Genomic DNA, 115343 nt, shown 5'->3' on the forward strand with positions numbered 1-115343 from the left:
AACGTGTTGGCAGCTATCGCTCTAGCCCTGTTAATGTTCGCCCAACGACCAGTACCACTTATTCAACCACGACTTATTCTAACAATAACCCTTACGCAAATCCGCCAGCGGTGACTACTTCTTATCGTTATCCTGACGTACAACGTCAAGCACCTAGGGCATTACCCGCGTTTTTGTCCGGTAATTATGACAATGTTGATAGTGAGTATTTACCGTTACTTAGCAGTGCTGAGATGCAGAGCAATACAGCGGCACGTGAGGTGGTAAGTACCGCGCGCAAAATGGCACTGAACGAGCGCGCGATTGTTCAAGGCGGGTGTTGGGATTATCTGGATGCGGTATTTAAGCGCGCAGGGGTGACTCGTGATACTGTGCATAAAGGCACTTATGGGCAAGGACCTTATGCCAACAGTAGTGAGATTGAGGTCGGTGATTGGCTCTATTATATCAATCATGGCTACAATGGCGTCGAGCATAGCGGTTTGTTCGTCGGTTGGGTCGATGAACGTGCAAAGCAAGCCTTGATACTGAGCTATGCAGGCGAAAACCGCCGTGAGCCTGCGCGCTACCGTGTGTATGATTTAAGCAATGTCTATCAAATCATGCGCCCTAGTGTGTAAGCACTAAGGTTCAAAAGGTTCTAATAAAAAACGTCCGTTACTTATTAAAGTAGCGGACGTTTTTATTTTTAGATCGTTAGTTCTAAAGCCGGTCATCAGTCATTTGTCTGAATGTTAGAAGGGTTTGACCACCACTAAAATGACGATAATTACTAAGGCAAAAACTGGTACTTCATTAAACCAGCGCCAAAACTTGTGTGATTTATAGTGAGGATTATCCATCAGCTTTTTGCGATAAAAACCACACGCACCGTGATAGCCAGATAGTAGTACCACTAATAACAGCTTGACGTGCAACCAGCCTTGGGTTTTATAAACATCCCAGCCAAGTCCCAACATCCATAAACCGAATACCCATGTCGCTATCATCGATGGCGTCATAATACCGCGATATAACTTGCGCTCCATAATGACAAAGCGCTCTTGGCTAATGCTATCATCGCTCATCGCATGATAAACAAACAGTCGCGGTAAATAAAATATCGCGGCAAACCAGCACACCATAGAAATAATATGTGCCGCTTTAATCCAGTTAAAATAATCTGGCATCATCCTCTCTCTTACTTATTTTAGGACACGCCCTCGTTTATTAGGGCGTTCAATAATGTTGGCAAGCTTAGCGCAGATTATCCAATAATGGTAGCGTTATACCGCAAACTATTCCGCCAATACGACTTGCGATTGATGACCATTCATCGCATCCATAACGGGCACTTGCTTGGGTGCTCTCGGCGCGGCAAATTGCGCGGTCAAACCAAGCTCACGCATCAGTCGATTGTCGCTTGATTGACTGGCGTTACCCGTGGTCAGCAGCTTGTCACCATAAAAGAACGAATTGGCACCACCCATAAAGGCTAATGCTTGCTCAGCATCAGATAGGCTTTCGCGACCAGCAGACAGACGCACGTAGCTGGTTGGACAGCAAATACGCGTCACCGCAATGGTACGAATCCACTCAAGAACGGACAGTTCACCTTCTGCCAATACCTTATCGCCAATCGGTGTACCTTTGATAGGCACTAATAGATTGACCGGAATCGACTCTGGCGCTTTGGGCATTTTTAGCAGCTCATGCACCCAATCGATGCGATCATCACGGCTTTCACCCATGCCAACGATGTTACCGCTACACACGCTAATACCAGAATTGCGCACATTGGTAATCGTATCTAAACGCTCATCATAGCTGCGCGTACTGACAACCTGCTCATAATAACGGCGCGAGGTGTCCAAATTGTGATTGTAATAATCCAATCCGGCATCCGCCAATTGCGCGGCTTGCTCAGTGTCGAGCATACCAAGGGTCATACAAGTCTCAAGACCGAGGGCTTTTACTTCTTTGACCAGCTCAACCACATAGGGCATGTCTTTGGCGCTAGGGTGCTTCCATGCCGCACCCATACAAAAACGTGATGAGCCACTGGCTTTGGCACGCTTGGCTGCGGCAATGACTTTATCGACTTCGATACGCTTCTCTGCTTGCAGGTTGGTTGTGTCGCGATGATGACCCGATTGTGAGCAGTAGCCGCAATCTTCAGGACAGTTACCGGTTTTGATGGATAGCAATGTGCTGATCTGCACTTCATTGGCAGTAAAATGCTGGCGATGAACGGTCTGTGCTTGCAACAATAAATCCATCAACGGCAAATCAAACAATTGAGCAATTTGTTCACGACTGTGTTTCACGCCCATATTTGAGTTCACTGTAGTGGCATCTGTAGCTAGTGCCGCTAGCAAGTCATGGGTTGCATTGGCTGAATGATTAAGCGTGTTAGTTGGCGTTTGGCTGTTGGCGTTAGGTTCTGAGATACTAAGCAATCCTGCCATAATATAAATCCTTTTATAACGGTATTAAAATTTGAATATTGGTGCCTTTAAGGGTTTTGAAATAATAAAAAAGGCTGCGATATAGTATACCGCAACCTTTTTAGAAAGTCAGAACGCGACTAGCTAGTATTTATAATGACTACAATTAAGCACATTAGAATCATTTTAGCTGCACCTCAGGCGCAACCAATAGCTACTCAATGATTTAGCGACTTATGTCTGATTATTTGCCCAATTTGTGCTTAGCAAAACCAATCCAATGCTCCGCAAATTTCTGCGCTTTATAGGCATAAGGTTTGGCTTTATCAATATATGGCTTACACTCTTCTGGAATGGCTGGCACGATGTGCTTAGCAAGCTTGTTAAACCACATCATCAGGCTATAATCACCCTCAATGCTCAGATTGCCTTCTTGTACGGCAGTCATAAAAGCAGGAAGACTGCCTTGAGTCAAAAGCTTGACGCCAGTCATAGAATCTTTAAAGTTAATCGTTAAATCTGCTTCTTTTGCATGACCGCTATGTTGGCTAAACTGTCCATTATCAAAGCTAAAATAACGTGCGATATCCGCCTCAGTGCTGGCAAGCTCGATAGTGACTTTGCGATCAGCAAACAGCGCTTTAACGTCTTCGTTATCGCTATCAGCCAACATCGATAAGCGATAGCCAACCACAGCCAATAACACGTCTAACGGATCAGATTTGATATCTAACACAGGAACAGTAAACATAGTGCAACTCCTAAAGAATGGACATAAAAATAAAGCGTACTTTATACCAATTTTTGCGACAAATATATAAGTAGATTATAAACCATTGCAAGGTCACAACTCTTTAGTAGTTAAGTAGAGAGCGTTAAGTATCTTGTAACATTAATCGCTCAAGGTTTACTGATTATCAGTTTCTTCGCATTGGCTTTCTTACTCCTGCTGAACTGTTTGCAGTTATCTACTTTTTTATAAATTACTTTTTGATTGTCTGCTTTTTATTTAACCTTTCAATGAAAGCGCGGCTGATAATCGTCGTCGTAGACAGGAGTGTGTTCGATATAGCGCGCCGCTTCCAATTCTCGCTGTTGTTGTACCGTTTGACTGACGTCGTCGTAACGTAGCGCCCGATACAGTACCCAAGCACCTAAAGGTAGCCAGCTGATACCCATGGCGATGACATAGCTGTGCCATTCTGAGAGTGTGGCGAGCATCGGCCAAGTCGCCAACAAACCTTGGATGACTTCAACAGCCAGCCAATAGGCCATACCACCAAACAGATATAGCAGCAGCCAGCGCTGTGATGACAAGGCAAGCGCCACTACCAAGCTTGCCAACAAGCCATAGCCGAGCCAAGTCGCGCTGCTCCACGTGTCTATACTGATCATAGAAAATATCGTCAATAACATCATTCATCTCGCTAGTCATAAGGTGAATTCCAATGTGACCATTATGAAAGTTTGCTGAGTAAAGCTAAAGAGGGCAGAGGCGACTTTGCGACAACAGATGACGTTTGGTTTTTTGACTAATTTTGACCGTTGAACATGTGTAATTGGCAGGCAAAGCGCCGCAAGGATGGGCGCTTATTTTTGAGACTGGCGATGGTTTAAGAATAAGATATTAACAAAACTATTGCTAAATCGAATTTTGACAGTTTAACGGTTAAAGACGATTGCTGCGGTTGCCCCACCAAGCCAATAGTGAGACTAAAACTGCGCCTAACAGCATCAGTCCTATAGTGGTGAGCCACTGCGGGCCAGTAGGGTATTGCCACGGCATGACATTGGTGACTGCCTCGCTATCCAAAGTACCCAAAGCGTCTGTTTTCCACGGCCAGACTTTAACCAAGGAGCCAGCGATAAAACCGGTAAGCAACGTTAAGGTGGCTTGATAATAATGTGACAGTAGCCATTTGAGTGCGCGTGTAAATAATAACAACCCCGTTGCCATACCCGCCATAACAGTAAGGATGATAGTAAAGTTATGGGTATGCACCGCTTCTAATACCGTATCATAAGCGCCCATTAGCAGTAAGATAAACGACCCTGAGATGCCCGGTAAGATCATCGCACAGATGGCAATGGCTCCGGCAAAAAACAGATAGGGTAAGCTTGGGGTGGTGGTCAATAAAGGCAAACTACTGATAATGACCGCTGCCGCAATCCCGATGACAAACAGCACCGCCCGTCCCATGTTCCAGCGCTTAATCTCACTCAATAAAATAAAGACAGTGGCGACGACCAGTCCAAAAAAGAACGACCAAATCAGTAGCGGCTCATTGTCTAGTAGATGCTTAATAATGCCAGCCAAGGTCACAAAGCTGGTCGCAATGCCAAGTAGCAGACACAATAAGAACGTGGCATCAACTTGGCGCCAAACGGCAAGCAACCCTTTAATACCACCGTCTTGTCGAAATACTCGCCACAGACTGGGACCGATACTGCCGAGCGCATTGATCAAACGCTCATAAATACCGGCAATCAGCGCGATGGTACCACCAGAAACACCAGGTACGATATCAGCCGCGCCCATCGCCATGCCTTTGAAATACACGCCCAGTAGCTGTTTTGGATTGTCGGTAGCGGTAGCAGGGTTGATGCTGTTATCCAAAGATTGTGGCAATGGTTGTGGCGCTGACGGCGCATTTGGCCGTGGTGATGGTGATGCCGTCATGGACTATCCTTTATGATTAAAAAATAATAAATCTAAAAACCAGCGAAACATATAGTCGATACTAAGTAAAATAGAGACACGACATTATAAAATGCGTGACTGATACAAATTTTTTTGGCTTGCTGTGCCTACGCAGACAGAGGCGACAAAAAATTTATCTCAGTCACGCTGGCTCTTTTTTATATTGAACTGACCATACAAACCAGATTAATGATAAAGCATTAACCTAATTTGTATGAACATGTCTAAGTATTTAGCGTCTACACAGTAGGGGCAAGCGCTGGATAACCAAGCGCATAGAGTGTGCCTTCCAGCCCAGTGACATTGATTGCGGCATCGGCGCGTGCTTGTACAATAGGCTTGGCATGATACGCAACACCCAGGTCAGCAATAGCCATCATTGGCAAATCATTAGCACCGTCACCGATACAGACCACTTGCGACATGTCGATACCCAAGCGCTCGGCAGTATGCTCAACGATAGCTGCTTTTTTGGCACCATTGACGATGGGCAGCTGTACATGACCGGTGACTTCACCTTCGTCGATGTCTAAGGCATTGGCGTGAACCTCATCAATGCCTAATTGCTCAGCGATATAGCGCGCAAAGTAGGTAAAGCCGCCGGAGACCAATACCGTATGATAGCCCAATGCTTTGAGCGCCTTGATCGTTGTGCGAGCACCCATTGATAGTGTCAAACGGCTGCAGATATCATCCAGTACATCGGTTGAGATACCTTTTAATAACGCCACTCGCTGGGCAAAAGACTCATCAAAATCCATCTCACCGCGCATTGCCGCTTCCGTGATAGCTTCGACTTCCTCACCGATGCCCGCTGTTTTGGCCAGCTCGACGATGACTTCTTGCTCAATTAAGGTTGAATCCATATCAAAACAGGCAAGTTTGTGAGTACGTAGCATATGACCGACTGATAAAATATGACAATCGACGACGTTTAAGTCATCTACACTGCCAGCGCTACGCGTATTGTTATAGGCTTCGGTCAAGTCATGACGCAGACGCGTGGTTAGCTGATCGTCGATGATATGAGCTGCTGCGGTCTTTTTACCAGGATGCATGAGCGTGTCAGTCACTGGTACCAATAAATAGCGGAAGACTTGTGATTGCGTAAAAGGCAGGCGCTGCGCGTCTGCTGCTGTCGATTCTGTATCAGAAACCATGATGTCGACGAAGCTGGCATCGGTATCTTCAGCGACGGTCACCAAATGCCAGCTTGGCTGCTCATCGACCCATGACTGTATATACTGATGGATATCAAGCGTTGTGACTTGCATCGGCAACACTACAATGAGGGCAAAAACCGGTAGTGATTGCAGCGCGTCGAAATCTTGCAAGTTAGTACCGTCGGGTAGTAGTGAAGCGATAGAGTCGACGGCTTGTTGCCATGCTTTGCTGTCTTTTGGTAACGAATAGGAGGTATTTTTTGGCATGGCTCAATTGTCCCTTGTATGCTCATATAAGATTGGGAATAATAACAGCTTTACTCGGCAGCGCCTATAGATGAGGCGCAAAGTCTCAGCGTTGTATCAAAACGACTCTGAGGGGTAAAAAAGCCGTTAGAATAAATTCAAACGATTATGACAAATTTATAAAACGGCTAACGCCATCAGGCTTACTATGGTGATATAGTAGCGTTATTGCCTTGATAATGACTTTATATTTAAGATAATGACTTTATATTTAAGATGATGACTTTATATTTAAAAGGCGATGCTGAGCAATTTTATCTTAAGCTGTGCTATTTTTTAGACCTCGTTAAGTTTAAGGCTGTGGTGCCTTTTAGATGGTAAGGCTTTTTAGATTGTGGAGCTTTTTAGAACATATTACGTCTTATAATGTAGTGCTTAATGTCATCATCTTTATAAATATAAACATCGCAGAATTTTTTAAAATTAGCCAAAAAATGAGCCATCGCCTTGTTTTTTAATTTCTTTTATCCAAAAAAGTTTACTATATCATGACGTATTTAGCGCCGCGGCAAGGGTTGTTTGCCATTATTCTTCTGGTTAGTTTTTGTTTGCAAACTCTATTATTGGTCATCAGTACCGATCAACAGCTGAGCGAGAGTCGGGCGCAAAAGGGCGAACAGATGGTCGCCCAACTGATTGATGAGGCGCGCTTGTCTTTGGAAAACAAAGACCGTGTCAGCTTGAGCGTCATTGCCAATCGCTATACCAGCGAGCAAGACGTGACTCGCATACTGATCAAAGACAATAACGACGATATATTAGTGCCGGTCGGCAATGCGCCGATGCAGCAAGGCAATACGATCAGTCAAATCGCGACTAAAGGCGATGCGGTGATTGGCAGTGTGTCATTGACGTTGAAGGATATTAGCAAAGGCGAGATCATCACCATGCAGTGGCCGTTTGTAATCGGTACTATGCTGCTGCATTTATTATTGTGGCTCATCTATGGCTATATTGCCCGTCCGACCAAAGAGCAGATTAATGCCCTGAGCCGTGATATCGAAGATTTGCACCGTGAGCAATATCGGCAGATTGATCAGCGTGGTCATTACCGCGAGAATGCTCGTGGCTATGCGGATGATGGAAAAGGCAAGCGCTCAGACGATTTTGAGACAGCGGATAAAGATCTTAACCTTACTGATAGCCAAGCGAATGCCAGTGGTGAGACAAACGATACAACCACGCGTACTCGCAAAATTGATGTTCACAATGAAGTCAATGCCTACTTAAGAGCGCAGCAGAATCAAGAGGCGACTGCTGTTAACTCTGATCATGCATCTGAAAATCACACAGATTATCAGGTAACCAACGCGACGCACTATGAGGAGCTTGATACTGATAACGGCGCTCACAAAACTACTCGTAGTGCCTCCCAGCTATCTACTAATAAGCTATCTAACGCCAAGCTATCTGCCACCCGCGCATTTGACACGGTCAGCGTCCAAATCGTCTTTCATGACGAATTTAATATGCTTGAGCGCCTAGCGCCTTCTCAGCGCTTGCCTTATCTGGCGCTATGTACGCAGCTTCTAAATCAAGCAATGACCGAGCTACTCAAACAGCCACTGCTGATGGGTGTGAGTGCGATGAATGAACCGCGCTTTGATGAAAGCGGTGCTTGTGCGCTGCTCAAAGCAGATAATAGCCACGCCAAAGTTGCGCTAGCAGGTGTAATGTTGGGTAAGCTCTATTTAATGCTTAATAAAATCATCCACGACAAGCATATTGAGCTATCACGCTTTGCTTTGCCAGCCAAAGCTGGGGTGAGCGATGATGCCCAAGCCGATGCCATGAGCCAATTGCTACAAAGCGTGGGCAAAAAAGAGCAGATGCTGATATTGCTCCCCAATGCTGGCCTTAAGCAAATCAGCAACCATGTCCAAGTACACAGCATCATGCGCCCAACGACTGTCTATGAGCGTGAGTGCGCGATATTTGATGGTGGCAATGACGCCATGATTCAGCGCTTAGCCGATGTCCGTAATGCCGTATTGATGATTGAAGACGACGAGTGATGATGACAAGTATGGTATTTCGTTGCCTTTAACGCAGCTACTTTCTCTACAATTGCCTACGCGATAGCTGGTCAGATTCACTTTGTATTTGCGACTAAATAGCGCATAGTGATAAAAAGGATTGACAACGCTCAGTAGAGACTTTATAAGGCATATATATATTCATGTATTTTTAATACACTTGCCGAAAAATGATAGGAGTTTGTCATGAGTGACGCTGATATTGACGACGATTTTGATGATGATTTTGTCGACGATGACGACGCAAAGATGGTAGAAGAGGCTGAGACCAGTGTGCGTACGCGCCTAAGCAGTCTCGAGAAGCGTCGACTAATCGATAATTTGCTAGAAGAAAAGCGTTTGGCAAAAGAGTTAAAAGACGACCTTGATGATCTAGATAACTTCGATGAAGATGGCGATGATTGGGATGATGACGACCTCTAGGCTTTAGACTTAAGTTAAGCGCTAGAGGCGTCAGCCAAACAGCCGTTATAACCTTGGTTATACGAAGTAGATCATACAAATTGGGTCACGCAAACTAGGTTATGTAAATTAGGTCGCGCAAAAGAAGCTCAATAAACTAAGCCAACGCCTTAGCAGATTATCGCGACTTAATTGTGCTAAGCTGACTGTCTACATATTAGTGGTTAACGCTTGATTTTCGTTTTTACCGACTGCGACATTATCTACTTTATCTAATAGACTTATAGTCTGTTCGATATAATCTGGATACCAGGAGAGCGAGTGAAGTACTACAAATAGTAGACTAAGCGAGCTTGATACCGTATCTGACTTATAGAGGACTGACTATGCTTTATAAAGGTTGTTTGGTTCTAAGTATGCTCGCCAAGCAACTGCTATCCTCTTTTTATTTACCATCTTTTATTTACCACCTTACATTTAATCGATCGTTTGTGGCGACTGACGCAATCTATCTTTCAAGGACCATCACACCATGAATAACCAATTAAGTTTCGACGAATTATTAGACTATTTGGACAATCAAGAGAGCCAATTCGTGCTTGATAGTGTCGCAACCCATGGTTTTTTGACGGCGACTGTCATTGGGCGTCCGTTGCCTAACTGGCTTGAGGCGCTTTTTGAAGGTCATGTGAGCGAAATTCCAGAAAACGTTATTGATGGTATCCAGCGCTGGCGCGACTCTATCATGGCTGAGCTAAAGAACGAGACGCCTATTGAATTGCCTTTTGGTGAAGATGCGGGCAACGAAGAAGTGGCTGTTGATTTTTCTGAAGAGTCCGATATCGTTGCTTGGTCAATTGGTTTTGTCGATGCCATGTATGGTGATGAAGCCAGCGACTGGTTTGAAAACGAAGAAACGGCAGAAGACGTGGCTGTATTAACCTTGCCAATGATTGTGCTCAGCGGTATCGATGATGAAGATCCAGAGCTGGCCGAAATGCGTGTGGATCAAGATAAAATGGCACAGATGGCCAACAGTATCGAAGGCAATCTGACTGAGCTATTTTTATTGTTCCATACAAATGATTAGTTTGTTAGAGACAGCATTTATTATTAACACTATTTATTTCTATTAATATTGGGTTTTGTTCGCAGCCATGCGCGCTAACATTGCCCTTAATCAACGTCGATGAACGCTGAATGTTACTCGCTAAATTATTTTTATAAGTCACCGATAAGGTCGTACTATGACTGTGCAACTCTCCAATCTTGAGCACTTGCCCAACTATCAGATCACTGAGCGCTTGGACGTGGTTTACGGCAGTACCGTGCGCTCAAAGCATGTCGGTAAGGACTTGTTCGCCAGTCTAAAAAACATCGTTGGTGGCGAGCTGACTGCCTATACTGAGCTACTAGAAGAGTCGCGCCAAGAGGCGATAGATCGCATGATTGTAAAGGCCGAAGCACTCGGTGCTGATGCCGTCGTTGGTCTGCGATTTTCGACCTCTAGCATCGCGCAAGGCGCTTCTGAGCTATTTGTCTATGGTACTGCGGTCAAAGCAGTGCCGGTACAACAGCAGCCTGCCTCAGCGCAACCACCACATTCTCCCTCTAGTCACGACCCATCTATTCAGAATTCACAACCGCCAGCCCCAGCGGATGATTTGCCACGTTTCAATCCTTTTGGTTAGTTAATTAAGTTTTAAAACACTAAAGCTTTTTTATGATAAGAGACGTGCCATGAATAACTCTATGAACCAGTTCCTCATTAACTACGCGCCGCTTATCATATTATTCGTGGTAGGGTGGTTCTTTGGCTCGCGTCATGAGCGTCAGCATTTGGCGCAGCTGATGGTTTCAGAGCAAGCCGTGGGTCATATTGTGGTCTCAAGCGAGCGCTTTTATCGCCCCAAGCTGGTAGCCAATAGTGACAGTGAGCTGGTGCTTGGCAGCGTGGTGATTGCGCAAGATTACTTTAAGATGATTATCGCTCGGGTGCTGAGTTTGTTTGGCAAAAATCTAACCACTTATGAGACGCTGTTAGACCGTGCACGACGTGAGGCTATCGTCCGTATGCGCTCGCAGGCACAAGCCAAAGGCTACAATCATATCTATGGTTTGCGTCTGGAAGTCACTAATATCAATCAATTGGGCAGCATGGTTGAAGCCATTGCCTATGGTACGGCAGTTCTTAGCACTGAGATTGCTACCAAAACGTCCCCAAAATAAGCGCTCATAGCACTATCAATATTTAGCCATCATTATTTAGCTATAACTACTTCACGCCAAATTATCGACCGCCAATTCATTTAAAAGCCAAATCCTTTATAGTCGATACAATTTAAAAATAGTACAAGGCAACCGAGTGTAGATGTATATTTAATACTTCAAACGAGGTTAACGCAGTAATACTTTTATAGTGGAATGACTATAGAAGCTGACGGTACACACTCTCATTTAATCTTATTAAACCCGCTTTTATTGTTGTTCAATAGACCCTATTCTGCATTTGACTGATGAGTCGTTGAATAAAGCAGATAAACCTAACTTTCGCCCTATATACTCCCTTTATTGATTCTTAATAATTATCAATGATTAATCACAGTATCTATAAAGTATTTTATAAAAATCTATATCAGAAATGGTATAAAAAAATGGGTGATGTCCGTTATTCATAAGGGTCGGTAACGATGAACCCGTATTAGCAAGGAGCGCTAATCTGGCATCATTTAATCATTATAAACTGACCTAGTATTAGGTCTTCTACATGGATGTAGTTATGGAAAATCTTGAAATAGTCACTTTAGTAAACTCAGTCGTGATTCCTCTTTGCCTATTTTTGATCATGATGGGTATGGGTATGACCCTCATTACCAACGATTTTAAACGTGTTTTAAAATACCCAAAAGCGGTCAGCATTGGCTTGCTCAATCAGCTTATTTTGTTGCCTATTATAGGTTTTGCACTGGCAAATATCATGCCGCTGCGACCTGAATATGCGGTAGGGGTCATGTTACTCGTGCTCTGTCCGGGTGGCACCACTTCCAACTTATTTACCTTCCTCGCCAAAGGCGATGTAGCGTTATCCGTCACTATGACTGCGATTGCTAGTATCATCACGGTATTTAGTATTCCTATTGTTCTAAGCTTTTCATTGATTCACTTTATGGGTGCTGGAAGCGAGTTTCAACTGCCAATTATAAAGACAATGATTTCTTTATTCGTCATCACCATTTTGCCTATTAGTATTGGTATGCTGATCAAACGCTTTGCGCCAAGGGTTGCCGATAGCTCACAAGTATTGGTCTCTCGTTTTGGCGTGACGTTTTTGACATTTTTAGTGGTGTTTTTGAGTTATGTACAAAGAGATATCATCGTTGAGGCGCTTATCGCTACTGGCCCCGTATCGTTGCTACTAAACCTATCAACCATGGCGCTTGGTTACTACAGTAGTAAATGGTTGGGCTTGAACCTAGCACAACGAACGTCTATCACTATGGAAGTCGGCTTGCAAAATAGTACCTTATCTATATTTATGGCGCTCACGCTCTTGTCTAACTACGATATGTCGATGACCCCAGCTATTTATACCTTAGTTATGTTCTTGACCGCTGGCATATTGGTGAGAGTATTTAGCTCGAAGTTCAATAAGTTGAAGAAAAAAGAAGTAGAACAAGGGGTTTTGGCCGCCCGTATGCTCTAAAGGTATCATCAGTGTTGAGCACTTATTGCTTATAAAATATAATTACTGATAAAATATTGCCAGCGCACACTCTTAAATAATGAGTTTGCGTTGGCATTTGCTTGTATGAGTCAGAGGCTTTACGAGTCGATAGGCATTTGATTACCCTAGCGCCGTCGTCTATTCGTTCTCGCTATTTGATGGTCTGCATTTTGTTGCTTAACTCTTTCGATTTCAAATAAGAAGGTACGGTTTTTGAGTACCGCGACAAACACCACACCGCCGACCGTATTTCCCAATGTCACTATCACTAAAAATATTAAGTAACGCCAAAAGCTGACCGTATTGCCATACAGTAGGGCAGAAAACACCTCAATATTACCCACGATACTATGATGTAAACCTAAAAAACCAATACTACCCGTGATTAATGACACCAGCACGATACGGCTAATGGTATCGCGTGCCGAGGTCACCAGCCAAGCGGCGACCCCCATCATCCAACCTGCCAGCACAGCACTACCAAATATCACCCACCATTCAAATCCCAAGACATGCTCGGAATAGGCGTCGATATCGCTCGCACTAAATAGCTGCATATGTAAACCCAACCCGATCATTAACGCTGCAAATAAGCAGCCACCAACGACGTTACCCGCGATCACAATGCCCCACAGCCGCATGAGTTTGTTTAATGGTTCGATGCCATTTAGTACAGGAAGACTCAACAGAGACGTTTGCTCGGTAAACAATAGCGATTGCCCAATGACGACAATGATAAAGCCAATCGGGTAAAGTAGGGAAGCGAGGACAATGGCATAATGACTGGGTAGCACGCCACTCAACAGCGCAAAAGCCGATAAAATCATAAAAAAGCTAATGCCAATCTCCAGCCCAGCGGTAAAGGCACTGGTAAATAACGAGCCAAGCGAGCGTTCAAAGGTTTCTTTGGCATCCATTACTTGCTCAACCAAGATACTGGCATAGCTTTTAGGTTCGCTTAAGTTGTCATCGCTGGCCACTTCTTTGATAGATTGTTTGTCTTCATCGCTCATGCCTTCTGAAAAGTCTTCGTCTTTTAGGGTTTTGCCCTCTGACGCACTTTCATCTTGGTTTTCATCTTCAGAGTCATCTTGGCTTTCATTTTTGGAATCATTTTGGTCTTCATCCTGAGCGACGTACTGATGGGTTTCATTGCTCACTGCTACTGCATTGTTCTTGTCATCGGTATTGGCATTATTATCGTCACTGCTCTTTGCTGCGTGACGGTGAGTGGTGACGCTGGATTCATTATTTTCATGAGAATGATCTTTGTTATTAGGCATGCTAGTAAACTTATATAAGAGAAGCGGTGAGTAAAAGATATAAAAGTGCGAGTCAAACCGACATCGACTTATAGCCATTGCCATGCTGTAATGGCGCTATGCCGTGCTGCTGTATTACTAAAGACAGCTTATTTTAATAAGTTACAGTAAGCCAATAACGACTGCAAGCAGCGAAAAAGCATTCGATGCTAACAAAATTTGCCCATATAAGATAAAATCATCCTACTAACTTTTTTGTTTGCTCGGATGACTTATTATTATCCAACGTTAGCGCTAGGTCTGAACCTAGCTTGCGTTGGTTAATTGTATGAATTCGACGATAACCATACCTTTGCTTATTATTTAATCCATTTACATTTTAGTCTGAGAGCCTTATGAGTAACCCTGATAGCAAAAATAATTTAACCCAATCGATTCAAGCTGCCTTAAGCCAATTAGAAAACGCCTACAATCCAAGCGATGTCGAAGCAGGCATGTATCAAGGCTGGGAAGACAGTGGTTATTTTAAGCCAAGCTTTGATAAAGATGAATCGTTTTCTATTGCTTTGCCACCGCCAAACGTCACCGGCTCGCTACATATGGGACACGGTTTCAATAACGCCATTATGGACGCATTGACGCGTTATCACCGTATGGATGGTGACAATACCTTGTGGCAACCGGGTACCGATCATGCAGGTATCGCGACCCAAATGGTCGTCGAGCGTCGTCTAGAAGCGCAAGGTATTAAGCGCCGCGATATGACGCGAGAAGACTTCATCGATAAGGTGTGGGAATGGAAAGAAGAGTCGGGTGACAATATCACCCGTCAAATTCGTCGGCTTGGTAGCTCGGTCGATTGGTCGCGTGAGCGCTTTACCATGGATGATGGTTTATCCAATGCGGTCAAAGAAGTGTTCGTGCGTCTGTTCGATGAAGGACTTATTTATCGCGGTAAGCGTTTGGTCAATTGGGATCCGAAGTTCCAAACTGCACTATCGGATTTAGAAGTCGAAAACCATGATGAAAAAGGCAGCTTGTGGCATTTCCGCTATCATTTCACGGATGCAGACCTAACGACCCAAGATGGCAAAAACTATCTGGTCGTCGCCACCACACGTCCTGAGACTTTACTCGGTGATACCGCTGTCGCAGTCAATCCTAGCGATGAACGTTATGCGCATTTGGTTGGTAAAACGATTACCTTACCAATTACGGGTCGCGTCGTGCCTATCGTCGCTGATGATTATGTCGAAAAAGACTTTGGTACGGGTTGCGTAAAAATCACCCCAGCTCATGATTTTAATGATTATGACCTCGGTCGTCGTCATAGCTTGCCATTGATTAATATCCTTGATGAGCGCGCTAATATCTTAGCTGACATGGAGGTCTACGCTGACTTGCAAGTGCGTGAGCCAGAGCTAGAGACCACGCCTAGCGAGTATGCAGGACTTGAGCGTTTTGCCGCACGTAAGTTCCTTGTGGCGCAAGCAGGCGAGCAGGGCTGGCTAGAAGATATCGAAGACTACGCACTAAAAGCTCCGCGTGCTGAGCGTGGCGGTACGATCGTTGAGCCGTGGTTGACCGATCAGTGGTATGTCGCTGTTAAAGAGCTGGCCAAGCCTGCGATTGACGCGGTAGAAGACGGCAGCATCGAGTTCGTCCCTGCGCAGTACAAAAACATGTATATGTCGTGGATGACCGATCTGCAAGATTGGTGTATCAGCCGTCAGTTGTGGTGGGGACATCGTATCCCTGCATGGTATGACGATGCGACGGGTGAAATCTATGTCGCCCGTGACGAAGCCGAAGTACGTAGCAAGTACAGTCTCAGCGATGATATCGTATTGCGCCAAGATAATGATGTGCTCGATACGTGGTTCAGCTCTGGTCTATGGACGTTCAGTACGCTTGACTGGGCAGACGTCAACGCCGATCCACGCGTGATGGACACCTTTCACCCGACCAGCGTGTTGGTGACAGGTTTTGATATTATCTTCTTTTGGGTAGCCCGCATGATCATGATGACCATGCACTTCGTGAAAAACGAAGATGGCACGCCGCAAGTACCGTTTAAGACCGTTTATGTGCATGGTCTGGTACGTGATGGCAATGGTCAAAAAATGTCAAAATCAAAAGGCAACGTCTTAGATCCGATTGACCTTATCGATGGTATTGAGCTAGAAGCACTGGTAGAAAAACGCACCAGCAATATGATGAATCCAAAAGACGCGGCCAAAATCGAAAAGCAAACGCGTAAAGAGTTCCCAGAAGGAATCCCAGCCTATGGTACGGATGCACTGCGCTTTACCTTTACCTCGCTTGCCAGTACGGGTCGCGATATCAACTTTGATCTAAAGCGTGTCGAGGGCTATCGTAACTTCTGTAATAAAATCTGGAACGCCAGCCGTTTTGTACTGATGAACTGTGTTGATGGTGACAGCAACGCCAAGCCTATCGACCAAACGGCGAATCCTGATGTATGGGAATTGCCAGAAAAATGGATCATGAGTCGTCTGAACTCTAGTATCAAAGACATTCATCAGCATTTCGCTCAGTATCGTCTCGATATGGTCAGCCAAGATATCTATGAGTTCATCTGGAATGAGTACTGTGATTGGTACGTTGAGCTTGCCAAAGCCAGCCTAAATGATGATTCGGTATCGGATACGCGTAAAGCGCAAATCCGCTATGTACTACTGCACGTACTAGAGACTGTGCTACGCTTCACCCATCCAATCATGCCGTATCTGACTGAGCAAATCTGGCAGACGGTTGCACCGCTATTGGGTCGTAAAAATACCGACAGCATTGTCGTTGCTGACTATCCACAAACCGATAATGCAAAAATCAGTGAGCAAACTGAGGCAGATATGGCGTGGCTTCAAGAGCTTATTGCGAGCGTGCGTAACATTCGTGGTGAGATGAAACTGGGTAATGCGGTACGTCTGCCAGTATTACTACAAAATATCTCTAGCGATGAAGATGCGCGCCTATCACGTATCAAAAATCAGTTCAAAGCGCTTGCCAAAGTTGACAGCTTAACTATCCTCAAAGACGGCGATGAGGTTCCGCTATCCTCATCAAGTATGGTCGGTCAGCTGCGCGTCCTTGTCCCGATGAAAGGTCTGATTGATCCAACGGCTGAGCTGGCACGTTTGGGTAAGTCATATGATAAGCTGAAAGGTCAAGCAGAAGGTATCTCGCGTAAGCTAGGTAATGAAGGCTTTGTCAGTAAAGCGCCTGCGGAAGTGGTCTATGTTGAAAAGGCGAAATTGGCTGAGCTAGAAGGGCAGTTGACGGCGATGACGGCGCAGATGGAGCAGTTGAAAGCGTTGTAAGAAAATTGACTATAACCAGTATGAAGGCCTAGATAATGTGGGATGAATTTGTCAATAGAGGTAGCATTTTTGCCAATATATGGCATGGCTTTAAAGTCATACTGGTTTTTTGCCTGCTATTCTTAATCATGTGGAAATTTGCAGGTATGGCAACAGCGATAGGAACTATCGCTGTTGCTATTATTATGACCACTCTTATTACTTTTGCTTATAAAAAATTATATGAAGAGCTTGATGATTTTGAGTAGCTTTTGTAGGTTAAGTTAGCTCAAGCGTAACCCACCAATCTACTCTTATAAACTTAAATATGTCAGTTACTATATATCCTTCCATCTAAATTCTAACTTAATCTATTCATAACACCTCATCAAATTTGGAAAATGCTTATGGATAGTATCTATTTCAAGCTAGTCATTATCGTTCTGCTGCTGGCTATCCCTAGCTATTTTTTATATCGAAGCAAGGCAAAAGATGCTCCGAAGTATAGACAGTTAAAAACCTATGCCAATATCGCTTACGATAGAGAAGAGTATTACGAGAGCAGCTTTAAAAGTGCTGCATTATATCTATTTACTGTAGGCAGTCATGAAGCTTCAGTAAAAAGCAGACATTCTTATGATAATAGCTACGAGCAATATAGTTTTATTTTTAATAAAGTCACTGAGTTACAAGAAAGAATTAACTTGAGTATTTCCAAGTTAGAGCAGAATATTGCTCTTATCATCAGAGAGTTAAAAGCAAGTAGCCGCTTAGTCAACAATACAACCACGATAAAAATAGCGATAGAAGAAGTCAAAAATACCGAAAAAATAGACAGACAGGTTCATATGATTGAGGGTCTTGGCTTTACCAAAGTCGCTAGGCTAAAAACATGGTTTCCGTCATTCTCAATATTCATCGGTATCATGGCAGTGCTACTAGCGATCATGGTCATTTGGTTCTTGCTGTTAGCTTTGGGTGGTAGCGGTACAACTCTGATAAGCTACTTACTGGTTTTGGCTATCATGATCATACCGACAGTCGCATTTTCGGCATTTAAGTCTCGCTCCAACATTAAGAAATTTAATCAGCAAAATGATGTATTAATAGAAAAAAGAAAATCTATCTTAGATAATTTGGAAAAATTAGAGAATACCATCATCCTACTCAATACGAGCAATCGCGAGTTAGAGTCATATTGCAATGAGATAGCTATTGTCAATAAAGAGGTCACTGGCGTGCTCTATCAAGATAGTGCGTATATCAAGGCAGCGAGGAAGTCGAAGGCTTTGTTTAAAAAGAATGATTATAGTAAAGAGGAAATCGATTTATCCGATAAGATAAATACGGTGGTTGATGGTTTGAGGAGAGAGATAGCGTTTAGTCAGTTGTTGGGTTAGCATGTAAGTTGTTTTGAGATTTGTCGATAAAACGCTAGCTGAAATTGTTGATGCTGAAAAGGCAAAACTGGCTGAGCTAGAAGGGCAGTTGATGGCTATGACAGCGCAGATGGAAGAGTTAGAGGCGTTGTAGAGTTACTTTTCATATCAAATAGTTGCGTGTGGATATTTATTAAAGAATTAATGTTCGACAAGAAGAACGTTAAATGTTAATTTAAAGCAGGTTTTTGGTAAAAATAGCCATAAACCCTTATTGAATTATACTTATTGTTAGTAAAGTTAAACTGCTTTATATGTGGAAATACAATTATGTTAGTCGAATTTTCAGTCGAAAACTTCAAGTCGATCAAAGAAGTGCAAGTATTATCTATGGTTAAAGCCATAGGTAATAAAATGCCTGATAACTATTTCGATTCTCGAGCTCTGTCAGTTCCAGAGCTATTGAAAACAGCTGTGATTTATGGAGCGAATGCTTCAGGTAAATCGAATATTCTGAAAGCTATGTTCCAAATGAAAAGTATTCTCAAAAATTCATTTAATAAGGAGTTAGATGAAAATATTCCTATTACTCCTTTTTTATTTAGTCCCCTATCAAAGTTAGAGCCAACAACATTCAATATTTCTTTCGTTATGAATCTACCTGACGAAGAGGAATATAAACCAACATTAGTTGAATATGGTTTTTCGGCAGATAGAAAGCAGGTTTATGAAGAATGGTTAAGTGTTTATCCTAAAGGTCGTGAGCAGGGGTGGTTTCATCGTTTATATGACAATGAAAGTAAAGAGTATACTTGGAGTGAGTCATCTTTTTTCAAAGGTCAAAAAAATACTTGGAAAAACAATACACGCTCTGATCAATTATTTTTATCTACTGCTGTGCACCTGAATAGTAAGCAACTCAAACCTATTTATGATGTACTTATGGACAACATTATAATTATTAGTGAAGATAGGATTGGCGATAAGCTTACTAAGGAATTCTGTAAAAATGACGAAAGAGATAAAAAGTTAATACTATCTTTGATGCAAAGTTCTGATATTGATGTTGATGATATTGTTTTTGAAAAAACTAAAATAAACTCTATAAAGTTTCCTAAAGATATGCCATTAGAAATTCAAAAGGAGCTTTCGAAACGTATTCATGAAGAGCATGTAGATGAAGTTTTTTTCATCCACACTGATGAAGAAGGTAATGATGTGAAGATTATACTTCATGATGAGTCTGACGGTACTCAAAAAATGTTTGAGTTTTCTTCATTGATCTTTTCCTCACTAAGGAATGGTGGATTGCTTATAATTGATGAGTTTAATAAAAGCTTACATCCTGATTTAGTAAGATTTTTAGTTAAGCTGTTCAATTCTGAACAAAATTCAGGTAATGGACAATTGATTTTCACAACGCATGAAACCTCAATACTACGCCGAGATCTTTTGCGTCGAGACCAAATCTGGTTTTGTGAAAAGGGAAAAGAAAAATCTACTAATTTATTCTCTCTTAGTAAATTCACTTCTCGTGATGATGGTAGAGAAGATATTGAGGAATATTATCTACATGGCCGCTACGGTGCTAAACCGATCATTAGTGACCTCATTTTTCATGATTCCAAACAAAAAATATTAGAAGAAGTGGATAAGTAATGAGTAAAAAAAATACAGGTCGACCTTTTACTCGACAACAAAACGAGGTCGAAAGACATGATAGAGTGTTGATAGTTTGTGAAGATAGTAAGTCAAGCCCAAACTATTTTGAAGAGTTAGTTAAGTATGAAAGACTATCCTCTGTTGATGTTAAGATCACTGGAGACTGTGGATCAGACCCTATATCTGTAGTCAACAAAGCAATTGAATTGTACGAGGAGAGTATAAATGATAATAACTTAGCCTCTACATTTGATATGGTTTATTGTGTGATTGATAGAGATGGCCATCAAAATTTTGAACAGGCCATAGACAAGCTCAATAGTCATAGTAGAAATGGTAAACCGTTCCATATGGTTCGCTCATACCCTTGTTTTGAATTTTGGTATTTATGCCATTTTATTTTTACAAGAACAAGTATTGGTAATACAGGAACTAAAAGTTCCGCTGATAAATGCATTCAACTTTTAAACAAAGAGTGGGGATCCATTTCTAGGAAAAAGTATGACAAGAGTCAAACAGGAATTTATAGACTACTTTATAGCAAATTAAAGGTAGCAATGGGAAATGCTAAGGGTACTCTTAAAGCAGCAATAGATACTAACGAAATGAATCCATCTACTGAGGTTCATGAACTTGTTCAATATCTGATAGATATCAGAAGTACATCAAACACCAAACTTAACAGATAAAAATAGCTTTTTCTTAATGTTTGATCTAAAAATATAAATATATTTGTAAAGAGCCGCTCAAAGCCTAAATGGTGAGCGGTTTTTTAATGTCAGTAATTAGTCTATTATCTTTAAAGGAATAACAAGCTAACGTAAGGAACATCATGAACCATCTCACCGTCGGACAACGCGCGCCTTTAAGCAACCTTGCTATTGACGATACTGCATCAATCACGCTTAAGTTCACTCGCCAAAGCCCAATAGAGATGGACATCAGCTGCTTTGCTTTAGACGCAGCGGGCAAACTGATCAATGATGATTACATGGTGTTTTATAATCAGCCAACCTCACCGTGCGGGCAAATCAAGCTCACTCATTATGAGTCACAGCTAACGGCAAATAAAGGCATCCAAGCCGAGTTTGAGGTTAACTTATCCAAACTGGCTGCGAATATAGACAGCTTGTTTTTTGTGTTGTCAGCTGACACGCCGCTGAATCAAATTCAATCATTAGAGATTGGCATTTTGCAGCAGTCGCAAAAAGCGCAGGCAGCGTATCAAGCAGCAGACTTTGCTCAGCAGCAAGCCAGTATGCTGATGCAGCTGTATCGTAAGGGCGGCGTTTGGCGAGTATCTAACGTCGCGCAAGGCTTTAATGGTGGACTTGCCGCCATCGTGCAGCATTTCGGTGGTGACGTAGAAGAGAGTAGCCCACAGGTACTCGAGCCGACCGCCACGCCAGTGCAAGCAAAACCGTCGTTAGAGAAGGTCATGCTAGATAAAGCACCAAAACTGGTCAATCTAGCCAAAAAAGCCACCATATCACTTGAGAAACGCCAGTTGCAGCAATTGACCGCAAAGGTAGCACTGGTGTTAGATGCATCAGGCTCAATGAACAGACAGTACAAAAAAGGCCGAGTGCAAGAGGTAGTCAATCGCATATTGCCATTGGCAGTGAACTTTGATGACGACCAAGCACTAGACTGCTGGGCGTTTGCCCGAGATCCGCAGTATTTGGGCGAGATTGGACTGAGCAACTATGACGGTTTTATTAACAACGCTCATGGCGGCTGGCGCAAATGGGAGCTGGGCGCACGTACTAATAATGAGGCAGGGGTGATGAAAGCGGTTACTGATTTTTATCAGAATGATGGACTCAACGTTCCCGTTTATATTTTATTCATCAGTGATGGCGGGGTGCGAGATACGCGTGGCATTACTAAAATCATGACTGAAGCGGCGAAGCTTCCTATATTCTGGCAATTCGTTGGTTTGGGTGGTCGCAGTTACGGCATATTAAAAGACTTAGATGATATGACTGGACGACTGCTTGATAATTGCAGCTTTTTTGAATTAGACGATTTGGATGATGTTAGCGAAGAAGCTTTATATGAAAATATGCTAGAAGAGTTTCCAAGCTGGCTCAAAGAAGCTCGTAAGATTGGATTGATAGCAAAGTAAGTAGATGTTAATAGCATCAATTCTTTTTGCGTTGTTTATTTTGCAGCGGATATACTAGCTGCGCCACAAAGCCCTCTGGTATTTTTGTATTGGCTGTCGTACCGTATTTTTTGGGTAAATGGTCTGGCAGATGAGCGGTTTTAAATATCACATCATAAATGGGTAAAAAGGCGGCAAAGTTTTTGTCCCACGCTTCTTTTTCTGAGGAATGATGCCAATGATGAAACTCTGGCGTTGCCAGCAGCCAGCGAAAATACGGAAAACGGAAACGTACATTGGCATGAATAAAAATGGCATGAAAAGAGATAAACACCAAATAAGCATAAGTTGCCGCTGGAGAGAAGCCCATAAACAATAAGGGAATATAACCGACAAAACGATTCACAATCAGCTCAAACACATGCACCCGACTTGCCGCCAGCCAGTCCATATGATGCGAAGAATGATGTACCGCATGTATGCGCCATAGCGACGGGACTTTGTGCATAGTGCGATGAATCCAGTAACTAAAAAAGTCCACTATGATCAAAATCTCTATAAATTGCAGCACTAAAGGCTGACCACTGACCAGCTGATGCCATGAGGGATTGAGCCATTGGTTAAATAAAATCTGCGCTGGAATGATGGTAAAAAAACTCAATAACTGAATACCTAAATGGCTAAACATGAAGTATTTAATGTCCGTTACCCAGCCAGATCGCAATAGCTTTTGTTCTTTATATTTGGCATAAAACCGCTCCATAGGTATAAACACTAATGCGGAAATCACTAGAGTCAAAACAAAATAATCCAAGCCTGCATATAGACTACGCTCATAGTAATTGGGCTCGATCTGTCCTGACGCGAGCAGCGCTGCCAAGGCATTGAGTAACATACCCGCCATGCCCCAGCGCTTAGACGGATTGCGTAGTAGACTAATAACACCCGACACAAAGCCAATAACTACACTGGCAAACAATAGGCCTCGTAAAATATTGGCATCATATAAGGGTCTAAAATCTGGTGTGGTAAGCAGATTGGGGAATAAAAAACACAGAGCGCCAAGCGTGGCAAGTATGCCCAAAGACACCGCAATAAAGGCAGACACTTGCCCTGAGCCTTTTTTTATTTCACGGTCTTCAAAGTGCTTTCGGAGTAGTTTGCTCATAAGTTCAATTCGTTAAGGCAATTTGAGTTTAATTTAGCATTGTTTAGCGCAAATGAGTATATTATTTACTCGACATAGTTGGACAAATACTGTTTATTCGCATAATGTAAGCTAGCTATAGTCAAACCATTACGATGCCACAGCGATGCTAACGAAAGTCCTGCTGCTAATCATAATTTTATGCTTCTTAAAACCCTACTGCTGGATAGCGATTTATGACTGATTTGACAACCTACTCTATAGGCAGTCGTGCAACCGTTTTGGCCTCTTTACCCTTGAGTATTTTACTGGCATTAGCTATCAATGGCTGTTCTTCAGAATCTGTTGATGATAACAGGGACTCGGTAGATACCAATAATACGAGTAGCCACCAGCCCAAAGCAAATAAAAGCTCTGCTAACTCTGCTTTAGAGCAAATTACAGCGCTGCCCTTTACTAAAAAGACGTCACAAAACGGTCAACAAAGGCCGTTATCAGCATTTCCAGTTAAGACCAATAATAAACAGCTTCAAGAGCTGCTATCGCGGGATTATATGAAGCGGGCAGGATTTTATCAGCTCCCTGATAAGGATGATATGCAAGTCTTTGTCATATTTCATGCTTATGAAAGTGAGTCCCTTGAGCTTGAAGATACCTCTGGCTTAACCATTGATCAACTTGAAGACCAATACAGCTATCTTGTGACTATTAAAAAAACGCGTACGCCAAATGCTAATGATACGGTTCATATATTTGAGCTGGCTGAAAACGACTTTGTAATAGCAAAAGACTATCAACAGATCATTAACACTTATTATGATTTTAACCGCCAACCCATTCATTATCAGTTAACTGATGATGGTTCAGTGCGAGCAGACCGAAGCATCACCAATGTCACTACACTACCCTTTAGTAGTTATGATGTAGATGACGCCGTGCAGCTCGATACCAATCTAGTCACTAGCGAGTTTACAATGGATGATCAAGTGCATGCCAAGCAAGTGACTAATAAGCTTAAGCCTGTGCTGGGTGGCTCCTCTGACCGAGGGTTTTTTAAACTGCCCAGCATTGGTGATATTGAAGTATTTTTGGCATACGGGTTATTCGAGGATAGCGGTGCGGACTATATTACTGACGATAATCCTGAAGGTATGTTTGTTGATCCCGAATATTATCTCATTACTGTCAAAGACGACAATATTGCTATTACCCATTTAGGTAGCACGTTCACTATTGAAGAGGATTACCAAGAAATATCAGTAGTTGATAAGTATTTCCAAATCACGGTCACAGGAAAGATTGTCCCTGTTGATGAACGTCCTAAACCAACCCCACCAAAGGCTAGGATCACCCAAGCAAACTATAAGCATTTTTTTCCCAGTCCTTTATTTGCCAGTTTTCATTTCGATGTCAATAATGATGGCAAGCGCGACTTACTAGTGGCTAAAAATAACTCTAATGGCGATAGCCAGCAAGATGATGAGTTATACGTTTATTTAGCAAAAGGTAAATATTATGAGTTAGATTTGTCTTCGATTACCTTTGCTGATGCACCTTCTACCCTTTTTTCTACCATTACTCCTAGACATAATAATAAGGGATTTATTGTAAGTACATACTGGGCAAATAGTGAAAAAGACTATATCAAAGAGTATCTATTTGAACAGGTTGGTACTGAATGGTGGGTGACCCATGGCGTTTTAAAAAGCACCGTAGATACGGGGGAGGCATATTATTGTCAAAGTAGAACGCAATATAATGCCACGACGGATTTTGCTCGATTTGATTTAGATAAAGAAGTCGACGATGACTACAAATTGCAAAATTGTCCCATACCGCCTACCCGCTATAAGGTAGTCAGTGATAAAGCAGAAATTTTGAATGAAAATTTTATGCCCAATAAACCAGCAAGCTATTTTATAAAAGGCGACATCATCCAACAACCCAATATTTTTTATGGACAAAATCAGGATTGGGTTAAAGTAAGCTATAAAGGTGGCTCAAAGTCAGGGTGGGTGCGTAAGCGTGATTTGATGGGTATGAAATAGGATCTTTTTACCCTTAGCGCATAAAACAAAAGCACCTAAAACAAAAACAGCTAAAATGAAGTTTTTAGCTTGCCTGTTATACTATGAAATGCAGAAGGGAAGACTCATAGTCAAAGGAGAGACGCCATGCACACCACTAAAATGCTTACCTTAAGCCTCTTGATAGCAAGTCTAATGGCTTGCGTCTCGCAGCCTACCAATGAAGACACCTTAACAGATGCCGATCTTATTCAAGCAGCCAAGCAAAAAGAATCAGCACCAACCGAAGGCGCGCAGCAGTGGGTGATTGGCTATCATCATGGTACCGCAGTCGTCAAATCCTTCCAGTGCGCAGACCTCTGTCCGCAGAATACTTTGCGAGTGATATATTATGATGTGCCTGATGTAGAGAGCTGCGCTCGCATTGGCGGTGTCAGTAAACAGATTTTAGTTCCGATAGCGATTACTGTCGCCCCAAGACCATTTTGTTTTCCTAAGGCGATTGCGGACAACTGGGAAGGCTATCTTAAATAAGCCGATATTGAGTAAGATGCCATCGAATAAAGCTCAAATTTAGCAGTTAGCTTTTTATACTAATAATTAAGAGTATCAGACAAACGATTAACCAAACACCGTATTCTGTTTGCCAGTGATTGTCGTTGCTACAGTCAAGTTTTTCTTTAGACATTTTGTTACAAATCAAAGCGATAAGGCTGATAATATAAACCTAAGCGCATTAATTCATGTGGACGTTTGCACTATACAAACACAACGTTTTATGTCGGACTTTAGTAGTACAGCCGCTGTTTTTAAATCATATTTTCATAGATTTAGGGATAATTACTATGATAAATATATATGTAGTCTTTTGGGTCGCCCTGACGTTTTTTACTTTCCTTTTGACCGTCAGTAATATCAGAGGTCATAACTCAATCATTACTAGAGGTGCTCTGCCCAGAGCGCTCAGTAGCGAAAGGCTCGATATTGAGAGCAGCTTTTATAGAGCCGATGCCACATTGCACGACATGATATTCTTTCATGCCTCTGCATCAGGCGTGGCCATCGTGCTATTGGTACTAATTATCAAAGGTGAGGTTTTATTCCCCGGCACCGTGGTGTTTTTTGGCGTCCTGTCCTCCGTGGCAATATTTGCTATTAGTATGGTGCTACTATTATTAGCGTTCTATTTTTATACCATCTCGATTTTGAAGCTTGGCGATACCCTCACTAAAACGCAGATCGATGGCAAGCCGCTCAAGACCATGTACGCAATTATGGGCGTCTTTGGCTATTTTCTAGTATTTTCAGTACTGGCATTGATATTAGTTTAGAACTTATTTGTCAAAAAATCCTTATAAGAAAACCGCTCACAGTATCGATTGTGAGCGGTTTTCTTATTAATACAGTGTATCTCATAATATTCTGGCTATTATTCAGCATATAAGGGAGCAAGCACCCCTTTATAAGTAAAACGTTCGTTCACAGACATTTTAAACAGCTGTCCTGTAAATGGCGTAGACTTTACCCAAACACTAACCAATTATACTTATCGATAGCAAAAGCATCGTAAAAATAGCCTTGTGCAGATTTATAAGATATTGCATGCTTATCCACCTATATGGGTAGTTATCTGATAGCTGCTTGACCTCTATTGCCACTATCGCCAAGTGATACCTTTTTATGAGCGACAACAAAAAAGCGTTTTATTATCGACCAAAGACCAATCAATCCAACAGCCCTACAGTGCGCTGGACGTTTGTAACGCTTGGCTGGATATTTTTTATTTTGGGCATTATTGGCGTGTTATTGCCCGTAATGCCGACCGCGCCTTTTATACTACTGGCGGCGGGTTGCTGGGCACGTAGCTCGCGGCGCTTTCATTTTTGGCTGATCAATCATAAATATTTTGGGAAGTTCGTCCGTGATTGGGAAGATCGCCATGCCGTACCGCTGTATGCCAAGTGTCTGGCGACAATTATGATGGCGTTATCGACAGCAATGTTATTTTATCGTTTACCCAGCGACATGATGTGGGTTGCATGGCTGGTAGCCACGGTGTGTAGTGGGGTTGCGGTCTATTTGTTCCGTTTGCCAAACGCCTAAAAAGCCATAAAATTAAGGCTAAAAATAGAAAAAAACGACCTTTAGTTACACGAAATGTCAGATAAGGCTTGCGCTACTAGAATGTACCCCTTATAATACGCCCAAGCTTAAGAGCAGTTCTGCACCAAATCATTACCTCGTAGTATTAGTTATAATCCTTCGTTTTAATATTTATCGTTCAGTAGCTATTTGCAAGCGTTACCGGTCACTAGGCCATTAATAAATTAAAAAGTAGGATTATCAATATGTCAGATACTCAAAAAGGTACAGTTAAGTGGTTCAACGAAGCTAAAGGCTTTGGTTTTATCGCTCCAGAAACTGGCGCAGACGTTTTTGCTCATTACAGCGAAATCACTGGTTCAGGTTTTAAAACTTTGGCTGAAGGCCAAGAAGTTGAGTTCACTGTAACTCAAGGTCAAAAAGGCCCACAAGCCCATAACATCGTTGCTATCTAATTTGTCTTTATAGACAACTAGAGCAAGATGAAAAAAAAGCGAACCTTCGGGTTCGTTTTTTTTCGTCTATTGTTTATGTTTATCGCCTATGACTTATGATAAATGCTTTGATAATAAGACATTAAGCAAGGTTTTAGAGTAAAAATGCCTACGATTGTGATGATAGTCGTAGGCATTTTTGGTTTTGGTGTTTAGTCAGTAACTGTTTTAGAGTGAAGCAATCCCTATATTAATAAGTCCGCCGCCAAGAATAAGCCAAGCAAACATAATGGCACCCAAGATAAGAGGTTTTACGCCAGCTTGCTTGATAGCGCCTAGATGGGTGGTGAGTCCCAATGCAAACATAGCCATGGTCAGCAAGACGTCATCTAGCATAACCATACTACGCTCAAAATTCTGAGTCATTGGCACCCACGTGTGCAATACCACAATAAGAATAAAAATAAAGGCGAACCAAGGTATTTTGACCTGTTTGGCACGCATAAGTAGGGTTTGTTTTTCAGAATTTTTGCCCGCCCCTTTGGTTAAGGCAAAAGATAGTACCAGTAAGAATGGCGCAAGCATCATCACCCGAATCATTTTGGAAACCACCGCAGTATTACCAACGTCAGTACTGATCGCATTACCGGCTACCACGACTTGTGCCACCTCATGAATGGTTGAGCCGGTATAGATACCGTATTGTTGGGCACTCAGCCAAGGTTGTAACCAGCCAAGATGATAGAGGAAAGGGTAGAGCAGCATGGCAATCGTGCCAAAGACTACCACCGTCGCGATAGCAATCGTTACTTTATGGGCTTCAGCTTTGACAACTGGTTCAGCTGCAATCACCGCCGCGGCTCCGCAGATACTAGCACCTGAGCCAATCAATAAAGTGGTTTGCTGATCGATCTTTAACCATTTTGTACCCAGCCAATAAGTGAGCAAAAATGTCGATGTTAGCACCAAGGCATCAGTCATCACCGCTGGCATACCGACACTGGCCACTTGGGTCATCGTCAACTTAAAGCCATAAAACATAATAGCGAGGCGTAGAATTTGCCCTTTGGCAAAGCATACTCCCGCATTCAAGCGCTCAGCTAAATGAGGATAAATGGTATTGCCCAATAGCATACCAAGCAAAATGGCCAATGTTAAGGAAGACAAACCAACGATGCGTCCGTTCGACCACGTCGCCAGACTCGTATTTAACCATAGACAAAATACACTACCGCTCAGCACGACAAACAACCCTGCCAAATGTCGGTTGTTTGGAACATAATGATTCACTGATTGGGCAAAAGCGTGCATAGCGTACGCATCCTATTATTGATAATCAAAATAAGCATAAGCTTATGAGTAGACAGTATAAGCCAAGCTGAATTATAATAAAAACAGATTAATAAGATACAAGCTATCGAAAAAATAGGTTAATAAGTGGTTTTTAATATTAAGTGATTTTTTAAATTTATAGTTTGTATAGGATGTTAGAAAAATTATGAAAAAGTCCATGCAGACGCTACCGAAAATTACCCTCAAGCAATTGGCGGTATTTGTTAGTATTTATCAGACAGGTAGCACCAGCCGTGCCAGTGAAGAGATGCATCTATCACAGTCTGCGGTGAGTAGCGCGTTGACTGAGCTCGAGTCAAGGTTGCAAATGCCCTTGTTTGAACGGGTCGGGCGCAGGCTTAACCAACATCCCAACGCCCATCCCGTGTATGTACAAGCGCAAGCGATCTTGGGGCAATCATTAACGCTAGAGCATTATCATAAATATCAAGCAGGACAGATTCATATTGGTGCGAGTACCACCATCGGCAACTATGTATTGCCGCCGCTACTTGCCAAGTTATATGAGGTGCTACCGGATGCCAATGTCGATGTCTACATTGCTAATACGCAAGAGGTGGTCAGCGAGGTTGAGCAATTAAACATCGATATTGCTGTGGTCGAAGGCATGCCGCGTCCGACTGATATAAAAGTCATCGAGCAGCGAGAGTGGCGCACCGATACCTTGATGGTATTTGCTAAACACCATAGCAAATGGTTGGCAGGATTGGTCAACTATGACAAGAACGAGCATTGTTATTTGTTGACGATCGAGCAATTGGCACAGCTACCTTTATTGGTAAGGGAGGCAGGTTCGGGGACACGGCAGATTATCGATGAGCAGTTACTAAAGCACTTACCCGATCCAAAAGTGGTCATGGCTATTCAACAGTCAGAGGCCATCAAGCGTATGGTTAGTGCCGATATTGGGCTTGGCTGTCTGTCACAACACGTTATCGAGGCAGAGCTAGCAGCAGGGAAGTTGGTACAAGTAAAAATAGCCGGTATCGATTTGTCACGCACATGGTGGCTAGTTTGGCACAAAGCCCGCCATCAAAGCCCGATTTGGCAGACCTTTATTGATATTATTGAATAGGATAATAAGTAAGTTAGGGCTAAAATGAATGAGCTAAAAAAAGCGCCCCGTAGATTGCTCACCGATGCGCTTTTTATCAACTTATACAAACCATTTATCAAAACGATATTTGGGTTCAGGTTAGCTGCGTTTTGATACGGGCTTGTCGAGTCTAACGACTAAACTGTCACAGGGGACGTTTGGCAAAATATTATCTGCTGTGGCACCGCTGAGCCATGCGACGATACCATGACGCTCATGGCGACCGATGACCAAGAGATCAACGTCATGCTTATGGCAATAGTTGACGATACCTTCGCTACTAGAGATGGCGGTGGTTACCTCGGCATTAACTGCAGTTAAGCTATTGCGCTCTAAGAATTGTGCCAATTTGGCTCGTGCCTCTTGGCAGCGCTCATCGTCAATCTGGTCATATAAGCTTGATGCGGGCACCAACTCATAACCAAAACCGACCATGGTGTCTTTGACAATGTGCAGTACAGATAGCTTAGAACCGGGGCGGTTATCGACGATCTGTTTGGCTTTTTGTGCCACTGTGTCGGCATCAGATAACAAGTCGGTGACCAGTAAAATATGTTGGTAACTCATGAGGTGCTCCTCGTAGCAAGTAGTCTTAACTATAGCACTACTGATGGCTGCTGTTAAGTAATGTCGGCGTACTTTTAAACGGTTGCGGTGTCGTGCTTCCTAGTTGTAGTATCAGCACTGTTCTTTCTGCTGTCACTGTCTTGACTTCTCAATCTGCCAACCCCATCTATTAGCGCTAGACCAATTGTTTTCATGACTAGCGTTTGTCACTATAAAAACCAATACATCACACCTTTTGACCATTCTATTTACCCTGAATTGCAGGGCGCTATTTACCTAATAAGCTATAAGGACAACTATGACTGACACGCCATTTACTGTAGATTTAACGCTACATCCAGCGTTTGAGCTGATTGAGCATCGCCACATTGAGGCGCTATCGATGGATGTGCTGATCAGTCAGCATGTTAAGACTGGGGCCATGCATTACCATTTGGCACACCCGAGTGATGAAAATGCCTTTTTGGTCGGCTTTCGTACTCAGCCAATGGATTCAAAAGGTGAGGCGCATATTCTAGAGCACGTGGCTTTATGTGGCTCTGAGAAATTCCCTGTACGTGACCCATTTTTTTCGATGATTAAACGCTCATTAAACACTTTTATGAATGCGATGACTGCTGCCGATTGGACAGCCTATCCGTATGCCACGCAAAATAAAAACGACTACTTTAACTTACTTGCCGTTTATCTTGATGCGTCATTTTTCCCTAATATTCATCCGCTTGATTTTGCCCAAGAAGGTATTCGTGTTGAATTAGATGAAAATGATAAGCCGCAGTTTAAAGGTATCGTTTTTAATGAGATGAAAGGCGCGATGAGCGGCGAGATTGACCAGTTATATCATACGGTCGCCCATCATTTGTTCCCAACGACAACCTATCATTATAATTCGGGCGGCGATCCTGCTGATATTCCTGACTTGACCCATCATGAGCTGGTTGAATTTCATCAAAGCCATTATCACCCATCAAACAGCGTGATTATGAGCTTTGGTAATATTCCGGTCGCTGAGACGCAGGCGAAAATCCATGAAGATGCCTTGATTCAATTTGAAGCCGGCAAAAAACACGTCTCGCGTCCTGAAAAACGCTTGTCTGCACCGATTAGCGCGGTTGATACTTATACTGCTGATGAAGCCGGTCCTGACCAAACCCATCACGTGGTGGCGTGGTTATTACCATCAATTACTGATCCAAAGCAGCGTTTGGCGTTACGTCTATTAGAAGGGGTATTGGTTGAGCATGCTGGTTCGCCATTGCGTGCGTATTTGGACAGCCATCCACTTGGTAAAGCGCCAAGTCCGCTATTGGGACTCGACGACAGTCATTATGAAATGGTCTTTTATACCGGTCTGCGCGGTTCAAACCCTGAGCATGCTGAGGCGGTAGAGCAGGGTATTATTGATTTGCTTAAAGAGGTCGCGAGCAAGCCGATTGATGATGAAACCATTGAAACTATCTTGCACCAAATTGAGATAGATCAGCGCCATATCGGCGGTGATAGCATGCCGTATGGTTTGAATCTTATGTTAGAAGGCTTTAGTACGGCGATTCATGATGGCAACCCTATCGATGTCTGGGAAGTTGATGAGCATTTGCAGTGGCTACGTGAGCAAGTAAAAGATGCACAGTGGTTACCGAATTTAATTAAGCAGCACTTGTTAGATAATCAACATCGTGTCCGCGTCACTTTGACACCTGACAGCGAAAAAACTGCCCGTTTGGCAGCAGCCGAGCAAACCCGTCTTGATACGATTGCGATGGATTTGACCGCTGATGATAAAGCTATCTTAAAACAGCAAGCGCTTGATTTGGCAGCGCGCCAAGCAGCGCCTGATGATTTAAGCTTGTTGCCAAAGGTTGGTTTAGAAGATGTGCCAACGGATATCAGCTTTAAGCAAGGCACGCAAAAACAAGTGAATTTAAGCGGGCAAGAGAGCACCTTATTTGAATATGAAGCGGGTACCAATGGCTTGTATTATTATCAAGTGATTGTGCCGTTGACCGATGCGATTGGTAATCAGGATACCAGCGTGCTACCGGTTAATGAAGTGATTAATCATCCATTGTTGCCTATTTACTTAAGCTTATTATCTGAGCTCGGTACCGATTCGCTAAGCGCTCATGAAATGCAAGCTAAGCAAGCGGCGCATTCATCAGGGGTGACGGCGCGTATCAGTCAGCGTACCAATATCGATGACAGCCAAGCGATTAGCAGCTACTTTGTTGTGGCAACGCGTGCGCTCAATCGTAAACCTGAAGCGATTGATTTGCTCAAAGAAGTCATGGAGCATAGCGTCTTTAGTGAGCATGATCGTATCAAAGAAATCTTGCAGCAGCGTCAAGCAGGTTGGCAATCAAACCTTGCCGGTTCAGGGCATTCGTATGCGATGCAAACTGCCAGTCGCGGCATGAGTCGCCAAGCGCAGTTAGAGTATGTGCGCAGCGGTCTGCCAGCACTAAACGCGCTAAAAGACTTCTTAGCCCATGCCAGTACTGATGATGCACAGTGGGATAAATTGGCAACCAGTTTGATGGATTTACATCAACGTTTAATCAGTTTACCTAAGCACGCCGTTATTATCTGTGAAGCCGAGCAAACCGAACGCTTAAGTAACTTAATCGTTGATAGCTGGAAAGACAGCCAAGCGCCAAAGATTGCGGAAAAAATCACAAACTCTGATGCGGGTATTGAAGACAATATCCCAAGCGAGTTTGCCGAGTTGCAACTTGATGCGGCGTTAAATGGCGAGACAGACGCGGTCAAAGCACTAGAAAGTGGTGTGGCGCTCGATGTTGAAGATTTGGCGTGGCTAGTTCCGACCAACGTCTATCATAATGCTAGCGCATATACCGTGCCAGCAGCCGACCATCCTGATACCGCTGCCTTGATGGTATTAGCGCCTTATCTGCGTAATGGTTACTTGCATAGTGCCATCCGTGAGCGCGGCGGTGCTTATGGTGGCGGTGCAGGCTACGATGCCAATGCTTGCGCCTTTAAGTTCTTTAGCTACCGTGATCCGCAGTGTGCTGAGACCTTTGCGCATTTTGATGCCAGTATCGAATGGTTATTAAATGAGCCGCAAACCGATGAGCAGTTGGAAGAAGCCATCTTAGGCATTATTTCAGGTATGGATAAACCAGGCTCTCCAGCAGGCGAAGCTATCAAAGCTTGTTTTGCTGATTTGCATAATCGCGGTGCAGACTGGCAACGTAAAATGCGTGCAGCCATATTGGCCGTGACAGTTGCTGACATACAACGTGTGGCTAAGCAATACCTGCAAGGGCAAAAGCATGTCCGTGCGGTACTAGCACCTTATGATAAAGAAGAGCAAGTGAAAGCGCTTGGCTTTAAAGTGTGTAAAATTAAAAGCTAGTTTTTGACTTATCGTGAAATCAGTCATAGCAAATTATTGACTGTATAAAAAAACCGCCGCCTTCAATATTTATATTGAAAGCGGCGGTTTTTATTGCCGGTAAGTATTTTTAAGAGCTGTATTAATAACGCTTAATGGCTTGGTCTTTGCCAATCAACTCTTGATGAATGGGAAAGTTCTCATGGTTATCGTATTGCTGACGGTCGGCAAAATAGCTTTTTAAAGTGCGGCGCACGGCTTCAAAGGCAAGCTTATCCCACGGAATATCTTCTTCGGCGAACAAAGCGCAGTCCAGACTTTCAGAGCCAATACCGTAAGCACCGTCTTTTAACTCGGTGATATAGATGCTATAGATTTGCCCGATATCAGGAATATCATATAAACAATATAAGTGCGGATTGGTGACCACCGCTTCTGCCTCTTCAAAGCTCTCACGCGCAGCACCTTCCGCCATTGTTTCACCATTTTCCATAAAGCCTGCGGGCAGCGTCCATAGACCATACTGCGGCTCAATTGCGCGGCGGCATAGCAGCACACGTTGCTTATGCACGACCAATGAGCCACAGATGACTTTTGGGTTTTCGTAGTGAATGTAGCCGCAATTCGGGCAGACCAAACGCGGTATATTATCAGTGGCCGGTATTTTTCGTTCAGCCTCGTGGCCACATTGTAGACAATAGCGCATATAAACTGCCTTGTTATTATGATGAGAAAGGATGGGGGTGTAATGTAATTGCTAGCATTCAGTTCGTTTGTATCGATATCATGGTGGATTGATTATACTCAAGGTTAAGCGTCATTCCACAAGAGTGCTATAAATAATCGTTATTACCTTAAGATAGCACACATTTTCGTGGCACAGAATGATGATAACAGTAACGCATCATTTCACTTGTAGTGACATTGCATAATTCTATTAACCAAACGGCCTCAAGCAATTCTGATGATACAAATAAGCAGTCACATAAATAGCATGCAGTTGACAGGCGATTGCGCTAATCTAGATTCAGAGATTATTTTAGGTTTTTAGTTAGGGCGTGTCCTCAATTCAAGCGATTGTACCTAAATGGGCTAAAAATGGCTAAATTTTGCTAAACATCGTCAAATATAGTCAGTGAGAAGTAATATCGATATCAGCAGTACCGTAGCGATTTTAGGATATGGTGACAAGGCTTTATACCGATAAAAATACAAGGCAATTATAATGGCAACCCCCAAGCAGTCTGCACCTTTTAGTGAATTGTCAGTCGCTGTACCCACTTTTATTCGTCATCCGACGCTGAGACAGTTGGCAGAACGGGTGCAGCATGAAACCTTAAACGCGGTGACCAGTCCAGCGATGTACAACTCTCAAAATACCTCGCGCAGTGCTCGTATCTTAGACAGCCTGTATCAGACACCGATAGCTGATGCCTCAGTCTTGGTTGCTATCACTCATGAGCGTCATCCTAAGCTGCTCTTGACGCGCCGTGCAGCTCATATGAACAGTCACGCTGGCGAAGTATCCTGTGCTGGTGGCAAGTATGAAATAGGCGATGGCAATAACGTCATCACCGCGCTGCGTGAAGCTTGCGAGGAGACGGCGCTACCACCAAACAAAGTCCAGCTGCTCGGTCAACTGCCTATCCAAACTTCCAAAAGTGGTATGAGTGTTCGTCCTATTGTGGCGCTCATTGCGCCGGGTCTGGTATTGGTGCCTGAAATGGGCGAGATATCGCGCATTTTTTGGGCAGATTTTGAAGCGCTGCTCACACAGCCGACAGTAGAGTATGCGATAGAGTATACGATGCAAGAGGAGACTGCGACCATCCTTACGCCCAGCTGGCAAGTGGATGGTGAGACGGTTTGGGGGTTGACAGGACGCGTCATCGCCAGTTTGTTAGAAACGGGGTTTGATCGACAATTGGAATGGTACTACCGTATCCAAAATGAACAAGCGCAAAACGTAAGGCAGTAAGAATGAGCGGCTGATAACTTCTCACCCAAAACCATGAGTAAACCTATCCGTTATAGATTGATTATAATGAGTGTCGAGGCGATTGATAATGCTTTCACCTATTCTAATGACTACTTATAATAGTCATCGTTTTTCTTAAGCCACCAATTCATATTGTCTTGGCGTTTGGCACGGAAGGCTTCTAACTTATGCGCTACGGCTTGATTGTGCTGTCTGGCAGTGTCAAGAGCAAAGAGAATCGGCACCGAAGATAAGACGCCAAAGCGTATCTTTGATTTGGGCAAATCTAAGCCATCACCGATATCATCGCCGACTAGAGTGCGAGTCACGCTGGCATTGACCATCTCGACGAAGCGCCCGCGACGATTGTCTTCACCCATCAGCTGACGAGGCAAATCGTGCAAGGCTTTTGCTAGTGGTTGTCCCATCTTAAAGTCAAGCTGTTGAATGGATAAATAGGTATATAACCACTCCCAGCACGCTGCTTCATCTGTTGGCAAGCGCTCTAAATCCACCCCCATCCAGTAACTCGCAAGATTCCATAAATGTAAAATACCTTCCGCCTCCTCGGGACTGATGCGTGCGCCCAGTAGTCGTAGGCCGCGCATTATCAACAACGAAAACTGCAAATGGGTGGCGATCATATCGGTCTGGTTGATGGGCAGACCCCAATAAATCGTATTCCAGCTGCCATCGGGGTTATGATGCTGATCGGCACTCGGTATGACGCCCTTAGCAGCATTGCCTTTACCTTTTAATAAATTCTGCCGTACCAATGTATGAATTTGCCGCACCTGAATAGATTGCCGCCAGCCTTCAGAGCCAATCGCTAGTACTTGGTCGATAGGCTTGCGGCCGTTAGCTATGTGCGCAGTGACTTGTGGATGTTCAGAGACGGCTAAGATATAAGCATAGGTACGCATCAAACGCGGCAGCGCATCGTGCATCAAAGCGCCGGTCTGAATGAGTGGCAAGGAGAGGGCAGGGATGCTATAGCCTGCCATCAGCGCGACGTTGCGTAATAGCCAAATCAGCATCAATGGATAACGGCGATAGGCGACTGCCCCAATGTGCGCAAGCTTGGGATCGAACCAAGCAGGATGGCCACTGAATTGCTCAGTTAAGGCGTTAAACGCAGGGTTATCTATCAGATTGGTATCAAATTTTGCACTGCGATCATTAATAATGAATTGCTGTAAAGGTTTGGCAAAACGAATGCCATCAGCGGCTAAAGTATCTGCCAACGGATCGCCAATATCGTAGCCTGCCACTATCTCGTCTAATAAATCTTGCGAGATTACAAAGTCCTTTGGTAATAAATAACGCTTGATGCGCTTTAAAACCTGTAAGTCGCTATGATCGTCGATAGCAGTAGTACGACCATGGCGCTGATAAGAAGATGCCGACTGACGATGGGTGTCTGAATTCAAACCATTGTACTTTTTGTCCATATTTGTTTCTACACCCATCCTCTATCGCTTGCGTCTGTTACTTATCGATTCCCTTATTGCCCGTCAATCGTATTAATGACGGGTCAAATCTACCGAAGTGCTGTTGATGTCTTCTTTTAGCGTTGCTTTGAGCATCATGTAACCGGCGATACCAGAAACAATTGACCCCATGATAATACCTAAGCGATCGTCAAATAATGGTGTCGCGCCGCCAAAGGCCAGACCACCGATAAACAAACTCATGGTAAAGCCAACGCCGCAAAGCAACGAAGCACCATAAATTTGCTTATAATTCATGCCCTTTGGCATGGTTGAGATACCGAGCTTGAAGATCAACCAGCACATCGCCATGATACCCAATTGCTTACCAATAAATAGACCGGCGGCAATCCCCAGCGGTACAGAGTGAAACAGCTCTGCAAACCCTGCGCCTTTGAGCGAGATGCCTGAGTTGGCAAAGGCAAATAGTGGCAAGATACCAAAAGCCACGGTGTTGTGTAGGTCGTGCTCAAGCTCTTCTAGCGGCGAGTGCTCAGGGTCAGTGCGATCAAACATAGGAATAAATAACGCCAACACCACGCCCGCTAATGTCGCATGGATACCCGACTTGAGGACGGCTATCCACATGATGACGCCGATGAGTAGGTAGGGGGTGATACTGGTCACGTTGCGCCGGTTTAGCAAATACAAAAATGGCAAGCATAGCCCTGCAAAGGCCAATGACTCAAGGGATAGTTCGCTGGTATAAAACAAGGCAATGATCAAAATCGCGCCGATATCATCAAAAATAGCAATCGATACCAAAAATACTTTTAATGAGTTTGGGACGCGATTGCCCAAAAGACTTAAGATGCCGAGGGCAAAAGCGATATCTGTGGCGGCAGGAATGGCCCAACCTTTCCAAAACTCAGGCTCATTATAGTTAAAAAGCAAGTAGACAATAGCAGGCATAATCATGCCGCCCAATGCCGCGCCAGCTGGTAAGATAATTTGTTTGACGTTCGAGAGCTCGCCGATGAGTACTTCACGCTTGAGCTCAAGACCGACTAAGAAAAAGAACACTGCCATCAGACCATCGTTGATCCAATGATGGGCGTCTTTTGCAATCTCAAAGCTGCCGATTTGAATGGCAACGGGCGCGTGGATAAAAGACTCATACCAAGTGCTTAGAGGGGAGTTGGCAATGATCATTGCCGCGATAGCTGCCAGCGCTAAGACAATGCCGCCTGCTGCCTCAAATTCAAAAAATGCCTTAATCCTTCGTATTGCCATATTATCCTCATTTCCTAAATACAAATTACTAAAAACGAATTGCCAAACAATTCAATAACCTCAAATATCGATGCGGCCGCTTAGCGCGCCATACAAACAGACAGCAACAGTTTCTCATACTCTGATTCATATAGACAACAAAATACGTCAACCCAAAGTCATAAGCACGTCTTGCTATATCCACAATAGCGATATTATAACGATGATAACACTGGTAAATATAGTGATAAGTCGTTACTGACTATCCAGCGCGCGTCACTATCTTTAGCCTATCTAGATGACTATCGATTGAATCGAGGGCAGGCCTTAGACAAATCTAGCAGACTTTTTTACGTTTTTGGCTTTTTTTTACGTTTTTATCTTTATAATGAGCGTCACTCTACAGTGCCACTTATGGGTATAAATGTGTCAGCAGGTCAGTGTATCCGCTGATAGATAACGGTACAGGCAGCCTCAATATCGAGGCTGATTTTTCTTATCAATTTTGCAGGTCAGCGTCATGGACTTATCCCTCTCTATCGAGATTATTTTAATGCTGGCGGCGGTTGCGGCGCTGGCAGGTTTTATCGATGCTATCGCAGGTGGCGGTGGCTTATTGACTATCCCAGCCATGCTACTGGCGAATATTCCGCCAGTGCTCACGCTAGGTACCAATAAGCTACAAGCGGCTTCAGGCGCATTGGCTGCGTCCATCACCATGATTAGAAAAGGGGTCGTCAAGCCTCAACGTATCAAAGTCGCCATTATTGCGGCTTTTATCGGTTCGGTTATTGGGACTATCGCCGTACAGATGTCACCGCCTGACTTGCTCGAAAAGCTCATTCCTTTCTTAATTGCCGCGATCGGTATCTATACCTTGTTTGCACCTAGGCTTGGCGAAGTAGAAGCGGCACCGCGCATCTCAGAAGGCAAATGGCAAAAAGTCGTTGCACCCTTAATTGGTTTTTACGATGGTTATATCGGTCCGGGTACGGGGATGTTTTTTGCTTTAGGAAATGTGGCGCTGCGTGGTCGTCAAATTATTGAAGCAACGGGCGCGGCAAAGGTGCTAAATTTATCTACCAATATTGGCTCGCTTATTTTCTTTATCTTGGGCGGCAATGTCTTGTGGAAAGTAGGGCTGGCAATGATGGTTGGGCAGACGATTGGCGCTTATTTTGGCTCGCATATGGTCGTTAAAGGCGGCAGTAAGCTGATTCGTCCAATGATTGTGTTGGTCTGCTTAGCCATGGTAACCAAATACGTACTTGGCTAGTTTCCTTGATGTAAACATGCTTTAGACTATACCAAAAAAAACCTCAGCCAATTTGACTGAGGTTTTTTATTTGAATAAGCATTCAAATTTTATAGAGTCGGTTCAATCTGATGTAGATACAAGGAAGGTGGGTGAAAGTACTACAAGTAGTAGACTAAGCGAGCCTGACACCGTATCCAATTGTTATGAGATTGACTATGGTTAATTATGGTTAGCGACGATCGACGTCATCGTATTCACTACCCATAATGCCATCGCTAAAGACATTTGAGAACTCGCGCTCGTTGTCTTCATCGATATGACCATCAAACACGTCTTTGGCACCCGCATCAGGATCGTTATAAATTGCAACGTCCATTTTGTTTTCTGACTTTGCTACAATAGCGGTCACTGCTGCATCACCGCCGACGTTCACTGCGGTACGAAGCATATCAAGAATACGATCCACGCCTAAGATAAGACCAATACCTTCGATAGGTAAGCCCACCTGAGCAAATACCATGGACAGCATAATCAAGCCAACACCCGGTACGCCAGCCGTACCGATCGAGGCCAATACTGACATTAAGATAACTGTCAGATATTCGGTCACACCCAAATCAATACCATAAATATTGGCAATGAAAATGGTCGCCGTTCCTTGCATGATAGCCGTACCATCCATGTTGATGGTAGCGCCAAAAGGAACGGTAAACGACGCGACAGAGTTATTAACCCCCATACGCTTGGTCACAGTACGTAAGGTAATCGGAATCGTCGCATTCGAGCTTGAGGTACTAAACGCAAAAATCTGAACTTCGCGCATTTTTGCCAAAAAGGTTTTGACCGATAAGCCTGAAAATAACTTGAGGACAATCATCATGGTAATAAAGAAATGGAAAGCCAGTGAGCCAACCAATACCGCAACGTAACCAAGCAATGACCAAATTAAGTCTAAGCCGAGCTCAGCCATGGCTTTGGTCAATAGCGCAAAGACACCATATGGTGCAAGATTCATAATGATAGTCACCATCTTCAAGATGACTTCGTTGATCAATTCTAAACTTTTTACCAACCCTTTAGCAGGCTTACCAACCATTAAGATACTAATACCGATTAGGACGGCAAAAAAGATGATGGATAGCATATCGCCATTTGCCATCGCACTGATGGGGTTAGATGGGATAATATTGGAGAATACATCAAGCAGAGGTGGCGCAGAGGCTGCTTCAAATTCTGCTGCGGTCTCGACATTCATGCCTTTACCAATGCCAAATACGATACCCAGCCCAATGGCTGTCGCAATGGCTAATGCTGTCGTCATCATATAGATCATAAAGGTTTTGGTACCAATACGACCCAGCAAACGGATGTCACCAATCCCGCAAACTCCGCAAATCAGTGAGATTAACACCAAAGGTACAACCAACATTTTGAGCGAGTTCACGAACAGTTTACCGATAATGGCAAGGAAGCCATTGGTAATGTACGTATTAACAAAACTGCCTTCAGCGTTTAGCCCTGAATAGTTTATAAATAAACCCAGTACGATACCGAGTATCATGGCAACAATAATCTTGCCCGTTAGTCCCATATTTTTCCACATAACCTCTATCCTTTTATATGCAACGCTCAGTAGTCAGTACGGCAATAAATCAATACATTTATGATTGTTGTCTCAACGCCTGATATTGTTACGTCTATATTAATTTGTTACTTGGTGTCAGACTTTTTGACAATATAAAATAATTGTTAAGGGTACTGCAAGATTTTTTTATGATTTAAATAACGTGACATTAGCGATTTTTTCCGTTCCATTTATTCTTTTGTGCTCAAAAAGACGCAAAGTTAAGAAGATTTGTATGGATTTTTATGAATATAATTGGCCATTATTTGAGGTAAAAAAAGCGAGACCGTCTGAAGTAGACAGTCTCGCTTTTTTAAGTGATATGGTTGATTTAAATAGCAATTTAACGTTCAAGGTTAAGTGAGATTAGTAGGTATAAGCCATACTGATTATAAATAGTTGCTTGTCAGTATTTTTAAGTGACGTTTAGCGCCCATTAGTTTCTTTGGGCCTTAGTTTTTTTCAACCTTAGTCTTTTTAAACATAAGCCCCTTTAAACATAAGCCCCTTTAAACATAAGCCTCTTTGATTACCATTTAAGCTTTATCGTTTTCATCACGACGGAGACCATCTTGCCATTTACTGTCCTTGGCTTCCTCGGCTCTTTCGGCTATTGTCTCGGTCGAGGTTAAGTCTGAATGATTAGGCAAATCAGAGTCTGCTTTATCAAGGCTATGATTGTAGCTCATACGCTGATTCAGAGTCGACTCGGCGTCACGATAACGAGGATCTAGCGCTTCTGCCTCTGGATTAGACTCATCAAAATCCGCTTGCCCGCGTATTTCTTCGACAGTATTTTGCTCATCTACCATTTTTACATCGCCATCACTTTCATAGCCGTGATCAGGATTGGCATCGCCCGTTTGCTCTTGAGTATCCGCCGCTGCAACCGTATTATTGGTCGCTGTGCCATTTCTTGCTTGGGCATCATTTTTTAGTTGCGCATAATCAGTCAGCTTGTGCACAGCATTTTCTAAGCTATGAGGGTTTTCACGCTCTTGTGCTACCTCAAGATGCTCATCGAACACATCTGTCAATAATGAATCGAAGCGTAGACCATTATATCTAATCAGTTGCTCCGCTTCTTCTTCAGTGATATCACCGCTTTGACTAGCATTGACCACATGATCTTCGAACGTCAAGCCTTCGAAGCTGTCTTTATGCTCCGCTTTTTTGAACTTCTGCCACAATGGTTCGACTTCAAGTAGCGTCTGATAAGCGTGCTCCATACGACCGCTGACATCATCAGGTAAGGTATTATAATAGACCATGGTTTTGAGGTAATCACGGAACGGGTTGGCTTCATGATCATCCATAAAGACATCACCCAGTTTGGTTTTTAACTCATCGCTCGCTGGGGTAAAGATACGACCACTTGGGAATGTCACAAAGCTCACAACACCAGCCGCCATACGATTCGGGAAGTTGGCAAAGAAAGAAACAAAGGCTTCTTGAATGGTATAGAGGCTATTCTGTAGCGCGACCTCGGCATGTAAACGTTCGGCTTCTGATTTGCTGCCATGCTCATAAAACTGCAAGATAGCCGTCGCAATGAATAAATGACCATGAATATCTGCCAAACGGCCAGAGAGCATCTCTTTGCGCTTCAAGTCACCTGCCAATAATCCTAATGCCATATCTGCTGTTAAGGCAAAGCTGGCACTTAAGCGGTTGATATGTTTGTAATAAGGGCGAGTAAAGTCATCGACAAAGCTTGGCGCATCGTTGCTACCACCGACATAACCTGCGATAAAGGCTTTTGCCCCGCGATTAAAGGTATAGCCTAAATGTTTAAAGAACAACGTATCAAATTCTTTGAGCGCCGATTCTTTGTCTTCGCTCTGTAGAAGTTGTAATTCGTCAAATAGATACGGGTGACAACGCATAGCCCCTTGACCAAATATCATCAATGAACGCGTCAATATGTTCGCGCCTTCTACGGTAATAGATACCGGAATGGACTGATAAGGAATGGCCAAAAAGTTACGTGGACCCATCTGCACAGCACGCCCACCAACGACATCCATACCATCGTTGACCACACTACGCATGGTTTCTGTCGCATAGTATTTTGCCATCGCAGTCATTACTGATGGCGTACCACCTTGGTTAAGACCACAGGTAACTAAGTGGCGAAAGGCTTCTAGCATATAAGTATTACTGGCCATACGACTGGTAGCGTCTTGCACGCCTTCAAATTTACCGACTGAGATTTTGAACTGTTCACGAACCTTGGCAAACGCGCCAACAGACAGATAAGTCATCTCACTGGCTGAGGTAGATAACGCTGGTAAGGAGATACCGCGGCCCACACCCAAACATTCCATCAGCATGCGCCAACCGCGTCCAGCATTTTCAACGCCACCGATGATGTAATCCAATGGGATAAAGACGTCTGTACCGTCGACAGTACCATTCATAAATGGCGAGCCGATGGGGTTGTGACGAGGTCCTGTGATGACCCCTTCGTGGCTGGCAGGAACCAACGCACAAGTAATGCCATAATCGGTCTTATTGGGGTCGCCCAGCAGACCTTCAGGATCGTGCATTTTGAAGGCCAAGCCAACCACGGTAGCGATAGGGGCCAAGGTAATCCAACGCTTAGAAAAATTCATACGCAGACCGAGCATTTGCTCGCCTTCGTGAGTTCCGTAGCACACCACACCAGTATCAGGGATCGCGCCAGCATCAGAACCTGCTTCGGGGCCAGTCAGACCAAAACAAGGCACTTCTTCGCCTTTGGCTAAACCGGGTAACCAACGCTGTTTTTGCGCGTCCGTACCATAATGCATTAGCAGCTCACCAGGGCCGAGCGAGTTCGGGACCATACAGGTCACAGCAGCGGTCGGCGAACGTGAGGCGATTTTACTCATCACCCGACTTTGTGCATAAGAGGTAAATTCAAGACCTCCGTACTCTTTCGGAATGATTAATCCTAAGAAACCGTTTTCTTTAATGAATTTCCATGCTTTAGGAGACAGCTCTTTATCATCATGATGGATTTTCCATTCATCAATCATGGCGCACAGCGTCTCTACCTCATTATCGATAAAGCTTTGTTCTTCTGCAGAGAGCTGTGGATAGGGATAATTGGCAAAGGTATCCCAGTTCGGTGCACCCATAAACAGCTCTTTTTCCCACCAGCTAGTACCAGCATCTAGGGCTTCACGTTCCGTATCACTCATGCTAGGCATGGCACCCGCAAGTGCCTTGTAAACAGGCTTGGTCAGCAGTGACTGACGCAGAGGCGCGACAAGCAGCACCAGACACAATAGCAATATCGGTATGCCCAAAATGAGCGACCATGGACTGATAATAGCGGTCACGACCACAGCAATAATGGCGACTATACTACCAGTGACGCGCGATAAAGACAGCAAAAATATGGCCAAAACCGTGGCTAACTGTATGATTACTGCCAAAATAAATAAGCCAACTGCCATGACTGTCTCCTTGGTAAAACCTAACTGGAAAATGGGGTAAAACTCAGAAAAAAATTATATTGAGAAAGCATCTTATTTAAGATCAGGGGTTTAAATCAATTAACGGGAAATCAAAACCCTTTTAAAACAAACAATGTCATTAATTATATAACCATGCTATTAAAAACTAAAAACCTATTGGTAAACAAACTTATAAACGTCTATCACAACATCATTTCGACTCAAAGCACTGTTCTTGAGTCAAAAAAAAGTAGGATAAAACAAGCATTGCTGACCATTAGAAATATACGTTTGATGCTCTACAAAAACTAATGAATCAAAATATAAATAACTGAGCGAAAGTTAGCTACCAATATGAAATAGTTAATGATAACTATCAATAGCGAAAATGCTATTCTGTGTCGATAATATGTATCAACTACTAGGGCGTGTCCTCAATTCAAGCGATTGTATCTACATGGGCTAAAAATGGCTAAATTTTGCCAAACATCGTCAAATTGCTGATTAATATCCCGATATTATTTGCGCTATTTTCCTCGTTTGAGGGCAATTTATCTCATTTTTATGACCATTTTTAAAATGAGGACACGCCCTAGATATATCGTCAATAAACCAGCGCTATAAATGGTTTAACACAACTGGAGCTCCATTCTCAAAGCATTACGGTGTTAATCTCGCTTGAATGATGGCGTATAAATCTTTACTCGCCTTTTTTGTACCTGAATTATCTTGAACCGACTATAGAACTAATTATATTTTCGACTAACCGAACGGCGCTAAGCAGCTTTCGGCATAAGATAATGTTTCATTACGTCCAACGATGATGTGGTCTACCAAGGATAAATCTATCAAATCACAGGCTTTTTTTAGCTCGTAGGTCAATAGGTTATCTGCCGTTGAAGGAGTCGCATCAGTATGCGGATGATTGTGCGCGACGATTAATTGACCAGCGGCGTGACTCAACGCGTGACGGAGTACGTGCTTGATACAGACCGAGCACGACGAGATGCCACCAGTAAACAGTATTTCAAAGTTTAGCAGATTTAGCGCATTGTCTAAGCAAAGGACGGCAAAGACTTCACGATGCTCACCGCGCAATTGGGTGCTGATATAGTCCTTGACGACTTGTGAGCGCCCAAGCGCTTGCCCTGTCTTTAGCTTACTGTCTAAATAACGCGTACCCATCTCAAGCGACGCCAGTATCTGTGCGTACTTGGCAGGACCGATACCATGACAAGCAAGCACGGTCTGTGCCGGCGCTGCCAATAGCTCGGCAAGACTACCGAACTCATCGATCAAATGACGCGCCAGCTCGATTGCCGACTGCGACTGGGTGCCAGTGCGTAAGAATATCGCTAATATTTCAGCATCCGTTAAGTGAGCGGCGCCAAATTTCAGCAGTTTTTCTCGAGGTCGATCATCTTCATGCCAGTCTTTAATCGCCATTGTCACTCCTTAATGGGGGATGAATGCTAGATATATGATATAAATGCGGAAAACCTTACCCAACTTATCTCATAATTGTTACTATAAGCGCAATTTTATCTTTCAACTTTTTTATTGATGCCACGCTTATGTCCAATATTGTGCTCGCTATCACTGGCGGTATCGCCGCTTATAAATCCGCTATCTTTGCCCGTCTGCTCATCAAGGCAGGCTTTGATGTGCGTGTCATTATGACCACAGGCGCACAGGCCTTTATCACACCGCTGACGCTGCAGGCTTTGACAGGTAATGAGGTGCATACCTCTTTGCTGGATGAGCAAGCCGAGGCGGGGATGGGTCATATTGAATTGGCCAAATGGGCGGACTTAATCGTCATTGCGCCAGCGTCTGCCAATACACTGGCGCGTCTGGCAATGGGCATGGCAGATGATCTGTTGACGACCGTGTGCCTAGCAACGACGGCACCAGTCATTATTGCTCCAGCGATGAACCAGCAAATGTGGGCGCATCCAGCGGTGAATCTGAACGTCCAAACCTTAAGTGATATGAATTACCAAATTATACAGCCCGCCAGTGGTGAACAAGCCTGCGGTGATGTGGGGGCAGGGCGATTGCCTGAACCTGAGCAGCTATTGGCAGAAGTATTATTATTTAATGCCATGCAAACCACGCCGCAATTATTGGCAGGTAAAAGAGTGGTGATTACTGCTGGACCAACTGTCGAAGCGATTGATCCGGTACGCTATTTGTCCAATCACTCTACCGGTAAAATGGGTTTTGCTTTAGCGCGTGCTTGCGTGGCCGCTGGTGCAGACGTGGTTTTGATTGCGGGTGGTAAAGTAGCACTGCCCACACCGCTTAATGTCACCCGTATTGATGTGTTGTCCGCGCAAGAGATGCTGATTGTCGCACAGCAATGTGTGGAAGGTACGCATAGTGCGCTACAGTATATCTCTAAAGATGAGCATGAGCATTCACACGAACACTCACACGAAGATCATCATGCTCATCACCACGGTGACTGTGATTGCGGCGATGAGCACGATGTTGATGCTATGGTTACCAATGATAGCGTGAGAGTCGCAGATGTCTTTATTTCGACGGCGGCGGTCGCTGATTATCGTACTGAAGAGGCTGCCCCGCAAAAGATTAAAAAAACCCAAGGTGCCATGACGCTGAGCTTGGTCAAAAATCCTGATATTTTAGCAACCATTTCGCTTGCCCATCCAGAGCTGTTTGTCGTCGGCTTTGCGGCAGAAACGCAAGATGTCGAGCGCTATGCTCGCGGTAAACTGATATCTAAAGATCTAGATTTGATTGCTTGTAATGACGTGTCGCGTGCAGATATTGGTTTTGCCAGTGATGACAATGCGATGCAAGTGTTTTTCTCTGAGCGCTATAAGAATGAAGCAGTAACGCTAGAGAAAGCAAGCAAAGATAAAATAGCTGAGCAGTTGGCCAGTATTATTGGTAAAGCTATCTGGCAGCGTCACAATGCACAAGACACGCCCTAGTTATGCTTTCGCTAATGTCGCTATTAGACACTAAATACTGATGGCAAATATGATAGATAGCGATAGCACCCAGACGTTATTGCTGATTGTGATTTTTGCGCTGGCATCATTGCTGCACGGGATTAGCGGTCTGGGTGTGACCTTGGTGACCACCACTGCGCTTGCCAGCATCTATCCGTTGCCACACGCCATTGTATTGGTGATATTCCCGTCATTATTGCTTAATGCAATGACTTGGCTGGCGGGTGGTGGTCGCACTATTTGGCAAAACTTTATCTATTACGGCAGGCGTTATTGGCTGCTCGCTTTAACTAGCCTGCTCGGTAGTATTTTGGGCGCGAAGCTCTTGCTATGGGTCGATAGCGCTTATATTTTATTGGTATTGGCGGCTGTCATTGGCTTTTATGTGATCAGTGCGCTACTCGGTAAGCAAATTCGGCTACCTGCTACCAAGCCTGTGCTGATTATCGTTGGACTGAGTGCTGGTATCATTGGCGGCGCGACCAATGCAATGTCGACCATATTGATGATGTATTTACTGTCTGCCAGCGATGATAAAAACACCGTCGCCAAAGTCGGCAACATGTGCTATTTCTTAGGAAAAATCGCCCAAATCATTGTATTGCGTGAGCCTATCATGGCGCTGAGTAGTGGTGAATGGCAGCTGATTACTTTGCTGAGTGTTTTATCTATTGTCGCCCTTTTAGTTGGTATCCGCTTACGTCGTTATTTACCACAAGCACGTTTTCGTCAGCTTATTTTATTAATTTTGACCGTACTTGGGCTGCGCGTGGGTTGGCAAGGAGTTACGGCATTTTTATCAATCTAAGCAGTTTGCGGTGTTAGTTAAGTTTTAGATTTTAGGTCAAAGGTATGCTTGGCATGTCGTCACTCATATTTGCGCTGGTGATTTAACGATTAAAAAAATTCAGTAAGATGGTAGCGACGATGCTAATCACTATCATGGTAACGACCGGAAAATACACGCGTGTATTGCCTGATTTGTATTTAATATCTCCTGGCATGTTGCCTATCCACGAAAACGCACTGGGAAACACCAGCCAAATGATTCCGATAACAATGAACACAGTGCCTATACCAATCAATATTTTTGCCAAATAAAACCTCGCTAACTTTCTGACGTTTTTTCATTTTGTCTTAAGCATCGATATGCGACAAAGTCACTATTTAAACCGCCTTACCAAAATAAAGCTGCTGCGCCACTCGAAAAGTATTACAGTGCGCTTCAACCACATCTTCAATATCTTCTGAATAGCCACCACCCATGACGATGGCAACGGGGATGTTGGCGGCTTTTGCTTGGCGTAACACATATTCATCACGCGCCTTACAACCTTCTATCGTCAGTCCAAGTTTTCCCAACTTATCGGTCGCCAGTACATCGACAGCAGACTGATAAAAGATCATATCTGGTGCAACGTCGCTAATTAAGCGCGGTAGCGTGTCCTCTAATATCTGTAAATACTCAGCATCACCAGTATCGTTGGCAAGTTCAATATCTAGGTCAGATAGTTCTTTGCGAAATGGATAGTTCTTGGCGCCATGCATACTAAACACAAAAACCCGTGGCTCATTTGCCATAATACTAGCATTGCCATTGCCCTGATGGACGTCTAAATCGACCACCAAAATCTTTTGCGCCTGTCCACGATTTAATAATAAATTACTCGCGATACAAACATCATTAAACACGCAAAAGCCCTCGCCATGATCAGCAAACGCATGGTGCGTACCACCGGCAACATTCATCGCGACGCCATATTTTTGCGCATAAAGCGCACATTCATAAGTTGCATAGGCAATATGACGACCACGATCGACTAACGCTTCGGTCATCTCAAAGCCAATAGGGCGTGCTTCCTTACGCGGCAAGGTTTGGGTCTTAAGTTTATACCAATAGTCTGCCGTATGAGTGGTCAAAATCTCCTCTTCGCTCAAGCGCGCAGGCGCAAAGAAACTATCGGTACTGATAGTGCCTTCAGCCAATAAGCGCTCAGGAATCATCGTATATTTTTGCATGGGAAAACGACGCTTGTCAGGTACGGAATAACGAAAGACGTCGGAGTAAGCAATTTTTAGCATAATGTTTAAGTGTGTCGGTATTTAAGAGGTGATAAGGTGTTTTTAGAAGGTTTTTTATTAAGCGTGATAAAGGGGTAGAAAATAGACGAATGACTGATTTATATTTTGCTAAACTCTTTAAGTTAAAAGGCTTTTTTAAGTTAATAGACTTTCTAAATTAAAGGGCTTTTGTAAGTTAAGAGATTTTCTTAAATAAACTATTTTTTAACTTAAGCATCTTTATTGGACAAACTGAGTCGGCAAAAAGAAGGTGCGTGAGTCGGATTGTTGACGCAGCTCTGTTAATAACGTTTGCATATCTTCAGCGGGATATTGGTTATTGAGTAAATCACTAAACAGCTCATTCGCTACCGTGGTCATGGCAATGACACTTTGTAGTAAATGCTCGATGATTTCGTCATTAATACCAATAGTTTCGACATCGATGGCATGCTTGTAGCGTATCTCGCCATCGTTGATATCCATTTCTAGATTGCCAATCAGCATGTCATAATTGATTTGAGTAATCAGTAACATCGCTGCACTTTGATGACTCTCTGGTATCAAAAATGGCAAAATTCCATAGACCGCTAGCAGCTTGTTTTTCTCTTGCACCCGAAATAGGTAGCCACAGTTCAGTTGTTTATGCCGCATTCTTAAGGATAAGTGATGCAATTGCTGACTGTCACTGCTTCTGGGTCGATAATAGGTATATTGCCACTGATTATTACTAAAGTACTGTTTTAGACAGTCGACGATGGACGTTTCATTGGTTTCTTGCTGCGATGCTTGCAAATTCGCTTGAGCTTGCGAGCGCTCGCTATCATGATTATTATCACGGTGACTGGTCAAACTGCCAGTAGAGTCAGCCGTATTTGCCTCATCGCTATTACGAGTATTGGCGCTCGAGATTCCTGCCTGCATCATATCAAGATCAATATCATCGTCAGCCGCTGCTGCCTGTGTTGGCATTTTTGCGCCATGGATAATAGACTGCGGTGCTGAAGCATTCAGTAGCCGTTTGAGTTTTTGCCACAAGCTGAGTTTATTACGTTGACTCATAGGTATTGTGTTGACATATAAATGGATGATATTGAAAAATGGCCGATAAGCAAAAACAGTCAGTTAGTTATTATTAAACACCAAACCCTCTTTGATAGTGGGCTGCGCATAAAATGCTTGCAACATCTCACCTATATGCGCTGCCAACCACGGACTTTCAAGCGCATCGTATACGATGGGCAGTAGGGCACTACTAAATTGCGTCATGGCTTGCTCATCTATATATAAACTCGCGGCCACCGTTGCCATGCTATCGCCATGATGGTTGGCATACCACGTATCGATACTGGCTGACACGAGGCTGTGCAGATAAGGCGACATACGCAGACGGTTGTAGCTCTGTTGAATACTGGCTTCAATATGATCGATACTACTATTGCCAGGCTCATCAGTTAAATAATTTTGCAGTTGGCTAATGGGCTGATCTTTGATTCTTGCCCAACCGCTTACTAGCAACCGAGCGACTTCGTCATTTGATAAGTGCTCTTGGGCATTGGCTTCTGCACGACGTGCTAAGTCTTTAATATTACGGTGCAAATACGTTTGCAGTTTTTCATCAAGGTTTCTATTGGTCGCCTTTTCAAAAGAGCTGCGCCCAAATTTCATCAGTTTACCAGCAGCGCCTGCTTTATCCAGCGTGGTTTCCATAAAGTCGTTGATCGCGTGATAGAGCGTTTGCGTCAGCAAATCTGCAAAAGTCTCGTTGCCGACTAGCGTATGAATCAAAACATTACGCTGCTGCTCATGGCTACCCACATAATCGGCTAAGGTCTGCACTTGAGTGTCATCTACCAGCTCAGACAACGGCACATTGTCATTGACCGGATGATAAATAATCGTATGCAAGATATCGCGAATATCTTTACGTATCACATCCGTCATCGGTTGGTTCAGGAGCCAGTCGTTGATCAGATGTTGCAAATCATCGGCGCTGACATATTTATTCAATGGCTGGGCAGCAAACCACTGCCAAGCCTCAATGCTTAGCGGTTCTGCTTGCGTGCGTAACCATTGCTGCATAAACGCAACTTGCGCGTCGACTAAGCTGTCTATTGTTAGCGCTGGCGTATCTAAGTTTTGGCTATCTTTTGAAGTCTGCATAGGTTTTGAGGTCATAGTTATCGACAATTTGTTATACTGTGTGGTTGGGGTAAGCATAAAGTATTATGCCACGAACATGATATTTGTTGGTGATGAATATTGACTGCTGCTTGATAAATAATAAGAGGTTTGAATGACAGCTCTGAATATCGCCTTACTTACGCTTGATGAGCTGACCGTTCAGCGCGGTGAAGTCCCTCTATGTGAAGGCGTTGCGCTCGATTTACCTGCGGGCAGTATTTGTCACTTGATTGGTGCTAATGGCACAGGCAAAACGACGCTACTGATGCAGCTGGCTGGATTATTACCAGTGTTGGAAGGTCAAGTTTACTATCAAGGAACAGCCAGTTTACCGGTTCAGCCTTTATATGTGTCGCATCAGTTGGGCATACATCCAAATCTGACGGTCACGCAAAATCTGACTTTTTTGCTGAATTTATACGGCATTAGCCCAAGTGTTGCTGATATTGATGACGCTTTAGCTTGGGTTGGACTGCAAGGCTTTGAGACGATTAGCTCAAGCCATTTATCTGCTGGACAAACCCGCCGTATCACCCTTGCACGGCTTTACTTGTTGACCCCTGAGGTGACACCGTTATGGCTACTTGATGAGCCTTTTACTGCTCTTGATGTCGATATGGTGGCGCGGATGGAAGACAGATTACGCGAATTTTCTAATGCTGGCGGTGGTATATTGATGACCAGTCATCAGGCTGTCGGCGTCGCCAATCAAGTGCTCGATTTGTCCGACTATATGGTTTGAATGTTGTTAGCATAAGTGTGATAAGTAGTATAAGTGTGCCAGTCATCCGTGGAAGAGCGAATAAATGATAGAAATAGACGAGCCAGTAGACAAGGTTAATACAAGCTCAAACGTTAGTGCATCGGCTGCACGCGCTATCAGCTTTAGGCAGTTATGGCGGCGCGAGTGGCACGTGAAGCAGCAAGGAGCGGTACAATGGTTGTACCCTTTGGTACTGTTTTTAGTGATTATCACCTTGTTTCCGCTAGCCGTTGGTAGCGAACCTGCGCTGTTACAGCGTCTTGGGGTCTCAGCGGTGTGGATTGCTGCTCTATTGTCACTAGTAATGGGTGTTGATGGCTTATTTAAGCCCGCTCTTGATAATGGCACACTGGCGCAATTGGTTGTTGCCAAAGCGTCGCTGCCGTTATGGGTGCTCATCCGCCTAGTCATCCATTGGATTTTTAGTAGTGGCATTGTGGCAGCGCTTAGTTTACTTGCCGTGCCTTTGTTTCAGCTTAGCTGGTTTGAGGCGTGGATATTGATGGCGTCTATTTTGACCGGCAGTCCGATGCTCTTGATGCTGTCAGCAGTGGCAAGTAGTTTGACGCTGTCATTGAAGAATGGTGCAGTGCTAGTGCCTTTGATCGCCTTACCAATGCAATTGCCGGTGTTGATTTTTGCCACAGGAGCAGTGGATTTATTTGCCACTGGTCTTAATGGCTTACCGATACTGGCATTATTATTGGCAGGTAGTATTATTTCAGTGTTGGTGATGCCATGGGTGATTGCGATGACCTTAAAAATGTCATGGCTCAATTAAACAGTAGACTTTCTGTACTATCAACACCCAGTCGTTTAAACCCAATGTATTAACAGCATGTTGAAAACTGGCAACTTTGCTATAATAGCCAGCTAACTAAGTAAACAAATCACTCGTAGATTCTATCCAGTGTTTAACGCCGGCAGGTTGACAGGTAGTCGCGCCCATGATGCGCTATATCGGTTACAACCAATACGCTGTGCCAATAGGTTTATTCCCATGCCCAACCTGAATAACATCTCATCTCCTAGCCTGTGGCAGCGCATCTGGCAGGGCTTTTTGACCACTGTGGGTACCAAGCAGTTTTTTCGCATTTTTTCGCCTTGGGTCAAGTGGCTGGCAATATTAGCCACTATTTGTCTTGTGATCGGTAGCGTCTGGGGCCTCGCTTTTGCGCCGCCTGATTACCTACAAGGTAATAGCTATCGCATTATCTTTATTCACGTACCCGCTGCCAGCATTGCCATTTCTATCTATTTTGCCTTAGCAGTGCTCGGGGTCATTTTTTTGGTTTGGAAAATTAAGACTGCCAGTCTTGTGGCGCAGGCGCTTGCTCCGCTAGGATTTTTGCTCTGTGTGATTAGCTTGATTACGGGTTCTATTTGGGCAAAACCGACGTGGGGCACTTACTGGGTTTGGGATGCGCGTTTGACCTCTATGCTCATTTTGGCATTTTTGTATGCGGGCGTCATGGCCCTGTTTGCCGCGTTTGAGCATACTGCCAATCGTGGTAAAGCTGCCGCTATTTTGTCTATTGTTGGCGCAGTAAACTTGCCTATTATTAAGTATTCGGTACAGTGGTGGAACACCTTGCATCAAGGCTCGACCTTTACTCTAACCGCCGCGCCCAAAATGTCTGCAGATATGTGGATGCCATTATTACTAATGATTGTCGGTAGTTATTTATTGGTCGCGACGTTAGCGATTTATCGTACCAATACGCTTATCTTGTATCGTGATCAAGGTAAAGCGTGGGTCAAAGAGTATCTTCGCGGGCAAGCCAAATGACGGCAACGACTGTCGCCAAAACAACTAACGGCTAGGAACCTATTATGCAGCCTTACTTTTATAGCGTATCTGAGTTCATCGCCATGGGTAAGCATGGTGTGTTTGTCTGGTCGTGCTGGGCAATTACGGTTGGCGTGATGCTGGCTTTTATTATATATAGTCGCAGGCAACGACAAGCGCTTATCAAACAACTGACCATTCAGCAGGCTCGACAAGCTCAACGTACTGCTAAAACCGCCAATCCTGCAACCAAGCAGCCGATGTAAAAATTATTTTAATATCATAACTTTAGCTAATAAAATTATACGCTTTAAATTGTAAGTATATGGCTGTATTGACGATTATAGGGCTTATTGATTTATCCGAAAAATGCTACCATATAGCTATTAGAAGAGTACGATTAGAAAGACAGTTTTAAACAGTTTTTCTAATGGTAGTTTCTCTAATATTTTCTGTTTTATAGATTTATATGGCGTTATCTATACATTGTAAAACAGCGACTCATCAATGAGGTAGTGGTATGAACGCAGTTCGTCGCAAAAAACTGATGTGGGTTATGTTCACGCTTGCAGGGGCGGCAGTGGCGGTAGTATTGGTCATTTATGCTATTGGTCAACAAACCGATTACTATTTTGATGCTACGGCGATTGCACAAGGTGAAGCGCCACAAGACAAGCGTATTCGTGCAGGCGGAATGGTCGTCGCTGGTAGTGTACAGCGTGCGCCAGATAATCCCTTAAATGTGGAGTTCGCGATTACGGATTTTGAATCAACGGTTCCGGTCACTTATCAAGGTATTTTGCCGGATTTGTTTGCTGAAAACTCAGGCGTCGTTGCCACTGGTAAAATGCAGGGTGAGACCTTTGTCGCTGGTGAGGTGTTGGCCAAGCATGATGAAAACTACATGCCACCAGAAGTTGCCAAATCAATGAAAGAAAATAATCGGAGCGTCGCAGTGCCTTCTTCTGAGCAATATAACCCTGCTGAGCCGATACATGAAACCAAAACGCTTCAACAATAGTGGTTGCAAATACCAATAAAAAAACCACCGATTTGCTCGGTGGCTTTTTTTGTTTAGTAAATTATTAATTGATTAAGTATATAACGATTTTACGTCAATCAATCGTCCCACTCAGGTGAATAATCAGGATGTTCGATTTTACGTCCATCACTACTGGCAAGTTTGCCAATTTTCTCTAGTTCCTCTGCACTCAAATGCACCTTCATTGCATCCAAGTTACCTTGTAAGTGGTCAGGATTAGACGTCTTTGGAATAGCAACGCGGTGCTTGTCTGACAGAATCCAAGCCAACGATACTTGTGCAGGCGTGATGTTATGCTTATCAGCGATTTCTTTGATAACCTCATTATCGAACACATCACCGCGTGCAAGTGGCGAATAAGCTTCAAGTAGAATATGGTGATTGTTCAAAAAAGTTTGCAAGGTTTTTTGCTTAATAAAGGGATGAAACTCAACCTGATTGACCACAATCGGCACATCTGCATATTTCTTGGCTTCAATGATATTGGCAATATTAAAATTAGAAACCCCGATATGGCGCGTCAAACCTTGCTTTTGCAACTCGCATAGTGCTGGGATTGTCTCAGATAGTGGTACGCGGTCGTCAGGCCAATGCAAGAGTAGCAGATCCACATAATCGGTATCTAAATTCTCTAATGAGCGTTTTGCTGCTGCCATGAGTTTTTCTGGCTCAAACTTCATATCATCAGGGAAAATCTTTGTGGTCAAAAAGAATTTATCACGAGCGACGCCCGATTGCTTAATACCTTGACCAACCTCGAATTCATTACCGTAAGCTTGGGCGGTATCGATATGTTCGTAGCCCATCTTAAGACCTTGGCTAACGACATCGATACAGTCTTGCCCCGTTGACTGCCAAGTGCCCAGTCCTAATACTGGAATGTTGGCTTGTCCTGCGGTACGAATATTATACTTTTTAGCATGCATATTATTATCCTTGTTATTTTTTGACTTATTAATGGCTCTTATAGTTATTAATAGAGCAGTCAATCAGAAATGCTATATTCACGATTTCTATTAAGTATCAGTCTCTATTAGATTTATCCACTATAGAAAGAAATTGCGCTAAGTGAAAGAGCCCGTGACGCTTTCCTACAAAGGGCAAACAGGCTGTAACGTCATTTTAGAGATGGTTAGGTTTTTATGGACGGAATTATTAATAAAGGAAGGTTACCTAATCTTCTGAACACTTCATTCAACTAGGAGAGGATGTGGCTATTTTTTCAGAAATCACTCATTCAAAAGACGGTCTGGCAAAAACCAATAGCACCGGACAAAATCCTCTTTCTTGGTTTATCTTTGGTCTCATGGCCAGTGTTACTTTTATCGGTATTCTCTCAGAGCTGATGCCTTCCGGTATTTTGCCGCAAATGACAGCAGGTCTTGGTATCGAACAGACCCAAGTCGGATTCTTGGTCGGTATCTATGCGCTCGCATCAGCGATTTTTGCCATTCCACTCATCAGTATGACGCTGTGGGTCAATCGAAAGATTCTCCTTATGGCTTTATTGACAGGTTTTGCTGTCTCTAATATCGTCGTCGGCCTCACTTCTTCTTATTCTCTCATCGTGGTCATGCGTATTTTGGGTGGTATCTGCGCCGGTATTATGTGGCCAATGATTGCAGCCTACGGTACTGCATTGGTGCCCGAGAATATGCAGGGTAAGGCGATTACTATTATTATGGCGGGTAACACCTTTGGCGTGAGTCTTGGGTTACCGATTATGACTTTTATTGGTACGCAAGTAGGGTGGCGCACATCGTTTATCGTGCTTGGCGTGCTTGGCGGAGTCATTGCGCTGTTAGCGATGAAGTTTTTGCCGTCGGTAAAGGGTGAAAAGCTGACGCAAAGCAATTCGCCAATAGCGGTGCTAAAAATACCTGGGGTCTGGATAGTCTTAGCCCTGACTTTCTTGGCAGTCGTTGCCCATTACAGCACCTACACCTATATTACGCTACTGGTCGAAACCATAGAGTTTGTCGGTGGTATCAGCTTAGCCCTGCTGATTTTTGGCATTGGTTCTGTCATCTCAGTCATACTATCTGCCAAGATTATTGATACGCATCTGCGCGGTTTGATCGTTAGTATGCTGGCTTGTGGTGCTATGACGATGCTGCTGTTTGTCTTCTTTGGCGGGACTAATGGGTTTGCGCATTTTGCCTTTTTACTGTGGGGCTTAGCATTCGGACCTTTGGTCACGATGTTTCAAACAGCCGTTAGCCATCAGGTCACCGAGGCAAAAGCTATCGCCACGTCAGTACAATCTAGTGTGTTTAACTTTTCAATTATGATTGCGACATGGTTGGCTGGTTTGATTTTGGTGCACCTGCCAGAGACAGGTGTTTTCGGCATTGTATATCTGTCTATTCTTTGTTTTGTTCCGGCCATTATTATTACGGTAATCTCTAAAAAAACCTTAGATACGCCTACTTTCCACTGACTATAGAATGCAGACCATAAAAAATGCCCATTACTTATAAGTAATGGGCATCTTTGTATTTATATTTCGGCTTGTTAGCGCTATTCGTTGATATGAATGAATACTCTTTAAATATCTAAAAATTTAATGACTAAGTTATCAACTATTAGTCTATCAATTACTAAGCTATCAATTACTAAGCTATCAACTATTGAGCAGCTGCTTCGGTAGTAGGTGCTGTCGTGGTAGCGACGGCCTTATCGGTAGCCGCATTTTCACCCCAAATTTTTGGGTACTTGTAACCTGGGAAGCTATCATGCGCATACTTTTTAAAGGCTTCTGAGTTATAAGCAGCCGTCACGTCTTCGACCCATTTTTTGCCTACATCTGCAGATTTAACCGCTGACCAGTTGACATAAGCAAAGCTTGGCTCTTGGAACAGCGCTTCGGTCAGTTTAATACCAGAATCAGTGGCATAGTTACCATTAATCACTGCAAAGTCGACTTCATCGCGGGCACGGGGTAACTGCGCCGCTTCCAATTCGATAATGTCGATATTATATTTACTATTATCGGCGATATCTTTCTTCGAAGCGGTTAGCGGATCGATATTATCTTTAAGCGTAATCCAACCGAGATCATCCATCATCACCAATGCACGAGCAAAGTTACTCGGGTCATTCGGTGCGGAGACACTCATTCCTTTATATACTTCCTTTAGATCGGTTTTTTTGCCTGAATAAATACCTAATGGTGCTGTTGGTACTTGAAAGACTTCGACTATATCAAGATTTTTTTCAGTTTTAAAGGTATCCAAATAAGGCTTATGCTGAAAGATATTGATATCTAAGTCACCATCAGCTAGCGCTATATTAGGACGGACATAGTCGGTAAATGTAATGAGCTCGACTTCATAGCCTTGCGCTTCTAATGAGCCTTTGACTTGATTACGAACCATATCGGCAAAGTCGCCCTCAGTGGTGCCAATAATAATCTTGCTATGATCAGGATCGATATCATTAGCAGCTGTGCCAGAAGCCGTGCCTTCAGTGATAGGGGCTTCTTTCGTTGCTTCTGGTGCTGACGAATTATTACAGCCTACTAAGACTAAACCTGATACCCCAACGGTTGCTAACGCAAGCGCTAATTGGCGGCTGATATCTGTTAATTTCATAAGTTTTCCTTGATAGTAAACAATGGTAGTAATGAATAGCAGTGACATAGTCGATAATTGATAATTGATAATCGATAAGTAGCTAGGTATGAGAGCTAGCGCTTGTCTAAGCGGGCAGCAAGTAAATTACCCAAGGCTTGAATAGCAATAACCATAATAGATAAAGCGATAACAATGAAAATAATGACTTCGTTGCGAGAGCGATAATAACCATAGCGAATGGCTAAATCACCAAGACCACCACCACCAATCATACCGGCCGCTGCTGAAAAAGATAGTAAACTAATAGCCAATATCGTTACGGACAATACCAAACCAGAACGCGATTCATTCAAGAGGACTTTAATAATCGTCAAGGGACGAGCACCCATAGATTCAGTTGCTTCAATAATGCCCTGCGGTACTTCGCGTAGATTCTGTTCTACCAAGCGCGCAAAATAAAATGAGCCTGCAATGGCCAATACTAACGAAGCAGCAATCGGTCCAATTCCAGTACCAACAATCGCCTTGGTCAGGGGAGTCATGGCGATCATCAGAATGACAAAAGGGAAAGCGCGTATAAAGTTGGTCGTGCCCCCTAATAACGCATACAGTGGTCTATTGCTTAAGAACTGCTTATCACTAGAAAGAAAAAGAAAAATGCCAAAAAAACCGCCGATAATAATGGCAGCAGTGGTAGAAATACCTAACATAATAAAAGTATCTATGGTAGCTTGCCAAACTTCTGCACGCATATCCCAAAGGCTTGCAAAAGCAGTCTCTAGAGTCAGGGGAGTTGTTGCCATTATTGTTCCTTTACACTAACCATTATGGTTTCTTAATACTAATAAATAGTGCCTTAGTCTTCGTAAACTAAACCTTTACCAATAGCGGTAACCGCTTGAATAGAACCGTCCGTAATATCTGCCACTTCGAGCAATTGCCCTTGGTGTAATAATGCTGCACGGTGGCATAGCCTGCGGATAACGCTCATCTCATGAGTCACGATGACAATAGTGACGCCGAGTTGCTCATTAATATCACGTAGACAAGTCAGCAGACTTCGCGTCGTCGCTGGATCAAGGGCGCTGGTCGGCTCATCAGCCAATAATACTTTGGGGCTGGGCGCAATCGCGCGGGCGATACCAACACGCTGTTTTTGTCCGCCCGACAGCTGCGCCGGATAGTGACCAGCGCGATCGGTTAAGTCTACAATCTCAAGACAATCCATCACTCGCTTGTGAATATCGCGACGCGGATAGCCAGAAACCATCAAGTTAAATGCGACGTTATCAAAGACGGTGCGATTGGACATGAGGTTAAATTGCTGAAAAATCATACCAATGTTGTGACGAGCGATACGCAAATCACTAGCGGACAAGGTGGTCAAATCCGTCCCATCTATCACCACTTGACCTGAATCTGGGCGTTCGAGCAAATTAATTAAGCGCAAAAGGGTCGATTTCCCAGCACCTGAATAACCCATCAAACCAAAAATCTCACCTTGTTGAACAGACAACGAGGTCGGTTCGACAGCGGTAAACCAATGCGGCTTGCCGTCTTTGTCTTTGATTGATCGGTCGCTTAAAAAACTTTTGGTCACATCGTTTAAGACAATCATGTCACTCATGGAGGGCTCAAAATTCAATAGGTTTATGATGGTTATAGGAAAATTAGACTGCAGTGTACCTATGGCAGCGCAAAATCGGATATTTGCTAGCATTAACAATGGTAATAAGGGGCAGTAATATAGCATATTATGCAATGTTTTGGATATGCACATCCGTGACTTGCTTATGACTAATGGCTATTAGCTCTAAGAAATCTGAAAAATGTAAATGGCGGGGTGCAAAGGGCGTGATTACTCAGAAGGATGACGATAAAAGAGGTACAGCTATATCTTAATTATTATTGTCGTGGTAGTTGTAATGAGGATCTTGCTTTACGGGTATAACGACCAAAAATCTGGTGTGGCCATTAATAGTATCGGTCACGATACGCCCTTGGTGAGCAGTAGCGATTTGTGAGACCAAGGATAATCCCAAACCTGAGCCTTTGTTCTTTTGCTGCAAGCGCACGAATGGACTGAATACTTCCTCGCGTTTGTCTTTAGGAATGCCTTCGCCTTCATCAATAACCGCCAGCACGGCGTATTTTGGTAACGGACGTATGGGTTCGGCTTTAGACTTTTTGATATGTTTGGTAAATAGATTCTCTTTACGCGCGGCAATCGGCGCGTCACTCTCATTTTGGGTGTTGGCTTTAACGTCGTCTTTGCTAGCAGTTTTATCCGTCGCGAGTTTATCAGTTTTTCGAGATTGACCATTGCTAGTTAGCAACGCATCGTTGGCTTTACGAGCTCCTTCGCTATTAACGGTCATTTCATTATCGTTATGAGTTTCCGCAGATTTTTGGACGTCTTCTTCGTTATCCGGCACGGCTCTCCAAATAACCTTTTTAATTTTTTCAGTCAAATCTGTGGTAAAGCTTTGGTAGTTGGGGATTAGTGATGCTTCAGGATTAATAGCAGTGGTATCGTCAGTGAGTATAGGATTTTTAGCAGTATTTTCTTTCACTTTTGCATCTTTACTAGCGTCTGTTGCTGAGGGGCTAGTTTCTAACCCCTTTATATCAGCGTTGCCCATAACATCAGTGCTTTCAGCAATGATATCAGTGACATCCGCATTTGAAGCGTCAGCTGCAGCATCGTTACTATCGAGCGCAAGGTTTTCACCATTTCGATAAATAGGCGGCGCCGGTAATATCACAACCATCTCTGCTTTTTCTTTCTCAGTATTGGTTATATGAGAGTCGTCAGAAACCTCGCCTGGTTGTGTTGATGTTTGCAGCGCTAAGTTATCGGACTCGTTTGATTCGTAATAATGCTCAAAATCCGAACGGTTATAATCAGCAAAGCTACTAGAAACCAACGTTTGCAGTAAATAATCTGGAACGGTATCGGCTTCGTCAATAGTCTGAACGCCATAAATTAGCACGGTAACGGGTGGTTTACCATGTAACATAGCATTGGTCAAAAGGTTGCGAATAAGATGGGTCAACATCGGTGCCTGACCATCGATGACGATATGCTCACCAATCAAAGTGGCTTCAGGGTAATGTTGGCGTTCTTGATTCACTAAGTCATATAAGTCCAAATGCTCGACTTGCTGCATGACATGACCGGCATCTAAGCGACTGACCAATAAGATACTTTCAACCAAGTCATTAAGCCCTGATAAATCACGGTTGATCGCTTGCGCGCGTTTGTCAAATTTCGCTTTGGTATCCATTGGCATCGCATCCGCCAGCATATCCATCATCTCGATTTGTAGACGGATACGGGTAATCGGCGTACGCAGCTCGTGAGAGGCATGCGCCAATAGCAGATTGTTGGCATTAATAAGATGCTCGATTTTTTGCGCCGCTTGGTTAAATCCGCGTGCTAACGAGGCAATTTCATCATTGCCGCGTGCATTGACCCGTACCGTAAAGTCACCGTCCCCCAGTTGGGTCATCTGTTGGCTCATCTGATTGATACGCCAAGTCATGGTGCGAGCAATTAGCCATAGAACGCCTGCCATAATCAAGAGCAGCAGTAGGGTGCCAGTAAACAAATTTAAGGCAGCGGAAAGTACGGGCTTTTTGGGCGGCAAGCGCGATTCGTACAGCAAGGTATAACCAGTGCTGCTATAGACTTGAGCTTGCTTGGTAGGGGAGGTGTCTGCAAAAGAAGGAAAAACTTGTGAAAACAAAGAAGGCGTGGGTGGCAGAACTAACGGCAAGTCACTGTTGTCAGTCTGCATGAGCAACCGACCTTCATTATCGTATAAGCCCATCTTTGCTTGTAAAGATTCATCAAAAATATCAAAGCTTTTTTTGACCACCGCCAGCATAAAGCGTGACTGTAAACGGTTGTCCTTACTAATGGCGATATTTAGCTCATGTAAGAAGGGATCGATTTGACCTAAAATTTGGGTAGCCAATACTTCTGAGCGGATACCCGCATCTTTGTCATGTACGAGCTGTGTCAATAGCACCATGGCGACCGCAAATAAGATAAGTGCCAACATGACGCTAGCAAATAACTTAGCAAATACGGAACGAAAACCCAATTGCTGCATTAAATCATCTCTATTATCAGAGGCTCATATCGATTCATATCTTGCCATTTATAGTATTTAATAAATATTTGTGTGGTTTAATAAAAACAATGGCGACTGGTTTGCCACGATAAGTGTCTCAATAAATCAAATCAGCCGCCATCATCAACTATCTAGGAATTTAGCTATTTAGGACTATACCTGATCGGTCGCGAACTGATAACCGACGCCACGTACGGTAATAATACGCTTTGGCTGACGTGGATTGTCTTCAATCAGCGCACGCAAACGCGAGATATGAACATCAATCGCGCGATCAATATTGTCCGAGCTGTCATCATTCGGCATAGCCTGCCATAACTGCTCACGATTCAATACTTTACCAGAATGGGTGGCAAAGTAGTGCAATAATTGAAACTGATGCGTCGTCAAACGCACAGGTTGCTCATCAATAGTCACTTCATGGCTATCAGGGAACACGCTGAGACGACCAAAAGTCAAGCTGTCCGATTGGCTATCTGCTTGGTTTGGCTGCTCGTGACGACGAATGACCGCGCGTATACGGGCCAAGAGCTCACGTGGCTCGAAGGGTTTTGCGATGTAGTCATCAGCACCCATTTCTAGACCCAATACACGATCGGTAGTGTCGCCTTTGGCCGTTAGCATGATAATCGGCACTTTGTTGGTCATATTATTTTTGTTGCCACGTATCTTTTGACAAACTTGCATACCATCCATATCAGGTAGCATTAAATCAAGCACGACTAAGTCAATATCGCGCTCTTTGGTATCTAATAACTCCAGACCCTCTTGACCAAGTCCTGCATGATGGACGTCATAATAATTCATGGTCAGATAATCACTAATTAACTCTGCTAGATCTGGATCATCTTCAATTAACAAAATCTGCTTACTCATGGCTTGTCCTCTAGTTGTTGTTATGGTTTGTCAAGAAATCGCTTTTTATTAAAATTCTAGCGCGCCTCGATATTTACGTTAATTTAAATTCAGGTTATTTTAAAGGTAAGTTGTCATAAATTGATAGGGTTCTGAACCATAAGACAGTCACCGTTAAGATAGGGTTAAGAAAATATGATTAAGGCCTCAGCCAATATAGGACAGGGTAATAATACTATAGTGCCTAATTCAGCTATGACTAAACAAGACACGCTTTGTTAATGTTTCTACACAATGTAACTGTCTTTTTCTCTTCTTTCTCATTTCTTAGGAAACCACCACCTTTTTGCCTTTAGATTCAATGGTTAAGTCAGCAAGGCAAATTAAACTGTCATTGCTAATGCCAGCTATTAAGTACTGTTTGGTACTTGGATCGTACTCGACGACCTCGACTGGCTGACGAGTTAAACGCTGATCTTGCTTAATAATCCATACATTGGCGCTCAAGGGTCTTAGTGGCTTATACGGTGGTCGCTGCAATTCTGTTAAGTCAACATCATGCAACGCGCGCTCGGGGACAATCGTACCGACGTCGATTTGACCATAATTCACTCGCCCCGTCACCTGCATATTAGGCTGTAGTTTTTCACGGCTGATTTCATTATTGACGACATTTACATGAACCAGAAGCTGTTTGGGCTGAACCGTTGCTGTCAATTTGCTGACCTGCCCAGTGAACTTATCCGACATGCCTTTAGCACTAAAATTCACTGTCTGACCGACCGAAAGCTGAGGCTCAGCTTGAATAGGGACAGTGGCCATAAAGTGTAATTCAGTCTCATCACTGAGTAGCAGTAGCGGTTGACGCGCGGCTAGCCCTTGTCCAGCTTTAGCATACAGCTTTTCGACGCGACCTGAAAAACTGGCACGTACAGTGGTTAATTGATAGGGCTGTTTGAGGTTAGCAGAGGTGTCATTACTGGTTGTTACCGTGCTTTTATCAACGCTAGGCTGACTGCTCTCTACATTTGCATCGTTTTCTGGTGGCGTTTTTTGGGCAGTGTTTTCTGTATTATTGTTTTTCGTAGGCTCATTTAAGGTTGCGAACTCTGCATCTGCGGCTGCGGCAACTGAGGTAGCCGCTGACTCTAGCGGTTTACTTGCTGTGCCCTGACGCTGAACGATTAGCAGAGGTGTGCCTTTTTCTACCCATTGGCCTTTTTCTACCAAGACTTGCTGCACAGTAAGTGCGTTCGCAGCGATGAATTGAGTTTTTTTGATCGGTTCAATCACGCCTTGCAGTCCCATGCTTGGCTGATAGCGTGAGGGCTTTATACTCAGAATATGGTCAGGCGTCATAGTAACGCTATCATCGTCAATAATAATGGGGGTTTCTACTGTTTCGCTATTTTCAGCCGTCACCGGTTCATCAGTAGGGGGCGAGGGCTGACAGCCTGCCAGCAGTAACAAAGCGCTGCATAAATACGCACTATTTCTTAAACCTCTATTTTTTCGACCTCTCAAAACTCTCATACCAAGCACTCTCGTAAACGTCATTTTATTATATAGTGAATTGAGGTAAGGGCAAATAACAGTATTATATTTATGCAACATGCCCAGACGGTAGATGGCAAAAGTAACCTGAGACAAATTAGGGAGCATAATCAAAAGACTCTCACTAACTCAATGATTAATTTGAACATAAATTCACTAAATGACTGGAAAACAACCAGTAACTGTGCTAAAACGAACATATAAAAATATAATGATACATATTTGTCACAAATGAAGATTATTCGGTAAGGTAAGTATTGTTTTTACTCAACCTTAAACCCTTTTGACCCTTTGTGTACATTTCAACAGATATCGAGCCAGTTAAATTTATGATGCTGACAAGGTTTAGGCTTGCCAGTTTTGAGCAAGTCTAAAAATTTCTATAAGCAAAGTGAGTCAGCAGATAGGCTGCTTTATAAAGACAAGCATCTGGCAGTTTTTTAAAAAATAAAAGCCAAAAATAGCGCTTAATACACGAAGATAATTGTCGCTAAAGTGCGTATAGTAACCGATGGTAACGCCATGCTTGATAGGCGAATACTGATAGAGAACATGTTAGCGATCGTGACAGCGTAAAATACAAACTTAACCGTTCATCTCAATCCAAGAATAAACCATTTTATAAATTGAAATAACTGTTAAAATTTTGCACTGGCAGATAGTGCTACGAATAATAGCCGTTTATAGGACAATGATAATGGAAAATAATTTTGAAGGTTTGAAAGTCATGGTTATCGATGACTCTAAAACCATTCGCCGTACTGCAGAGACTTTATTACAAAAAGCGGGCTGCGAAGTAGTGACCGCTATTGATGGTTTTGATGCTTTAGCCAAGATTGTTGATAACAATCCCGATATCATTTTTGTTGATATCATGATGCCACGTTTGGATGGTTATCAGACATGTGCATTGATAAAGAATAACCCTGACTATGCCAGTAAGCCTGTGATTATGCTGTCGTCTAAAGATGGTTTGTTTGATAAAGCGCGTGGACGTATCGTAGGTTCGGATGAATACTTGACTAAGCCATTTAGTAAAGATGAGCTGTTTGAGGCAATCAACCAATATCGCTAATACATAACGGCCTATATAATTGATAGCTAGGCAGTTAATTAGACAGTTATATTGGCATGATTAATGCATATAGCGGTACGGCTAAGGCAAGTAGCTGAGAGGACTGTTATTAAGAAAGTGAACTGTTGCTGACGTGATTATTGAATACTTTATAAATGAAGTGTTGACGTTAAATAACCACGTTATAAACAGCCCAGTGATCATGATGGTTATCAATCAGTGTTTGTCATTTCATAGGTACCACCGTAAAAATAGGTATCATCGTAAAAATAGTGTTGCCAACAAGGCATTAGGCATTATTTTTAATAGATTTGTCTCAACAATATATCCGAACGGATATCATCGAAAATAAAGGAAATTTCCATGGCTACTGTTTTAGTCATTGACGACTCGCCATCTGAGATGGCGAAATTTCGCGACATGCTTGCAAAAAACAACTATCAAGTCCTTGAAGCGACAAATGGTGAGCAAGGTTGTCAAATGGCAGCCGATCATTTACCAGATGTCATCTTGATGGATGTGGTTATGCCTGAAATGAATGGTTTTCAGGCCACCCGTAAGATAACACGTGGCAAAACAACGTCGCATATTCCGGTCATCATGATCAGCACCAAAAATCAAGAAACGGATCGTGTTTGGGGTAAGCGTCAAGGCGCTAAAGAATATATCACCAAGCCAGTTGACGAAAATGGTCTGGTCAATGTCATTCGCAAAGTAATGGGGTAACTTGTGGCTTCCAGAGGATTTATTGAGCTTCTGCGTTTAGCAGATTTGGCACGCGCGCGCAAAAGTGGCCGTCACGGCGGACAAGAATCCGACTGGCAAGGGGTAGTATTCGAGATTGGTGGTCAGCGTTTGGTCGCACCAATGGGTCAGGTTTCAGAAGTACTGACCATGCCGGAGTTCACCAGTTTGCCCTTAGTAAAGCCCTGGATGCTCGGCATTGCTAATATTCGCGGACGCCTATTACCATTGATGGACTTGTCCGAGTTTTTGCAGGTGCCCAGTCGCTTGGCACAAATGAGTCAATGTAAAGTTATTGTCATCGATCATGACAATGTGTTCTCAGGCTTACTTGTCGATCAAGTGCTAGGTATTGAACAGTTTACTCGTGGTCAATACCGTCCAGAAGCCCTTGAAAACGACTCGCCATTTGCACCTTACAATCATGGCAAGTTTTTTAAAAATGAACAAGATTGGTATATTTTTATGCCAAGCTTGTTGGTGCAAGATTTGCAGTACGCTGATGCGGCGCTATAACTGTCTGTCATAGAGTATTTGCTGTCATAAAATACTCGACTGCTAGCACCTAGCACGATAAAAATAAATACCGACTGACATGATACGGTTGTATGTCAGCATTCATACAGGCTTTGTTAATCACTGTTGTTTTGATAACAATATGATTGTCGAAGTCAGTCACGATAAGACTTTGACGATTGTTCGAAAGGAATACGCAAGATGAGTGATGTTATAAATAACCCTGTAGCTGGTAATAGTAAAACGACCCCCACGGTGAAAGACGCTAATAATACTTGGAAGTTATTATTAGGGCTTTTTGCTTTATTGACTGTGGCCTGTCTGATTTGGCTGGTCAATTCACTATCATCAGTGAGTCAATATCTGACCAATTTCAATCAATCAGTGGTATTGCCGGTGATTTTGTTTGTGATAGGTGTCGTAGGTATTTTATTTGCCCTATACCAATTACTCAAGCAACGTGGCGGCTCAGAGCATCTACTCATCGAAAAAGAGACCTTGCGTCGTCGCCAAGAAGCAGAAGCGGAATCTGAGCGTGCTCGTCAAATTCAAGAAGAAAACGAGCGTAACCAGATCGCAATTTTGCGTTTGCTTGATGAATTGGGTGATTTGGCAGATGGTGATTTGACGGTTAATGCGACCGTATCAGAAGACTTTACGGGGGCGATTGCTGATTCGGTAAACTTTGCCATTGACCAATTGCGTCAGTTGGTATTGGTTATTAACAGCACGGCTGATCGCGTCTCGCAGTCCTCAGAACAAACCCAGATGAATGCCGTTGAGCTTGCTGAAGCCTCAGAAAACCAAGCGCAAGAAATCGCGGGCGTATCGGCTGCGATTAATGAGATGACCGTCTCGATTGACCAAGTTTCGAACAACGCGGCAGAGTCTGCAACGGTTGCCCAGCGCTCGGTTGCCATCTCTTATAACGGGGCAGAGGTTGTACAGCGCTCTATTGAAGGCATGAATGTTATTCGTGACCAGATTCAAGAGACCTCAAAGCGTATTAAACGTCTTGGTGAATCTTCGCAAGAAATTGGTGATATCGTTGGTTTGATTAATGATATTGCGGATCAGACCAACGTATTGGCATTGAACGCGGCTATTCAGGCATCAATGGCAGGGGAGGCTGGTCGAGGTTTTGCGGTCGTTGCTGATGAAGTTCAACGTCTGGCTGAGCGTTCAGCCAATGCCACCAAACAGATTGAAACCTTGGTAAAGACTATTCAGGCAGATACCAACGAAGCCGTGATGTCAATGGAATCAACGACTTCTGAGGTTGTGCGCGGTGCGCGTTTGGCCAAAGATGCTGGTGAAGCTCTAGAAGAAGTACAGAGCGTTTCTAATACCTTGGCAGATCTGATTCAAAATATCTCAAACGCCGCCCAACAACAGGCTGAGTCTGCTGGTCACATCTCTCATACGATGAATATTATTCAAGACATTACTTCACAAACATCATCGGGTACGATGGCCACAGCGCGCTCTATCGGCGAGCTAAGTGAAATGGCTGCCGCTCTCCAAGAGTCAGTTACGGGCTTTAAAGTATCAAACGATGATGAGCAATTAGAAGCGGAAGAAAGCTTAGTAGCCAATGCTTAATCAATCGCTTTTGCTTAATGGCTAATGCTTAATAATTAATTATTAGCCATCATAAACAGCCATTAAGCTTAGGGTGTTGTTATCTTGAGATTTTAATCAAAGGACTGCTCTAATATTAAGAGTGGGCAGCAGGAGCAAGAGCAGGTCACGTGGATAATCGTACTCAACAAGACGCTAATATAGTCGATAAAGCCAGTTCCGATTCGGTAACAGCTTTAAGGCAAGATGATAGTTTTGATACGCAGCAATGGCAACGCTATATAGAGCAAGAAATCGGCTTTGTTTTACCCGATATTCAACGCCAGTGGCTAGTAAATGCGATTGATCGTACCGCTGTTGCGAATGGATTATCAGCGCTGCAACTATGGCGTCAATTGCCGAACAACGATGCGCTGCGCCAGCAACTATTGGATAAAGTGCTGATTCACGAAAGTCGCTTCTTTCGCCACTTGCCTTCTATAGATTTTGTCACAGAGTGTGCCTTGCAGCATCAGTGCCTGACGCTAACAGATGACAGTATTGATGAGACGTTTCGCATTTGGAGTGTCGGTTGTGCCAGTGGGCAGGAGACTTGGTCGCTTGCCATGAGTTTGGCATCGAAGCAGCTGGTTAACTATGTCATATTAGGCACTGATGTCAGCCAGCAAGCACTGACAAAAGCACGTATGGCACAGTACGACCAACGCCAAAAAACGTTAATTCCGTCTTGTTGCCAGCCATTTATTCATCCATTACGTCCTGAGACTATGACTGAACAATCGACTGCCTGTGATTTATCTATACTAAAAAATGCTAGCAGTCACACTCGAGTACATTGGCAAATCGCGCCAACTTTACAGCAGTATGTTAGCTTTGCTTTACACAATATCATCAATCAAGAACCACCCACCCCGCATCTACAACAGGTCATTATCTGCCAAAATATGCTGCTATATTTTCGTAAGTTTGATCAACGGGATATTCTGACCAAGCTGTCAGAGCAGTGTGCCTTAGGTGGTTATATTGTATTGGCTCCAGGTGAGGCGTTGTTTTGGCGTCCTTCAAATATGCGCCGTATTGCGCACCCACAGATTAATGCGTGGCAAAAGATCAGTGCCTAAATTACCGCCTAGACGAGTTAGGATAAACCTATGAAAAACCAGCCCAATGACATGGTGACGCTCGAGTGGCTACTACCACTTTTTAATCAGCAATTATCACAAGTATCTGATGGCTGGCAATTAGGCGCTGATAGCACTAATTACGAGCAAATGGTACAGCACTACCATCAAGTTGGTGGCGCTCTAACTATGGTTAACCTGCCTTTATTGGCAGACTTAGCGACTAAGCTAAGTCTGTTGGCAGGTGCTGGTCGCCAAGAGGACTTTACTACTGACGATTGCCGCAATGGTCGGTTTTCTCATCGTCTGTTACAACGTGAGCTGACGCAGTATATGCGTACAGGCAGTCATCATACGGCTTTGATCAATAGAGCCGCTGCTGATCTTACTCAGTCACTATCACGACGAGGTATTGCGACAGATCTTTTTTCACAGCCATCTAGCACTACTAAAAATACACCTCACGAACATTTGATTAATAGCGATTTTAGCGCTGAAAATGTCATCGATGATATTGAATTAATCGTACCAAACCCGGCGGCAGATGCCCATCTAGACATTCAGCAATATCAGCAGTTATTGTTGGTTTGGCGTCAGCAAGTACAAGCATTGTTAGCTGCTAATAGCAATCAGCCCTCTATACTAGCCCTCTTGCAAAAAGTCAGTGAGTACTTATGGCAAAGCACAAAAGAGGGCGATGTGCAGCGTCTATGGTATCTAACCGAGTTATGGCTGCACGATCTTGCCCACAATAAAACACCATTGCCTGAGCACTATGCGCCATTATTAGCGCAGCTTGAGCAAGTGATTGAGTCAGGCAGTCATCAGACTAAGCTAGCATCGAGCGTTATTAAAGACTTGATAGCCAGTATTTATATTGAGTTAAGTGGCCTTGCACAAAGTAGCGAGCATACGCAATCTATTCTCAATAATTTACCGCAAAGTGAGACTGTGGCTTCGCGTTTTTTACCGCGCATATTGAGTGAGCTTGAGACGCTCATATTCAGTCTTGATCAGCCGCAAACTTTATTGAATCCATTACAGCGTATAAATAGTCAGCTCGAAGCTCGAGGTTGGACACTCTATGCGTCACAAGTCGCATTTATTCTAGCAGATATCGAACGTGCTCTCTCCTCAGAAACAGGGTTTGCACAAGAGCAATGGCAGATCGAACGCCAGCTCCAAGAGCTATATAGTGCTATTTATAATACCGAACAGACGATATCTACCAAAATAGGGGACGCAGCTGACTTTACTTTGAGGTCTGATAGCGCTGACTCGCGGTTAGGAGCTAGTACGGACAGCAGCGCTGCTACGAAAGACTTACGTGAACTGCGCATTGCTGTTGAAGACATAAAACAGCGCTTTAACGCCTATATACAGCGTCAAGATACTTCCCTCTTACCTGAGACGGCTGAGCTGACAGACATCGGCCACACTTTTGATGAGATGGGCTTGCCCTCAGTCCGTGAAGCGACTGATGCGATAGCCAACCTATTTGTACAACTGACGACTCATGATGTTAATGTGCTCAGTTGGAATGTTACTCAAGCGTTGGCTGAGGGCTTGACCTCTATAGAGCTGCTGCTAGACTATCTGGCGCAGCAGGTCTTTGACCAACCATTATTAGCGCTGGCAAATCAGCATATCGATAATGCTACCATACTGCTGAATGACTATATTCAAGCGCCTGAAAGTGTTGAGCACAGTTTCCTTAGCCAAAAACCTGTGGCAACTGATGTGCTGCGCTACGATGATAGTGGAGAGATTGCGCCTGTTACTGAGCATGCCGTCAATGACCAAGCTTCTGATATCCAGGCTTCTAATACGCCAAACCTTGATACAGCAAGTGTAGACGATGAAACTGTATTAGAAGATGAGAGCGACGACCTCATAACGAATAGTGCTGTAGTAGGTAACTTTAACACTGCAAGCGATAGTGAAGACTTGCTGCGCGCGCGTGAACAAGTGAAACCTGACACTTTTGATATAGATGAAGACATTCGGGACATTTTCATCGAAGAGGTGACAGAGGTCGTCGAGGACTTAGAAGATTTTTTACCGATTTGGCAGCAAGACTCACAAGATCTAACGCCATTAACAGAAGTGCGCAGAGGTTTTCATACCTTAAAAGGCTCGGGACGCATGGTTGGTGCTTTTAGCATCAGTGAGATGGCATGGGCCATCGAAGATCTGCTGAATCGTCTGTTGGATAAGACATTACCCGTCACGGACGATGTCGTTGCCTTGGTGACAGAGAGCACTAAGCGATTATCAGTCTTGGTTACAGATTTTACAGCACAACAACCGCCAAGCTTTGATCCTGCGGTAACCATTTTACAGAGTCATAACTTGATGACAGGACAGCCGGTTAACTCGGGTTTAGAAACTTCTATAGCTGCACCATCAGGCATTGTATTCAGCGAAGATTATTCTATATTAGATGAGACTCTTGACTTAGGTGAGCCCATGTCAATTGCTGACTCTACTGAGTTGGCAGATGCTGCAGATACGATTAATGATTCTCAAACTGTACAGAAAGAGGCTGGAGACAGAAATCCAATAGACTCTCTTTCTGGTTTAGCATTACCAGCCGTACTCGTTCCTTTTATGCAAGAGACTGAGCAGTTACCAACGGATGCGAATGATGCTGATCCTGATATTAAAGAAATCTTTATAGAAGAAGCCAATGAAGTGCTGGCCGACATCGTGCCTTTATATGAGCATTGGCAGCTGTCACCCACTGATTTAAGCGATTTGGCGGATATTCGTCGTGGATTCCATACGCTAAAAGGTTCTGGTCGCATGGTAGGCGCCAACTATAGTGGCGAGCTAGCATGGTCTATAGAAAACATGCTCAATCGCATTTTGGATAAGAGTATCGTCGCGTCAGCCGATATAAGACAGCTTATCGCCGATGTGCTAGGCGCGTATCCCGCCATGCTAACTGCCTTTGAAAATAATAACAGTCAAGGTTACCCCGCATTGGTGCCGTTATGGATTACTTGTGCTAACGCTTTTAGTAAGCAACTAGGCGATGAATTCAGCTATGTTGAGTTATATAAGCAAGCGTTGAGCTCTACTGAGCAGTATTCTGCAGTGCAGCCTGATGATACGATTGACCGTATCCATGATGATAGTAGCAATGATGATATTGAAGATATGGATAGTATGTTGCAGACAATTCATTCGGTTAATGCGATGATGGCAGAAGCACCCGTTATTTTGACGCATCAAAATGCAGAAGAAAAAGCATTTTTTGAGATTTTTATCGACGAAGCAGAAGCGCTATTACAAGATATCAATACCTTTGTTGATGATCATCAAGGCCAGCCTCACATTGCAGTCAGTGATGATATTGTTCGTGCCTTCCATACCCTAAGAGCCGCGTCTGGCTCTAGTGCTTTAGCGGCGATTAGCGAAGTCAGTGCGATGATTGAGCAAAGCTTAGAGCTATTACAACAGCAGGATGCTTCTATGAATGCGCAACACCTAGAAGCATTAGCCCAGTCTGTGACACTGATGGATGGCTACCTCAATAATTACAAACAGAATGCCCAGCAGCAAACCATATCGACAGAAGAGTCGCAAAGCCAGCAAGATATTGCCTCATTACAAGCCATGCTGGGTGAGCAGTATGCCATCGGCGATCATAGCGAAATTACGAATAACAAGCCCACTATAGATCAGCTATTAGATGAAAATATTGATGAGTTGCTCGATGCTGAATGGCAGTTAAATGAGGCGCTGAGTCACTCTGATAGTGAGCAGGTTCAGACATATATAGAGCAACAACTTGCCCAAATAAATTATCTATCTAGCAAAGCGCTAGAGTTTCCAAAATTCAGCGCGATTCTTGGTGCATTAGCAGCGGCTTATACTTACTTAAATGATCATCCTGAAACAGCAGCTGATGCTGCTATTCAAACCACGTTACTGGCTGGACATGCTCAGCTAGTAGGGCTATTCGATGCCTTGGCTGGTAGTACCTCACTAAAAGTTGATGAGCAAGTGCTTGAAGGTTTACAGCGTATTGCTAATGGCACTGCCAGCAGTGATGAGGCTATCGACGAGTATAATGATGATCTGCCTAGCGTGCAAAGTGTCTCTGCCCCTGAGTTGCAGCTAGAGTCTATCGATACCGATATTGAATTATTAGAGATCTTTTTAGAAGAAGCGCAAGAGCTCGATGATGCGCTTGCCGAGAGCTTTAACAAATGGCGTGCGGACATCTCTAACATCAATACTCTAAAAGTATTGCAGCGTCATTTGCATACCATTAAAGGTGGTGCGCGCATGGCAGGTATCCGTAGTATTGGAGACTTGACTCATGAGGCGGAGAGTATTTACGAAGCCTTTGTAGAGCATAGACGCGAGCCAACCACCCAGTGGCTTGAGATTATGCAAATCGTGCAAGATACCTTGTCGTTGCAAGTGATGCATATGGTCAAGCATCAGCAATCGTTTTTTGCACCTGAACTTATTGAGCAGCTGCAACAGTTTGAGAAAGCACAAGCATTACCAGATAATGTCAATCTGATTGTACCGGTGCCAAAAAACCATGCTGACGCTGAGCCGCAAGTTTTTGCTAATGATGCGACAGACAGTAATGTCAAGACCACAGAAGTATTAACGCTTGATAGAATGATTAAGCAGTCATGGGCCAATGGCTTACCGGACCCTGATATCTTAGAAGTGTTTTTAGAAGAAGCGGCAGCGCTTACCAATAATAATCAATATTTGCAGTTATTCTTAGATAACGTGAGCGATACCGTTGCCTTGCAAGCGCTACAGCGTGACCTACATACCCTTAAAGGTGGCGCAAGAATGGTCGCAGCAAATGGCATAGCGGACTTGTCACACGAAATGGAAGCAGTCTACGAAGACCTTGCTAGTCGTCGCCGTCCTGCAACGAAAAAAGTCCAAGAGTTACTGGTGGCTTGTCATGATTGGTTAGCAGATGCTCTGTTTATTCTAAAAGAGCGGGTCAACCCGCCAACACCTGGATTGTTGATAGAGGCGCTACAAGTATTCAGTAAAAATCCTGATAGCCTAAAACAAATACCTGATGAATCGCTGCAAGGGCAGCGAAAAGCTATCTTGACCGCCAAGGAAAAGCAAAATTCAGATGGTAGGGTCAAAGACATCAGTAAGATGCCATCGATGGTCGGCAAGTTCACTGGGCAAGAGCAGAGCGTTAGTAGCAATGAGATGATTCGTATCTCAGGTGGTCTAATCGAGCATATGATTAACTTGTCTGGTGAGTCAGCGATTAACCGTGCTCGTATTGACATGGGTATGAGTAGCTTGACCAACAGCCTTGAAGAGATGGGCATCACGGTACAGCGTTTGGCGGATCAGTTACGTCGAATGGAGATTGAGCTTGAAGCTCAGATTTTATCGCAGATAGATGATGAGCTGATCAGCCATGAAGGCTTTGACCCGTTAGAGATGGATCAGTACTCCTCTTTGAATCAGTTATCAAAGTCTCTGACAGAGTCAGCATCGGATTTGGTTGATATCAATCATACACTGTTAGAAAAGACCCGAGATAGCGAGAGCTTATTATTACAGCTGTCGCGGACGCAAACTGAGCTACAAGATGGCTTGATGAACTCGCGTATGGTGCCATTTACGCGCTTGACACCGCGCCTTGAGCGTACCGTACGTCAAACGGCCAATGAGCTTAACAAGTCTGTTGATCTAACGATTATTAATGCCGATGATGAGATGGATAGAACCATTCTAGAGCGCATTACGTCGCCGCTTGAGCATATGCTACGTAACGCTGTCGATCATGGTATCGAAGACAGCGCAAGCCGTCTAAAAGCTAGTAAAGCACGCAGTGGTAACATTACTTTAGAAGTACTGCGCGAAGGCAGTGAAATTGTCATCAACTTGTCCGATGATGGGCGCGGTATCGATGTCGAAGCGGTTCGCAGCAAAGCAATTGCTCAAGGTCTTATCGATGCAGACGATAGTAGTCTGACGGATCTTGATATCATGCAGTATATTTTTAATGCAGGCTTGAGTACCAGTAAGCAATTAACGCAAATCTCAGGGCGCGGCGTTGGCATGGATGTCGTTATCAGCGAGATTCGTCAGTTAGGTGGCGTAGTATCTGTAGTCTCTGAGCTTGGTCAAGGATCGCGCTTTACCATGCGTTTACCACTCACAGTAGCAGTGTCGGATGCCCTAGTAGTGCGGGCAGCAGATCGCTACTATGCCATACCATTGGTTCAGATTGAGCGTGTGGTACGTATTAACCCAGAAAAGCTTTATGACTACTATCAGTCAAATGATGCGACCCTCAACTTTGAAGACAATGATTATCGCGTGCGTTATTTAAATGAGATTTTATCAGGCAATAAACTCAATGAATTGGTGGTCAATACCAATACAAGCTTGCCGGTGATTATCATTAAAAACCGTACTGGACAGAATATTGCCCTGCAGGTCGATCAGATAGCTGGCTCGCGTATCGAAGTCGTGGTAAAACCGTTAGGGCAACAATTCTCCAACCTATCAGGTATTTCCGCTGCTACCATCATGGGTGATGGCTCGGTCATGCTTATCTTAGATTTGATTGCCTTGATGCGTAATGCGCCAGTGCTCAAAGAAGTTGCCTCGTCTACTGGCTCTAAGCACAGACGTTTGGAGTCTCAGTCAACAGTGATGGTCGTCGATGACTCGGTCACGGTACGTAAAGTCACGTCGCGCTTCTTAGAGCGTCAAGGCTACAAAGTTGCCGTTGCCAAAGACGGTGTCGATGCGATTGAGATACTACAAGAAACGATACCGGATCTCATCCTCTTGGACATTGAGATGCCGCGCATGGATGGCTTCGAAGTGGCCATTCAAATACGTCATAATAAACGCTTGCAGCATATCCCAATTATCATGATTACCTCACGTACTGGTGAAAAGCATCGCGAGCGTGCTCTGGAAATTGGGGTGAACGATTATATGGGTAAACCCTTCCAAGAAAACGAGCTACTCAATAAAATCCAAACGCTATTGGGTGAAGAGGTCAGCTTGACTCATGAAGGATAATGTACCTGCTCTATTAGCGCTCAAAGAAAAAAACCAAAATGATATCAAGGTGCTGGTGGTCGCAGAAGACCATCACCAGCGCATGGCCTTTTCGGATACCGTACGCAGTTGTGGTTTTATCTTGGTTGATTGTGTGACACGGGCGCAGCTGAATACCAAGTTTGAACTTTATGAAGCACCTATTGATATCTGGCTAATAGACAGTGATTATGATGACGGCGTTGCCACGGCTACTACTGTGTCTCAATCGATTGGAGTGTTGGTGGGTTTTAGTCAAGCGCCTTATCTAAATGAGGCGCAGCAGTATGCTAAATGGCAACGTAAACTAAAGCGTAAACTTGCGCAGATGTTGTCTCTACCAGCATTGGTGGATACCCAAGCTTACCAGAGTGATACCAGCGATTGGCGTTACGTGGTGTTCTTGGGGGCGTCTATGGGTGGCCCTAGCGCTGTCAAAGAATTCTTAGATAATTTGTCACCCACGCTACCCATTTGTATCTTATTGGCGCATCATTTCAATCAGACCATGATTGGTACGCTGCCACGTATACTTAATCGCCATAATGAATGGCGCTGTCAGGTGATTACCTCATCACAACGTTTGCAGTCAGGTCAGTGTTTAATTGCTCCTATTGACAAGCAAATTGTCTGCGATTCGACTGGTCGGATTATATTGCTTGATAAAGCATGGGATGGTGATTATAAGCCTGCTATCGGTCAAATCCTAAAAAACACCAGCGATGTATATGGTAGTGAGCTGATTAACATTATTTTTTCAGGTATGGGCAACGATGGGGCTCAGCATCTGGACTTAATTCAAGACAATGACAGTCAGTTATGGGCACAAGATCCAAAGGTAAGTGCTTGTCCCAGCCAACCACAGGCAATTATTGATTCTGGATACTGCGATTTTATTGGTAGCCCAGTGGCTTTAGCACAAAAACTTACCGACTATATTGGTGAAAGAGTGGCGGTTGCCTCTTCGTATTAATCTATTGTGAGCGACTTATGAAAGAAATTCTAAAGCATTCGTTTGAAGCAGTAAGTTTGCTGACCACGAACAACGGTATGCTCGATGTCACTATCGTCCCAGCATTCAATCAGCCTGATTGGATCATTCCGAGCAGTTTGATTTTGAGTGTGGATGCTCTTGATGAGCATATCTGGACTTATCTGTGGCAACAACAAGAAGTGGTTGTATTCCACTTATTATCTAGCGAGCAGGTGCCAGATAAGATCATCGTATTAGAGGGCAATACGGCAGCCCATCGCATGGCGTTACAGACAGCTGGTGAACTGCGCCAACGACAGGTGCGTATCTCTGAGGTTAAGGATGGTGAGCTTCCAGAGCAGTATCACGCTGATAATATAAGCCATAACGATGCTAAAAAAGCGAAAAATAGCGATAATAAGACTGTTGAAGCGACTGGTGAAAACCCTACCGTTGGCGAAATTGACTATGTCAAAGAGCGCTTTCAAGAAAACGTTGTACAATCCTACTTGTTTCAAACCGTAATTATCGATAGTATTCCTTACTTGGTGCCCGATTTGGATAAAATTGCGCATCAATTGGTTGATTTAGACAGCTAGCTTGTTTAGTAAGAGGGCTGATAGTGAATAACGATTCATTATAAACCTAGTTATGACTAACCCAGCCGCGATGGTCATGCCGTTAGCTGCTGTCTTTATCTATAAATGTTGGTCAGAGGTAGTAGGGCAGCTTATGAATAATATCAATGCGAGTGTTTCCAAGTGGTCAGTCGCTAGCCGCTTATTTCACTGGATCAGTGCGGTTTTATTACTGGTAACGTGGATCATGATCCTGTTATACCAAAATCTTGATAGCAATCTCTATATTGGTTTGCATAAGGCGTTTGGCATAAGCTTGTTATGTTGGATGATAGCGCGGGTTATTAATCGCGTCTTTACCAAAGCACCACCAGCATTACCAATGCCAAAATGGCAGCTATTGATGTCAAAGCTGTCGCACTTTGTGCTCTATGCTTTGTTAATTGCGATGCCACTAGCTGGCTTGCTGATGTCCGTCTATGGTGGTCGACCAGTAGACATATTTGGCTTGTTTCAGATTCCTATCTTTGTCACGCCAGATAGGGGTTTAGCGCGTTTTTATAATGACTTACATACCGATATTATTTGGCCCATGATTATTGCTTTTACTGTGCTACATATTGGCGCGGCTTTGTATCATCAATTTGTCAAAAAAGACAGTCTGATGGCTCGTATAAAATGACTAATAATTCAGCAAAATATATACCCACAAAAAAGCCCTCAGTACGATACTGAGGGCTTTTTAGATGAAGTGTTTTTAAATTAGAGCTTAATGCGGGCGCTTTTCCATATGCTTTTGGGCAGATTACTTCTTATGCTCAGGCAAATTGATATTCATCTCTAGCACATCTAAGCTGTCTTCAGAACGATGATTGATGTTCACATCATCAATTTGCACGCCATTGACGTACTTATTCACCACTTCTAATATTTCACGTTTCATTTTTTCGATACGATCCGCCGTTAAGCGGTTGTTTAAGCGATTTTCACTCGCAACGATAACCTTGAGACGCTCAGTGGCTAGGTTGGCGCTACCGACAGTGTTGCCATCATCAGTACCGAACAAACTACTCCAAAATCCTTTTTTCTTACTCATCATTAACCCCCAAACCAGCGCTGTAATAGACTCTTTTTCTTCACATCAATATGACGTAACGGACGCTCTTCGCCTAAGAAACGGGCGACAATGTCATCATAACATTGACCAGCGATAGAATCGGTATAATGGATCACCGGCTCACCGTGGTTAGATGCTTCAAGCACTGAATGGCTTTCAGGAATAACGCCAAGTAGGGGTACTTTTAAGATATCGTTAGAGATGGTATCGATGTCCATCATCTCATTCGCTGCTGCACGTTCGGCATTATAGCGAGTGATAACCAAATGCTCACGGATAGAGCCTTGGTTCTCTTCGATTTTTTTGGTGCGGCTTTGTAAAATACCGATGATACGATCCGAGTCACGTACTGAGGAGATCTCAGGGTTGGTCACGATGATCGCTTCATCAGCATGATACATCGCTAACTGAGCACCGCGCTCGATGCCAGCAGGCGAATCACAAATGATATAGTCGAACTGCTTAGACAGCTCAGCCATTACTTCGGACACCCCTTCGTCGGTCAGTGCATCTTTATCACGCGTCTGACTGGCAGGCAGGATATATAAGTTTTCAAGCTGCTTATCTTTGACCAGTGCTTGTGATAAGCGAGCGTTACCGCTGATGACGTCTACAAAGTCATAAACAATTCGATTTTCACAGCCCATGATCAAGTCTAGGTTACGTAGACCTACATCAAAATCGATAACAACCGTCTTATAGCCACGCAACGCCAAACCGGCAGCAAAAGAGGCACTCGTGGTGGTTTTGCCCACACCGCCTTTACCTGAAGTGATTACAACAATCTTCGCCACAATGGCACACTCCTATGAATCAATGGGATATCTATTAAATAAAATAGCGCATTTGCTTATGCTTTGCATACTTATTATTCACATGCAATATATGTGCTACCTGCGAGCGTAAGCCTAGCATATATAAACAAAAATTTATAGCAAGTCTGCACTAAAGCTCAAAAACAGCCAATATCTGTGTTAAGTACTGCTGCTACTGGCTGTCAGCGCTCGCAAACATAGTAAATAGTGGCAGAGACAGCAGATTAGCATAGGGCAGTTTTGTTAAATAAACTTACTACAATATTAAACGAGTCGCCTAGCCCTAAACGCATTATGACTATCAAGTAGTGACCATCTAAGTATTGACTATCTATAGTTATTACAGAAGGTAGCTAATATAGATAGCCACTACAGAGATTTTCTTGGGCATTCATACATAGCAGCAATATACCACTAGGCGTCTAAGCCTCATCCATCACGGTAAAGACCAAGCCTTGACCCTCTATAAAGCGTACTTGTACGGGCTTGTCGATCACGTGTTCGGGTAAGTTGTCTCGTAGGCAGTAAGTGCCGGCGACCGATACCAAGGAGGGGTTAAAGACCTGACAAAAAATACGAGCATCTTTATCACCCGTGGCTCCTGCGACCAAACGGCCTTGGGCGCGGCCATAAACATGCAAGCTGTTGTCGGTAATGGCTTCAGCGCCACTATTGACACTGTTGGTCAAAATCAAATCCCCACCGACGTGGTTAAGGCTTTGTCCTGAGCGCAGCATTTGATCATAGATGAGGCTAGTAATATGCTCAGCGCTGACTAAAGTCTCTGCTGGAATATTAGAGAGAGTCGTCTCGGTCGCTGTCTCAAGTGCGGGTTCAGACGCTGCGGCTACGTCATTCGTGCTGGTTGACTCTGTACTTTTGGCTTCTGATGCTTTACTGACCTGAGCAGTGGCTTTTTTGCTGGGTAAAATACGCTCGATACGTTTGCCATCAGCAGGGAAGATTGCCAATCGTTGTTCTCGCGCTTGGGCATCTAATACACCTGTTACGACACCGATAGGTTGTACGCCCCATGACCATAATAGCTCTACCAATGCTGACAGGTCTTGTTCGATCTCGCTATCGATAAGGATAGGGATATTGCTGGATTTGTTGCTGAGCGTTTCGGCAAGCTGAGATTCGATAGCGCTCAAATCATTGGTACTGAACTGCAAACGCGAAAAGGTGAGCATCTTGCCATAAAAGGCGAGAGCAGGGATGCTACTCGGGGCTTGTGCGCTGCTGTCGTTGTCTGAAACCGTCATAAGATTGATCCTCAAAAAATGTCGTATTGCTGCATGCGTACTATATTTATTATTATTTAGTGGTTATTTATTAGGTGCTGGTTATCTATCAGGTACTAGCTATTTGTCAGCTATTTTTAGCAAGATTTTATAAGTTAAGCATATCTTGATGCTTCCATTGCTGTACTTTTACCTGTGCCTCAAACTCTGTCAAACTGTCCTCAATGATACTCGAAATTAAAGTATCCAGCGCTGTGTTATTGGTATCGATTTGCGCCACGCCGCTGGCAATAGCGACCATCAATGCATCGAGGCGTTCTGCATCGAGTAGCCGCTCGTTTAGAGCAATGACTACGTTTTCACCGATATTGTGTCCGACATGCTGCAATTGTGACTCAATCAAGCCGCCGGCGATTGGTATCATGCGCAAGTAGCGACGCAACTCAGGCGTATTGGCCAAACCTTCCTTAATCGCTTCGCCCATCGCACCGGCTATCATATTGCTACCTCCCGGCGAGGCGGTCAGCGCTTGTAGTTTTGGCGCCAGTTCTGTGCGTAGTAGCGACAACAGGGCGGCTTCAATCTCATGGCGATTGCGCGCAATCGTTGATTCGATAAAGGACTTGTGCGTTTCAGGGTTGGTAAGTTGCTGACGAAAGTTGTCGATGGTCGTCAAAATTACCCTATCTGACAACTCTTCTAATAACAGCTCAATATAGAACTTGATACGAGCAATCCATGACTGCGGCAGTACTTGATAGCCAAGCTGATATAGCCGGCGGCCGATGACCACCACCCGAAATAACCGTAGCGCGCGTAGCTGTGGAAAACAGCCTAACACTTCATACCAATGGACAAAGGGAAAAAAGAACCAGCGATAATAAGCTTTTTGCTTAACGGCAATCGCCCAACGTACCAACAGTTCTACGATTAAAAATATGGTAAAAAAGCCACCCGCCGTACGCAATGGATCGTGCAAGGTGTTCTGATACCAGTTGAGCGCATCACTCAATGCCAGCCATCCTGCGACATTACTACTAAAACCACTCATCAAGATGGCATCGATACTGATCAATAAAAGATCAATACTAATAGCAACAATCATCAAGATGTCATACGTCAGCTTAAAGCGACTTGGCTTGGGACGATTTGATCGTGGCGGCTGCTCGATCGAGGAATGAGTGCTCGGAGACTGACTGTTTGCTAAGTTCGATGACTCATTTGGCATTGCTGCTATCGGCGAGCTTTTAGTGGGAGAGGCGGGCACAGTCATACCTTATTAGTAAGAAATGGCATAAGAAATCATGTCATCAGTAGGCGCTGCTAGTGAGGACATGATTACTAAATAAGCGAGCGTTTTAATGACTATTCACATTATCAATGAATGGCATCAAAAAACAACCCATCAACCATTATAATTTGGTATTTTATACAAATTGAGTAACCTTGATATTAGGGTGTGTTCTCAATCTGAACCTTAAGCAGTAAATGCGCTAAAAATGGCTAAATATTTGCCAAACTTCGTCAAGTAGCTTGCTAATCTCTCGATATTATCCGTACTATTTTCTCTGTTCAGCTGCCATTTATCTTATTTTTATCACTATTTTCAAAATGAGGACACGCCACAGCCAGTCTTTAGTATTTAAATAGCAGCGTAAAAAGTATGGCACCATTGTGGTTTGAAGGTTTACTGAAAAAATAAGTTATCTTTAGCCTATTTGCTCTGCGGATTGTCTGCAAAGTCAGCCAGCATCGTCGTAATAAGGTCATCTTTTTGACGCCATATCTGCTCAACCCAATCAAACATCTTCGCCTTGATTGACTCATCTTCTTCATAGCCACCATTCTTGATGCCAGCAAACAATTCATCAGGTATCTTAATATGGCGAACATCAACACCCAAGCGTGTAATATTGCCTTTCCACAGATCACCATAGGTTGGCACGCCATCAGGATAGACAATAGTCATGTCCAAGATACCATCGATGTCATCTCCCAAGGCATTAACTGCCAGAGCCAAACCGCCTGCCCGTGGTTTTAGCAGATTCGTATAGGGTGAGCCTTGTTTGTCATGTTTTTCTTGGGTGAAGCGCGTGCCTTCTAGATAGTTCAATAAGGTAAATGGCTTGTCTTTTAAGAGCGCACAAGCACGTTTGGCTTCTTCGATGTCTTTGCCTTTTAGGGCAGGGTTTTTGGCAACCTTTTCTTTAGAATGGCGGCGCATCATTGGGAAGTCTAAAAAATAAAAAGCTTGGCCAACGATTGGGATATAAATCAGCTCAAACTTGGTAAAAAATCGGGTGAGGGGCAGGCGCTTTTCACCAATGTATTGCACGATACTGGTATCGACCCACGACTGATGATTGCTAACCAGTAGATATTTGCCATCCATATGAACATCATTGGGCAAATTGATACGCCAATCTTTGCGTGGCAACATATTATCGATTAAAGCATTATTACTACTAATCCAGTGGGCAGCAATTTTTATCACGGTTTTATCCGCAATAGGGGCGCCAGTAATTATTTTGGTCGCACCCATTAGCCATAAGGGAATACTATAACCAAAGCTATTGGCTGCGATGACACTGGCTGCGGTGGTCAGCGAGACCGCTTTGCCCAATTTAGGCGCGCGTTGATGTATTTTTTGAATAGTAGAGGTCAGGCGCATGTTTAATCCCTTTTCTATCGATATTATTAATATATAAATGCTCCATTTCTGGAGTCGCTATCGTCGAAGTTTTTGGCGTTTTGTTAAGGTTGAACGCGTGCTATATGCTTATAGCTTTTATTAGCGCTACTTTAGGGTCAACTTTATTGCATGATTTTAGCAGAAATTAATGATAGTGTACGACTGTAAACGTGACTAGTCATGGCAGACATCGCTAGCGTTAGAAAAAAACTGGCAAGCCTTCTGCACTTCTCATACATAGATGTGACAAAATATTACACATGAATAGATGGTAATTGCCATAATAATGACGAGTGTAAATAAGCACCTAAATAAGATTAATGGATAATCTTCTATAAAAAGTACAATTTAACCATTTTTTTAAACTTAAGAGGAAATATTATGCGTAATACATTAATGATTGCCGCAGTCGCATCTGGTCTAGCATTGAGTGGTTGTACAACAGATCCAAACACTGGACAGCAACGTTTGAATAAAACGGCTGTTGGTACACTAGCGGGTGCTTTAGGTGGCGCGACTATCTCAAAAGCAACGGGCGGCGACAAAACTGGTCGTGATGCTGCTATTGGTGCAGCATTGGGTGCAGGCGTTGGTTACTACATGGAGCGTCAAGCTAAGCAGCTTGAACAACAAATGGCTGGTACAGGCGTCACGGTTGAACAAAACCCAACGACTGGTAACATTGACTTGGTTATGCCAGGTAGCATTACCTTCTCATTTGATGATGCTACATTGAGCTCATCTTTTAAGCCAACCCTTGATAAGCTAGCATCGACGATGAATCAGTATAATAAGACCACTGTTAACATCGCAGGTCACACTGATAGCAAAGGTTCAGCATCATACAACATGGGTCTATCACGTGATCGTGCTTACTCAGTAGCTAACTATCTGACAGCTCGCGGTGTGGCTTCTAACCGTGTTAATGTTGTTGCTTATGGCGAATCACGCCCAGTAGCGGATAACAACACTGATTATGGTCGTCAACAAAACCGCCGTGTTGAGCTAACGATTAACTCGCCACAGAGCGTAAACTAAGCCATTACTTAGTAGCTATTTATATTAAAAACACTGCTAAAAAGGGTCAGCAATATGCTGGCCTTTTTTGTGCTTAAAATTTGCGTCACTAAATTATCAAGAGTACCGACTAGACCAAAACGGCAAATTATGTTTGATAATAGTTATCAATAACATTATAATTCGCAAATATTTGAATATTCTAGCAATAATATTTCAGTAACATTAATGATACCGTTTGGCAGATTTGACAGTAATTATTATTCTGGACATTCGTTATTTACTGTATTTACCCTTTTTCTAATGTATCTCATCGAGGACGTGTATGAATATGACCACAGTGACGAGCCGTAAAATTTTACCGACTACTTTAGCCGCTGCGCTTGCAGGGATACTGCTAGTATCGGGTTGTACCAAACAAGCCAATGAGGATGCCGCCACTGATGCACAAGCGGAGGTACAAGACACAGAAGCCGCTAATAATAAAACCACGTCCGGTGCAGAAAAAGCCAATATCGATCGCTTGGTGATTAGTTATGCAAATATGGCTCATGCTGCCTATAAAGACTCATTAGATAGCGCAAAAACCTTGCAGACCGCTGTAAATACTTATGTAGATACGCCAACTGAAGCGAACCTTGACGCGGCAAAAGCTGCCTATAAAGCGGCGCGTCAGCCTTACTCACAAACTGAAGTGTTCCGTTTTGATGAAGCCTTTGTGACTGCTGATGACCAGCGTGAGATTGGCAGCGTCGATAGCTGGGAAGGACAGGTCAATGCATGGCCGCTCGATGAAGCGCTCATTGATTACGTCAGCGACGATTACGAAGGTGAATATAACAGTCAAGACAATATCATCAATAGTGATAGCATCGCCGTCGGTAGCATCAAGCAAGATACCAGCACCATTACGCCGCAACTGTTAGCAGACATGAATGAGATTGGTGGTAGTGAAGCCAACGTAACGACTGGCTATCACGCGATTGAGTTTATGCTATGGGGACAAGATACCAATGGCGTCGGTGAGGGTGCAGGCAACCGTCCGGTTAGCGACTATATCACCACCGATGGTGAATGTACCAGTGGCGAAAGCGCAAATACAGAGGCAAGTATTTGTGAGCGTCGTGGCGAGTTCTTAAAAGCTGCTGCGCAATTATTGGTTGATGATTTAACCGCAATGGAAGCCCAATGGCAGCCTGATAGCGAACATACCTTACGCAGTGATATGATAGCGCGTAAAGATAACAATGGTCTGCGCCAGATTTTGTACCAGATGGGCAGTTTAGCACTTGGCGAGCTGGCCTCTCAGCGTATGCAAGTCGCCTTTGTCACGGGCTCTACCGAAGATGAGCACGAGTGCTTTAGTGATTTGACCCATCTAAGTTATGCCAATAATGCTCGCGGTATTCAAAATGTCTTTAATGGTAGCTATAAGACCGTCGCGGGTAAAACCGTGGGTGGCTATGGCGTGAAGAACTACCTAATTGATACTGGTCATAAAGACGTTGCTGATAAGCTGGCGGCTGATTTTAGTAAGGTGGAAAGTGATTTTAATATCATCGTCGAAAAGGGCGAAAAAGAAGGCATCAAGATTGATCAAATGATTGCGACTGTTGGTCAAGCCAGTAAACAAGGTATCTCTGCTGAAGAGCAAAATACGCGTCGTGGTTGGGTTGAGACTGCCATTACCAGCTTGCAAGAATTGACGACTGGTATTGAAAATGCGGCAAAAGCGGCTGGCATTGACAATCTAGATGCTGATGCAGGTTCACAGTTTTAAGCTCAGCTTATACGCTTACTAGCGTCAGTTGTATTCATTTATAATGCCTGATAAGTCTTTATAAGTGAATGAGAATTATTTTCATAGGAAAGTAATTTATGTATAATACACACGTTGTCAATCTCGGTTGGCAATGTGTTTTTTTATGCCCTATTAAAATAACGCTACCAGCCAGCTTTCTTACAGTTGTACCCTGTTGACTGTAACGACATATTGTTATGGTGCGCGATTTTGATGGTTCTATACTAGCGCTAAGGCAATGCTTATGAACGCCCTTCCTGCCACGAAAGACAGATCATCTATGTCTCTTCATACCTTTTTATTGTCTAAAAATGCACCTCTAAAGCTTGCGCTTAGTGCGCTCTGTATATGGTCACTTGCGGCTTGTCAACCGACTGACAGCTCATCCGCTGATAAGAATGACACGCAGGCTGGTAAGCAGGATGATAGTTCATTGTCTACTGAGCGCAGTCAAAACATCGAAGCGCTGGCTGGGGTATCCATGCAGCAGCTTGCTTCCTTTGACCCGCAAGAGATTAAGCAAGGCGGTGATACTGGTATCAGCATTACCAGCGCTGAGAGTTACTCAAAACCCTCGTCAAACCTCACCGCCTCACGTAAAGGCTCTTTTTTTATTGGCAATGCATTCTTTCAACAACCGTGGGTGGTAGCGCCTGCTAGCACGGACAGCCGTGACGGTCTTGGTGCGTTATTCAATGTCGCTGCCTGCCAATCGTGCCACGTCAAAGACGGTCGTGGTCACGCGCCGATGAGCAGTGAGGACGATGCTGATAGTTTATTAATACGTCTGTCTATGCCAGCGACAACGGATGAGCAGCGTCAGCAATTGCAGGATTCCCAGATCGAAAAAGTGGTGCATCCTATGTATGGCGGTCAGTTACAGGATCGCGGTATTCAGGGTGTACCGGCCGAAGCGCGAATTGCGGTACAGTGGACTGATAAGCCAGTGACCTTTGCTGATGGTTATGTTGAAACCCTACGTGCGCCGACCTTTGAGTTGACCAAACCCGGCTATGGCGCATTCGATGATGAGATGATGGTCTCGCCGCGCATCGCCTTGCCAATGATTGGTCTGGGCCTACTTGAGCAAATTCCAGACGCAGACATTAAAAAACAAGCCAGCCAAACGCCTAATAATAAAAATAGCGATGGCATCAGTGGTAAGTTTAATTGGGTGATGGACCCGCAAACGGGCAAGCATGCGCTCGGTCGTTTTGGTTGGAAGGCCGGTCAGACCAAGCTGATTACGCAAAACCAAAGTGCCTTTAATGAGGATATGGGGTTGACCTCAAACATTCGTCCTCATGAGTCTTGCATGCCGAGCCAAACCGCTTGTATTAAAGCGACCACTGGCGCTGATGAGCAAGGTAATGGCAAGACACCGGTCGAAGTGAATGATGAAGTCGCGAAGTTTGTAGAATTTTATACGCGGAACTTAGCGGTGCCACATCGCCGCAATGCCGATGATAAATTGGTGCTGGCTGGTAAAAAACGCTTTTATGATATGGGCTGCCAGAGTTGTCATACGCCAAGATATCAGTTGCCAAAAACTGACGATGATCATCTTGAGCAGCATGGACAAGTCATTTATCCTTACACAGATTTGCTGCTGCATGACATGGGTGATGACCTTGCCGATCGTACGATAGCGGGTAAGCTACCGGCAAAAGATACGCAAGTTGAGTTTTTGGCCAACTCATATGAATGGCGTACGCCGGCATTGTGGGGGATTGGTCTGGCTCAAAACGTCGATCCACAAGCGACCTTTTTACATGATGGTCGCGCGCGCACGCTGATGGAAGCAGTGCTATGGCATGGCGGTGAAGCAGAAAACCAACGCCAAAAAGTATTGAAATTAGATAAGCAAGGACGCGCTGAATTAAACGCCTTCTTAAAATCATTATAAAAATGATATAAATTATTACTTATCCCATTACCGAGAAACTTATGAAAATAAATCCTGCATTAGCAATGGCGTTATCGGCACTGAGTGCTGGATTACTCATCAGTTGTGTCAAGCCTGCCGATGAGAATAAAACAGCAGAGGTGGATAGCCAAACCGTCGCGCAAGATGGCGCTGCCTCAAACAGTACGGCCGCCGATAGCGCGAATGACGAACAGATAGTCGCCATAGATATCAGCGCGGAGACCGAAAAGACCTATCTGACGCATGTGGCTGAAGACATTGTCATTCCAGCTTATGCGGATGCGGCGAAGCAAAGTGGTTTGTTACATGATTTGGCGCAGAAGCATTGTCAGCAAGCGCCTGTCAGCAGTGATGAGTTACAAGCGTTACGTGCTCAGTGGCTGGTGCTGGCGCAAGCATGGGCGAGTGCTGAGATGATCAACTTCGGTCCTGCGACTGCTAGTATGAGCAACTTGTACATTAACTATTATCCTGACGAGCGCGGCTTGGTACACAGCGGCGTGGCCGATTTGATTGCGGCCAACCCAACATTGACCGCTGAGCAGTTGACTGGTGAAAGTGCCATTGTGCAAGGCATACCAGGTCTGGAAGAGGCATTATTTGCCAACGACAGCTTGAATGCTGCTCAATGTGCTTATGTGGTCAGCGCAAGTAGCGCCTTAAGCGCGCGATTAAAAGACATCGAGAGTAACTGGCAACAGAACGCCACGACTTTGCTGGCGATTGACAAAACGGCTGATAGCGATCAAGGTTTGAACCAGTGGTTTAATGCTTTATTGTCATTGATAGAGACCATGAAGACCAATGCTATTGATGAGCCATTAGGTCTTACAGGCAAAGCCAAGGGTCATCTTCCTGCTGCTACCGCTGGACAAAGCCGCGCTATTATTAATGCTAAGTTGGCTACCTTGAATAAGACGCTGACTGATCCGGTATTGACGGCGATTCTTGGTAGTAATGATGAGAATGCTATTGCGGCCAGTCTATCAAGCGAGCTTGCTGATACGACTACGCTATTGGCGCAGATGCCAGAGGATTTAGCGACTGCCGATAAAGCCAAGCAGCAAGAATTGTTTGATCATTTTACGACCATTACCCGCCTGCTGAAACGCCAATTGATTCCGACCCTCGGTATCCGTGTTGGCTTTAACAGCAATGATGGTGATTAAGTCATGCAAATCTCTGAAGCCAATACCGCTGCAATAGCAAAATCTCATAGCGCGTCATCTAAAGCAGCGCCTAAACCGGTAAACAAGCGCTCAAATCATGAGCCGCTGATGACTTCGGCTTTGACTACGCTTGGTAGCGTACTGGGAACGGCGGCATTGGTTGGTATCCATCATCACTATCGCAAGCAGCATCAGCCTGAAGCACGATTGCAGGATTATGTGTCGGGTGTGCGTGCTCAGCTGCATACATTGCAAGCATCGCCCAAGCCCCAGTTGACCCGCCTTCGCTATGCCTATCAGCAAGCATCTGCTGCGTGGCAACGAGCTTATCATGATGATATCGATGATAAAAATCGTGATAGTAAAAATATCGTCACTGAGCTGACGGCAATACATAGCACCATTATGTTGGCGCGTCCAGTATGCTGGGTCAGTGGCGTAGCGTCGATGCCACAGAACCGCTCATTGATAAATAACGACGATAGCAATGATGATAGTAGTAATGATGAAACTGGCTTTGGGGTGGTTGGTATCGATGCAGACCGACAAATCGTTTGGCAGACCACCATGCCTGAGCGTGTCCACGATATCGTTGTCCAGCCAATCCCTAATATTCAAAATAGACAAAACGATCAAAACAGATTAAATGCTCATAACTGTCCACGCGATGTTGTGGTGCTGGGTCGCCGCCCCAGTGAAAAGTTTTGGGTATTAGATACGTCGATAGGGCAAGTAAAATTCGCTATTACAGCGGCTGATAATCGCCATTTTTATGGACATGCTTGCTACAGTTTGGACGGCTCAACGCTATACGTCACTGAGAATGATACGATAAGCTTGGCGGGTAAAGTCGGTATATACGATGCTCGTAATAATTATAGCAAAGTAGCCGAGTTTGACACGCATGGTATTGGGCCACATGAGTTGATCATGCATCCAGATGGCGAGACGTTGGTCATCGCTAATGGCGGTATCAAAACAGAACAAGCCTCTCGTGAAGAGTTGAATCTCGATACCATGCGTCCATCTTTGGCTTATCTTAATCGTCATGACGGGACGCTGCTTGAGCAAATTACTCCTGAGCACAATCAGATGAGTGTGCGCCATTTGGCCATACATGACGATGGCACGGTGATGGTTGGTATTCAGTTCCAAGGTGAAAAACATATCAATGTGCCGCTAGTCTTAACCCATCATCGTGGCGACTCTGACTTTAAACCCTTGATTATGCCCAGCAATCAATGGCAACGCTTCTATCAGTACATTGCCAGTGTCGCGGTTGATAGTGAGCGCAATCTGTTGTGTGTGACCACACCAATTGGCGGCTGTGCGGCGATTTATGATTTAAACACACGTATGCTGATTGATGCTGTGCGTTTGCCAGATTGTGCAGGAGCCTCGCTATTCGCGGGTCAGGTATCTGGTCAGGCCAAAAACAAGGATGGAATATCAGGTTTTATCGTCAGCGACGGGCACGGGAAACTGACAAGATTGTGGGTCAATACGCTATCAGTAGAGACATCGGAGGTAGCAGAGTTAGATTCCAAGAATACAGCTGCTATTATTGTGCAGGACAGTCAGATACATAATATGTCTTTTGACAATCATCTGCAGGCAGTCTTAGCATAAGTGGTATAAAAGGATAAAATCACGATGCCGCAACCGAGTACGTCGCTCGTATTAGATTTGGCCAGACAACAGCTGGCACAAGCGGGTATTGCGCTACACGTGAGTAAAAAACGCGTCAAAAATATAAATTTTCGCCTAAAGCCTTATGCGCTTATGGTTTCTGTACCGATGTCTATCAGCGCCAGCCAAATCGCTCAAGCTGTCGATAAGCGTGTCTCATGGGCGCTAGACCACCATCCGCAAGTATTGGCACGCTACCATCGCAACCAAACCCCGAAACCTGAAACTTCAAGCGTAGACAGCCCCGTTAGCTTGTGGGGTATCGTACAATCGTTCACCCTCAGTCACGATGAAAAAATGGCTTATTATCGGCAACAACTTACGGAAGTAAATCCGACGCTATTCGCTAAGTGGCAGCCAATAGTCGGTGCTACCGCTAACGAAGTACGACTGAAAAAAATGCATACGCGCTGGGGCAGTTGTAACACTCGCGCGCGCCGAATTTGGTTGTCCGTGTATCTTCCTGCTTATCCGATTGAATGCACCGAATACGTCATCGTCCACGAGCTGTGTCACCTGCATCATGCCAATCATAGCAAGGCATTTTGGCAGACGGTAGCAGCAGCGATGCCAGATTATCAGCAGTGGCACAATATGCTGGCGGGTAAAACGGGTCAGTTAGACTAAAGGTCTCACGCAAATCATATAAAGATAAGCGCGCAGCCTGATATGATAAATGCTCATGGTACACCGCCTGTTATTTAAATAATCAAGCCAGATACAAGGATGTCAGATGAAAAATGTCAATCAAGCCGAATTTTGGCAGCAGCGTTATGAGACTGGTAGCATACAGTGGGATATGGGACAGGTGTCACCACCGCTAAAAGCTTATATCGACCAACTGCCAGCCACTGCGAAAGATCAGGCCATTTTAGTGCCGGGTGCAGGCAATGCGTATGAGGTAGGTTATCTACATGAGCAGGGTTTTACCAATGTTACGTTGGTCGATTTCGCTGCTGCGCCAATAGATGCCTTTGCCGAACGCTATCCTGATTTTCCAGTTGCGCATCTAATTTGTGCAGATTTTTTTCATTTATCAGCCGAGCAATATCAATTTGATTGGGTACTCGAACAGACGTTCTTTTGTGCGATAAATCCGTCACGTCGTGATGAATATGTCGAGCAGATGGCAGCGTTATTGAAGCCGCAAGGCAAGCTGGTTGGCCTACTTTTTAATGTGGATTTTGGGCGTGATGAACCACCGTTTGGTGGCACAATAGAGGAATATCAGCAGCGCTTTGAGGCGTATTTTGATATAGAGATTATGGAGGCCAGCTATAATTCGCATCCTGCACGCCAAGGCAGCGAGTTATTTATCAAGCTGCAAGCGCAGTAATCTCACGCTTGATATTGTCCCGTGCTTGCTTTTCTAATCGCTCAAAGTAGTATTCAGTCAGATACAGTTTTGAGTGCGCCAACAACCCTTTTAGCACGGCTGTTCGCCCGGTACGGTAATCCGTAACTGGCACGTGTGCGTACTCTTGACGTACCGCAGAGGCGTACTGTGCATACTCAGACCACGCAGTACCCAAAACGCTTAAATCCATATCTAACAAATAAGCCGCGTCGCTGCGTTTATTAGCGTCCATTAATTCATCAAGTTGATGGGTAGCCGTCATCATGATGAGCACGTAGATACGTTGGCATTGCTCAGTAGTCAGATAAGGACTTAACGATTCTATGGCATATTCTGCACTTTTTAGCTCATTATCTGAGCGCGTCGGCTCGTATATCACATCGTGATAATACAGTGCTAAAGCAATAATATGCGGCGCATTAAGGTGCTGTTTAACTCGCTCAAACTGGGCAAACAACTGCTCAATATGGCGCAAGGTATGATAAGCGCGTTGAGGTTCGTTGTAGCGGATAGCGACCGCTTGCCAAAGCGCCTGTGCTTCCTTTGAATCGATATTATTGGCAATGGCAGCTAAGTGTATGGCGAAGCGCTGACCAAGGTCGGACGTTACGTGCGAGATATCATTCACATTTATTCTCACTTGTTTAGCGCCTCATAATCTCAACCGTTCACTCAGCCTTGATTAGCCGCTTCTTCGAAGGCTTGTTTAAATACCTTGCCCATTAAATTTACATCGTCGACACGCGCATAATTCAAGCGGGTGACAAAGGCGATATGGCGATGTGGGCCTTTTTCTGCCAACGGTATTGCGACCGCATTTTGGTTTTGTAGGTGCAATTGATCCAGCGCCATTTCAGGTACTAAGGTCGTACCCATATTGGCGAGTGCCATCTGAATGAGGGTATTGAGACTGGCGTCAGAAAAGCTCGACTTCATCTGCGCTCGATCAAAATGACATACCGATAGCGTCTGATCAGTCAAACAATGTCCTTCACCTAACAGCATAAGATTGGCCGTAGCGAGCTCATCAGAATTAATGGTATCAAGCTTGGCATGGACATCGTCTTTTGGGAATACCGCAAAGAAGTCTTCACTCCAAAATTCAAAACTGTGCAAGCCGTCTACGGCATAGGGTAGCGCAATGATTGCCGTGTCAATATGACCATAGCGCACTTGCTCGAGTAAGCGTTCGGTTTGCTGCTCGACGATGGTCATACGAAATTCTGGATAATTGGCTCGCAGCGCCGGTAGAACTTTTGGCAGCAAGTAAGGAGCAATCGTTGGGATGATGCCCACGGTCATCGGATAGGCAAGCGGCGTTTGATGACTGTGCGCACGGGTGGTCAAGTCGCTCACTTCAGAGAACACACGCTGCGCCCGCGTGAGGATGTCTTGCCCAATAGGGGTAATGAGCACCTGCTTGTTATTACGCTCAAAAATCTGCGTGTCTAATTGTTTTTCTAATTCTGCGATACCTAAGCTCAGCGCAGACTGCGAAATATTACAGTCTTCCGCTGCCCGTTTGAAATGACGATGTTTAGCGACCGCTAAAGCAAATTCAAGTTGACGTAAGGTAATCATAAGACCTCTTTTATTGTTGGTTTTTATGCAAGTGATGATACTTATGTCTCTTGGTCATTATCGAAACTTACCGATAGCGCACTGATGACAGGAAGTAGATAGAATAGTTTAACAAGTTTAATAAAACAAAACATCACATTAAAAACTTTTAACTGGATTAACCATAGAATTCGCGTATAGTTTGTCAGGTAGCCCAGATAGTTCAAGGCTTAATGGAAACAATCAAATAAATAATCACAATTTTATTCAATCATACTTAATCAAAAAAGGAGCCAATCATGGCGTCTATTATCAATCAAGAAATCCCAGAATTCTCAGCAGATGCATATGTAAACGGTGAATTCAAAACCATCACTTCAGAAGACGTAAAAGGCAACTGGGCGATTTTCCTATTTTACCCAGCTGACTTTACCTTTGTTTGCCCAACTGAACTTGAAGACATGGCAAACCATTATGAAGAGCTTAAAGGTTTGGGCGTAGAAGTGTATTCAGTATCGACTGACACTCATTTCACGCACAAAGCATGGCATGACTCTTCAGAGGCTATCGGTAAAGTGACCTATCCAATGATCGGTGATCCTACTGGTAAAATCACTCGTGGTTTTAACGTGATGATAGAAGAAGCAGGTTTGGCTGAGCGCGGTACTTTCTTAATCGATCCAGATGGTTTGATTCAAGTTGCTGAGATTCATGCTGGCGGTATCGGCCGTAGTGCAAAAGACATGCTACGTAAAGTAAAAGCAGCACAGTATGTTCGTGAAAACGACGGCGAAGTTTGCCCAGCAGCTTGGGAACAAGGCGGCGATACATTGAAGCCAAGTCTTGACCTAGTGGGTAAAATCTAAGTCAGTAAAATCTAAATAGTTATCTAACTATTTAAAGAGAGGTAGCGCTGTTTTTATTATTTTTTAATTTGAACCAGCGCTATAAATAAAGACCCCATCAGCTTACGTTGATGGGGTCTTTTTATGTTGACAGTCTATATTTTTATTGTTGTTTGTCGATAATAGATGAACGATTACGCTTGAGATTGCATTTTATTTTTATCTATGGTTTTGTAAATCTCATCTTTGAGCTGGAGCTTGCGCCGCTTCATTTGTTCGATTTCTTCATCGCGGCTGGCGTGTTTGACCACGTCATTTTCGAGCTTGTTGATTTGCCTATCCAGCGTGGTGTGTTCATCGAAGATACTCGCAAAGTGCGTATTTTTTTGTTTGAGCTCATCGATGATGTCGCTGTGGTCTTGCCATTTATCAGTCATGGTCATGTTGTCATCCTTGTTATTTAGCGTGTGCTTAACATAAGCAGTGACGCGTTGTGGTTAAGGCAGATTATGATTGTGAGACTTGTTGATTATAAAATTAAGATTTATAAAACTAGGGCGTGTCATCATTTAGATTGTGAGGCTTAAAATGAGGAAAATTGCAGCCAAACAAGGAAGGAATTGCCGTAAATATGAACATATTGACAAGATTTCTGACGATGTTTGACTAAATTTAGCCATTTTAAGACCACTAAATGTATCAATGTGCTAATTGATGACATTCCCTAGATGTAAGAAATTTTTAGCAGTAATTTTAGGGCGTCTCCTCAATCTGAATGAGTATGCTCAGATGAGATCAAAATGAAGATACGCCCTAATAAATGAAGCATTAAGCGTGAGATTGCGTTTTGTTTTTATCGATTATCTTATAAATCTCATCTTTAAGATGTAGCTTGCGCCGCTTCATTTGTTCTATTTCATCATCACAGCTGCTATGTTTTATTAAATCCTTCTCAAGATAATTGATCTTTTCATCAAGCTGAGTATGCTCGGCAAAAATACTCGCAAAATGACTGTCTTTTTGCTTAAGTTCAGCAATGATTTCTTTGTTATCTGTCCTTGTATCAGTCTTTCTCATCTGGTCATCCTTGTTATGAAGCGCAAGCTAACGATTAGCATCAGCGCATTGTCGTTAAGATCTATGATTGTGAGACTCGATTATTATTGAACCAAACCGCTATTACTCTCAATAGTGATAAGGCTTAATACAAGCAAAAATAGCCTTTAATAAGCATGCATAAAAGCCAGGTTTCCGCTAGAAAACAGTAATTATTCCTATTGCTCTTACTCGATTGTAGCGAAAAAACCCTGTTGATACTATGAGAATAATCTTCTTGTAAGTTTAAATTTAATTAAAAATTACAGTTAATGATTGGTTTTATAAAACATAAGATTTGGGTTTCTCAGCTTGCTCAAACTCATGAAACCTATGATAATAGGGACATCGAAAGGTACAAGCCTTATCCAAACAACACTTTAAACAATATTACTGACTCCAGATTTTCCATCTTTACATGCGCAACCACTTAGTTGCCGTTACATATTGAATAATAATGAGGAACAAATATGATAGATCAAAGTTTATTAGATGCTGTCAAAAGCTATAGCGAGAATATGACCCGTCCCATTACCTTTGTATTGGGTAGTGGTGAACATGCAAAGCGCGCAGAGTTGATTGATTTTTTGACCAAAATTGCTGGTACGACTGACAAGATTAATTTTGATGTCGACGCTAATGACGACAGCTTACCGAGTCCCATTAGCTTTAAAGTCGTCAGTCATGCTGATGACGCGTTGACTGATACGGGTATCGTCTTTAGCGGTATTCCTGGTGGTCATGAGTTTACCTCGCTTATCTTGGCAATCTTGCAAGCGGGTGGTCATACGCTAAAACTAGACGAAGGCATTCAAAAGCTGATTAAGCGTTTTAATAAGCCACTACAGTTCCAGACTTACGTGTCGTTATCTTGCCACAGTTGCCCAGAAGTCGTGCAAGCGTTGAATCAATTTGCCTTATTGAATGACGACATCAGTAATGAGATGATCGACGGCGCATTGTTCCAAGAGCAAGTAGAAGCAAATAACATCCAAGGCGTACCAGCGGTATTTTTAAATGGCAAACCTTTTGCTAATGGTTTGATTAATACGGCCAAGTTGATTACCAAGTTGCAAGAGCAGTTCCCTGACTTGTTGGCAGAGGGTAGTGCAGACGATGCTGAGCAATTAGAGCAGCAAGATGTCACCATTATCGGTGCAGGCCCTGCTGGCGTTGCCGCTGCTATCTATACCGCGCGTAAAGGCCTAAAAGTGACCATGGTCGCTGATCGTATCGGTGGGCAGGTCAAAGATACCCAAGATATCGAAAACTTGATTTCTGTACCATTGACGACAGGTACGCATCTATCAGCAGACTTTGTCAAACATCTAGGCGAATACAATATCACGCTGAAAGAGCACGTCAGCGTTAAAGAAATTGGCGAGACCAAAGATGAAAACTACAGCATTCATCTCAACACTGGTGAGACGTTTGAGACGCGTAGTATCATCCTAGCGACGGGTGCTCAGTGGCGTAAGCTTGGTGTACCGGGCGAAGAAGAAAACATTGGTAAAGGCGTGGCTTACTGTGCGCACTGTGATGGACCCTTCTTTAAAGGTAAAGAAATCTCTGTCATCGGCGGTGGTAACTCCGGTGTCGAAGCGGCGTTAGACCTTGCGGGTATCGTGAAGCATGTGACGGTGCTTGAGTTCGCTGATGACCTAAAAGCGGATCAAGTATTGATTAACAAAGCAAAAGAAAAATCAAACATTGAGTTCATCACTGGGGCTGCAACCAAAGAGATTAAGGCTACTGATGGTAAAGTCAGCTCTATCGTCTTTGAAGATCGCAAAACAGGTGAAACTCATGAGCGTGATTTGTCCGGTGTCTTTGTACAGATTGGCTTAGTCCCTAATACTGGATTTATCAAAGGCTTTGTTGATTTAAACCGCTTTGGTGAAATTGAGATTGATGAGCGCTGCCGTACAGATCGCAAAGGTATCTTTGCTTGTGGTGACGTCACGACTGTGCCATTTAAGCAAATTAACATTGCGATGGGCGAGGGTTCAAAAGCGGCGTTGAGTGCTTTTGAGTACTTGGTCATGCAGTAGATTATTTAGCTTTAAAGTTAGTTTGAGAAGCCACCTCTTTTGAGGTGGTTTTTTTGTGGAAAATATTTTAGTGCTTGTAAAAATTTATGGATTAACTTATGTTTGGTAAAATTTTTACGAAAACCTTAAAAGTGAAAAAAATATATGACTATCAAAAGTAATACTTGGGTTAAAGGCTTAGTTTTCACATTTTTAATATTCAACGTGACCAATGTTTATGCAGGGCAAACTGTCAATGAAATTATCAAGGAATACTATCCTATCTACAATAAGGCTAAGCAGTGTCAAGGTATTATTGCACCCTCAGGGTCTTCTAATGGTTCAGCTGAAGAACTGGAGTTTACAGGTTATTGCATTGAAATCGACAGACAAAAAGTAATAGAAACTGCTAAAGGTAAGCGTTTGTATGTAATGGTGAAAGGTGACGCTAGTTTTAACAGGGATGGTGAAGCCTTGGAGTATACCGACACTCGCTTTGACAGTGGTTTGGTCGGTATGTTTGTTCTAAAGCCACAAGGTAGTAGCTGGCAAGTAGAATCAGCAAATCCTACCATTAACGCTGGAAGTTTTGGTTTCGGTCTTTCTAAATGGCGTTTACAGAAGTTCGGACCGAATGCGTGGGGGTTTTTAAATAAGCATAGCAACGTAATCCAAGGGTACTACAACGATTACCTAGTCATATTAATACCCGATGGAGGAGGTATCAAAGAGAGTTGGATAGGCATGGATCATAACAACGAAGACGTTGGGAAATGTGAAGAGGACATGTCAGAGTGCGATAATACCAGAACTACCTTTACTATCGATAGTCATAAAACCGTTAATGGGTTTTATCCTTTAGAAATAACACTCAATGGACTCGTGAAAGGCAAGAAATATAATAACGCTACTTATCCTATTAATTATCAAAAAGACAAAGGATACACGCCCTCTAAGGACTATCCACTACACTATAAGTATTAGACGATTGTATAAAAATATGACAGGATCTATGTGATAAACATATCAGCTGTCGAAAAATAACAGAATACGTAAGCCTCCAGGAAAAGACAAAACATGGCAAAATCTAAAATATCAACAATAATTTTCAGCACTGTTGGTGCGATTATGTTTATGAGCTTATCAAATGTTGCCTCAGCAAAAACCGTCAATGAAATTATCAAGGAATACTATCCTATCTATAATAAGGCTCAACAGTGCCAAGGTATTATAGCTAATAACGGTTCTAGAATTGATGAGGACGTTTACCTAAAAAGTGGCTACTGTATTAAGATTGATAGACAACTAGAGGTAAAAACCAAGCAAGGCAAACGTTTATATGTGGTAGTCATTGGAGAGGTATCATTTAATAAAGAAGGCGGAAATGATTCTGGATCTCATGCCGATACTGGACTAGTCGGTATGTTTGTCCTAAAGCCACAAGATTCAGGCTGGGAGGTGGAATACGCTAATCCAGTGATGAATGCAGGTGCTTCTGGTGGAGGACTAAAAGACTGGAAGCTGATACAAGTCGCCCCTGATATTTGGGGATTTATTAATATTCATAGTGATTCGCACGGTAGTATGTCGTTTTCTGAATACTTGTTACTAGCGCCAGACCATAAATCAGGTAAGATAATAAAAAGCCATATAGGGGGAAAGTCTACATTTTCTAACACACCAACAGCACCATCTGGCTGTAGTAAAGATAGAAAGGTAGAATATTGCACATTATTGAAAGCCAAACTCAATATCGATAAAACGACGCTGATAAATGGTTTTTACCCGCTAGAAATTACAGTCAATGGTCATGAGTATAACTATAACGGTTCAGAAAAAAAGACCTATAACAATCAGGTCTATACAATAAAATACGAGCCAAAAAAAGGGTATCAAGCACCTAAAAATTATCCACTACAGTGATGTCATCTACAGCTAGTTAGGTGTTTCATTGAGAACTACCGTCTCATCATGATTCTTATTGATGGCATAGCAACTTACTATACATGGAGTTGTGCTAATGACCTAAAACGCCATTCAAAGATAAAATCTCACCTGCTTCATCTTCTTTGATGACGCGTGTCTCTTTTAACGCTGAATCGATCCAAGCTTGTATATGAGGATTGTTTAACATAGTCTCACAATACTGTTTGGTCGTTGGTTTTAATACTATGTCAGAGGCATCAGTATAAGTCTGCAAGCGTAGCACTACTGGCGCAAAAAAAGCATCGGCAGCCGTAAATTGACCAAATAGATAACTGTTTTTTGAGCGATTTTTTAAACAATCCGCAAAAATCTCTTCGACACGAGCAATGTCAGTCAGGCAAGCAGCGCTGGGTTGTATCCTTGCTGTAGCTCGGATATTCATCGGCATGTCACTACGAATGCCCATCAGCCCTGAATGCATTTCGGCGACGATACTTTGGCAGTAGGCGCTATTTATTCTGTTGCTATTATCAATATTGGACTTATTCAGTCCTATCCAAATATCCAAGTTTGTCAAATAATCATTGGCGTGAATGGCAATCGCTAAAGTATCCCATACCATAACTCTTTCATCATTCTCGCCATAGACTAAAACGGGTACTTTACCTGTTGGCGCATGCTCATCGAGAATCGGTGTCGCTGAGGGATGAAACAGCTCAATCACTTGCTCTTCAAAATCAATATTAAAGGCTTTGAGTAATAGCCAAGCTCGTAATGACCAAGAGGAATAGTTTTTATTGCCGATGATGAGAAGTGGTTTTTGCATCATAAAATCCTATCAAATTATATAAATAAAATTTGATTATGTACCCAATGCTGAAAATTGACCAGTCTATAGTTTAGTAATCCCAATAAAAAATGCCCATCCAAAATTTGGACGGGCGTTTTTAAAACAGCGGTAATTGTATTTAGATCAATATCAATCGTCTAACAAATCCATGCGCTTAGCGGCTTCATAGATACCGGTTGAGCGATTACCAGTACGGCAAAATATCAAGACGGGTTGCTCGGCTTGATTAAAAAAGTCAGCAAACTCCTCGACGTGGTTTTGATTGAGCTCGCTACCAGCGAATGAGACTTCTTTATAAGCAAGCCCCGCCTCGGTAGCAGCGGCTTCGATATCAGCACTGGTCGGTTGTCCCGGTTCTTCGCCATCAGGACGATTATTGATAATGGTTTTGAAGCCGTTTTCGGCAAGCATAGGGACTTGATCAGGGGTAATTTGTCCCGTAATACTGATTTCGTGGCTCATAGGAGCTCCTTTTATTGTTTATATGAAAGAGTAAAATGTTTGTTATAAAAATACAGCATATAAGGGTAGGCTTATTGCAGTCATTTCTAAAGAGACCGTATGTAAGCGTTATAGTCGTTTTATAGCAGACCTTGCATCAATGCGCTTTGATACAGCAGTTTGGCACGTGCACCCGTACCACAAAACATCAATATGGGTTTTGGCATCGCGTGATAAAAGGCGGCAAACTGTTCTACAGTCAGCATACTCAGGCGTTCATCATCAAAGGGCAGATGGTGATAAGTCAAATTCGCTTTTGCCGTTGCATTAATAAAGTCGCAGCTGTTGGGCTGAGTGTCGACCTCGGCATCAGGGCGTATATTGAGCACTGAGCGATAACCCAGTTCCGCAATCTTGATGCATTGGCTCGGATAAATTTGCTTATAAATCGTTAAATCATTGGTCATAAAAGGGGTCGTTTGCGTTTATTAAGGAATGTAAAAAACAATAAGGCGTCAATTTGACGTTTAGAGGCTGTTTTATGTCGTTTTGGCTTGGTTTAGCTTGGCTTGTTGAGATTCAATTTAGTTATACAACAAGCTAGCATACTATACGCTCTATCATAACGATATTTTGTTGCAGACATCAATAGTGATTGTATGGTTGACGCAAATATTAGGGGATGTTCAATACGGCTTGAGTATTCAGCTTCAGTATTTAAATTAAATGTTCAACTTAAATATTCAAATTTGCTTTAGCTCATTGACGGCGTCCATGGTACTAAGATACACCTGTCCTGATAGCTCAGTGATCAGTGGGGTGTGCTCGATGATATCCATAACTGGGCCTTTGATAAAGCTAAAGTGTAAATGCTTGTCTTGTAGGGCAAGCTCTTGATTCAAGGTGCTGAGCATTTCTTGCGCAGTCAGATCAATGTGGTTGACAGCAGACATAATAAGAACCAGCTCATGCGCTTCTGGATACTGTTGTAAAGCATTTAAAATACGCCGATGTACCGATTCGCTATTACCAAAGAACAGACTCTCATCGATACGTAGCATCAATAAATTATGAAAAGTGACAACATCGTGACGATTGATATTGCGAAAGTGGCCCGTGCCAGCCAATTGACCAACGATGGCGACATGAGGTTGGCTCGACTGCCAGATGAGACTGGCAAATGACACCATGAGACCGATGACAAGGCCAGTATTTAGCCCAAATATCAGTACCCCAGTAAACGCGGCGATAAAGCTTGCCCCATCTAAGCGATCTCGTTGCCAAGCGGACTTTAAGGTGGCAATATCGATTAAACCAATGATGGATGCCATGATGGTTGCGCCAAGTAAGGCGTAGGGTAGCGGGGCGAGCGCATTGCTAAATGCTATCAGCGCTAAAACCATGACCAGTACCGTCATGAGGCTGGCAAGTGGCGTCTTGGCACCTGAGTCAACGTTGATAGCCGTCCGTGAAAACCCACCTGCCACGGCAAAGCTCTGAAACAATCCGCCGGAAATATTGGCGAGTCCAAGCCCCGTTAGCTCACGATTGGCATCAAACTTCTCACCGCGCAGCCGCGCATAAGTACTGGCGACGGAACTGCTGGAGACAAAGATAATAAGCGCCATGAGTCCTGCAGTTGGTAAGAGTTTAAGTGCTTCTTGGATATCTGGTAGATGGGGCAGGGTAAAACTCGGTAGCCCTTGCGGAATACTACCGATAGTGGCGACGCCACGCGCATCCCAATGCAGTGCCATACTGAGTAAAATGGCAATTCCCAGTAAAATAAGCGGAAACAAGCGCTCCGCCCATTTGGCAGAGGAAGAAGACAGCCACGTTCGCCACACCCATTTGCTACCGTAGCGATTCGTGAATAAGAGAGCAAAGGCGATCACGCCAATCAGTAAGGTCAGCAGGTGTAGCTGGCGCGCATATAACTGCATGGTCGATAGATAGCTAATTAGGCTACTACCTGCTATCGGAATATCCGTTAAGTATTTTAGCTGACTGACGAAGATAAGAACCGCCGCGCCGCTCACAAACCCTGCCGATACGCCGCGGCTGATAAACTGCATAATCCAGCCAAGCTTGAGCCATCCTGCGATCCAAAGCAGAGACCCTACCATCAGTGCCAATAAACTTGCCATTAGGGCATATTGTTCCGGGCCCCGATCAGCGTAAGGCAACAAACTACTGGCAGTCATAATAGCGGTGATGGCAACCGGTCCTACCGCTTGCACATTGCTAGAGCCGAGCCAAGCGTAAACGATGACAGGCACAATCGCTGCGTATAGACCGTAGACGGGTGGTAAGCCTGCAAGTACGGCGTAGCCAAGACTCTGCGGTATCACCAGTACGCCCACCACCAGTCCAGCGATGACGTCAGTCGGCAAGGCAGCCAGCTGATACTGGCGCAGCCAAATGGGAATGAGGCGAGCGGCGATAGAGGTCATATCAATACATCATCACAATAAATAAAGTTAAAAACAGCTAAGAACTCAATAACCAGTTATGCATCTGTTTTGGCACAAAAGCGCTCATACAGTAAATGTAGCACCGCCAAAGCGTCGTCGCTGGCGATACTATAATAGATTTGCTTGCCGTCGCGCCGTGTCGTGACCAGCTCATCCTTACGCAAGATACCTAACTGCTGTGATAAGCTCGGCTGCCCAACACCGACCAAACCCTCAAGCTCACTGACGCAATACTCGCCTTGTGTCAGCTGACAAAGAAGGAGCAAGCGATCAGGATGTGAGAGCGACTTTAATAATTGGCTGGCTTGCATAGACGCTTTTTGCATTTGTTTGGCAAGATCTATCGGTGCAAAGTCTGCGTTACTATCTGACGCAGACTCGATAGTACGGTCAGTAGAGCTAGCCAATGCTGAGGTGGAAGTTGTCAGAGTAAGCTCCTTATATAAAACCGCGATAGAGGTCGTGCGGCTTGTATAAAAGTAATGTGTGATTACCGTTAATTATCAATGATATCGCAATCCATAGCAAGTTATCATTATTTACATTATATAAATTGATAAATTGTATGACGGTTGCTATATTGGTATTAACGTTACGAAAGCATATTAGGACAGGTTTAAAACCTGAAGGCTAATGTCGACATTGTTCTTGATGTTGCCGTCAGCGTTAAGATTAACGGCAACTATTTATAACCATTTTCAAGATGTGTTCGTTTACGTATTAAACATTGTATATGACCACCCATTATACTGAAAGAATGGGTGGAAGATTGACATCATCCTATAAAAACAGAGAGGCGGCCATGCAAGTTCATTCGTTCTTACATAGCGACACCGAGACTTATACCCATGTACTCGCAGACGTTCAGCAGCAGCTGTGCGCCATTATCGATCCGGTATTGGACTTTGACTCAAAGTCAGGACGTACGAGCACCAAGAGCGTAGACGAGGTCATTGAGTTTGTACGTGAGCACGGTTGGCAACTGCTGTATGTCATCGAAACCCATGCGCATGCCGATCATCTCTCAGCAGCTATCCATGTTAAAGAAAATCTCGGCGGAGAATTGGTCATCGGTCAACATATTACCGAAGTACAAAAAATATTTAAGCAAATTTTTAACTTTGATACTAGCTTTCGCACCGATGCCAGCCAATTCGATATTTTGACCGACGAAGGCGACACGTTAGCGCTTGGCGATATTACGATCACAGCCATGTATGTGCCCGGTCACACACGGGCGGATATGGCTTATCTGGCGGCTGACAAAGAAAAAACAGTGGTCTTCGTTGGCGATACCTTGTTCGCGCCTGACGTCGGTACAGCACGCTGCGACTTTCCCGGTGGCGATGCCAAAATGCTCTATCATTCTATTCAAAAGCTACTCGCGCTCGATGATAATACAGTCATCTATCTGTGTCATGACTACCCAGGCCAAGGACGCAAGCACTGTCCAACCACTACAGTAGCGGCGCAGAAGCTAGGAAATATTCATGTGAAAGATGGTATCAATGAGGCAGAGTTTGTGCAGATGCGTGAGCGCCGCGATGCAACTCTTGAGATGCCGCGTCTGATTATCCCGTCTGTCCAAGTTAATATCGATGCCGGACACTTTCCTGCACCGGAAGACAATGGCACGCGTTATTTGAAAGTACCGATCAATGTCCTTGGTGGATAAGCTAAATAGTGCTGCAATAAGTGATATTATCTGTGTCGATCCAGCGGTTCAGAGGCAACCAACTTGGGCAAATAGCTTATAGATAAAAATGCCAAAGTTGAATTTTTAAGACAATAAAACGATTAAAATAATTAGAAGAGGAGATATACAATGAGTGAGCAAAACTCGCACGTGGTATGCCCACATTGCCAAGCTACCAATCGCGTACCCGCTGCCAAGTTGGCGGCTGCTCCAAACTGCGGTAAATGTGGTCAGCCATTATTGACCGCTAGCCCGCATGAGCTAAACGGACAAAGTATTAATAAAGTTATTCAAAAAAATGAGCTATTGACTGTCGTAGACTTTTGGGCGAGCTGGTGTCAGCCTTGTATTATGATGGCACCGGAGTTCAAAGCCGCTGCTGGTCAGCTGCCGCAAGTAGTGTTTGCCAAAATCCAAACGGATAAATATGAGCAGGCGGCAGCGCCCTATAATATCCGTAGTCTACCGACGATGGTGGCCTTCAAAAACGGTAAAGAAGTGGCGCGTCAATCAGGGGCGCTTCCTAGCAATCAAATTGTCCAGTGGATAAGAAGCCTAAATTCTTAAGCATTGCTTAAGTTTTTACTCATAATGATTGGACACAAAAAAGCCAATACGCTATCAACGTATTGGCTTTTTTAATGCTGAAACAGTGGTATCTGCATACTATCAAAACGATAGCGAATAAGCATCAAGTGATTTTATTCACCATAAATCTTAACACCATTGACGAAGCTACAACGCTGAATACGGGCCGATTGGACAATCGCATCACGCTCACCATAAAGCCGTGATAGTTTGGCATCGCGGGCTTTGGTATTGTTGCTTTTGCCCACACCAAAACTGATATTCGGTGAGATGCCCCAGCGTCCTGCTGAAACTCCAACACCGACGCCTGACGCGGATAAGGTTGATTGCTCATTACGCGCGGCATCAACGTAACGATTGACGCGGGTGTACTCTTGGCTCAGTGCTTGGCAGTCATAGCTCTGATACGTACTTGGCGGCACATATTGCGGCGTGATATTACCAGTAGAGGCGCAGCCTGAGAGAGCCAACATACCGGCTGATGCCAAGAGTATCGCTATAGTAAGGTTTTTCATAATGGCTCCATAGGGCTAAGTAATGATAGGTGCAGTTGCTAAACTTTTAAGTCAAATAATCGTAATTGCTTTGCTAGGGCGTGTCTTCAATTTATCGATAGTCATCTAAATGGGCTAAATCTTGCCAAACATCGTCAAATAGCTGGTTAATATCTCGATATTATCTACGCTGTTTTTCTTGTTTGACGGCAATTTATCTCATTTTTATCACCATTTTTGCAATGAAGACACGCCCTAATAATTATTCGCTTGCAAATGATCCTTTTTAATAACGAACATGCCTTAAACAAGCATGCAAGGCATTGTATTTATTTAAGATAGCAAAAATAACGGGATTAAGATATTAAAAATATACGCCCTAGTAGCCGTTTATCTTGCAATCCCGCCATCACTTTATTCAAGCTCAGTCAGATATAGAGTGGCGATTAAAATAAATTATCAGGTTTGCTAAAGGCCAGTAATACAATGCCGATATAAGCCACGGCAGCGATAAGAATACCTATTTTGGTTTGCCCCGGTGTCGCGTGAGGATGAAAAGCTTTGATACTGGCGCTAATAGCCGCTACGAGTAGGATTATTTTGGCAAATACCCATTGTACTGGCGCATTGGCATTCATCAGTTGCATCAGCATCACGGCGCCTGACACGATGAGCAACGCATAGAGGACATGGGTGGCTATTTTGAACACGCGTGGCGCTCGTCGATTGGCGCTTAATGCCAGATAGCTTTGGTATAAAAATAGCACAATCACCAATACTGCCATGAGCATATGTAAATGTTTCATCGAGTGTCATTTCCTTTAACGGGGCAATTTGCAAGTTTGTAAAAAAGCACGCGATGTCAGCTGTTTAAGTGGCAAGCACATCGTGAGCAACGTGTTTCTAATAATTGTTATTTAACTTAAAAATTGGCTACAGCTTACCTAGCTTTTATTTTGTCCGGCACATAGCGGGCTATCAGGACTTTGACCTTGCCATTCGGTTGGCGTATAAGCATGAATCGCCAAGGCATGTACTTGACCACCCTGTGAGGTCAATAAGGCGTTAACCAAGCCATATATGAGCTGATGACGCGCGACCAAACGTTTGCCTTCAAAGGCATCGCTCACAATAGTCAGTTTAAAATGGCTCTCTTTACCCTCGAAATAACCTGCATGATTCATCGATTCATTGATTAATTCGATATGCTGCGGTTGTAAGCCCTGTAGCTCCTGATGGAGCGCGTCGGCAGTCGGTGAGTGGTTACTCATAAGAATCCTTTATTTTGTGAAGCTTAACAGTCTTTGAAGCAATATTTGAGACCGTATGATGACCATTATAGCAGACGCTGATAACTGTACAGAAAGCTATTAGACGGACCATAACACAGCCAATCGCTTTAAACTAATGCCGCCATTAAGTTGTCAGTCAAAAACCTAAAAAAGCAGAGTACAACCCATGGGCTGTACTCTGCTTTTGGTAAGCTATCAACCTCTATATAAGACATTGACAGCTGATAACTGACAGCCGATAACTACTAGCCAAAATAGCTATTAACGACGTGACTTTTGGTACAGTGGCATCACTTTAGGCATCAATGCTTGCAGTTGGCTAATGCGATTGCTACTGTTTGGGTGAGTGCTTAAGAATTGTGGTGGCTCGCCTTGACTGGCGCGCTGCATTTTTTGCCACAAGCTGATAGCTGCTTGCGGATTGTAGCCTGCACGTGCCATTAGCTCAAGACCGATTTGGTCCGCTTCCGCTTCTTGAGTACGACTGTGTGGACGACTCAAACCTAAATCCCCAGCGACGTTTGCTAGCTCAGCCTGACCTTGCGATAGCCCAAAGATACTCGCTGCGACGCCGATACCCGTCTGAGTAGCATACTCGCGTGACAGACGCTCACGTGAGTGCTCACGCAGGGCATGAGACATCTCATGACCCATAATCGCGGCAATCTCATCATCCGTCAGGTTTAGACGATCGATAATACCTGAGTAAAACATGATTTTACCGCCCGGCATGACAAAGGCGTTCAGCTCATTGGATTTAATGGTATGTACTTCCCATTTCCAATTAGCCGCATCAGGACGATATACACCCACTTGACCGATCAGACGGTTAGAGATGCTTTTTAAGCGATTGAGCTGCGCTTTATTGGTATCGAGCACGCCGCGCTTACTGGCCTCTTGCAAGTTTTTATTATAGCTTTGCGCTGATAGTTGCTGTACTTGTTCACTAGAGACCAAAAGTAGCTGTTGACGATCAACACCGACAGCACCAGTAGTGGTAGTGCTGGTACAGCCAGTCAAAGTAAGTGCCGACAATGACGCGGCCATCACGGTGGTGGTAAGTATTTTTTTCATAATAAACATCCTCGCTGTAAATGATAAAAAGTAAAGTTAAACAAAGTTAGTAGTAGCGGAGTAGTCCGGTAACAGCAGAGCGAATAGAAGGGCAGTTTATTATTGAAGTTTTACTACCGTCTACCAATCTACTTGATCAGTGAAATTTTACCCGAATGACAATAAGCCATAAGTATAATAATGTTAACAACCTAAAACCAAGGCAGAAAAAGTAACAATACAGCGTATGATTGTAAGTGGCAGTAATAAAGCGGTATTGATCAAATGAAATAGGTATCGACAAGAATGACGTCACTTTTATTCATTTTTCATCCTTTCATCTTTTTTCGTAAGACTATATAACAGCGGGTTGATAATGACTTGTTAATAGTCAGATTCGTGGCAGATAAAAAAACAAAGAGAAATAGTGGTTATTTTGCTATTATTTTATTAAATAATTTCAACAGTTCTGATGGCTGGATTGATTGTAAAATCAAACGTTTATGATAAGCGTGCATACAAATACAACCAAAAAACGCTGAGACTGAATAGAAATGTGAAAAAAGTGATTGACACACACAGAATATTTGCTAAAATAGCCAGCCTATCGAGACGTAGTAGTTAACAAGTTGTTAGCAACATTACGCTTTGATATTAAGCGGGAATAGCTCAGTGGTAGAGCATAACCTTGCCAAGGTTGGGGTCGAGAGTTCGAATCTCTTTTCCCGCTCCAAATATGGCTCGTTTAGAGCACTAAAGCCTCACTTCACAGTGAGGCTTTTTTTATGGGTAAAATTTGAGAGTGCTGTTAGGAGATGTTGAGCACTAAAGTTATTCCAGACCCTAATATCGATACATCACGCACTGCTGATTGTTTTTTCATAAAAAAAGCCGAGCAATTCGCTCAGCTTATCTTTAGAATCCAAACCTCAAACTGCTTACTTTTTCATAGACCATGCTACAGTTTTATTGCCGATCCAATTGACCCAGCTGACGGGGAAAAAGCGTAACTGCAGTCTAATTAAATTTGCCATGACACCTGGCACCACGAGGAACTCCCGTTTTTCTACGCCTTTTAGCATGGATTTGACCGCATCTTCAATTTTGAGCTCGCCTGCCAGCTTTTTCATACCGACGCCAGCTTCTGCCATGACACCGACTTCGGCTTGCGTGAGTGGTGTGTCTATCGGCGGCGGCGCAAAAACGGTGATGTCGATACCGAGTGGTTTCCATTCAAAGCTGATAGACTGCATCATGCCCCAGATAGCAAACTTGGAGGCGCTGTAAGAGCTGTAACCGTAGCTACCAGTAAACGATGCCATCGAAGCGGTCACCATTACTTGCTTGCCACGTGATAAGAACGGACGTATCGCTGCTAAGACGTTGCGCGTGCCAAATAGATTGATAGTCATGACACGCTCAAATTGCTCTTGACTCATGTCATCAAACGTCCAAGGACCTGTGATACCCACGAAATGCATCAAGATATCTGGCGCTAGCGTGTCGGCGGCAGTGGCCATTTGCTTGGTAGTCATCTCTGCATCAGTGACATCGAGCTTATAAGTTGCAATCGAGGCATCGTTTTTATTCATGGCTTGCAAGGCGGACACCGCCTTATCAAGCGACTGTACGTCGAACAATACTAGATTTGAACCTTGCTTGATTAGCTGCTTGGCGGTCTCAAAGCCGATGCCTGAAGCGGCACCAGTGATATAGACCGTTTTGTTTGTGAAGTAACCCATTAAGCGCTTTCCTTCTGTAATGAATTACTTCTTAAAGCCTCTGCCTGTAAGGTGCCGAACTTGGCTTCACCAATCAAATGGCTGACTTTATGACCGGGGATAAGCCAATAGGGAGTTGCTTCACTGCTTGAGGCACAGTTAGGAAAGTCGGGGTTTTTCGACGGACCCGCAATGGTTTTTTCGACGACCATAGAGATATATTGCTCATTACTGCCTTCTAAGGTGTTACCGTTTAAGATGACTTCCATACCAGTGCTTTTGGCATAATCACGGATAGCATTGACCTTTGAGTTCATAGGCGCATAAGCGTCTGCGCCGACGCCGTTTTCTGAAGTCACGCGTATGCCGTCTGGTACGCGCGCGACCAATGAATGGTTGCCTTCGGTATGACCGGGAGTATGCACCAGCGCCAAGCCTTCGCCCAGCTGAATGCTGCCAGTAAATTTAATGACTTTGGCAGGATCAACGCCGTCGATACCATTAGGGCAATACCACTCCGCCTGCACGGGCAGTAGGGCTGTGGCGCTAAGCCATTCTTTTTCGTGTACCAATAGCTTGGCATTGGGAAAGTAAGCGGGTCGGTCGGTCGTATCAGCCGTCGTGCCTAGCCATTGACGGACGTCTTGAGTATGCAAGTGATCGTAGCTGATGTAGTCAATATCTTCTGGGGCGAGACCCACTTCTGCTAGTGCCTGTGTGACGTCACGAGTGATGGGGGCGACCATGTTTTCGAGCGGTGACCAATTCGGCATCTTATTCGTTAGGCGTTTAAAAAAAGGCGTCTCACGGTCAGCATCGATGTCAGATGGCGAAAATAGCAAGGTCTTTAACTCGCCCAAAAAGTTACGGAACTGCACGATGAACAGACGATTGAGGATGTGAAGGTAGGGGAATTTATAAGTGCTCTGCGTATAGACGCCACTGTAGGCGTACCAAGTGGGATAGGGGACTCTAACCATGTCCGCACTTTGGTAAAACTGAACGCAGGGCTCATCGATAAAGCGCTCTCTAAATGCCAGTGCTTGCTTGCGGGCGATGTTGAGGCGCTCTTGTGGTAATGGACTTTGACGAATATCATCAAATTCGTGAATGGCTTTCATGCCGAGTGATGTTAAATCCATGTTGCATTTCCTTATGACCAATGGATAGGTTTCTGAAGATTATAGTAGCAACATTATTTTGTTCTTGATAGCAGTATTTAGAATACTGCTGGGTTTACCAAGTTTTATCAAGTAGGTTAATAAGGCATATTAAATAGTTCTATTGAGCGTATCAAAATTCATCCCAATAAGGGTTATCACCAAAACGTTCTGCAATAAATTCAATTAGATAGCGGCAGCGCTGTGATAAAAATCGGTTCTTTGGGTAAACGGCATAGGCATGGAGTGTGGGTAATTTATATTGCTTGAGAATAGGTACTAGCTCACCTTTGGCCAATCTTTTATAAGCGATAAAAGTCGGGATAAAAACGATACCGTGGCCTTTTACCGCCAAATCAACTAAGAACTCACCATTAGTCGCTTTGATCTTGGCATTAATAGTATGGTTATGTTTTTTTCCTGTCGCATCAGTCAGCTCGAGATTGCTGGTTTTACTAAGACCATACTGCAAAAACTCGTGTTCTTGTAGCTCTTCTAGTGTCTCAGGCATACCCATCTTTTCTAAATACTCAGGGCTGGCGCAGAGTGCATAACGAATCAGCGCCATACGCTTTGCTTGATAACTGGAGTCTTGTAGCTCCCTAATACGAATGGCCAACTCATATCCTTCTTCAATCAAGTCAACGTGTCGATCAGAAAAGTCTAATTCAAAGTTCAGGTTAGGATGCTGGTCGGCGTATTCTGCGATGACATCATTTAATTGCATCAGTCCAAATGACAAGGGCGCGGTCATTTTTAGCGTACCTTCAATACGCGTGGGGGCACCACTGGTTTGCTCATTGAGCGCATCCACCTCACTCAAGATATTGTTCACTTGCTGATAATATTGCTCACCAGCCTGCGTTAAGTTGGATTGGCGCGTGGTTCGGCTGATTAATTGGCTACCCAAACGTGTTTCCAAATCCTTTAAACGACGGCTGACGGCAGACTTGGCAATGTTTAGCTGTTCTGCAGCTTTAGTGATACTACCTGCTTCGACGATGCGTACAAACATCGCCATATCCTCTAGCTGTCCCATTATTGATGCCTCACAATTGTTATCAAAATCAGAACTCATATTTGTGATTATTGCCGTTTATCTAGGTTCAGTCA

The 115343-nt window shown here is 43.8% G+C and carries 100 protein-coding genes and 1 tRNA gene (1 of these 101 only partly in view); 53 read left to right on the top strand and 48 right to left on the bottom strand.

The features are described from left to right. Window positions 1-620: the 3' portion of a hypothetical protein gene (locus HQR03_RS00205; protein WP_173238740.1), read on the top strand. Its footprint begins 190 nt before the window's first position; 620 of the gene's 810 nt are visible here — the last part of the coding sequence; the start codon falls outside the window, past its left edge; it ends in the stop codon at window positions 618-620. A gap of 114 nt (window positions 621-734) precedes the next feature. Here HQR03_RS00205 and hemJ read toward each other — a convergent pair whose 3' ends face one another. From hemJ to serB, 6 genes are all read right to left on the bottom strand, one after another. Further along, window positions 735-1169, bottom strand: coding sequence for a protoporphyrinogen oxidase HemJ (hemJ, locus tag HQR03_RS00210; protein WP_037025402.1), 435 nt, complete (start codon window positions 1167-1169; stop codon window positions 735-737). Between the two features lie 108 nt (window positions 1170-1277). After that, on the bottom strand, window positions 1278-2312 hold the full coding sequence (bioB, locus tag HQR03_RS00215; RefSeq protein WP_201565661.1) for a biotin synthase BioB: 1035 nt from the start codon (window positions 2310-2312) through the stop codon (window positions 1278-1280). A 358-nt stretch (window positions 2313-2670) separates the two neighbouring features. After that, window positions 2671-3177 (bottom strand): SCP2 sterol-binding domain-containing protein, encoded by a 507-nt coding sequence (locus HQR03_RS00220; protein WP_025652282.1) that lies wholly within the window; start codon window positions 3175-3177, stop codon window positions 2671-2673. A 266-nt stretch (window positions 3178-3443) separates the two neighbouring features. After that, entirely contained in the window at window positions 3444-3821 is a 378-nt protein-coding gene (gene aciT / locus HQR03_RS00225; RefSeq protein WP_227502360.1) for an AciT family ciprofloxacin tolerance protein, read from the bottom strand. 274 nt (window positions 3822-4095) lie between these two features. Then, complete coding sequence (locus tag HQR03_RS00230) at window positions 4096-5106, bottom strand: DUF368 domain-containing protein (RefSeq protein ID WP_173238741.1); 1011 nt, start codon at window positions 5104-5106, stop codon at window positions 4096-4098. 260 nt (window positions 5107-5366) lie between these two features. Further along, window positions 5367-6557, bottom strand: coding sequence for a phosphoserine phosphatase SerB (gene serB, locus HQR03_RS00235; protein ID WP_173238742.1), 1191 nt, complete (start codon window positions 6555-6557; stop codon window positions 5367-5369). Window positions 6558-7084: 527 nt separating this feature from the next. Between serB and HQR03_RS00240 the strand changes: the two genes are divergently transcribed. The 6 genes from HQR03_RS00240 to HQR03_RS00265 all read left to right on the top strand — a co-directional run bounded on the left by HQR03_RS00240 (window position 7085) and on the right by HQR03_RS00265 (window position 12737). Further along, window positions 7085-8611 (top strand): hypothetical protein, encoded by a 1527-nt coding sequence (locus tag HQR03_RS00240; protein WP_173238743.1) that lies wholly within the window; start codon window positions 7085-7087, stop codon window positions 8609-8611. 207 nt (window positions 8612-8818) lie between these two features. Further along, window positions 8819-9055 carry a PA3496 family putative envelope integrity protein gene (locus HQR03_RS00245; RefSeq protein ID WP_025652287.1) on the top strand — a complete coding sequence of 79 codons (237 nt, stop codon included), beginning with the start codon at window positions 8819-8821 and terminating at the stop codon, window positions 9053-9055. Window positions 9056-9566: 511 nt separating this feature from the next. After that, window positions 9567-10124 carry a UPF0149 family protein gene (locus tag HQR03_RS00250; RefSeq protein ID WP_025652288.1) on the top strand — a complete coding sequence of 186 codons (558 nt, stop codon included), beginning with the start codon at window positions 9567-9569 and terminating at the stop codon, window positions 10122-10124. Window positions 10125-10287: 163 nt separating this feature from the next. Beyond that, on the top strand, window positions 10288-10725 hold the full coding sequence (locus HQR03_RS00255; RefSeq protein WP_227502364.1) for a YbjQ family protein: 438 nt from the start codon (window positions 10288-10290) through the stop codon (window positions 10723-10725). 49 nt (window positions 10726-10774) lie between these two features. After that, on the top strand, window positions 10775-11263 hold the full coding sequence (locus HQR03_RS00260) for a YbjQ family protein (protein ID WP_173238744.1): 489 nt from the start codon (window positions 10775-10777) through the stop codon (window positions 11261-11263). 550 nt (window positions 11264-11813) lie between these two features. Further along, the gene (locus tag HQR03_RS00265) at window positions 11814-12737 is read left to right on the top strand and encodes a bile acid:sodium symporter family protein (protein ID WP_173238745.1); all 924 of its coding nucleotides are present in this window, start codon (window positions 11814-11816) and stop codon (window positions 12735-12737) included. 146 nt (window positions 12738-12883) lie between these two features. Here the strand turns inward: HQR03_RS00265 and HQR03_RS00270 are convergent, their stop codons facing one another. Further along, entirely contained in the window at window positions 12884-14041 is a 1158-nt protein-coding gene (locus HQR03_RS00270) for a formate/nitrite transporter family protein (protein ID WP_173238746.1), read from the bottom strand. A gap of 374 nt (window positions 14042-14415) precedes the next feature. Here HQR03_RS00270 and HQR03_RS00275 point away from each other — a divergent pair, with 374 nt between their 5' ends. The 6 genes from HQR03_RS00275 (at window position 14416) to HQR03_RS00305 (ending at window position 22509) form a co-directional block, all read left to right on the top strand. Further along, window positions 14416-17361 (top strand): valine--tRNA ligase, encoded by a 2946-nt coding sequence (locus HQR03_RS00275; protein ID WP_173238747.1) that lies wholly within the window; start codon window positions 14416-14418, stop codon window positions 17359-17361. Window positions 17362-17396: 35 nt separating this feature from the next. Next, window positions 17397-17609, top strand: coding sequence for a hypothetical protein (locus HQR03_RS00280; RefSeq protein WP_173238748.1), 213 nt, complete (start codon window positions 17397-17399; stop codon window positions 17607-17609). Between the two features lie 138 nt (window positions 17610-17747). Continuing rightward, window positions 17748-18740 (top strand): hypothetical protein, encoded by a 993-nt coding sequence (locus tag HQR03_RS00285; protein WP_173238749.1) that lies wholly within the window; start codon window positions 17748-17750, stop codon window positions 18738-18740. Between the two features lie 309 nt (window positions 18741-19049). After that, on the top strand, window positions 19050-20378 hold the full coding sequence (locus tag HQR03_RS00295; protein WP_173238751.1) for an AAA family ATPase: 1329 nt from the start codon (window positions 19050-19052) through the stop codon (window positions 20376-20378). Continuing rightward, window positions 20378-21070: an RloB family protein gene (locus HQR03_RS00300; RefSeq protein ID WP_173238752.1), complete on the top strand. Its 693-nt coding sequence runs from the start codon at window positions 20378-20380 to the stop codon at window positions 21068-21070. The genes HQR03_RS00295 and HQR03_RS00300 overlap by 1 nt, the downstream gene beginning before the upstream one ends. A gap of 143 nt (window positions 21071-21213) precedes the next feature. Next, complete coding sequence (locus HQR03_RS00305; RefSeq protein WP_173238753.1) at window positions 21214-22509, top strand: VWA domain-containing protein; 1296 nt, start codon at window positions 21214-21216, stop codon at window positions 22507-22509. A gap of 16 nt (window positions 22510-22525) precedes the next feature. Here the strand turns inward: HQR03_RS00305 and HQR03_RS00310 are convergent, their stop codons facing one another. Next, window positions 22526-23656: a sterol desaturase family protein gene (locus HQR03_RS00310; protein ID WP_173238754.1), complete on the bottom strand. Its 1131-nt coding sequence runs from the start codon at window positions 23654-23656 to the stop codon at window positions 22526-22528. 215 nt (window positions 23657-23871) lie between these two features. On the opposite strand from HQR03_RS00310, the gene HQR03_RS00315 reads away from it, so the two are divergent. The 5 genes from HQR03_RS00315 to HQR03_RS00335 all read left to right on the top strand — a co-directional run bounded on the left by HQR03_RS00315 (window position 23872) and on the right by HQR03_RS00335 (window position 28220). Further along, entirely contained in the window at window positions 23872-25683 is a 1812-nt protein-coding gene (locus tag HQR03_RS00315) for a hypothetical protein (RefSeq protein ID WP_173238755.1), read from the top strand. Window positions 25684-25809: 126 nt separating this feature from the next. Continuing rightward, on the top strand, window positions 25810-26196 hold the full coding sequence (locus HQR03_RS00320; RefSeq protein WP_173238756.1) for a hypothetical protein: 387 nt from the start codon (window positions 25810-25812) through the stop codon (window positions 26194-26196). A gap of 311 nt (window positions 26197-26507) precedes the next feature. Continuing rightward, complete coding sequence (locus HQR03_RS00325) at window positions 26508-26993, top strand: hypothetical protein (RefSeq protein ID WP_173238757.1); 486 nt, start codon at window positions 26508-26510, stop codon at window positions 26991-26993. Between the two features lie 349 nt (window positions 26994-27342). After that, window positions 27343-27765: a YbaN family protein gene (locus HQR03_RS00330; protein WP_101212228.1), complete on the top strand. Its 423-nt coding sequence runs from the start codon at window positions 27343-27345 to the stop codon at window positions 27763-27765. A 245-nt stretch (window positions 27766-28010) separates the two neighbouring features. Continuing rightward, complete coding sequence (locus HQR03_RS00335; protein ID WP_010201661.1) at window positions 28011-28220, top strand: cold-shock protein; 210 nt, start codon at window positions 28011-28013, stop codon at window positions 28218-28220. Window positions 28221-28427: 207 nt separating this feature from the next. On the opposite strand, the gene HQR03_RS00340 is transcribed toward HQR03_RS00335, so the two are convergent. After that, window positions 28428-29510 (bottom strand): YeiH family protein, encoded by a 1083-nt coding sequence (locus tag HQR03_RS00340; RefSeq protein ID WP_173238758.1) that lies wholly within the window; start codon window positions 29508-29510, stop codon window positions 28428-28430. A gap of 187 nt (window positions 29511-29697) precedes the next feature. Between HQR03_RS00340 and HQR03_RS00345 the strand changes: the two genes are divergently transcribed. After that, on the top strand, window positions 29698-30627 hold the full coding sequence (locus HQR03_RS00345; RefSeq protein ID WP_173238759.1) for a LysR substrate-binding domain-containing protein: 930 nt from the start codon (window positions 29698-29700) through the stop codon (window positions 30625-30627). Between the two features lie 120 nt (window positions 30628-30747). On the opposite strand, the gene HQR03_RS00350 is transcribed toward HQR03_RS00345, so the two are convergent. Then, window positions 30748-31215: a universal stress protein gene (locus HQR03_RS00350; RefSeq protein ID WP_173238760.1), complete on the bottom strand. Its 468-nt coding sequence runs from the start codon at window positions 31213-31215 to the stop codon at window positions 30748-30750. Window positions 31216-31513: 298 nt separating this feature from the next. Between HQR03_RS00350 and HQR03_RS00355 the strand changes: the two genes are divergently transcribed. Further along, the gene (locus tag HQR03_RS00355; RefSeq protein ID WP_173238761.1) at window positions 31514-34591 is read left to right on the top strand and encodes an insulinase family protein; all 3078 of its coding nucleotides are present in this window, start codon (window positions 31514-31516) and stop codon (window positions 34589-34591) included. Window positions 34592-34712: 121 nt separating this feature from the next. Here the strand turns inward: HQR03_RS00355 and HQR03_RS00360 are convergent, their stop codons facing one another. Next, window positions 34713-35276, bottom strand: coding sequence for an NUDIX hydrolase (locus tag HQR03_RS00360; RefSeq protein WP_025652303.1), 564 nt, complete (start codon window positions 35274-35276; stop codon window positions 34713-34715). Window positions 35277-35795: 519 nt separating this feature from the next. On the opposite strand from HQR03_RS00360, the gene HQR03_RS00365 reads away from it, so the two are divergent. Continuing rightward, the gene (locus HQR03_RS00365) at window positions 35796-36548 is read left to right on the top strand and encodes an NUDIX hydrolase (RefSeq protein ID WP_037025361.1); all 753 of its coding nucleotides are present in this window, start codon (window positions 35796-35798) and stop codon (window positions 36546-36548) included. Between the two features lie 110 nt (window positions 36549-36658). Here the strand turns inward: HQR03_RS00365 and HQR03_RS00370 are convergent, their stop codons facing one another. Beyond that, window positions 36659-37999, bottom strand: a complete 1341-nt coding sequence (locus HQR03_RS00370; protein ID WP_025652305.1) for an oxygenase MpaB family protein — start codon at window positions 37997-37999, stop codon at window positions 36659-36661. A 72-nt stretch (window positions 38000-38071) separates the two neighbouring features. After that, window positions 38072-39271, bottom strand: coding sequence for a Na+/H+ antiporter NhaA (nhaA, locus tag HQR03_RS00375; RefSeq protein ID WP_173238762.1), 1200 nt, complete (start codon window positions 39269-39271; stop codon window positions 38072-38074). A 499-nt stretch (window positions 39272-39770) separates the two neighbouring features. On the opposite strand from nhaA, the gene HQR03_RS00380 reads away from it, so the two are divergent. Then, window positions 39771-40526 (top strand): TSUP family transporter, encoded by a 756-nt coding sequence (locus tag HQR03_RS00380; RefSeq protein WP_173238763.1) that lies wholly within the window; start codon window positions 39771-39773, stop codon window positions 40524-40526. Between the two features lie 211 nt (window positions 40527-40737). On the opposite strand, the gene HQR03_RS00385 is transcribed toward HQR03_RS00380, so the two are convergent. The 3 genes from HQR03_RS00385 to radC form a co-directional block, all read right to left on the bottom strand. Further along, window positions 40738-42111 (bottom strand): dicarboxylate/amino acid:cation symporter, encoded by a 1374-nt coding sequence (locus HQR03_RS00385; RefSeq protein ID WP_101212232.1) that lies wholly within the window; start codon window positions 42109-42111, stop codon window positions 40738-40740. A 557-nt stretch (window positions 42112-42668) separates the two neighbouring features. Next, the gene (locus HQR03_RS00390; protein ID WP_173238764.1) at window positions 42669-45575 is read right to left on the bottom strand and encodes an acyl-CoA dehydrogenase; all 2907 of its coding nucleotides are present in this window, start codon (window positions 45573-45575) and stop codon (window positions 42669-42671) included. A gap of 762 nt (window positions 45576-46337) precedes the next feature. Further along, window positions 46338-47021, bottom strand: a complete 684-nt coding sequence (radC, locus tag HQR03_RS00395) for a RadC family protein (RefSeq protein ID WP_025652310.1) — start codon at window positions 47019-47021, stop codon at window positions 46338-46340. A 128-nt stretch (window positions 47022-47149) separates the two neighbouring features. Between radC and coaBC the strand changes: the two genes are divergently transcribed. Together coaBC and HQR03_RS00405 are read left to right on the top strand one after the other, a co-directional pair. Next, window positions 47150-48535: a bifunctional phosphopantothenoylcysteine decarboxylase/phosphopantothenate--cysteine ligase CoaBC gene (coaBC, locus tag HQR03_RS00400; RefSeq protein ID WP_173238765.1), complete on the top strand. Its 1386-nt coding sequence runs from the start codon at window positions 47150-47152 to the stop codon at window positions 48533-48535. A 40-nt stretch (window positions 48536-48575) separates the two neighbouring features. After that, a complete protein-coding gene (locus HQR03_RS00405) occupies window positions 48576-49364 on the top strand; it encodes a sulfite exporter TauE/SafE family protein (protein WP_101212235.1) in 789 nt (262 codons plus the stop codon). 82 nt (window positions 49365-49446) lie between these two features. Here HQR03_RS00405 and HQR03_RS00410 read toward each other — a convergent pair whose 3' ends face one another. The 4 genes from HQR03_RS00410 to HQR03_RS00425 all read right to left on the bottom strand — a co-directional run bounded on the left by HQR03_RS00410 (window position 49447) and on the right by HQR03_RS00425 (window position 52780). Beyond that, window positions 49447-49653 (bottom strand): DUF2905 domain-containing protein, encoded by a 207-nt coding sequence (locus tag HQR03_RS00410; RefSeq protein ID WP_173238766.1) that lies wholly within the window; start codon window positions 49651-49653, stop codon window positions 49447-49449. 70 nt (window positions 49654-49723) lie between these two features. Next, a complete protein-coding gene (locus HQR03_RS00415; protein WP_173238767.1) occupies window positions 49724-50638 on the bottom strand; it encodes a histone deacetylase family protein in 915 nt (304 codons plus the stop codon). 219 nt (window positions 50639-50857) lie between these two features. Then, entirely contained in the window at window positions 50858-51679 is an 822-nt protein-coding gene (locus HQR03_RS00420) for a YbjN domain-containing protein (protein ID WP_173238768.1), read from the bottom strand. A 63-nt stretch (window positions 51680-51742) separates the two neighbouring features. Next, on the bottom strand, window positions 51743-52780 hold the full coding sequence (locus HQR03_RS00425; protein ID WP_227692006.1) for a hypothetical protein: 1038 nt from the start codon (window positions 52778-52780) through the stop codon (window positions 51743-51745). A 133-nt stretch (window positions 52781-52913) separates the two neighbouring features. Between HQR03_RS00425 and ccmA the strand changes: the two genes are divergently transcribed. The 5 genes from ccmA (at window position 52914) to ccmE (ending at window position 56374) form a co-directional block, all read left to right on the top strand. Then, on the top strand, window positions 52914-53543 hold the full coding sequence (ccmA, locus tag HQR03_RS00430) for a heme ABC exporter ATP-binding protein CcmA (protein ID WP_173238770.1): 630 nt from the start codon (window positions 52914-52916) through the stop codon (window positions 53541-53543). Between the two features lie 64 nt (window positions 53544-53607). Further along, window positions 53608-54345, top strand: a complete 738-nt coding sequence (locus tag HQR03_RS00435; protein WP_217271505.1) for a heme exporter protein CcmB — start codon at window positions 53608-53610, stop codon at window positions 54343-54345. Window positions 54346-54564: 219 nt separating this feature from the next. Next, on the top strand, window positions 54565-55353 hold the full coding sequence (gene ccmC / locus HQR03_RS00440; protein ID WP_173238771.1) for a heme ABC transporter permease CcmC: 789 nt from the start codon (window positions 54565-54567) through the stop codon (window positions 55351-55353). A 44-nt stretch (window positions 55354-55397) separates the two neighbouring features. After that, a complete protein-coding gene (gene ccmD / locus HQR03_RS00445) occupies window positions 55398-55619 on the top strand; it encodes a heme exporter protein CcmD (protein ID WP_173238772.1) in 222 nt (73 codons plus the stop codon). Window positions 55620-55873: 254 nt separating this feature from the next. Beyond that, the gene (gene ccmE / locus HQR03_RS00450; RefSeq protein WP_173238773.1) at window positions 55874-56374 is read left to right on the top strand and encodes a cytochrome c maturation protein CcmE; all 501 of its coding nucleotides are present in this window, start codon (window positions 55874-55876) and stop codon (window positions 56372-56374) included. Window positions 56375-56472: 98 nt separating this feature from the next. Here ccmE and HQR03_RS00455 read toward each other — a convergent pair whose 3' ends face one another. After that, a complete protein-coding gene (locus HQR03_RS00455) occupies window positions 56473-57321 on the bottom strand; it encodes an aldo/keto reductase (RefSeq protein ID WP_025652322.1) in 849 nt (282 codons plus the stop codon). 284 nt (window positions 57322-57605) lie between these two features. Here HQR03_RS00455 and HQR03_RS00460 point away from each other — a divergent pair, with 284 nt between their 5' ends. Then, window positions 57606-58835 (top strand): MFS transporter, encoded by a 1230-nt coding sequence (locus HQR03_RS00460; protein ID WP_336217743.1) that lies wholly within the window; start codon window positions 57606-57608, stop codon window positions 58833-58835. Between the two features lie 187 nt (window positions 58836-59022). Here the strand turns inward: HQR03_RS00460 and HQR03_RS00465 are convergent, their stop codons facing one another. The 6 genes from HQR03_RS00465 to HQR03_RS00490 all read right to left on the bottom strand — a co-directional run bounded on the left by HQR03_RS00465 (window position 59023) and on the right by HQR03_RS00490 (window position 66497). Then, window positions 59023-59988: a MetQ/NlpA family ABC transporter substrate-binding protein gene (locus HQR03_RS00465; protein WP_173238774.1), complete on the bottom strand. Its 966-nt coding sequence runs from the start codon at window positions 59986-59988 to the stop codon at window positions 59023-59025. A gap of 95 nt (window positions 59989-60083) precedes the next feature. Further along, the gene (locus HQR03_RS00470) at window positions 60084-60773 is read right to left on the bottom strand and encodes a methionine ABC transporter permease (protein WP_173238775.1); all 690 of its coding nucleotides are present in this window, start codon (window positions 60771-60773) and stop codon (window positions 60084-60086) included. Window positions 60774-60826: 53 nt separating this feature from the next. After that, window positions 60827-61597, bottom strand: a complete 771-nt coding sequence (locus HQR03_RS00475; protein WP_173238776.1) for a methionine ABC transporter ATP-binding protein — start codon at window positions 61595-61597, stop codon at window positions 60827-60829. Between the two features lie 271 nt (window positions 61598-61868). Next, window positions 61869-64088, bottom strand: coding sequence for a HAMP domain-containing sensor histidine kinase (locus HQR03_RS00480; protein ID WP_173238777.1), 2220 nt, complete (start codon window positions 64086-64088; stop codon window positions 61869-61871). Window positions 64089-64262: 174 nt separating this feature from the next. Then, on the bottom strand, window positions 64263-64985 hold the full coding sequence (locus HQR03_RS00485; RefSeq protein ID WP_025652328.1) for a response regulator transcription factor: 723 nt from the start codon (window positions 64983-64985) through the stop codon (window positions 64263-64265). 306 nt (window positions 64986-65291) lie between these two features. Continuing rightward, entirely contained in the window at window positions 65292-66497 is a 1206-nt protein-coding gene (locus tag HQR03_RS00490; protein ID WP_101212250.1) for an efflux RND transporter periplasmic adaptor subunit, read from the bottom strand. Window positions 66498-67215: 718 nt separating this feature from the next. On the opposite strand from HQR03_RS00490, the gene pilG reads away from it, so the two are divergent. The 9 genes from pilG to HQR03_RS00535 all read left to right on the top strand — a co-directional run bounded on the left by pilG (window position 67216) and on the right by HQR03_RS00535 (window position 80859). Then, window positions 67216-67593, top strand: a complete 378-nt coding sequence (pilG, locus tag HQR03_RS00495) for a twitching motility response regulator PilG (protein ID WP_010201623.1) — start codon at window positions 67216-67218, stop codon at window positions 67591-67593. A gap of 363 nt (window positions 67594-67956) precedes the next feature. Next, the gene (locus HQR03_RS00500; RefSeq protein ID WP_025652330.1) at window positions 67957-68319 is read left to right on the top strand and encodes a response regulator; all 363 of its coding nucleotides are present in this window, start codon (window positions 67957-67959) and stop codon (window positions 68317-68319) included. Between the two features lie 3 nt (window positions 68320-68322). After that, window positions 68323-68853: a chemotaxis protein CheW gene (locus HQR03_RS00505; RefSeq protein WP_173238778.1), complete on the top strand. Its 531-nt coding sequence runs from the start codon at window positions 68323-68325 to the stop codon at window positions 68851-68853. Between the two features lie 201 nt (window positions 68854-69054). Then, entirely contained in the window at window positions 69055-70455 is a 1401-nt protein-coding gene (locus HQR03_RS00510) for a methyl-accepting chemotaxis protein (RefSeq protein WP_173238779.1), read from the top strand. Window positions 70456-70604: 149 nt separating this feature from the next. Continuing rightward, complete coding sequence (locus HQR03_RS00515; protein WP_025652333.1) at window positions 70605-71555, top strand: CheR family methyltransferase; 951 nt, start codon at window positions 70605-70607, stop codon at window positions 71553-71555. A 30-nt stretch (window positions 71556-71585) separates the two neighbouring features. Beyond that, window positions 71586-78608 carry an Hpt domain-containing protein gene (locus tag HQR03_RS00520; RefSeq protein ID WP_173238780.1) on the top strand — a complete coding sequence of 2341 codons (7023 nt, stop codon included), beginning with the start codon at window positions 71586-71588 and terminating at the stop codon, window positions 78606-78608. Beyond that, window positions 78598-79599 (top strand): chemotaxis protein CheB, encoded by a 1002-nt coding sequence (locus HQR03_RS00525; protein WP_173238781.1) that lies wholly within the window; start codon window positions 78598-78600, stop codon window positions 79597-79599. Before HQR03_RS00520 ends, HQR03_RS00525 begins: the two co-directional genes overlap by 11 nt. A gap of 17 nt (window positions 79600-79616) precedes the next feature. Then, window positions 79617-80198 carry a hypothetical protein gene (locus HQR03_RS00530; RefSeq protein WP_101212260.1) on the top strand — a complete coding sequence of 194 codons (582 nt, stop codon included), beginning with the start codon at window positions 79617-79619 and terminating at the stop codon, window positions 80196-80198. A gap of 52 nt (window positions 80199-80250) precedes the next feature. After that, a complete protein-coding gene (locus HQR03_RS00535; RefSeq protein ID WP_320158767.1) occupies window positions 80251-80859 on the top strand; it encodes a cytochrome b in 609 nt (202 codons plus the stop codon). 123 nt (window positions 80860-80982) lie between these two features. Here HQR03_RS00535 and minE read toward each other — a convergent pair whose 3' ends face one another. The 5 genes from minE to HQR03_RS00560 form a co-directional block, all read right to left on the bottom strand. Further along, window positions 80983-81273, bottom strand: coding sequence for a cell division topological specificity factor MinE (minE, locus tag HQR03_RS00540; RefSeq protein ID WP_025652337.1), 291 nt, complete (start codon window positions 81271-81273; stop codon window positions 80983-80985). A 2-nt stretch (window positions 81274-81275) separates the two neighbouring features. Next, window positions 81276-82088, bottom strand: a complete 813-nt coding sequence (gene minD / locus HQR03_RS00545; protein ID WP_010201589.1) for a septum site-determining protein MinD — start codon at window positions 82086-82088, stop codon at window positions 81276-81278. A 443-nt stretch (window positions 82089-82531) separates the two neighbouring features. Next, window positions 82532-83374 (bottom strand): septum site-determining protein MinC, encoded by an 843-nt coding sequence (gene minC / locus HQR03_RS00550; protein WP_173238782.1) that lies wholly within the window; start codon window positions 83372-83374, stop codon window positions 82532-82534. 127 nt (window positions 83375-83501) lie between these two features. Continuing rightward, complete coding sequence (locus HQR03_RS00555) at window positions 83502-84581, bottom strand: hypothetical protein (protein WP_374189997.1); 1080 nt, start codon at window positions 84579-84581, stop codon at window positions 83502-83504. 486 nt (window positions 84582-85067) lie between these two features. Continuing rightward, window positions 85068-86024 carry an acyltransferase gene (locus HQR03_RS00560; RefSeq protein ID WP_173238784.1) on the bottom strand — a complete coding sequence of 319 codons (957 nt, stop codon included), beginning with the start codon at window positions 86022-86024 and terminating at the stop codon, window positions 85068-85070. Window positions 86025-86426: 402 nt separating this feature from the next. Between HQR03_RS00560 and HQR03_RS00565 the strand changes: the two genes are divergently transcribed. The 7 genes from HQR03_RS00565 (at window position 86427) to HQR03_RS00595 (ending at window position 94984) form a co-directional block, all read left to right on the top strand. Continuing rightward, on the top strand, window positions 86427-87083 hold the full coding sequence (locus HQR03_RS00565) for a YiaD family glycine zipper/OmpA-like lipoprotein (RefSeq protein ID WP_025652341.1): 657 nt from the start codon (window positions 86427-86429) through the stop codon (window positions 87081-87083). 304 nt (window positions 87084-87387) lie between these two features. Then, window positions 87388-88842 carry an imelysin family protein gene (locus HQR03_RS00570; protein WP_173238785.1) on the top strand — a complete coding sequence of 485 codons (1455 nt, stop codon included), beginning with the start codon at window positions 87388-87390 and terminating at the stop codon, window positions 88840-88842. A gap of 265 nt (window positions 88843-89107) precedes the next feature. After that, window positions 89108-90769, top strand: a complete 1662-nt coding sequence (locus HQR03_RS00575; RefSeq protein ID WP_173238786.1) for a di-heme oxidoreductase family protein — start codon at window positions 89108-89110, stop codon at window positions 90767-90769. Window positions 90770-90810: 41 nt separating this feature from the next. Further along, the gene (locus HQR03_RS00580; RefSeq protein ID WP_173238787.1) at window positions 90811-91959 is read left to right on the top strand and encodes an imelysin family protein; all 1149 of its coding nucleotides are present in this window, start codon (window positions 90811-90813) and stop codon (window positions 91957-91959) included. 3 nt (window positions 91960-91962) lie between these two features. Beyond that, window positions 91963-93588 carry a DUF1513 domain-containing protein gene (locus tag HQR03_RS00585; protein WP_173238788.1) on the top strand — a complete coding sequence of 542 codons (1626 nt, stop codon included), beginning with the start codon at window positions 91963-91965 and terminating at the stop codon, window positions 93586-93588. 24 nt (window positions 93589-93612) lie between these two features. Next, entirely contained in the window at window positions 93613-94275 is a 663-nt protein-coding gene (locus HQR03_RS00590; protein ID WP_173238789.1) for a M48 family metallopeptidase, read from the top strand. A gap of 106 nt (window positions 94276-94381) precedes the next feature. Next, window positions 94382-94984, top strand: a complete 603-nt coding sequence (locus HQR03_RS00595) for a methyltransferase domain-containing protein (RefSeq protein WP_173238790.1) — start codon at window positions 94382-94384, stop codon at window positions 94982-94984. On the opposite strand, the gene HQR03_RS00600 is transcribed toward HQR03_RS00595, so the two are convergent. Together HQR03_RS00600 and HQR03_RS00605 are read right to left on the bottom strand one after the other, a co-directional pair. Beyond that, on the bottom strand, window positions 94965-95633 hold the full coding sequence (locus tag HQR03_RS00600) for an HD domain-containing protein (RefSeq protein ID WP_173238791.1): 669 nt from the start codon (window positions 95631-95633) through the stop codon (window positions 94965-94967). The genes HQR03_RS00595 and HQR03_RS00600 overlap by 20 nt on opposite strands. Before the next feature lie 44 nt (window positions 95634-95677). Beyond that, window positions 95678-96586 carry a hydrogen peroxide-inducible genes activator gene (locus HQR03_RS00605; protein WP_173238792.1) on the bottom strand — a complete coding sequence of 303 codons (909 nt, stop codon included), beginning with the start codon at window positions 96584-96586 and terminating at the stop codon, window positions 95678-95680. A 278-nt stretch (window positions 96587-96864) separates the two neighbouring features. Between HQR03_RS00605 and ahpC the strand changes: the two genes are divergently transcribed. Then, on the top strand, window positions 96865-97431 hold the full coding sequence (gene ahpC, locus HQR03_RS00610; protein ID WP_173238793.1) for an alkyl hydroperoxide reductase subunit C: 567 nt from the start codon (window positions 96865-96867) through the stop codon (window positions 97429-97431). A gap of 173 nt (window positions 97432-97604) precedes the next feature. On the opposite strand, the gene HQR03_RS00615 is transcribed toward ahpC, so the two are convergent. Further along, on the bottom strand, window positions 97605-97853 hold the full coding sequence (locus HQR03_RS00615; protein ID WP_025652352.1) for a YdcH family protein: 249 nt from the start codon (window positions 97851-97853) through the stop codon (window positions 97605-97607). 385 nt (window positions 97854-98238) lie between these two features. Continuing rightward, window positions 98239-98487, bottom strand: coding sequence for a YdcH family protein (locus HQR03_RS00620; protein ID WP_025652353.1), 249 nt, complete (start codon window positions 98485-98487; stop codon window positions 98239-98241). Between the two features lie 488 nt (window positions 98488-98975). Between HQR03_RS00620 and ahpF the strand changes: the two genes are divergently transcribed. From ahpF to HQR03_RS00635, 3 genes are all read left to right on the top strand, one after another. After that, window positions 98976-100556 (top strand): alkyl hydroperoxide reductase subunit F, encoded by a 1581-nt coding sequence (gene ahpF / locus HQR03_RS00625; RefSeq protein WP_173238794.1) that lies wholly within the window; start codon window positions 98976-98978, stop codon window positions 100554-100556. Window positions 100557-100700: 144 nt separating this feature from the next. Then, window positions 100701-101519 (top strand): hypothetical protein, encoded by an 819-nt coding sequence (locus HQR03_RS00630; RefSeq protein WP_173238795.1) that lies wholly within the window; start codon window positions 100701-100703, stop codon window positions 101517-101519. Window positions 101520-101612: 93 nt separating this feature from the next. After that, window positions 101613-102458 (top strand): hypothetical protein, encoded by an 846-nt coding sequence (locus HQR03_RS00635; RefSeq protein WP_173238796.1) that lies wholly within the window; start codon window positions 101613-101615, stop codon window positions 102456-102458. Between the two features lie 94 nt (window positions 102459-102552). Here HQR03_RS00635 and HQR03_RS00640 read toward each other — a convergent pair whose 3' ends face one another. From HQR03_RS00640 to HQR03_RS00660, 5 genes are all read right to left on the bottom strand, one after another. Further along, window positions 102553-103287 carry a glutathione S-transferase family protein gene (locus tag HQR03_RS00640; RefSeq protein WP_173238797.1) on the bottom strand — a complete coding sequence of 245 codons (735 nt, stop codon included), beginning with the start codon at window positions 103285-103287 and terminating at the stop codon, window positions 102553-102555. 153 nt (window positions 103288-103440) lie between these two features. Next, window positions 103441-103773 (bottom strand): protein tyrosine phosphatase family protein, encoded by a 333-nt coding sequence (locus HQR03_RS00645; protein ID WP_173238798.1) that lies wholly within the window; start codon window positions 103771-103773, stop codon window positions 103441-103443. A gap of 119 nt (window positions 103774-103892) precedes the next feature. Further along, window positions 103893-104219 carry a protein tyrosine phosphatase family protein gene (locus tag HQR03_RS00650; RefSeq protein ID WP_025652359.1) on the bottom strand — a complete coding sequence of 109 codons (327 nt, stop codon included), beginning with the start codon at window positions 104217-104219 and terminating at the stop codon, window positions 103893-103895. A gap of 276 nt (window positions 104220-104495) precedes the next feature. Beyond that, window positions 104496-106205, bottom strand: coding sequence for a SulP family inorganic anion transporter (locus HQR03_RS00655; RefSeq protein ID WP_025652360.1), 1710 nt, complete (start codon window positions 106203-106205; stop codon window positions 104496-104498). Window positions 106206-106261: 56 nt separating this feature from the next. After that, window positions 106262-106552 (bottom strand): ArsR/SmtB family transcription factor, encoded by a 291-nt coding sequence (locus HQR03_RS00660; protein WP_025652361.1) that lies wholly within the window; start codon window positions 106550-106552, stop codon window positions 106262-106264. A 476-nt stretch (window positions 106553-107028) separates the two neighbouring features. Here HQR03_RS00660 and HQR03_RS00665 point away from each other — a divergent pair, with 476 nt between their 5' ends. After that, a complete protein-coding gene (locus tag HQR03_RS00665; protein ID WP_173238888.1) occupies window positions 107029-107901 on the top strand; it encodes an MBL fold metallo-hydrolase in 873 nt (290 codons plus the stop codon). Between the two features lie 150 nt (window positions 107902-108051). Continuing rightward, window positions 108052-108489, top strand: coding sequence for a thioredoxin (trxA, locus tag HQR03_RS00670; protein WP_173238799.1), 438 nt, complete (start codon window positions 108052-108054; stop codon window positions 108487-108489). 134 nt (window positions 108490-108623) lie between these two features. Here trxA and HQR03_RS00675 read toward each other — a convergent pair whose 3' ends face one another. The 4 genes from HQR03_RS00675 to HQR03_RS00690 form a co-directional block, all read right to left on the bottom strand. After that, window positions 108624-109025, bottom strand: a complete 402-nt coding sequence (locus HQR03_RS00675; RefSeq protein WP_173238800.1) for a hypothetical protein — start codon at window positions 109023-109025, stop codon at window positions 108624-108626. A 425-nt stretch (window positions 109026-109450) separates the two neighbouring features. Beyond that, window positions 109451-109810 (bottom strand): SirB2 family protein, encoded by a 360-nt coding sequence (locus tag HQR03_RS00680; protein ID WP_025652366.1) that lies wholly within the window; start codon window positions 109808-109810, stop codon window positions 109451-109453. Window positions 109811-109948: 138 nt separating this feature from the next. Beyond that, window positions 109949-110275 carry a BolA family protein gene (locus HQR03_RS00685; protein ID WP_101212299.1) on the bottom strand — a complete coding sequence of 109 codons (327 nt, stop codon included), beginning with the start codon at window positions 110273-110275 and terminating at the stop codon, window positions 109949-109951. A 282-nt stretch (window positions 110276-110557) separates the two neighbouring features. Continuing rightward, complete coding sequence (locus tag HQR03_RS00690; RefSeq protein ID WP_025652368.1) at window positions 110558-111370, bottom strand: M48 family metallopeptidase; 813 nt, start codon at window positions 111368-111370, stop codon at window positions 110558-110560. Between the two features lie 637 nt (window positions 111371-112007). Here HQR03_RS00690 and HQR03_RS00695 point away from each other — a divergent pair. Beyond that, window positions 112008-112082, top strand: a tRNA-Gly gene (locus HQR03_RS00695). A 205-nt stretch (window positions 112083-112287) separates the two neighbouring features. On the opposite strand, the gene HQR03_RS00700 is transcribed toward HQR03_RS00695, so the two are convergent. From HQR03_RS00700 to HQR03_RS00710, 3 genes are all read right to left on the bottom strand, one after another. Further along, window positions 112288-113091, bottom strand: coding sequence for an SDR family NAD(P)-dependent oxidoreductase (locus HQR03_RS00700; RefSeq protein WP_173238801.1), 804 nt, complete (start codon window positions 113089-113091; stop codon window positions 112288-112290). Then, window positions 113091-114212 (bottom strand): MBL fold metallo-hydrolase, encoded by a 1122-nt coding sequence (locus HQR03_RS00705; RefSeq protein WP_173238802.1) that lies wholly within the window; start codon window positions 114210-114212, stop codon window positions 113091-113093. The genes HQR03_RS00700 and HQR03_RS00705 overlap by 1 nt, the downstream gene beginning before the upstream one ends. Window positions 114213-114363: 151 nt before the next feature. Next, entirely contained in the window at window positions 114364-115269 is a 906-nt protein-coding gene (locus HQR03_RS00710; protein WP_173238803.1) for a LysR family transcriptional regulator, read from the bottom strand. Between the last annotated feature and the right edge of the window lie 74 nt (window positions 115270-115343).

Origin of the sequence: Psychrobacter okhotskensis (assembly GCF_013248965.1) — a bacterium.
GTDB lineage: Bacteria > Pseudomonadota > Gammaproteobacteria > Pseudomonadales > Moraxellaceae > Psychrobacter > Psychrobacter okhotskensis.

What these genes read in the sequence shown, in the direction of transcription:
- hemJ (WP_037025402.1), bottom strand. Translation starts at nt 1,169, where the DNA reads ATGCCAGATTATTTTAACTGGATTAAAGCGGCACATATTATTTCTATG.
- bioB (WP_201565661.1), bottom strand. Translation starts at nt 2,312, where the DNA reads ATGGGCGTGAAACACAGTCGTGAACAAATTGCTCAATTGTTTGATTTG.
- HQR03_RS00220 (WP_025652282.1), bottom strand. Translation starts at nt 3,177, where the DNA reads ATGTTTACTGTTCCTGTGTTAGATATCAAATCTGATCCGTTAGACGTG.
- aciT (WP_227502360.1), bottom strand. Translation starts at nt 3,821, where the DNA reads ATGATCAGTATAGACACGTGGAGCAGCGCGACTTGGCTCGGCTATGGC.
- HQR03_RS00230 (WP_173238741.1), bottom strand. Translation starts at nt 5,106, where the DNA reads ATGACGGCATCACCATCACCACGGCCAAATGCGCCGTCAGCGCCACAA.
- serB (WP_173238742.1), bottom strand. Translation starts at nt 6,557, where the DNA reads ATGCCAAAAAATACCTCCTATTCGTTACCAAAAGACAGCAAAGCATGG.
- HQR03_RS00240 (WP_173238743.1), top strand. Translation starts at nt 7,085, where the DNA reads ATGACGTATTTAGCGCCGCGGCAAGGGTTGTTTGCCATTATTCTTCTG.
- HQR03_RS00245 (WP_025652287.1), top strand. Translation starts at nt 8,819, where the DNA reads ATGAGTGACGCTGATATTGACGACGATTTTGATGATGATTTTGTCGAC.
- HQR03_RS00250 (WP_025652288.1), top strand. Translation starts at nt 9,567, where the DNA reads ATGAATAACCAATTAAGTTTCGACGAATTATTAGACTATTTGGACAAT.
- HQR03_RS00260 (WP_173238744.1), top strand. Translation starts at nt 10,775, where the DNA reads ATGAATAACTCTATGAACCAGTTCCTCATTAACTACGCGCCGCTTATC.
- HQR03_RS00265 (WP_173238745.1), top strand. Translation starts at nt 11,814, where the DNA reads ATGGAAAATCTTGAAATAGTCACTTTAGTAAACTCAGTCGTGATTCCT.
- HQR03_RS00270 (WP_173238746.1), bottom strand. Translation starts at nt 14,041, where the DNA reads ATGCCTAATAACAAAGATCATTCTCATGAAAATAATGAATCCAGCGTC.
- HQR03_RS00275 (WP_173238747.1), top strand. Translation starts at nt 14,416, where the DNA reads ATGAGTAACCCTGATAGCAAAAATAATTTAACCCAATCGATTCAAGCT.
- HQR03_RS00280 (WP_173238748.1), top strand. Translation starts at nt 17,397, where the DNA reads ATGTGGGATGAATTTGTCAATAGAGGTAGCATTTTTGCCAATATATGG.
- HQR03_RS00285 (WP_173238749.1), top strand. Translation starts at nt 17,748, where the DNA reads ATGGATAGTATCTATTTCAAGCTAGTCATTATCGTTCTGCTGCTGGCT.
- HQR03_RS00295 (WP_173238751.1), top strand. Translation starts at nt 19,050, where the DNA reads ATGTTAGTCGAATTTTCAGTCGAAAACTTCAAGTCGATCAAAGAAGTG.
- HQR03_RS00300 (WP_173238752.1), top strand. Translation starts at nt 20,378, where the DNA reads ATGAGTAAAAAAAATACAGGTCGACCTTTTACTCGACAACAAAACGAG.
- HQR03_RS00305 (WP_173238753.1), top strand. Translation starts at nt 21,214, where the DNA reads ATGAACCATCTCACCGTCGGACAACGCGCGCCTTTAAGCAACCTTGCT.
- HQR03_RS00310 (WP_173238754.1), bottom strand. Translation starts at nt 23,656, where the DNA reads ATGAGCAAACTACTCCGAAAGCACTTTGAAGACCGTGAAATAAAAAAA.
- HQR03_RS00315 (WP_173238755.1), top strand. Translation starts at nt 23,872, where the DNA reads ATGACTGATTTGACAACCTACTCTATAGGCAGTCGTGCAACCGTTTTG.
- HQR03_RS00320 (WP_173238756.1), top strand. Translation starts at nt 25,810, where the DNA reads ATGCACACCACTAAAATGCTTACCTTAAGCCTCTTGATAGCAAGTCTA.
- HQR03_RS00325 (WP_173238757.1), top strand. Translation starts at nt 26,508, where the DNA reads ATGATAAATATATATGTAGTCTTTTGGGTCGCCCTGACGTTTTTTACT.
- HQR03_RS00330 (WP_101212228.1), top strand. Translation starts at nt 27,343, where the DNA reads ATGAGCGACAACAAAAAAGCGTTTTATTATCGACCAAAGACCAATCAA.
- HQR03_RS00335 (WP_010201661.1), top strand. Translation starts at nt 28,011, where the DNA reads ATGTCAGATACTCAAAAAGGTACAGTTAAGTGGTTCAACGAAGCTAAA.
- HQR03_RS00340 (WP_173238758.1), bottom strand. Translation starts at nt 29,510, where the DNA reads ATGCACGCTTTTGCCCAATCAGTGAATCATTATGTTCCAAACAACCGA.
- HQR03_RS00345 (WP_173238759.1), top strand. Translation starts at nt 29,698, where the DNA reads ATGAAAAAGTCCATGCAGACGCTACCGAAAATTACCCTCAAGCAATTG.
- HQR03_RS00350 (WP_173238760.1), bottom strand. Translation starts at nt 31,215, where the DNA reads ATGAGTTACCAACATATTTTACTGGTCACCGACTTGTTATCTGATGCC.
- HQR03_RS00355 (WP_173238761.1), top strand. Translation starts at nt 31,514, where the DNA reads ATGACTGACACGCCATTTACTGTAGATTTAACGCTACATCCAGCGTTT.
- HQR03_RS00360 (WP_025652303.1), bottom strand. Translation starts at nt 35,276, where the DNA reads ATGCGCTATTGTCTACAATGTGGCCACGAGGCTGAACGAAAAATACCG.
- HQR03_RS00365 (WP_037025361.1), top strand. Translation starts at nt 35,796, where the DNA reads ATGGCAACCCCCAAGCAGTCTGCACCTTTTAGTGAATTGTCAGTCGCT.
- HQR03_RS00370 (WP_025652305.1), bottom strand. Translation starts at nt 37,999, where the DNA reads ATGGACAAAAAGTACAATGGTTTGAATTCAGACACCCATCGTCAGTCG.
- nhaA (WP_173238762.1), bottom strand. Translation starts at nt 39,271, where the DNA reads ATGGCAATACGAAGGATTAAGGCATTTTTTGAATTTGAGGCAGCAGGC.
- HQR03_RS00380 (WP_173238763.1), top strand. Translation starts at nt 39,771, where the DNA reads ATGGACTTATCCCTCTCTATCGAGATTATTTTAATGCTGGCGGCGGTT.
- HQR03_RS00385 (WP_101212232.1), bottom strand. Translation starts at nt 42,111, where the DNA reads ATGTGGAAAAATATGGGACTAACGGGCAAGATTATTGTTGCCATGATA.
- HQR03_RS00390 (WP_173238764.1), bottom strand. Translation starts at nt 45,575, where the DNA reads ATGGCAGTTGGCTTATTTATTTTGGCAGTAATCATACAGTTAGCCACG.
- radC (WP_025652310.1), bottom strand. Translation starts at nt 47,021, where the DNA reads ATGGCGATTAAAGACTGGCATGAAGATGATCGACCTCGAGAAAAACTG.
- coaBC (WP_173238765.1), top strand. Translation starts at nt 47,150, where the DNA reads ATGTCCAATATTGTGCTCGCTATCACTGGCGGTATCGCCGCTTATAAA.
- HQR03_RS00405 (WP_101212235.1), top strand. Translation starts at nt 48,576, where the DNA reads ATGGCAAATATGATAGATAGCGATAGCACCCAGACGTTATTGCTGATT.
- HQR03_RS00415 (WP_173238767.1), bottom strand. Translation starts at nt 50,638, where the DNA reads ATGCTAAAAATTGCTTACTCCGACGTCTTTCGTTATTCCGTACCTGAC.
- HQR03_RS00420 (WP_173238768.1), bottom strand. Translation starts at nt 51,679, where the DNA reads ATGAGTCAACGTAATAAACTCAGCTTGTGGCAAAAACTCAAACGGCTA.
- HQR03_RS00425 (WP_227692006.1), bottom strand. Translation starts at nt 52,780, where the DNA reads ATGCAGACTTCAAAAGATAGCCAAAACTTAGATACGCCAGCGCTAACA.
- ccmA (WP_173238770.1), top strand. Translation starts at nt 52,914, where the DNA reads ATGACAGCTCTGAATATCGCCTTACTTACGCTTGATGAGCTGACCGTT.
- HQR03_RS00435 (WP_217271505.1), top strand. Translation starts at nt 53,608, where the DNA reads ATGATAGAAATAGACGAGCCAGTAGACAAGGTTAATACAAGCTCAAAC.
- ccmC (WP_173238771.1), top strand. Translation starts at nt 54,565, where the DNA reads ATGCCCAACCTGAATAACATCTCATCTCCTAGCCTGTGGCAGCGCATC.
- ccmD (WP_173238772.1), top strand. Translation starts at nt 55,398, where the DNA reads ATGCAGCCTTACTTTTATAGCGTATCTGAGTTCATCGCCATGGGTAAG.
- ccmE (WP_173238773.1), top strand. Translation starts at nt 55,874, where the DNA reads ATGAACGCAGTTCGTCGCAAAAAACTGATGTGGGTTATGTTCACGCTT.
- HQR03_RS00455 (WP_025652322.1), bottom strand. Translation starts at nt 57,321, where the DNA reads ATGCATGCTAAAAAGTATAATATTCGTACCGCAGGACAAGCCAACATT.
- HQR03_RS00465 (WP_173238774.1), bottom strand. Translation starts at nt 59,988, where the DNA reads ATGAAATTAACAGATATCAGCCGCCAATTAGCGCTTGCGTTAGCAACC.
- HQR03_RS00470 (WP_173238775.1), bottom strand. Translation starts at nt 60,773, where the DNA reads ATGGCAACAACTCCCCTGACTCTAGAGACTGCTTTTGCAAGCCTTTGG.
- HQR03_RS00475 (WP_173238776.1), bottom strand. Translation starts at nt 61,597, where the DNA reads ATGAGTGACATGATTGTCTTAAACGATGTGACCAAAAGTTTTTTAAGC.
- HQR03_RS00480 (WP_173238777.1), bottom strand. Translation starts at nt 64,088, where the DNA reads ATGCAGCAATTGGGTTTTCGTTCCGTATTTGCTAAGTTATTTGCTAGC.
- HQR03_RS00485 (WP_025652328.1), bottom strand. Translation starts at nt 64,985, where the DNA reads ATGAGTAAGCAGATTTTGTTAATTGAAGATGATCCAGATCTAGCAGAG.
- HQR03_RS00490 (WP_101212250.1), bottom strand. Translation starts at nt 66,497, where the DNA reads ATGAGAGTTTTGAGAGGTCGAAAAAATAGAGGTTTAAGAAATAGTGCG.
- pilG (WP_010201623.1), top strand. Translation starts at nt 67,216, where the DNA reads ATGGAAAATAATTTTGAAGGTTTGAAAGTCATGGTTATCGATGACTCT.
- HQR03_RS00500 (WP_025652330.1), top strand. Translation starts at nt 67,957, where the DNA reads ATGGCTACTGTTTTAGTCATTGACGACTCGCCATCTGAGATGGCGAAA.
- HQR03_RS00510 (WP_173238779.1), top strand. Translation starts at nt 69,055, where the DNA reads ATGAGTGATGTTATAAATAACCCTGTAGCTGGTAATAGTAAAACGACC.
- HQR03_RS00520 (WP_173238780.1), top strand. Translation starts at nt 71,586, where the DNA reads ATGAAAAACCAGCCCAATGACATGGTGACGCTCGAGTGGCTACTACCA.
- HQR03_RS00525 (WP_173238781.1), top strand. Translation starts at nt 78,598, where the DNA reads ATGAAGGATAATGTACCTGCTCTATTAGCGCTCAAAGAAAAAAACCAA.
- HQR03_RS00530 (WP_101212260.1), top strand. Translation starts at nt 79,617, where the DNA reads ATGAAAGAAATTCTAAAGCATTCGTTTGAAGCAGTAAGTTTGCTGACC.
- HQR03_RS00535 (WP_320158767.1), top strand. Translation starts at nt 80,251, where the DNA reads ATGACTAACCCAGCCGCGATGGTCATGCCGTTAGCTGCTGTCTTTATC.
- minE (WP_025652337.1), bottom strand. Translation starts at nt 81,273, where the DNA reads ATGAGTAAGAAAAAAGGATTTTGGAGTAGTTTGTTCGGTACTGATGAT.
- minC (WP_173238782.1), bottom strand. Translation starts at nt 83,374, where the DNA reads ATGACGGTTTCAGACAACGACAGCAGCGCACAAGCCCCGAGTAGCATC.
- HQR03_RS00555 (WP_374189997.1), bottom strand. Translation starts at nt 84,581, where the DNA reads ATGCCAAATGAGTCATCGAACTTAGCAAACAGTCAGTCTCCGAGCACT.
- HQR03_RS00560 (WP_173238784.1), bottom strand. Translation starts at nt 86,024, where the DNA reads ATGCGCCTGACCTCTACTATTCAAAAAATACATCAACGCGCGCCTAAA.
- HQR03_RS00565 (WP_025652341.1), top strand. Translation starts at nt 86,427, where the DNA reads ATGCGTAATACATTAATGATTGCCGCAGTCGCATCTGGTCTAGCATTG.
- HQR03_RS00570 (WP_173238785.1), top strand. Translation starts at nt 87,388, where the DNA reads ATGAATATGACCACAGTGACGAGCCGTAAAATTTTACCGACTACTTTA.
- HQR03_RS00575 (WP_173238786.1), top strand. Translation starts at nt 89,108, where the DNA reads ATGAACGCCCTTCCTGCCACGAAAGACAGATCATCTATGTCTCTTCAT.
- HQR03_RS00580 (WP_173238787.1), top strand. Translation starts at nt 90,811, where the DNA reads ATGAAAATAAATCCTGCATTAGCAATGGCGTTATCGGCACTGAGTGCT.
- HQR03_RS00585 (WP_173238788.1), top strand. Translation starts at nt 91,963, where the DNA reads ATGCAAATCTCTGAAGCCAATACCGCTGCAATAGCAAAATCTCATAGC.
- HQR03_RS00590 (WP_173238789.1), top strand. Translation starts at nt 93,613, where the DNA reads ATGCCGCAACCGAGTACGTCGCTCGTATTAGATTTGGCCAGACAACAG.
- HQR03_RS00595 (WP_173238790.1), top strand. Translation starts at nt 94,382, where the DNA reads ATGAAAAATGTCAATCAAGCCGAATTTTGGCAGCAGCGTTATGAGACT.
- HQR03_RS00605 (WP_173238792.1), bottom strand. Translation starts at nt 96,586, where the DNA reads ATGATTACCTTACGTCAACTTGAATTTGCTTTAGCGGTCGCTAAACAT.
- ahpC (WP_173238793.1), top strand. Translation starts at nt 96,865, where the DNA reads ATGGCGTCTATTATCAATCAAGAAATCCCAGAATTCTCAGCAGATGCA.
- HQR03_RS00615 (WP_025652352.1), bottom strand. Translation starts at nt 97,853, where the DNA reads ATGACCATGACTGATAAATGGCAAGACCACAGCGACATCATCGATGAG.
- HQR03_RS00620 (WP_025652353.1), bottom strand. Translation starts at nt 98,487, where the DNA reads ATGAGAAAGACTGATACAAGGACAGATAACAAAGAAATCATTGCTGAA.
- ahpF (WP_173238794.1), top strand. Translation starts at nt 98,976, where the DNA reads ATGATAGATCAAAGTTTATTAGATGCTGTCAAAAGCTATAGCGAGAAT.
- HQR03_RS00630 (WP_173238795.1), top strand. Translation starts at nt 100,701, where the DNA reads ATGACTATCAAAAGTAATACTTGGGTTAAAGGCTTAGTTTTCACATTT.
- HQR03_RS00635 (WP_173238796.1), top strand. Translation starts at nt 101,613, where the DNA reads ATGGCAAAATCTAAAATATCAACAATAATTTTCAGCACTGTTGGTGCG.
- HQR03_RS00640 (WP_173238797.1), bottom strand. Translation starts at nt 103,287, where the DNA reads ATGCAAAAACCACTTCTCATCATCGGCAATAAAAACTATTCCTCTTGG.
- HQR03_RS00645 (WP_173238798.1), bottom strand. Translation starts at nt 103,773, where the DNA reads ATGAGCCACGAAATCAGTATTACGGGACAAATTACCCCTGATCAAGTC.
- HQR03_RS00650 (WP_025652359.1), bottom strand. Translation starts at nt 104,219, where the DNA reads ATGACCAATGATTTAACGATTTATAAGCAAATTTATCCGAGCCAATGC.
- HQR03_RS00655 (WP_025652360.1), bottom strand. Translation starts at nt 106,205, where the DNA reads ATGACCTCTATCGCCGCTCGCCTCATTCCCATTTGGCTGCGCCAGTAT.
- HQR03_RS00660 (WP_025652361.1), bottom strand. Translation starts at nt 106,552, where the DNA reads ATGCAAAAAGCGTCTATGCAAGCCAGCCAATTATTAAAGTCGCTCTCA.
- HQR03_RS00665 (WP_173238888.1), top strand. Translation starts at nt 107,029, where the DNA reads ATGCAAGTTCATTCGTTCTTACATAGCGACACCGAGACTTATACCCAT.
- trxA (WP_173238799.1), top strand. Translation starts at nt 108,052, where the DNA reads ATGAGTGAGCAAAACTCGCACGTGGTATGCCCACATTGCCAAGCTACC.
- HQR03_RS00675 (WP_173238800.1), bottom strand. Translation starts at nt 109,025, where the DNA reads ATGAAAAACCTTACTATAGCGATACTCTTGGCATCAGCCGGTATGTTG.
- HQR03_RS00680 (WP_025652366.1), bottom strand. Translation starts at nt 109,810, where the DNA reads ATGAAACATTTACATATGCTCATGGCAGTATTGGTGATTGTGCTATTT.
- HQR03_RS00685 (WP_101212299.1), bottom strand. Translation starts at nt 110,275, where the DNA reads ATGAGTAACCACTCACCGACTGCCGACGCGCTCCATCAGGAGCTACAG.
- HQR03_RS00690 (WP_025652368.1), bottom strand. Translation starts at nt 111,370, where the DNA reads ATGAAAAAAATACTTACCACCACCGTGATGGCCGCGTCATTGTCGGCA.
- HQR03_RS00700 (WP_173238801.1), bottom strand. Translation starts at nt 113,091, where the DNA reads ATGGGTTACTTCACAAACAAAACGGTCTATATCACTGGTGCCGCTTCA.
- HQR03_RS00705 (WP_173238802.1), bottom strand. Translation starts at nt 114,212, where the DNA reads ATGGATTTAACATCACTCGGCATGAAAGCCATTCACGAATTTGATGAT.
- HQR03_RS00710 (WP_173238803.1), bottom strand. Translation starts at nt 115,269, where the DNA reads ATGGGACAGCTAGAGGATATGGCGATGTTTGTACGCATCGTCGAAGCA.